This is a genomic window from Janthinobacterium sp. 67 (assembly GCF_002797895.1).
Classification (GTDB): domain Bacteria; phylum Pseudomonadota; class Gammaproteobacteria; order Burkholderiales; family Burkholderiaceae_D; genus Janthinobacterium.
Map to the genome: position 1 here is coordinate 5319944 of NZ_PGES01000001.1, position 115343 is coordinate 5435286.

Consider the following 115343-nt stretch of genomic DNA (forward strand, 5'->3'; position numbering starts at 1 on the left):
GCCCGGCATGCAAAATATGCGTTATCGTTACGCGTTTTCCAGCGCGTCCGTGCATCGGCGCGGCTGGCTGTGAGCAAGGCATAGATCTTGCGAGGGTGGACTGGTTTTGGCGGTGGAATCCTGTATCCCAGGGGGAAGCCAGTACAAGCGCACCAATACGGTGCGACAGATAATCGAGATGAAGGGTATTACATGAAGTCACCATGGATGCGGCGCATGGCGCTGCTCGCCTGCCTGGCCACCCTGCCGCTGGCGGCCATTGCCGCAGATGCCGCGCCCGCGGCTGCGCCGGTCAAAACCTTGCGCTATATCCTGCCGGCCGCCGAGACGGGCTTCGATCCGGCCACCGCGCGCGACCTGTATTCGAACCACATCACGCAGGCCGTCTTCGACACCCTGTACACCTATGACTACCTGGCGCGCCCCGTCAAGGTGGTGCCCGGCGCTGCCGCCGCCATGCCGGAAGTATCGGCCGACGGCAAGACCTACACCATCCGCCTGAAAAAAGGTATTTATTACACGCCGGACCCGGCGTTTGGCGGCAAGCGCCGCGAACTGACGATGGCCGATTACGTGTATTCATGGAAGCGCCTGTTCGACCCTCGCCTGGCCTCGCCGCACACCTGGCTGCTCGAAGGCAAGGTGGTGGGGCTGGACGACCTGGCCAAGGACGCGGCCAAGGCGAACAAGTTTGACTACAGCAAGAAGGTGGCCGGCCTGGAAATCCTCGACCCGTACACCTTGCGTATCACGCTGACCAAGACCGATTTCAACTTCCCCATGATCCTCGCCTACGTGCCGACGGCGGCGCTGGCGCGCGAAGTGGTGGAAAAGTATGGCGACGTGAAGGGGGAAGTGGGTTCGAATCCCGTCGGCACCGGCTACTACACGCTCGGGGAATGGACGCGCGGCAACCGCATCGTCCTGAACCGCAACCCGCAGCACTTGCCGGAAACGTGGAATTTCCTGGCCGGCGACGACCCGGACGACCAGCGCATCGTGCGCCAGATGCAGGGCAAGCGCATTCCCGCCATCGACCGCATCGAAATTTCCGTGATGATCGAAGACCAGTCGCGCTGGCTGTCGTTCCAGAGCGGCGGCACGGACGTATTCTGGCTCGATGGCCCGCTGGCGCCGAAAGCGATGCTCAACGGCAAGCTGCGTCCCGAACTGGCGGAGAAGGGCGTGCAACTGTCGCGCCTGCTGGACCCGGAAATCAGCTATTACTACTGGAATATGGAAGACCCGACCCTGGGCGGTTTCAGCAAGGAAAAGATCGCGCTGCGCCGTGCCATTGCAATGGCGCACAATATCGATGAAGAAATCCGCATCATCTGGAATGGCCAGGCCAAGCGCCTCGACTATCCGATCCCTCCGGGCGTGGTGGGCTACGATCCGCACTACAAATCCCTGCTGCAATACGATCCCGTGCTGGCGAATAAATTGCTGGATAAATTCGGCTACAAGAAGGGCGCCGACGGCTGGCGTACTTTGCCGGACGGCAAGCCGCTCTTGATCCGCTACGCTTCGCGCAACGAAGCCAATGGTGTGCTGCAGGCGGAAATGTGGCGCAAGACCTACAACTCGCTGGGCATCCGCATGGAAAACGACCGCATGATCTTTTCCGACATTTTAAAGACGGAAAAGCAGTGCAAGATGCAGTCGCGCACGGCGCAATGGCTGGCCGACTATCCGGACGGCGACAACTTCATGCAGCTGTTCTACGGCCCGAACACGCACCAGAACAACAATGGCTGCTACCAGGACCCTGAATATGACAAATGGTACGCGGCCAGCCAGTCCATGCCGGCCAGCCCCGAGCGCGATGCGCTGTACCACCAGATGGCGCGCCGCCTGGAAGTGAACGCGGGCGCCCTGATCGGCTATGCGCGCTACCGCAACATGCTGGCGCAAAAGTCGGTGCTCGGCTACAAGAAGCACCCTATCCTGTTCCAGGAATGGGCGTACATGGATATCGACAGCACGGGTGCGCCAGTGGCGCCTGCCCCTGCGGCCCCGGCCAATAAATAAGCGCGGCTTATAAAGACAAGGAATCATTATGTTCGCTTATATCCTGCGCCGCCTGTGGCAGATGCTGCCGACCATGCTGGGCGTGGTCCTGTTGGTCTTCATTTTATTTAACTGGGTGGGCGGCGACCCCGCCTACATCCTGGCCGGCAAGATGTCCAGTGCGGAAAGCATCGCCAACATCCGCCGCCAGCTCGGCGTCGACCAGCCGTATTATGTGCAGCTGTGGATCTTCATCAAGCAGATCGTCACGTTTGACTTCGGCCAGAGCTGGGCGACCGGCGAGTCCGTGTCGCACATCATCACCTCGCGCCTGGGCCCGTCGATGATGGTCTTGATCCCGCTGACCGTGCTGGAAACGTTCTTTGGCGTGGCGCTGGCGCTGGCCATCGCCTTCGTGCGCGGTTCGCTGACGGACCGCATGGTGATGATCGCCTGCACGGTGGGCATGTCGATTTCCATCCTCGTCTACATCATCGTCTTCCAGTACGGCTTCGCCTACAAGCTGGGCCTGTTCCCCGTGCAGGGCTGGGGCGATAGCTTCTGGGAAAACCTGCTGCGCTATTCGACCCTGCCGATCCTGATCGGCCTGGCCGTGTCCATCGCGCCGACCCTGCGCCTGTTCCGCACCTTCGTGCTGGACGAGGCGAACCAGGATTACGTGCGCACGGCGCGCGCCAAGGGCCTCAAGGAAGGCCGCATCATGTGGGTCCACGTGCTGCGCAACGCCGGCATTCCCATCATTACCTATGTGATGTCGAACTTGCCGGCCCTGCTGATCGGCGCTTTCCTGCTCGAGCGCTTCTTCGGCATCCCCGGCATCGGGCGTGAAGTGATCCTGGCCGTCGAGCGCAGCGACTTTCCGGTGATCAAGGCGATTACCGTGTATGTTGCCGCCGCCACCATGCTCTTCAACCTGCTCACCGACCTGCTGTACCAAGCGGTCGATCCTCGCGTACAACTGAAGTAGAAAGAGACGATGTCGAAACCTCATACATCGCCCGGCCTGTGGGCCCTGGCGTGGCGCCGTTTGCGCGGCGACAAGATTGCAATGGTATCGCTGGCCGTGGTCGGCGCCTTTTTCCTGCTGGTGCTGGCGTCCGCCAGCGGCCTGGTCGCTTCGAACTGGGAAGATGAAGTGGCCGTCAGCTACGCGCCACCCACGTTTGTGGGTGCCGACAAGGACGTGGCCGCCGACGGCGCCATTCCCCTGGCCGATGAGCGCAGCGCACCGACGCCCGTCAACGTGCTCGATCCGCTGGCCGACGACATCGCGGAACTGCGCGCCCAGATGGGTAGCAATCCATCGGCCGGCGTCGATATGTACGGCGTCACCGACCCGCTGGCCGACGATTTGACGGCCTTGCGCGCCGGCGTGGGCAAGACGAAAAAGCTCGTCACGCACAAGGCGGCGACACTGCCGTTCGGCGCCGACAAGTGGGGTCACGACATCATCCAGAAAACCATCAAGGGCGGCGAAACGTCGATCGTCGTCGGCCTGGTGGCCGCCTTGCTGGCCGTCGTGCTGGGTACGCTCTTTGGCGCCGTGTCCGGCTACTTCGGCGGCATGGTCGATGACTTCTTCAACTGGTTCTACAGCATCTTCACGTCGATTCCGTCCATCCTGATGATTTTGACGGTCGCGGCCGTGCTGCAGCAGAAGGGCGTGCTGACCATCGTGCTGATCCTGGGCTTGACGGGCTGGACGGGGCCGTACCGTTTGATACGCGCCGAATACATCAAGCACAAGGCGCGCGAATATGTGATGGCGGCTGACGCGATTGGCGCTTCGCACTGGCGCAAGATGTTTTCGCACATTTTCCCCAACGTCAGCCACGTGGCGCTGGTGCAGATGTCGATCCTCGTGGTGGGCTTCATCAAGGCGGAAGTGATCCTGAGTTTCCTCGGCTTTGGCGTGCCGGTGGGCACCGTCTCGTGGGGCAGCATGCTCAACGAGGCACAAAATGAACTGATCCTGGGCAAATGGTGGCAGCTGACAGCCGCCGCCACGGCGATGGCCGTGCTGGTGACGGCGTTCTCGCTGTTTACCGATGCCTTGCGCGATGCGCTCGACCCCAAAGTGAAATAGGAGTTGCTCATGGACCAGAATAACCTGTTGGAAGTGCGCGACCTGCGCGTCACCTTCCGCCTGGACAAGAAGACCACGTTCGAAGCCGTCAAGGGTATCTCGTTCAACGTGCCGCGCAACAGCACCGTGGCCCTCGTGGGCGAATCGGGCAGCGGCAAGTCCGTCAGCTCCCTGGCCGTGATGGGCTTGCTGCCGCCGGATAACACCATCATAGCCCCCGCCTCCAGCATCCATTTTGGCGGGCGCAATCTGCTGGACCTGTCGATTGCCGAGCGGCGCACCATGTGCGGCAAGGATATTTCGATGATCTTCCAGGAGCCGATGTCGTCGCTGAACCCCGTGTTTACGGTCGGTTTCCAGATCGCGGAAGTGTTGCGCCAGCACATGGGCATGAACCGCAAGCAGGCGCGGGCGCGCACCCTGGCGCTGCTCGAGGAAGTGGGCATTCCCGATCCGGCCACCAAGATCGACGCCTACCCGAGCCAGATGTCGGGCGGCCAGCAGCAGCGCGTGATGATCGCCATGGCGATCGCCTGCGAACCGAAACTGCTGATCGCGGACGAACCGACGACGGCGCTGGACGTGACGATCCAGAAGCAGATCATGGACCTCATCGCGGCGCTGCAAAAGAAACACCAGATGTCCGTGCTCTTCATTACCCACGACCTGGGCCTGGTGGGAGAGATCGCCGACCAGGTGATCGTCATGCGCCACGGCGAAGTACGCGAGACGGGCGAGGTGCGCCAGGTCTTCGAAGCGCCGCAAGACAGTTATACGAAAGCCCTGCTGCATTGCCGGCCCTCGCTCGACGAGCGCCCATGGCGCCTGCCCGTCATTGCCGACTATATGGAAGGCAAGGCGGGCCCCGGCGTGGAAGTCAAACAACGCACGCGCGGCTACACGCCGGGCGACGAGCCCGTGCTGGTGGTGAATAACTTGAGCAAAAGTTTTTATACGCGCGAAGGCCTGTTCGGCAAGCGCGAATTCCAGGCCGTCAAGGATGTGTCGTTCACTTTGCCGCGTGGCAAGACCTTGGGCGTGGTGGGCGAATCCGGTTCCGGCAAGACGACGGTGGGCTTGACCCTGCTGCGCCTGCACCAGGCAACGGGCGGCACGGCCATGTTCCACGGCAAGGATTTGATTGCCATGCCGAACAGGGAATACCTGCCGTATAAACGCCGTATCCAGATCATCTTCCAGAATCCGTATGCGTCGCTGAATCCCCGCTTTACGGTGGGGCAGATCTTGCTCGAGCCGATGCGCATCCACAACATCGGCGCCGACGACAAGGAACGCATCGCCAAGGCCTATTGGCTGCTCGACAAGGTCGGCTTGCCGGAACAGGCTTTCCACCGCTATCCGCACGAGTTTTCGGGCGGCCAGCGCCAGCGCATCGCCATTGCCCGCTGCCTGACCATGCAGCCGGAAATCCTCGTCTGCGACGAATCCGTCTCGGCGCTGGACGTGTCCGTGCAGGCGCAGGTGCTCAATCTGTTGCAGGACTTGCAGGATGAATTCGGCCTGTCCTACATCTTCATTTCGCACGATTTATCGGTGGTGAAATACATCGCCGACCAGGTGATGGTGATGCACAAGGGGCAAGTGGTGGAGCTGGCCGATTCGGATGAGCTGTACCGCAATCCCGTGCACCCGTACACGCGCACCTTGCTCAGCGCCATACCGAAGGGCGTGCAGTTGTAAGGCACTTTTTACGGTAAGATAGCGGCCATGCCCAACCTCATTTATCTGCTCGAACATTACGGTGTCCTGATCGTCTTTGGCATCGTGCTGGTGGAGCAGCTCGGCCTGCCGATTCCCGCCTTTCCCATCCTCGTGGTGGCGGGGGCGCTGGCCGTCGATGGCGACATGAATGGAGCGCTGGTGCTGGCCGCCGCGCTGGGCGCCTGCCTGATCAGCGACTTCACGTGGTTCCGCGCGGGCCGCCATTTTGGCAAGCGCATCCTGCGGCTGCTGTGCCGCATCTCGCTGTCGCCCGATTACTGCGTCAGCCAGACGGAAGACAAATTCAAGCGCTGGGGGCCGAAAGCCCTCGTCGTCTCCAAGTTCGTGCCGGGTTTCAATACCGTGGCCGCGCCCATGTCGGGCGCGCTGGGCACGCCGCCTCGCCTGTTTTTCCTGTACGCGGGCCTGGGCGGCTTGCTGTGGAGCGGCACGGGCATCGCCGTCGGCGTGATCTTCCATTCCAGCGTGCAGCAGGTGCTCGACTTGCTCAGCACCATGGGCAGCACGGCCTTGCTGATGCTGGCCGCCTTGCTGGGACTGTTCCTGCTGTACAAATTTCTCGAACGCCGGCGTTTCCGCCAGGCCTTGCAGATCGAGCGCATCGGCATCGATGAATTGCTCGAACTGATAGAGCAGGGCGAAGAGCCGCTGATGGTCGACGCGCGCAGCGCCACGGCGCAGGCGCTGGAGCCGGCCGTGCCGGGCGCCTTGTTCTTCAATGGCAAGGAACCGGTGCCCGCCCTGATCGCCATGGACAAGGACCGCCACATCATCGTGTATTGCAGCTGTCCCAACGACGTGACGGCCGCGCAAGTGGCCAAGCTGCTGCACCAGCACGGCTTTCACCGGGCCAAACCCCTGCATGGCGGCCTGGACGCGTGGAATGCCGCCTACCGTTCCGACCAGCCGGCGCCCGCCAGCCTGCTGGGTGAAGGTTTGCCTTCCTGATCCGCGCTGCCTGCCGCATGGCAGGCAGGACCTAAAACCGGTAGTAATAATACGAAAACCGCTGTGCGGTGCCGCCCGGACGGCAGTGCCGCGCCCGCGCCGCCGCGTACAAAGCGGCTTTGCGCAAACTGCGGCATACTGTGTTTTCATGGCCGTTCCTGCTGCTGTGCAGCATGCTTTTCGTGCGTTTCCCGAGTGCGAGTACTTACTATAAATTATTGTTTCTAAGCAATTTTGGCGCTGCCTGTTGCATTTGGAGTGGAACTACCAATAAAGGCTTGTTTTGATGTACTTAAACTACAAACTTTGCTTGCCTCCGGGCGCATTCATCCTTTAAGCTTGGCGTCCCATGCGTCCCACTTCATCATTTAAAATCATGAGCGCTTCGTCTTCACCCGTACTGCCGACTTCCGCCTTCGCCGATGGACCGCGCCTGCTGGCCGACGTGGGCGGCACCAATGCCCGTTTCGCCCTGGAAGTGGCCGCTGGCCACATCACCCTGGTGGAAGTGCTGCCCTGTGCCGATTACCCGAGCCTGTCCGCCGCCCTGCAAGCCTACCTGGCCCTGCCGCACATCGCCGCCGCCGGCGGGCAAGCCGTGCGCCATGCCGTGATCGCCATCGCCAACCCGGTCGACGGCGATTTCCTCAGCATGACGAACCACCACTGGTCGTTCTCGATCCGCGCCATGCGCGACGAGTGCGGTTTCACGACCCTGGACGTGGTCAACGATTTCACGGCCCTGGCGCGCGCCTTGCCGCTGCTGTCGAACGAGCAAAAGCACCAGGTGGGCGCGGGCACGGCCCGTCCGAACACGGCCATCGGCCTGATCGGCGCCGGCACGGGCCTGGGTGTGTCGGGCCTGATTCCGTCGCACGGCGGCTGGATCGCCCTGCAAAGCGAAGGCGGCCACGTCAGCTTTGCGCCGTTCAATGAAACGGAAGTGAGCATCCTGCAATTCGCCTGGCGCGAATACGAGCACGTCTCGGCCGAACGCCTGATTTCCGGCGATGGCCTGGAACTGATCTACCGCGCCCTGGCCGACCGCGCCGGCGTGCCGGCCGAAGACTTGACGGCGGCGGAAATCACGCGCCGCGCGCTGGCCGGTGAATCGCAGCTGTGCGACGACGTCATCGAAGCGTTCTGCTGCATGCTGGGCACCGTGGCCGGCAACGTCGCCGTCACCCTGGGCGCGCTGGGCGGCATCTATATCGGCGGCGGCATCGTGCCGCGCCTGGGCGCGCGCTTCGACCGCTCGGGCTTCCGCGCCCGCTTCGAGCGCAAGGGCCGCTTCGCCAACTACGTCTCGCAAGTGCCGACCTTCGTCATCACGGCCCAGTACCCAGCTTTCCTGGGCGCATCGGCCATTCTCTCGGAGAAACTCGCCTCCCTGTGACGCGGGCAAGCGGGCGATATGTCGCGCCAGGGCCGGGTAAAACGCGTGTTTTGCCCGGTTTTGCGCTTTTCCGCTTTTTATCAGGTACAATTGGCATCGTTGGATGAAACGACGACTGTCGCTCTCCCGTCTGGCTGGTTCGCCGCCACGGGAAAAGCAGCTGCTCCGGAGTTCGTTTCATTGCTGGTTATTTAAGGCCAGCACCATGGATGGCAGGACTTTCACTGCATCCGCTTTAGTCCCGCTTTGCGCGCATCGGCCAAGGCGTCGGAAAAACAGCCTCAACTAGTAACCCAGCACGGCGTCATCATCGATGTCTGCCATCTGTTACGTTGAAATGAACGTTTTTGATTTCTTTCTCTGCATACGAATTGCAACACACATCCGCACAGAATTGCTATGAATACAATTGAGGCTAAAAAAGTCCTCGAAACCGCGTTGCTGTGCGCTCGTGAATCGCTGACGATCCACAGCTTGAAGAAGCTGTTCGTCGATGCGGACGAGAACGGTCGCGTGCGCGGTGTCGGCGTTGGCGCCGACACGATCAAGCAATTGCTCGAAGAGTTGCGCGATGAGTGGCAGGGGCGCGGCATCGAGATCGTCAGCCTTGCCTCGGGCTGGCGCTTTCAAAGCCGCCCTGAAATGAAGATGTATCTCGATCGTTTGACGCCCGAGCGGCCGCCCAAGTATTCGCGGGCGACCCTGGAAACCTTGGCCATCATCGCCTACCGCCAGCCGGTGACGCGCGGCGATATCGAGGAAATCCGTGGCGTTGCCGTCAATTCGCAGACGATCAAGATGCTGGAAGACCGTGGCTGGGTCGATGCCATCGGCTACCGCGACGTGGTGGGACGGCCGGCTTTGCTGGCTACCACCAAGCAGTTTTTGGATGACCTGGGTTTGCAATCGCTGTCCCAGCTGCCGCCTTTGCAGCAAATCAGCGAGATGCAGGGCAATGGGCTCGAAGCCCTGGAAGCGGCCCTGCAGGAAAATTTTGACAAGGCAAGCAATGAGCTTGTCCCCCAGCTTGGTGCAGGTAGCAATACGGCTGTGACAGATGTAGATGTGACAGCAAGCCTTGATGCCGGCCCCGATGCTTCGCCCACGGACGAAGCCTACACTCACGACCCTGCGCCAGAACTAACGGTTGACGCTGCGCCAGGTCAGCACAGCCAAGAAACGAAGAATGAATAATCCGAACACACCCGAGACAGTAACCGCCAGCGACGAAGCCATCGTTGCCAAGCCCAAGCGCCGCACCAAGGCCCAGATCGAAGCTGATGCGGCTGCCGCTGCCGTTGCAGGCGACGCTGTCGCCGCCAAGCCGAAGCGCCGCACCAAAGCCGACGTGGCTACCGACTCAGTTGCTGAATCCTCCGTCGCCGCTGTTGAAGCAGGCGCCGCGCCAGCCGTCAAGAAAACCCGCGCCAAGCCGGCCCTGAAGGTCGTGGCCGACGCCGCCGAAGCGGCTGCCGAAGCCGTTGCCGCCCCTGCGCCGCGTCCGCCGCGCGCCCGCGCCGCCGCCAAGGCTGCCGCCGCCGTCGCTGAAACGGCGCCGGAAGCCGTCGCTGACAAGCCGGCCGAAGCACGCCCGACCCGCGGTCCGCGCCAGATGCGCGGCGTGCAGGCCGAGCGCGCACTGCGCCAGCCGCCGCGTGCCGAAGCGTCGCAGGCAGCCGAAGCTGCGCCTGTCGCCGAGCAAGCCGCCGCGCCTGTCGCCGACGTGTTCGATGCCGAAGGCAACCTCGTTTCCGGCCCGCGCCTGCCGCGCGGTCCGCGCAACGACGTGCCGGGCGCCGGCAAGAATGCCGGCAAGAGCCGTAAAAAAGGCAAGGGCCGCCAGGCTGCGCCGGGCAAGGTCAGCGATGCAGATGCTGTCTTCTCGTTCGTTACCTCCGACGCTTTCGACAGCGAAGACGGCGGCACGGGCCGCGCGCAGAAAGTGGCCGTGCGCCGCGACCTGACGTCCGACGACGATGCGCCGAAGCTGCACAAGGTGCTGGCCGAAGCCGGTCTCGGTTCGCGCCGCGACATGGAAGACCTGATCATTTCGGGCCGTGTGTCCGTCAACGGCGAGCCGGCCCACATCGGCCAGCGCATCCTGCCGAGCGACCACGTGCGCATCAACGGCAAATTGATCCAGCGCCGCGTCAGCAAGAAGCCGCCGCGCGTTCTGGTGTACCACAAGCCGGCCGGCGAAATCGTCAGCCACAACGACCCGGACGGCCGTCCATCCGTGTTCGACCGCCTGCCGACCATGAAGGCGGGCAAATGGCTGGCCGTTGGCCGCCTCGACTTCAACACGGAAGGCTTGCTGCTGTTTACCACCTCCGGTGACCTGGCCAACCGCCTGATGCACCCACGCTACGGCATCGACCGCGAGTACGCGGTGCGTACCCTGGGTGAACTGGAAGAGGGCATGCGCCAGAAACTGCTGGCCGGCGTCGAGCTGGAAGACGGCCTGGCGCAGTTCTCGAAGATCGCCGATGGCGGCGGTGAGGGCATCAACAAATGGTACCGCGTGGTGATCGGCGAAGGCCGTAACCGCGAAGTGCGCCGCATGTTCGAAGCGATCGGCCTGACCGTGTCGCGCCTGATCCGTACCCGCTACGGCGCCATGACCCTGCCAAGCGGCCTGAAACGCGGCCGCTGGGAAGAGATGGATGAAAACACCGTGCGCGACCTGCTGGCCGCCTACGGCATCGAAAAGAAAATGCCGCCTTCGGGCGATCCGCGCGCCGCTGGCGCCGCCAAGGGCCGCGAAGCGCGCAAGGCGAGCCGCGATGACGAGCCGAATGGCAACCGCATCGATGTGAGCAACCGCAACGCCGACCCGTTCCCGGTCGCGCCGCGCCGTGGCCAGCCGCAAGGCCAGTTCGCCCGTCCGCAAGGCCAGGGCCGCCCAGGCGGCGCCGGCCGTCCAGGCGAAGCGCGTGGTCCGGGCCGTGGTCAGCCGCAAGGTCCATTTCAGGGTGGTCAACCCCGTTCGTCGGCATCGTTCGAAGGTGCGCCGCAAGGCCGCTCGCCACGCGCCGCAGGCCAGGGCCAGGGTCGTCCAGGTGGCGAAGGCCGCGCGCCGCAGCGCGGTCCGCGCCAGCCCGATCCACTGCAAACGGCATTCGGCTTCGCCAACACGGGTCCGCGCCGCAATGCCGGTGGTGGTGCCGGTGGCCAGGCGCGTTCCGGCGGCCAGCCGCGTGGCGGCATGGACCGTGGCGGCATGGATGGCATGCCGCGCCGCCGCAGCAAAGGTTAATCGGGAAGAGTTTCTTCTTGCGCGCCCGCCGATCTGCTGCGGGTGCGCGCTCTTGTAACTGTTGTAAGCCGGGCCGCTCCTCGTGTGCGGCATTGCGGCGAAGTTAATAAGAGGTTATAATCTGCAGCCTAATAAAAGTTCTCCGCAGGGTTGTTTGGTGGGGAGTGCTTTCATCTGGTTGGGGAAATACAAGAAGATGGGCAGATGCCCATTTTTTTTTTGTTGAACCGTTTGTAATGGCGCCAACAAGGGCCCATATATGACTTGTGCGTGTTCTTTTGCATGCCGCCGGCGCTGTTTTTCGTGCCGCGATGCGGAAAAGCAGGCCTTTTTCTGGAGAATTTCTTGCAGCAGTTGGGATTAATTGAAAAGACGGTTACAGGTCTGGGCTATGAGCTCGTTGATGTCGAACGTGCCGAGCGCGGACTGCTGCGCGTCTTTATTGATTTCAGCGCCGCCGATGCCGCTGAAAAAGGTCCGATCACGGTCGAAGACTGTGCCACGGTCAGTCACCAGTTATCGCATGTGTTGACGGTCGAGAACGTTCCTTACGAGCGTCTCGAGATTTCATCCCCGGGTCTCGATCGTCCGGTGCGCAAGCTGGAAGACTTTGTCCGTTTCGCAGGTCAGGAAATCATCGTCAAGCTGATGGTGGCGATGCCGGGTACGAACAACCGGAAATCGTTCCAGGGGATTCTGCAAGAACCCGTGGGCGATAAATTGTCGTTGGAATTTGAAGGTAAGGATGGTCCGGCGATGTTGGAGTTTACGCTCGCCGATGTGGATAAGGCACGCTTGGTGCCGCAGGTGGTTTTTAAGGGACGCAAAGCATGAGCCGCGAAGTTTTATTATTGGTTGACGCGCTGGCGCGCGAAAAAAACGTCGATAAAGATGTCGTCTTCGGCGCCCTCGAATTCGCGTTGGCGCAAGCCACGAAGAAACGGTATGAGGGTGAGGTAGACATCCGCGTTTCTATCGACCGCGAAACGGGCGAATTCGAATCGTTCCGCCGCTGGCACGTGGTGCCCGATGAAGCGGGCCTGCAATTGCCGGATCAGGAGATCCTGCATTTCGAGGCAAAAGAACAGATTCCCGATATCGAAGTCGATGACCACATCGAAGAACCGATCGAGTCCGTCGAATTCGGCCGCCGCTTCGCCCAGGATACCAAACAGGTCGTCCTGCAGCGCGTGCGTGACGCCGAGCGCGAACAGATCCTGGTCGACTTCCTGGAACGCGGCGATTCGCTCGTCACCGGCACCATCAAGCGCATGGAGCGCGGCGACGCCATCGTCGAATCGGGCAAGATCGAAGCGCGTCTGCCACGCGACCAGATGATCCCGAAAGAGAATCTGCGTATCGGCGACCGTGTGCGTGCTTTCATCTTGCGCATCGACCGCAACATGCGCGGCCCGCAAGTGATTCTGTCGCGCACCGCGCCGGAATTCATCATGAAGCTGTTCGAATTGGAAGTGCCGGAAATCGAACAAGGCATGCTGGAAATTAAATCCGCAGCCCGCGATGCCGGCGTGCGCGCCAAGATCGCCGTCTACACGGCCGACAAGCGCATCGACCCGATCGGTACTTGCGTCGGCATGCGCGGTTCGCGCGTGCAGGCCGTCACCGGTGAACTCGGCGGCGAACGTGTCGACATCGTGCTGTGGTCGGAAGATCCGGCGCAGTTCGTTATCGGCGCCCTGGCGCCGGCGAACGTGTCGTCGATCATGGTCGACGAAGAAAAACACGCGATGGATGTCGTCGTGGACGAAGAAAACCTGGCAATCGCGATCGGCCGTTCCGGCCAGAACGTGCGCCTGGCCTCGGACCTGACCGGCTGGAAGATCAACATCATGACGGCCGAAGAATCGGCTGACAAAGCTGCCCAGGAAACGGCTGCCGTGCGCATCCTGTTCATGGAAAAGCTCGATGTCGACCAGGAAGTGGCCGATATTCTGGTGGAAGAAGGTTTCGCCAGTCTGGAAGAAATCGCTTACGTGCCAATTTCCGAAATGCTGGAAATCGAATCGTTTGACGAAGATACCGTCAATGAACTCCGTACCCGTGCGCGTGATGCGCTGGTTACCGAAGCGATTGCTTCGGAAGAGGGTCTGGAAGGCATGGACGAGGCGTTGGTGGGTCTGGAAGGCATGGACCGCATTACCGCCGGCAAGCTGGGTCTGGCTGGTATCAAGACCGTTGAAGCATTTGCAGCACTGGCATACGACGAATTTGGCGCAATCCTGGCCTTGTCTGCGGACCGTGCGCGTGAACTGATTACAAGTGAATTTAAAGATGTGACCGACGATGAGATGAAGTTGGTTGACTCGAAATACGACGATCGTGCCAAGGCGCTGCAAGCCAAGGCATGGAGTCTGGCCGAATCCGCAAAGGCTTAATTTGAGTATCTTTATCATCTCCGCGACACATAGAAAAGAGGACTGAATGGCGAGTAACAACGTAGCCCAATTTGCCACCGAACTGAAGATGCCTGCAGATTTGCTGCTGACGCAGCTGCGTTCTGCCGGCGTCGAGAAAAGTTCGACGTCAGATCCATTGTCGAAAGATGATAAGGACAAGCTTTTGGATCATCTGCGCCGCACACACGGCGCAGCGGCTGACACAGAAAAGAAAAAAATCACCGTGACCCGCAAGGAAACGACTGAGATCAAGCAAGCTGACGCCACCGGCAAGTCGCGCACCATCCAGGTGGAAGTGCGCAAGAAACGTACTTTCGTCCAGCGTGACGAAGCTGCGCCGGTCGCGGCTGAACCGGCTGCGCCTGCCGCACCGGTGATCGATCCCGCCGACGTGGCGCGCCGTGAAGAAGAAGCCCGTAAACAGGCTGAACTGATCGCCCGCCAAGAAGCCGATCTGCGCGAAAAGCAAGAGCGTCTGGCCAAGCTCGACGCGGAAAAAGAAGCCCAGGCGAAAGCCACGCAACAGGCTGAACTGGCTGCGAAGAAAGAAGCGGAAGCGGAAGCGAAGAAAGCGGCCGCCAAGGCTGCCGCCGCGCCTGCCGCCAGCGCCGCTGCGCCTGTCGTTGACGACGCCGCCGCCGAAGCGAAAAAAGCTGCTGCCGCTGAAGAAGCGAAGAAGAAAGCCGCTGCCGCTGCTGTTGCCGCCAAGGAAGCCGCTGACAAAGCGGAAGCCACCGAGCGCGCACGCAAGGCCGTTGCCGACGAAGTTGCCCAGATCAAGGCCATGATGAACGCGCCACGCCGCGCCATCAAGGCACCGGAACCCGTACCGGTTCCCGTCAAGCCGAAGGCGCCGGAAGGCACCTTGCACAAGCCTGCTGACAAGAAACCTGGCGACAAGCCGGGCGACAAGAAGCCTGCTGTTGCAGACAAAAAATCGATCAAGTCGGCCAATGTGTCGTCCACCTGGTCCGATGACGCGAAAAAACGCGGCACCACCGGTGGTCCGAAACCACGCGGCAATAGCGGCCCAGGCGGCCGTGACAGCTGGCGCGGTGGCGCGAAGGGCCGTCGCCCGACGCACCATGACGACCGTGAATCGAACTTCCAGGCTCCTACGGAAGCCGTCGTCAAGGACGTGCACGTACCGGAAACGATCACCGTGGCCGAACTGGCGCACAAAATGTCCGTCAAGGCATCCGAAGTCATCAAGCATTTGATGAAATTGGGCCAGATGTGCACGATCAACCAGGTGCTGGACCAGGAAACCGCCATGATTCTGGTGGAAGAAATGGGCCACAAGGCGTTCGCCGCCGAACTGGACGATCCGGAAGCGCTGCTGGCCGATGTGGGCGAACACGCGCACTTCGAAACCAAGCCACGCGCACCGGTGGTCACCGTCATGGGTCACGTCGACCATGGTAAAACCTCGTTGCTCGATTACATCCGTCGCGCCAAGGTTGCATCCGGCGAAGCCGGTGGCATTACGCAGCATATCGGCGCTTACCACGTCGATACGCCACGCGGCATGATCACCTTCCTCGACACCCCGGGCCACGAAGCGTTTACCGCGATGCGTGCCCGTGGCGCCAAGGCAACCGACATCGTCATTCTGGTGGTTGCCGCCGACGATGGCGTGATGCCGCAAACGAAAGAAGCGATTGCCCATGCGAAAGCAGCTGGCGTACCGCTGGTGGTGGCGATCAACAAGGTCGACAAACCAGGTGGCAACGTCGACCGCGTGACGCAAGAACTGGTCGCCGAGCAAGTCGTGCCGGAAGAATACGGTGGCGAATCGCCATTCGTGCCGGTGTCGGCCAAAACGGGTCAGGGCATCGACGACCTGCTGGAGCAAGTGCTGCTGCAAGCCGAAGTGCTGGAACTGACGGCGCCGGTGGAAGCACCTGCGCGCGGTCTGGTGGTCGAGGCGCGTCTGGACAAGGGCCGCGGTCCTGTCGCGACGATCCTGGTGCAGTCCGGTACCTTGCGTCGCGGCGACGTGATCCTGGCTGGCTCGTCGTATGGCCGTGTTCGCGCCATGCTGGACGAGAACGGCAAGCCGATCGCCGAAGCAGGTCCTTCGATCCCGGTCGAAATCCAGGGCTTGACGGAAGTGCCGGTTGCCGGTGAAGAAGTCGTCGTCATGGCTGACGAGCGCAAGGCGCGTGAAATCGGTCTGTTCCGTCAAGGTAAGTTCCGCGACGTGAAACTGGCGAAGCAGCAAGCTGCGAAACTGGAAAACATGTTCGACCAGATGGCCGAAGGCGAAGTGAAAAACTTGCCATTGATCATCAAAACCGACGTGCAAGGTTCGCAGGAAGCGCTGGTCGGTTCGCTGCAGAAACTGTCGACCTCCGAAGTGCGCGTGCAAGTTGTCCACGCAGCCGTCGGCGGCATCACGGAATCGGACGTCAACCTGGCGGTCGCCTCGAAAGCGGTCATCATCGGCTTTAACGCCCGTGCTGATGCCCAGGCACGCAAGCTGGCCGAGTCGAATGGCGTGGACATTCGCTACTACAACATCATTTACGATGCGATCGACGAGATCAAATCGGCGTTGTCGGGCATGTTGGCACCAGAGAAACGCGAAACCGTCATCGGCCAGGTCGAGATCCGCCAGGTTATCCTGGTCTCGAAAGTGGGCGCGATTGCCGGTTGCCTGGTCACCGATGGCGTGGTCAAGCGTGCTTCTTCCGTCCGCCTGTTGCGCAACAACATCGTGGTATGGAGCGGCGAGATCGACTCCCTGAAACGCTTCAAGGACGATGCGAAAGAAGTTCGCGCCGGTCTGGAGTGCGGCCTGTCGCTGAAGAACTACAACGACATTCAGGTTGGCGACACACTGGAAGTATTCGAAGTCCAGGAAATCGCTCGTACCCTGTAATCACAGCAGTAATGGCGCGGACATAGTGATGTCCGCGCAAACACGTGGGGCGCATTGGTCAACGGGCAACCGTTTGACCCATGCGCCCTGCGGCACTTAGGACAGCATAATCATGGCTAAACATAGCAAAACCATGCCGGCGCGCGGCTTGCGCGTGGCAGACCAGATCCAGCGCGATCTGGCCGAAATCATCGCCTACGAATTGAAAGACCCGCGCGTGGGCACGATGATCACCGTGACCGAAGTACAGATCACGCCCGACTACGCGCACGCCAAGGTGTTTTTCACGATGTTGAAAGACAGCAAGGAAGCCATCAAGAACACCACCGAAGGCCTGATGGCCGCGTCCGGCTTCATCCGTGGCTTGCTGGGCAAGCGCCTGCACATCCACACCCTGCCGATGCTGCATTTCGTGCACGACAGCTCGACCTCGCGCGGCATGGAAATGTCGCTGCTGATCGACAAGGCCAACGCCACGCGCGCGGCCGATGCCGAGCCGGATGTCAAACCAGAAGCGGACGAGCAATAACAGTGGCGGGTCCGAAGAAACCGCCCGGCATCAAGCGGGTGCGCGACCTGGTCGATGGCGTCTTGCTGCTCGATAAGCCCGTGGGCTGGTCCAGCAACGATGCCCTGATCAAGGCCAAGCGCGTGCTGAACGCGAAAAAGGCGGGCCATACGGGCACCCTGGATCCATTCGCCACGGGCTTGCTGCCGCTGTGTTTTGGCGAAGCGACCAAGTTCTCGCAGGACTTGCTGGAAGCCGATAAAACCTACGAAACGCTGGTGCACCTGGGGCAGACGACGGATACGGGCGACACGGAAGGCGAAGTGCTGGAAACGCGCGACGTCAACGTCACGCAGGAGCAGATCGACGCCGTGCTGGCGCGGTTCCGCGGGCCTATCCTGCAGACGCCGCCCATGTACTCGGCCTTGAAAAGAGACGGCAAGCCCTTATATGAGTATGCAAGGGCAGGCATCACCCTCGAGCGCGAAGCGCGCCCGGTGACCATCCACAAGCTCGAGTTCCTCGGCTACGAAGCCCCGTTCCTGAAATTGTCCGTGATGTGCAGCAAGGGCACGTATATCCGCGTGCTGGGCGAAGACATCGGCCATGCCCTCGGCTGTGGCGCGCATCTGAACGCCTTGCGCCGCACGCAGGTAGGCAACCTGACGCTTGACGGCGTCGTCACGCTCGATGAGCTGACGGCGCACGCCGAACCGCTGAGCTTGCTGGCTCCCGTCGACGCCTTGCTGTCGAGTTTTCCGGCCGTCCAGCTGACGGAAGAATTGGCCAAGCGCTTCCTGCATGGCCAGCGCATCGCGCTGGGCAAGGAAGACGTCGCCGTACCAGGCGAGCCGGGCCGTGTGCGCGTGTATCACGACAGCAAACTGCTGGGCACGGGCCAGTTGCAGGAATACAGCATCCTGGCGCCGGAACGCTTGATTGCGACAGCCCACCAATAAGTCACGGCAACGTCACATTACCCAGCGACACTCTTGAACCAGTGTCGCTTTTTTTAACAAATCGTCCCCGACTGCAAGAGCCGCCAGCATTTTTAGATAGCGTTGCAACGCAACATGCTATACTACGCGGTTCCGGAAATAGATTAGCATTCGGGTATCTCGTACATCTTGTACGCACTCCGCAGTTTTTCAGTAACTACTACGACCATGTCAAATACAAAACGCGCAATTCGTAATATCGCCATTATCGCCCACGTTGACCACGGCAAAACCACGCTGGTGGACCAGCTGCTGCGCCAGTCCGGCACCTTCCGTGAAAACCAAGCGGTCGACACCCGAGTCATGGACTCGAACGACCTGGAAAAGGAGCGCGGCATTACGATTCTGTCGAAGAACTGCGCCGTTGAGTACGAAGGCACCCACATCAATATCGTCGACACCCCAGGCCACGCCGACTTCGGCGGCGAAGTGGAACGTGTTCTGTCGATGGTGGACTCGGTTCTGCTGCTGATCGATGCGCAGGAAGGCCCGATGCCACAAACCCGTTTCGTCACGCGCAAGGCGCTGGCACTGGGTCTGAAGCCTATCGTTATCGTCAACAAGATCGACCGTCCAGGCGCACGTCCTGACTGGGCCATCAACCAGACGTTCGAACTGTTCGACAAACTGGGCGCTACCGACGAACAACTGGACTTCCCTATCGTTTACGCTTCGGGCCTGAACGGCTATGCCGGCCTGACCGAAGACGTGCGCGGCGGCGACATGAAGCCGATGTTCGACGCCATCCTGGAACACGTTCCAGTACGTGACGACAATCCGGAAGGCCCGCTGCAAATGCAGATCACCTCGCTGGACTACTCGTCGTACGTCGGCAAGATCGGCATTGGCCGCGTCAACCGCGGTACCGTCAAAGTTGGTCAGGACGTGCTGGTCATCAATGGCCCAGGCGCTACGCCAATCAAAGGCCGCATCAACCAGGTGCTGAACTTCAAGGGCCTGGAGCGCGTGCTGGTGGACGAAGCCGTCGCCGGCGACATCTGCCTGATCAACGGTATCGACGAAATCGGCATCGGTTCGACCCTGTGCGCACTGGACACGCCTGAAGCGCTGCCGATGCTGACCGTCGACGAGCCAACCCTGACGATGAACTTCATGGTCAACAACTCGCCACTGGCTGGCCGCGAAGGCAAGTTCGTGACTTCGCGTCAGCTGCGTGACCGTCTGGAAAAAGAATTGAAAGCCAACGTTGCTCTGCGCGTGGCGCCAACCGACGACGACACGATCTTCGAAGTATCGGGCCGCGGCGAGCTGCACCTGACGATTCTGATCGAAAACATGCGTCGCGAAGGCTTCGAGCTGGCCGTATCGCGTCCACGCGTGGTGTTCAAGATGGTCGATGGCGTGCGCCACGAGCCGTTTGAAAACCTGTCCGTCGACGTTGAAGAAGCCAACCAGGGCGGCGTCATGGAAGAACTGGGCCGTCGTCGCGGCGACCTGCAAAACATGGAATCGGATGGCAAGGGCCGCGTACGCCTCGAGTACCTGATCCCGGCGCGTGGCCTGATCGGCTTCCAGGGCGAATTCATGACCCTGACCCGCGGCACCGGCCTGATGAGCCACGTATTCCACGAATACGCGCCTGTCGACAACACCCGTGGCGAAATGGCCGGCCGTCGTAACGGCGTGCTGATCTCGCAAGACGACGGCGCCGCTGTTGCCTACGCTATCTGGAAACTGCAAGACCGCGGCCGCATGTTCGTGTCGCACAACGATCCAGTGTACGAAGGCATGGTCATCGGTATCCACTCGCGCGACAACGACCTGGTCGTCAACCCGATCAAGGGCAAGCAGCTGACCAACGTGCGTTCGTCGGGTACCGACGAAGCGGTGCGCCTGGTACCGCCAATCCAGATGTCGCTGGAATACGCAGTCGAATTCATCGAGGACGACGAACTGGTGGAAATCACGCCTAAATCGATCCGTCTGCGCAAGCGCTTCCTGAAAGAGCACGAGCGTAAAAAAGCGTCGCGCGATTCGTAATCTGTTGTAGAGCATGGCCTGCGGGCCATGCCGCGCTCAAGCCCGTTGCTCCGCCTTTCCTTCACCGGTGAGGCGCGCAGCGGGTTTGTCATTTGCAGCCCCTGTTTTTTGTAGATACCATGACTTCCTCTTCTTTGCCTTCCCGCCGCCTGTCCGTCGCTCCGATGATGGACTGGACCGACCGCCATTGCCGCAAGTTCCACCGCGAAATCACGCGCCATACCTGGCTCTACACCGAGATGGTGACGACGGGCGCGCTGGTCTATGGCGACGTGGAGCGCCATTTGCGCTTCAACGAGGAAGAGCATCCGGTGGCGCTGCAGCTGGGCGGCAGCGATCCGAAGGACCTGGCCACCAGCGCCAAACTGGGCGAGCAGTGGGGCTACGACGAGGTCAACCTGAACTGCGGCTGCCCGTCCGAGCGCGTGCAGAAGGGCGCGTTCGGCGCCTGCCTGATGGCCGAGCCGCAACTGGTGGCCGACTGCGTGAAAGCCATGCGCGACGTGGTCGACATCGACGTCACCGTCAAGCACCGCATTGGCATCGATGACAGCAAGTCGTACGATTTCGTGCGCGATTTCGTCGGCACCGTGGCCGACGCCGGCTGCAAGACGTTTATCGTGCATGCGCGCAACGCCATCCTGAAAGGCCTGAGCCCGAAGGAAAACCGCGAAGTGCCGCCCCTGAAATACGATTACGCGTATCGATTGAAACGCGATTTTCCCCAGTTCGAGTTCATCATTAACGGCGGCATCAAGACGCTCGATGAAATCGACCTGCACCTGCAGCACCTGGACGGCGTGATGCTGGGCCGTGAGGCGTATCACAACCCCTACGTGATGGCGCAGTTCGACCAGCGCTATTACGGCGACGACGCGCCCGTCAAAACGCGCGAGCAGGTGCTCGAAGCGATGATTCCGTATATCAGTGCGCAGCTGGAAAAAGAAGCGGGGAGATTAAAACTGAACAGCGTCACGCGCCACATGCTGGGCCTGATGCAAAATCTGCCCGGCGCGCGCGGCTTCCGCCAGACCCTGTCCGATTCCAAGAAGCTGGCGTCGGGCGATCCGCGTTTGCTGCTGGAAGCGGCGGCGCGCTTGTCCTTGCCTGCGTAATGGACGATTTCCACGGCCATGCGCGCCACATCGACGGCTATCTGCAAGCCGTCAGCGCGCTCAAGGATGACGGCAGCGACTTGCTCTGCACGTATCTGGGACCCGCCGCGCCGCAGGCATCGTTCGATGCCCTGTGCCGCGCGCTGGATGTGTCGCCGGACGGCTTGCGTCTGCAGCCGCTCGAGAGCGTTGCGTGCAGCGGCGTCGCGTGCACGCCGCGCCAGTGGCTGCTCGAACGCGTTCGCCCGGCGAGCGAGGCCGACCGCCAGCCGCTCGACACCCGTTTATATGACGGTTTCGAGCGCGAACTGGCCGAACTGCTGGGCGCCGAGCCCCGCTGGTATCAACTGGTATCGTCTGGCCAGCGCAGCCTGGCCGGTCAATTGGGCGCCATCTGGAGCGTCTTTGTCTTCGGCACAGAGTGTCACGCCTATATGATGCATTGCAGCTGGGACAGCTGAGCCAACTTGTCTATACCGGTGCTGCTGTGCGCTGGTATTGTCCGCACTTCCCCTTCCTCTGAGTCCCCCTCCCAAAACGATGCAATATGGCTATGCCATGTGTTGTAAATGCGCTGTTTCAGCGCATGCCCGCACTGTCGTGGGGCATTTCTAAGAGGCAAGAAACGGCGTTGTTGCCATTTCCCCGAAGAAAGTTAATCAGCCATTTATTCGGGTACATATTGCTTGCTTTGAGGCAAAATTTACACCTATAATTGATTATAGACAAATATTTCTCATATGAATGTTTGATGTTGATCTCACATCAACGGTGTCAAAAATTCAGCGTGTGGAACAAGTTTGCATTCGCAGTCACTGGCGTTTCCAGGGCTGCTGAAAGACCAGGAAGTACCCCGGGCTGCGTGCGGCCGGATACCGCCAGCATACCAATGGGTAAGGGCGGATCCGGTGCTGCGCAGCCTTCGTCTTGTCGTGCCGGGCAAAAATCCTTATCAATAGTTTCATTTACGAAGAGCCGAAATGAATTTAGCAAAAATGAAGGTTGGTACCCGCCTGGGCCTGGGTTTCGCCCTGGTACTGGTTCTGCTGGTGGCCGTGACCGTCCTCGGCATCGCGCGCATGGCGCAAATCCAGGAACGTCTCGATCACGTGATCAATGTCAACAACGTCGTCACCCGCCTGGTGATCGACATGCGTGGCAACGTCAGCGACCGCATCACCTCGCTGCGCATCCTCACCCTGATGACTGACGCGGGCGATATGGAGCCGGAAATGGCGCGTATCAAGACGCAGACGAGCACCTATCAGGAAACGCAGAAGAAGCTCGAAGAGAAGTTCGCCGTCGAGTCGACTCCTGAAGAAAAAGCCCTGCTGAGCTCGATCAAGGAATACGAAGCGGCCGCCATGCCGGCCATCGCCAAGGCGTCCGCGCTGTGGATGGCCAATGACGCGGAAGGCGCCACGCGCGTGATGATCAAGGAAATCCGCCCGGTACAGAAAAAATGGATGGAAGCGCTGGAGCAGCTGGCCGTGCTGGAAGACAAGCTCAACGAGCAGATGCAGGCCGATGCCCGCAAGGCCTTCGACAGCGCGCGCCTGTTCATGATCATCCTCGGCGTACTGGCCGTGGCGATGGGCGTGGCGGCGGCACTGGTAATTACCCGCGGCTTGCTGAAACAGCTGGGCGGCGAACCGGACTACACGGCATCGATCGCCGGCAGCATCGCCAATGGCGACCTGTCGATCGGCATCCACACGCAACCGTCGGACAATTCCAGCCTGCTGGCGGAAATGAAGGAAATGCGCAACAGCCTGGTGGGCATCGTTGGCCAGGTGCGCGTCGGTACGGAAACCATCGGCACGGCCTCGCGTGAAATTGCCGACGGCAATATCGACCTGTCGTCGCGCACGGAAATGCAAGCCAGCGCGCTGGAAAAAACGGCGTCGGCCATGGAAGAGCTGACTTCGACCGTGAAACAGAATGCGGACAATGCGCGCGAAGCCAACAAGCTGGCCGCCACGGCTTCGGACGTGGCCCTGAAGGGCGGTTCCGTCGTGTCGCAAGTGGTCGACACCATGAGCTCGATCAATGAATCGGCGAAGAAGATTGTCGACATCATTGGCGTGATCGACGGCATCGCTTTCCAGACCAACATCCTGGCGCTGAACGCGGCCGTGGAAGCGGCACGCGCCGGCGAACAAGGCCGCGGCTTTGCCGTGGTGGCGTCGGAAGTGCGCAACCTGGCCCAGCGCTCCGCTGGCGCCGCCAAGGAAATCAAGATCCTCATCGACGATTCGGCCGAGAAGACGGAACGCGGCACGCGCCTGGTCGGCCAGGCCGGCGTGACGATGGGCGAAGTGGTCGACAGCGTGCGCCGCGTGACCGACATCATGAGCGAGATCGCCAGTGCCAGCCAGGAGCAAAGCGCCGGCATCGAACAGGTCAACCTGTCGATCATCGAGATGGATGGCATGACGCAGCAAAATGCGGCCTTGGTGGAGCAGGCAGCCGCTGCGGCGCAAAGCTTGCAGGACCAGGCGGCCGAACTGGCCCACGTGGTCAGCATCTTCAAACTGGTCGAAGGCGAAGAGAAGCCGGCCGCGTATGTGCCGGCCCCTGCGGCCGCCGCACCGGTGGCCGTACGCAAGCCGGCGCCGGCATTGCGTCCGGTGAAATCGCTGACCCGCAAGACGGAAGCGGCCGCTCCCGTGGCTGCTGCGGCGCCACGCAAGGCGGCAGCGGCCAGCAGTACCAGTAATGACGAGTGGGAAGAGTTTTAAGCGCGGCCAACAGCGCACAGAAAGTAGTCAATACCGTATCTGATAATCATGGGGAAGCACATGTTTGAGAATAAGCGTTTTATGAGTGTTGCAGCAGCCTTGCTGGTGTCCGTTTCTTCCACGGCCTTCGCTGCCGAGGTACCGGCGTCGTTCGATGCCAAGAACTGCAAGGCCGACTATCCGAAAGCGTCGCTGATGAACGAAGAGCAGGGCACCGTGTCGATGTCTTTCCTCGTCAATGCCGATGGTAGCGTTGCCGATTCGAAAGTCGAGAAGAGCAGCGGCTTCAAGAACCTGGACAAGGCCGCCATCAAGGCCCTGTCCGCGTGCAAGTTCAAGCCGGGCACCAAGGATGGCGCCGCGGCGCAAACCTGGACCAAGGTCGATTACGCCTGGAAGCTGGACTGATCCACGTCGCCGGGAGCCACGCTCCCGGCATGGCCGTATCCGCTATACGGGCGGCGCCTGCAAGGGTGCCGCCCGTAGTGTTATGTGCGCCAGCCAACGGCACTGTTGCCGCCGATTCTGTTACCCTCGAAACATACCTTCGGGATCTCCCACCACAAGAGGCCTACCATGCAGCGCATCCTGACACTTTCTTCCCTGGCCGCCACCGGCTTGCTGCTTTCCGCCTGCGCCACGCTGGGCACGCCCGTGGGCTTGCAGGAGGGGCAGACCGTGGCCGTCGTCAATAGCCTGAGCTGGGACAATCCCCTGACGGGCAAGCGCGACGGCGTGCGCACCAGTTGGCCCATCAAGAATGGCAAGATTGCCCCCGAATATTTTCCGCTGGCACAGCTGAAGCAATGCGAGGCCGGCGCCAAGCCTTGCGCCTGGGGCGTGATGCGGGCGCAGCGCGGGTCTCCCACGCTCAGCTATGTGGACGGCGGCGTCGACCTGGCCGTGAATGTGTCGATCGACGTGGCGCGGCGTCAGGATGCGCGCCAGGGCGAGATGCAGACGGCGATGGCGATTCCTCAGGATGTGGCCGCGCTGGCTGGGCGGCAACAGGTGCAGCCCAGCTGGAAATTGAAGTATGGCAAGGTCGAGCAAGTCGAGCTCGATTATGGCGTACGCTACCAGGTGTGCGTGCAGCGCTACGATGCGGCCGGCAAGGCCATCGATACCTGCGCGATTCCATTTATTTGAGGAAACATGCCGCGCGGGCCGCTTGTGGCGGCTTTGCCACATATCATGTTGCGGCGTGCTTCGGGGTGTAACAATCGGTAAAAGCGCAGCAAAGCCCGGCGTAATTTCTTATAGTACTTAATTAGATGCAGTAATAGTACTGGTTGAGGAGAATGACGATGAAAACCCTGTTGGCAGTAATTTCGCTGGCCGCCCTGGGTGGCTGCGCCGTGGCGCCGCCCGGCCCCGCGTATTACGGGTCGCGCGCGCCACAGGGGGCCTACAATCCCTATGAATGGCATACGGTCTCGTCCGAGCCGGTGCAGTCGGGCCGCGTGATGAGCGAACCGCGCGTGGAATATACGAATGAACCCGTGTATGTGCAGCAGCCGGTGTACGTGCAGCAGCCCGTGTATGTGCCGGCGCCCGTGTACGCGCCGCAACCGTATTATTACAATCCGCCCGTGACGATCGGGCTCGATTTCATGTTTGGCTTTGGACGTTACGGTGGACACCGCGGCGGCTGGGGCGGGCATGGACGTTACCACGGCCGCCGCTAGTCTGTTGCGGTGGCATGCAGGACAAAGCCGGACAAGCATTGCTTGCCCGGCTTTGTCATTTTACTAGTGGAAATACACCGAACCCTGGTGCAACACGTCCGCCGAGCACAGGATGTACATCGCCGCCGCTGCCAGACCTATTTGCAAGGCGCCAAAGCTGATCGGAATGAGGCGGGACATGTCGTACTCCTGAGTGGATGAGGTGTGTTGTCAGGCTTTCATCATAGGATGAGATGATGCCTTTGGGCATCGGATGAATGTCCGCCACGATGTAGGACAACACCTCGTGCGTGAGGCCCCGCCTTGCTCTCCAGGCGTCTGAGTAACCCCCAATAAATTATTGCGATTTCTGACTTCCATAACCTGCGCTCTGCGGCGTTGCCCACTGCTAGCAGTGCTCGCACTGCGTCGCAGCGGGCGCCTTGCATAGCATCAGGTTCTGTTCGTCATAACTTCACAATAATTTCCTGAGGATTACTTAGCGGTTTTTCCAGCGCACTACCGGCTCTTCCGGCGCCGTGTCCGGCACGTTCGAGATCGCCAGCCAGTGCGTCAGGCGTTCCGGGTGCTTGAGATTGATGCCCATGCCATCGATGATGCCCACCTGTTCCAGCATGCGCGCATCGATCTTCGCCTTCGACACCGTGGGCGCGCCCATGACCATGCGGTCGTAGGCCTTGCGCGCCTTGTGTTCCCACTTGTGCAGATTGCTTTCGTCGAAGCGGTTCGCTTCGAAATACACGGTCAGGGTGCCATCGAGATTGCCGAAGCCGACAATGCCCGCACCCTTGCGGATGGTGGTGGTGTTGTCGATGTCGAATTCCGCCGTGGGCACGAAAATGCCGGCGCGGCCATCGATGTCGGGACGTCCCACGGGCGTTTCCTTGCCGTAGGAACTTGTTTCGCTAATGGTTTTTTCTGCGGACATGGTGCGTGTGCGGTGGCCGTGCCAGGCGCGGAGATGGCGCCGGCGTTGCCAGCCTTCCTGTTCAATAAATGCGTGCTGATGATCAAGGCGGGGTAGGGGCCTTGGCGGAGCGATGCTGGGCATTGCTTGATACCCTGCTATTGTAGCGCCAATTTAATTCTTTATGGCAACATTTATTGATGTGGTGCACTTATTTTTTTCATGAAAAATGCCGCCCGGCCACGCGCCGGGACGGCTTGTGTGCGACTGCTCCGCTTCGACGGGAGCAGCTGCGCAAGGGGATCAGAACGCCAGGCGCCCTTGCAGGTAGACCATGCGCGGTGCACCCACCAGCTTGCCCAGGTTGCCGTCCGAGGTGCGCGTGAAATAACGCTTGTCGGCCAGGTTGTTGACGCCGGCGACCAGCTCCAGGCCATTCTGGCCCGGTACTTTCCATTTCACTTGCGTGTTCCAGGTACGGAAGCCGGGAATCACGCCCAAGTTGCCAGCCGCGTTTTCCGCCACGGTGTTGGCTTCGTCGGCGAACTGGCGGCTCTGGTGGTTGCTGGACAGGTCGAAGCCCCAGGCGCCCAGCTGGTAGTGGGCGCCGATGGTGTCCGTGGTGCGCGAATAGAAGGGCACGTCGTTGCCAGCGTTCACGCCATCCTGCAGGGTCGCCTTGGTATAGGTGTAGGTGGCGTAGGCGTTCAAGCCGGCCAGCGGGCCGGACTTGTCGAAGTGGTAGTCGACGGCCGATTCCAGGCCCCGGTGGTGCGTGGCGCCCACGTTGTAGAAGACGACGTTTTCGCCGCTGCCGATGGACTGGATCTGGTTGTCGAACTTGATGTTGAACAAGGTCGCTTCGACCGACAGCTGGTCGCTCTTCCAGCGCGCGCCCAGCTCGGCCGTTTTCGCCAGCTCCGGCTGCAGCGGGTTCTTGCTCGATTGCGCATTGAGCTGCGTATTTTGCACGGCGCCAAACGAGCTGTTGTAGTTGCCGAACAGGGTCACATTGTTGTTGAGCAAGTAGGCCACGTTCAGCGAGGGCAGGGCCTTGTTGTTGAGCAGATCGATCTTCTGGTCGGTCGGCAAGTGGTTGTAGCGTTCCGTCTTGATGTGCTCGTAGCGCACGCCCGGCGTGATGCGCCACGCGTCGATGGCGATCTTGTCGTCGATATACACGGCTTGCGCATCGGTCGAGTTGTCGGCGAAGCGCGTCGGCGCCTGCCGCACGCCGCTGGCGATGACGACGTTATAGATGCTCTCGTCGGCCCGTTCGGCCAGGTAGCGGTAGCCGACGGTGACGTCCTGCGATACCTTGCCCGTGATGAAACGTTGCGTGTAGCGGGGCTCGATGGCCGTCGTTTCATAGTTGCGCGGCTGGTGGCCCAGGTTTTTTCCGCTGATCAGGGTGCTTTCGCGCGAACTCTTGTTGTAATAGGCGCGCACCTCGAATTCCTGCGTGTTCGACATGGCATTCAGGTAGCCGATGTCGAAGGCCTTGCGCTCGCCGCTCCAGAAGTCGGTCGGGCGCGTGTTCTGGAACGGGTCCTGCTTGTATTGCGCGGCGGTCAGGCCGCCTGGCGTGCGCGACGTCACGTCGTAGTAGGACAGCTTGGCGTACACCTCGGCCGTCGGGCTCAGGTCGTAACGGAATTTGAGGGCGAAGTCGTTGACTTTTTCATCGCTGCCCACGCGCCAGTCGCTGCCGCGGATGCCCGAATACAGCACCGCCAGGCCCAGGCCACTGTCGAGCTGGGTGCCGGCAAAGACGCTGGCCTGCGTGTTGTGGCCCACTTCGCTGTACGCGTTGTAGCGCACGGTGGCGTCGCCCGTGACGCCTGGCGTGGTGGGCACGCGGCGGGTCTTGAAGTTGATGATGCCACCCACGTTTTGCGGGCCGAAGCGCACGGCGCCGCCGCCGCGCACCACGTCGACCGTCTCGACATTGGCCAGGCTGACGGGCGCGAACGACAGTTGCGGCTGGCCATACGGCGCCACCGACATCGGAATGCCGTCCAGCAAGACCGTGCTGCGCGGCGAATAGCGTCCAGCCAGGCCGCGCACGCCGATATTGAGGGAAATGGCGCTGCCGGCGCTGCCCGAGTTGTCGCTGATCTGCACGCCGGGAATGCGGCGCATCACGTCGCTGAGGCTGGTCGCGCCCGAGTTTTCGATGTCGTCCTTTTGCACCACCGTGCGGGCGCCCGCGAAATTCTTCGTGCTGGCGGCCATGCTGGTGCCCAGCAGGTTGCTGCTGACCTGGATCGATTCCAGGATGGGCCCGGCGTTATCGGCGGTATTGGCTTGCTGTGCCTGCGCGGCGATGGGCGCGTTCAGGCAGGCGAGGGCGATGGCCAGCGCGCACGGGCGCAGCGAAAAGGGCAGTGTGGAAAATGTGGCGGCCATGCATGGATCTCCGTAGTGACAATGTTTGCGCGGGCAATCGGGCGGCGCGACAACATCGTGGCGTGGACATCCGGCGCAAGGGGATAAGAATGATAATGATTCTCATTTTATCCGTCAATTGCGAATGTTGCGTAGTGGCTATATGCCTGCCTGTGGGATGGGGAAGTGTTGCTGGCGCGGTACGGTGGGCGGTTTGGATTGCCGCTTGGCACCATTGCTCGGGTGCGGCGGCATTGCGAAGGCTTCTTGTATACTCCCGCTTTTGCAGCCGTCAGACGTGAACGTACAATGAGCCAGACAACTGAAACGACACCAGGCATTTCCTCCGTTGACCGCCGCCAGGCCGAGCGGCCTGCCGCCGCCCGCAAGCTCAATCTCCTGGTGGTCGACGACAACCAGGAAGTCGGCGAATCGCTGGCCATGCTGCTTGAAGCGCTGGGCCACCACGCCGTGGTGGTGCGCAACTGGCAGATGGCCGTCGAGCAAGTCAAGCTGTGCGTGCCCGACGCCGTCTACCTCGACATCGAAATGCCCGGCATCAGCGGCATCGAAATCGGCCGCCGCCTGCACCACAATCCCGAAACGGCCAACGCCGTGCTGATCGCCGTCACCGGCCATAGCCTGCCCATGTACATGGACGATGCGCTGGCCGTGGGCTTCCGCCACTTCCTCGTCAAACCCGTGCGCCTGGAAGACCTGGCGACGACGGTGCAGTCGGTGCTGGCGGGCTAGGCCCCTGTCCTAAGGCCTGCTCAGCGACCACTGCTGGTTGTTCGCATTGGTCAGATTCCACTGGATGATCTGCGCGTTTTCCGCCGTGCTCAGATTCAATACGTCCAGGGTCAGGTTGCTGTAGCGGTTGCTGATCGTCTGGTAGCCGGCTGCGGGGCTGGCGAAGCGCCATTGCTGGCCCAGTCCGCCCCAGTAATTCCATTGCGCGATATTCGTGCCGGCCGTGGTCGAATTGTTGTAGTCGTCCAGGCCCAGCAGGCTGTTCGCATTGATCAGGCTATAGTAGCCGTCGCCATGTCCCACCACATACCATTGCTGGTGTTTTGCTCCCGTATACGTTTGCTGCTGCACCAGCGCGCCATTCGCCGTGCCGGCGCCCGCCACGGCCAGCGCCTTGCCGCTCAGGCGCGAGCGCAGCACCGTGGGTCCGTCCGAGATGCCGCCGCAGCTGGCGACCGTGAAATTGCGCGTCAGGCTGGGCCAGCCGCCCTCATACGTCATTTTTAAGATATCGAGCTTGGCCGTCCCGTTGTCGTTGACGTCGTAATAGTGGATCGACGTGTAGTTGCAGCCATCCTGCTTGAGCACGCCGATATGGCCCGGTCCCTTGTATTTGCCGTCGAGGTTGGGCAGCACCGTGCGCGTGCCGCTGTACGGCCCCGTCACGCTGCTGGCGCGCTGCACTTCCACGTAATACGTGCTGGCGGCGCCCTGGCAGCATTTGCCGCGGTTGGCGAACAGATAGTAGTACTCGCCGTCGCGCGTGATATAGGGCGCTTCGATATCCTTGCCGCCGCCACCGAGGATGGTGGTGACGTTGCCGCTTGTCTTGCCCGTGGCCTGGTTGATTTCCGTCACGCCGATGCCGCCGAAAAACGAGCCATACGACATGTAGACCTTGCCATCGTAATCGCGGAACAGGGCCGGGTCGATGGCATTGATTTCCGCGCCGCCTCCATACGATTGCACGACGATGCCCAGATCCGTCCAGCTGGGGTTTTTCAGCGAGGCCGAGCGGGCCACGCCGATGGCCGACACGGACGTGCCGAAGGTGGAGACCGAGTAATACAAATAGTAGTAGCCGTTCATGTGGATCACGTCCGGCGCCCAGTACGAGCCGCTGAAGTTGGGGATTTTGTTGGCGATCCAGGCCGGCGGCATGCTGAACACGGGCGCGGGGCCGGCCGACCATTTCAGCAAGTCCGTCGAGGTGGAATACCAGATGCCGTCGCCCGTCGTGAAATTGAAATACGTGTCGCCGTCGCGCGTGAGGGTGCCGGGGTCGTGCGCGTTCGGCACGCCCGTCAGGTTGATTGCTTGCGCATGGGCGCAGAACATCAGGCACAGTGCTGCCAGGATTTGCTTCATCGTTGTCTCCGTACTGTTTTTATGGGGCGGTCCAGGCCGCACCCCAGAGTAGGGCGATGGTCAAATTTGCACTAATGAATTTTTTACAGGAAGCGATACCGGGGCGGGTATCGGGGAGGAAATAAAAGCGGCGCTGGAATAGAAAAAGCCCGGTTCGAAAACCGGGCTCTTCTTTATTCTGTGGGGTGGCTGATGGGGCTCGAACCCACGACAACAGGAATCACAATCCTGGACTCTACCAACTGAGCTACAGCCACCACTGTCTTACTTACCTGTTTAGCTGTTTTGCTGAACAGGTGCCGAATTATACAAAGAACTCGGCAAAGTGGCAAATCTAAATGCAGTCTTTTTTAAAGAATCGAAAGATTGCATGAAAACGCCTGTTTTCCCTCATACGGACAGGTGTTCGACGGGCGGGTGCAAGTCCAGCAAACCGGTGAAGGCTTGCGCCAGGGCTTCGACCTTGGCCGTCGTGTAGCCCTGCAGTCGTGGCGCGTCGTTGCCGCCGCGGCGCAGGCTGGCGGCGTCGAGCAGGCGGGTCAGCTGGCGCGCCACGGCTTCTCCGGTATCGACCAGGGTGACGGGTTCCGCCGTATGCGCGCGCACCGTGCGTTCGATGGCGTCCTGCACGAACGGGTAGTGGGTGCAGCCGAGCACGAGGGTATCGACGCCTTGCGCCAGCAGGGGCGCGATATAGCGCTCGAGCATGGCGCTGGTGGCGTCGAGCGGGTCGCTGCCCATCGCGGACTGTTCGATGCGTTCGACCAGGCCCACGCAGGGCTGCAAGATGAATGTGGCGCCGGTCGCGCTGCTGACTTGTTCGCGCAAGGCCAGCAGCTTGTCGCCGCGCAAGGTGCGCTCGGTGGCCAGCACGCCGATCTTGCCGTTGCGGCTGATGGCAGCCGCCGGTTTCAGGCCCGGTTCGACGCCGACGATGGGCAGGTCCGGGTAGCGCGCGCGCAGCGCCTTGATGGCGGCGATCGTGGCCGTGTTGCAGGCGACGACCAGTGCTTTCGCGCCTTGCTGCAGCAGATAGCCGGCCACTGCCAGCGAACGGTCGATCACCTGCTGTTCCGTCTTGTCGCCATACGGCGCATGGCCGGAATCGGCAAAGTAAATCAGGTCTTCCTGCGGCAGCTGTGCGCGGATATGGCGCAGCACCGACAGGCCGCCCACGCCGGAGTCGAAGATGCCGATAGGCAGCTTGACTGCTGGGGTCAGACCCGCCGGGTCTGACCCCAGATTTGCGCTATTACTTAAGGTAAAAGTCATATTAAGCCGAGGCCGATGAAAATAAAAAAACGCCGCGCTGATTGCCGCGCGGCGTTAATGGTAGAGCTTGTTTAAGCAACCGTCACGGGAATCTTGCTCACGCTATTGAGTTGCTCGATCTTCGCCTGCCATTCCTTCGGACCCGTGTTGTGCACCGATGTGCCTTTCGAGTCCACAGCCACCGTGACCGGCATGTCGACGACGTCGAATTCGTAGATCGCTTCCATGCCCATGTCGGCAAAGCCCAGCACTTTCGCGCCCTTGATGGCTTTCGACACCAGGTAGGCGGAACCGCCCACGGCCATCAAATAGGCCGACTGGTGCTTCTGGATCGATTCGATGGCGACAGGTCCCCGCTCGGCCTTGCCGATCATGGCGATCAGGCCGGTTTTTTCCAGCATCATGTCGGTGAACTTGTCCATGCGCGTGGCCGTCGTCGGGCCGGCAGGGCCGACCACTTCGTCGCGCACGGGGTCGACCGGGCCGACGTAGTAGATCACGCGGTTTTTAAAATCGACAGGCAATTCCTCGCCCTTGGCCAGCATGTCCTGGATGCGCTTGTGTGCGGCGTCGCGGCCCGTCAGCATCTTGCCGTTCAACAGCAAGGTCTGGCCCGGCGTCCACGAAGCGACTTCTTCTTTCGTCAGGGTGTTCAGGTCGACGCGCTTGGATTTTTCCGTATCCGGCGTCCAGTGCACTTCCGGCCACGACGACAGCGATGGCGGTTCCATGTAGGCAGGGCCCGAGCCATCCAGCACGAAGTGGCCGTGGCGCGTGGCGGCGCAGTTCGGGATCATGGCGACAGGCTTCGACGCGGCGTGCGTCGGGTGCATCATGATTTTCACGTCGAGCACGGTCGTCAGGCCACCCAGGCCCTGCGCGCCGATGCCCAGCGAGTTGATCTTGTCGCACAGCTCGATACGCAGTTCTTCCAGCTTGTTTTGCGGGCCGCGTTGTTTCAGCTCAAACATGTCGATGTCTTCCATCAACACCTCTTTTGCCATCAGCATGGCTTTTTCGGCCGTGCCGCCGATACCGATGCCCAGCATGCCTGGCGGGCACCAGCCGGCGCCCATGGTCGGCACGGTTTTCATGACCCAGTCGACCAGCGAATCGGACGGGTTCATCATGATCATTTTGGATTTGTTTTCCGAGCCGCCGCCCTTGGCAGCCACTTTCACGTCGACGGTATTGCCTTCGACCAGTTCCATGTGCACCACGGCTGGCGTGTTGTCCTTGGTGTTCTTGCGGTCGAAGTGCGGGTCGGCCACGATGGAAGCGCGCAGCTTGTTGTCGTCGAAGTTGTACGCGCGGCGCACGCCTTCGTTGACGGCGTCGGTGACGGTGCCGCTGAAACCTTCGAAGCGCACGCCCATGCCGATTTTCAGGAAGACGTTGACGATACCCGTGTCCTGGCAGATAGGACGCTTGCCTTCCGCGCATATGCGCGAGTTGGTCAGGATTTGCGCGATCGCATCTTTCGCCGCCGGGCTTTGCTCAGCCTCATAGGCGCGCGCCAGGTGTTCGATGTAATCAGCAGGGTGGTAGTAGCTAATGTACTGCAACGCTGCGGCGACGGATTCGATCAGGTCTTCTTGCTTTATGACAGTCATGGTGTTCTCGCGGTGGATAAGAAGGGTAAGACTCTTTGCTGAAAGCCCATGGCCGCCGCTGGCAGCCATGGGCTTCGGGTTTAATGCGGTCGTGCCTGGTTCTGCGTCACCGTCATGATGCGGTCGGTGTACGCGATCGCCATGGCGGACAGGATGAAGACCATGTGGATCACCGTTTGCGCGATGACCACGTTCGGTTCCTTGGCATACGCGGTGGCGTTGATAAAGGTCTTCAGCAGGTGGATGGACGAGATGCCGATGATGGCCATCGCCAATTTCGTTTTCAGCACGGAAGCATTTACGTGCGACAACCATTCCGGCTGGTCTGGGTGGTCATCGAGGTGCATGCGCGAAACGAAGGTTTCGTAGCCGCCGATAATGACCATGATCAGCAGGTTCGAAATCATCACCACGTCGATCAGGCCTAATACCACCAGCATGATGGTCGCTTCGTTCAGCTTCACGGGAGGCGGCACGCCAGGCACGGTCACGGCGCTGATGACGTGCTGCAGGGCCGCATCATTGCCGAACACGGCGCCGATCAGGTCGGACAATTCCACCCAGAAATGGAAGACATATACGCATTGTGCGAGGATCAGGCCCAGGTACAGCGGCAACTGCAGCCAGCGCGACATGAAGATGAAGGCGGACAGCGGATGCAGCTTGGTATGTTTGGTGGTCGGTGGTAGGTGGTCGATCATGTAGGGGTTTCCTGGGGGAGTAAATACCAATTTTTGGCATGCCCGACATTTTACACTTGCTGTTGATTACTGCGCATGGCCTTGCTTCTGATTATGCAGTTTGATGAAACACCAAGTGGTATTGAACCTGCGGCGCACCGTGCATTTTCCCAGCGAAAATACTGTACGGCGTCCCCTTGACTCCTGTTGCCGAAGGCGCTTATGGTTAGCCTTGATAGGGGTAAAACGCTGCATAAACGCGACATGTAAGGCGTCCGTAAGACATGGGGCTTATCGTGTTAGCAAACAATTACTACACTGGAGACAAGCATGAGCGCTACAGAGAACCAAGGGCAGGGCACACAGCAGCAGGGACCAGAAGAGTCACGCGTATTTGAACCGTCGGCAGCATTTGCCGCACAGGCAACGATTTCCGGCATGGACGCTTACCGCGCCATGGTGGCCGAGGCCGAACGCGACTACGAAGGCTTCTGGGCCAAGCTGGCGCGCGAGAACCTGAGCTGGAAAAAGCCATTTACCCGCACCTTGAACGAAGACAACGCCCCATTCTACAAATGGTTCGAAGACGGCCAGCTGAACGTGTCGTACAACTGCCTGGACCGCAACATCGAAAACGGCCTGGGCGACAAGACGGCCATCATCTTCGAAGCGGACGACGGCACCGTCACCAAGGCAACATATAAAGAACTGCACGAAAAAGTCTGCAAGTTCGCCAATGGCCTGAAATCCAAGGGCATCGCCAAGGGCGACCGCGTCATTATCTATATGTCGATGTCCGTCGAAGGCGTGGCCGCCATGCAGGCGTGCGCGCGCATCGGTGCCACCCACTCCGTCGTCTTCGGTGGCTTCTCGGCCAAATCGCTGCAGGAGCGCATCATCGACGCGGGTGCCGTGGCCGTTATCACGGGCGACGAGCAATTGCGCGGTGGCAAGAAACTGCCACTGAAATCCATCGTTGACGAAGCGCTGGCGCTGGGCGGCTGCGAGTCCGTGAAAAACGTCATCGTCTACCAACGCACGGGCAGCGACCTGCCGATGGTGGCTGGCCGCGACACATGGCTGCACGAGCTGGTCGAAGGCCAGAGCGCGCAATGCGAACCGGAATGGGTCGATGCCGAGCATCCATTGTTTATTCTCTACACCTCCGGCTCGACGGGCACGCCGAAGGGCGTGCAGCACTCGAGCGGCGGCTACCTGCTGTGGGCCGCGCTGACGATGAAGTGGAGTTTCGACATCAAACCGGACGATGTGTTCTGGTGCACGGCCGACATCGGCTGGGTGACGGGCCACAGCTACATCGCGTATGGCCCGATGGCCGTGGGCGCCACGCAAGTGGTGTTCGAAGGCATCCCGACCTACCCGAACGCGGGCCGTTTCTGGGAAACCATCAAGAAGCACAACGTCAGCATCTTCTACACGGCGCCAACGGCCATCCGTTCGCTGATCAAGGCGGCCGACGTGGACCCGAAAGTCCATCCAAGCAACTACGACCTGACGAGCTTGCGCCTGCTGGGCACGGTCGGCGAGCCGATCAATCCGGAAGCGTGGATGTGGTACTACAAAAACATCGGCGGCGAGAAATGCCCGATCGTCGATACCTTCTGGCAAACGGAAACGGGCGGCCACATGATCACTCCGCTGCCTGGCGCGACGCCGATGGTGCCCGGTTCCTGCACCCTGCCATTGCCCGGCATCATGGCCGCCATCGTCGATGAAGCGGGCCAGGACGTGCCGAACGGCCAGGGCGGCATCCTGGTGGTAAAGCGCCCATGGCCATCGATGATCCGCACGATCTGGAACAACCCCGAGCGTTTCAAGTCCAGCTATTTCCCGGAAGAACTGGGCGGCAAGATGTACCTGGCAGGCGACGGCGCCATCCGCAACAAGGACACCGGCTACTTCACGATCACGGGCCGCATCGATGACGTGCTGAACGTGTCGGGCCACCGCATGGGCACGATGGAAATCGAATCGGCCCTGGTCGCCAACCCGCTGGTGGCCGAGGCGGCAGTGGTGGGCCGTCCGGACGACACGACAGGCGAATCGATCTGCGCCTTCGTGGTGCTCAAGCAAGCCCGTCCGACGGGCGAGGAAGCGAAGAAGCTGGCCCTGGAGCTGCGCAACTGGGTCGGCAAGGAAATCGGCCCGATCGCGAAACCGAAGGAAATCCGCTTCGGCGACAACCTGCCAAAAACCCGCTCCGGCAAAATCATGCGCCGCCTGCTGCGCGTGCTGGCCAAGGGCGAGACGATTACGCAGGACGTGTCGACCCTGGAGAATCCGGCGATTCTGGAGCAACTCAAAGAAGCGTCCTGATGTTGCTTGGGTAGCCAAAACCCAAACCAACATCCGGGGTCGGACCCGCCGGGTCCGACCCCAGCCCTTACGGGGTTACTGTAGAAGCGCTACTTTTACCCCACGGTAAATAACTTTGGCAGTCCGTAGATTCTTTGCTATAATCTGCGGCTTCGCGACAAGCGAGAAATAGTACGCAATGTAAGTAAGACACATTGCCTGCAGGAGAGGTGGATGAGTGGTTGAAGTCGCACGCCTGGAAAGCGTGTATAGGTTCATAGCCTATCGGGGGTTCGAATCCCCCTCTCTCCGCCACGGATAGTAATTAAGTAAGATCAGGACGTCTCAGGAAGTCCCTCAAAAACCGCTTAGAGCCTTGATTCTAAGCGGTTTTTTCGTTTTTCGGCGTCTCGAAATGTGCCAAGACGTTTCAGTACGTCTAACTTTTTTGAGGGAAGGCGTCGGGCCGCATTCCCCCATCCTTGACTACCATTCCCGCATAACTGTCCTATAGTGGTTTCAGACGCATTTGCGAAGGAGGCCACCATGGCAAAGCTCATCGTACCGCTGTCCGAACTTCAGGTCAAAAACGCCAAACCAAAGGATAAACCATACAAGCTATCCGACGGCGGCGGCTTGTTCGTAGAAGTCATGCCGAGCGGGTCTCGTATCTGGCGCTGGAAGTTTCGCCAGGCCAACGGCAAGGAGAACGCACTGACGTTTGGTCCTTATCCGGAAATTACGTTGCAGGATGCGCGTGAAAAGCGCTTGGCAGCGCGGCGCCTGATGCTGCAAGGGATCGACCCGGCCAAGCATCGCGACGATGCCAAACGACTGTTGAAAGAGCGCGCCGCCAACACATTTGAAAAGATCGCCCGCGAGTGGCACGCCAACAAGGTGCCAACCTGGAGCGAGCGCACCGCCAAGAACGTCCTGCAACGGCTGGAGGCAGATATCTTCCCGGCCATTGGCCGCAGGCCCATCGATGAACTCAAGCACCTCGATGTAATCGCTGCGCTGCGCAAGATCGAGGAGCGCGGCGCAAGCGAAATTGCCCATCGCCAGAAGGCGGTATGTGCTTCAATTTTCAGCTACGCGATTCAATGCGGATTCACAGAGCGCAATCTGGTCACCGATATGAAGGATGTGTTGAAGACCGTCCGTGCCGGACACTTCGCCGCCATTGAAACCGATGAACTGCCGAAGTTTCTGGCCATTCTAGACCGCAACGAAGCACGCATGTTCGCGCCGACCCGCATTGCGCTGCGTCTGATGCTGCTGTGCTTTGTACGCACCAGCGAGTTGATTGAGACACCCTGGAGTGAAATTGACCTGGAGCGCGGCGAGTGGATCATTCCATGGCAACGCATGAAACGCGGCAAGCTGACCGTCAATCCTGACATGACCAACCATCACGTCTGCCTGTCGCGCCAGGCGCTGGAGCTGTTGCGCGAACTGCACGCGATCACGGGCCGCAGCAAGTACCTGTTCCCGAATCAGCGCGACCACGAAAAGCCGATCAGCAATAACACGATACTGGTGGCGCTTGGACGCATGGGATACAAGGGCAAGATGACCGGCCACGGCTTTCGGGCGCTGGCCATGAGCACCATCAAGGAGCGCCTGGGCTACCGGCATGAAGTCGTGGACCGGCAGCTGGCACATGCACCGAAGGATAAGGTGGCCAGCGCCTATGACCGCGCCCAGTTCCTGGCGGAGCGGCGCCGGATGATGCAGGATTGGGCCGACTATATCGATGCCGTCAGCGGCAAGGGAGCGCCGCCGCAGGCGCCAAGATTAACGCTGGTCAGTGGCGAATTCAGCCGGGATGGCGGAACAGGAGGGCACCATGTCTAAGTATGTACTGCGCCTCACGGATGCGCTTATCAAGCAAGCTGCCCCCAAGGAAAAATTGCATAAACTAGCAATTTGAGCCTTTGTCCGGGCTGCAACGCTGCCGGTCAATGCCAGTAACACCAGCCCATTCCGCGCCGGTCGCAAATCTGTGTACGACGAAAAGCGCACTTGACGAAACGAAGCACTTGCAAACGTCGATATCAGGCATAGAATGAAGCTCTCTTATGTGGGAATCGCTCCCACGAGGGCATGCATCGAGCATGTCCCTATGCTTAGCGGCATAGGCGTTGCGGTCGTCACCCGCCACCATGATACTTAGCAGTTTCTGCTAGATATATTGCCGGGCCATGCAGAAGCATGCACATCTCGGCACGATAAAGCGCTGCCTTCAGCGTCTTCATATCCCACAATCCGCAAGTCGGATTGCCTGGATGATTGCGCCCCGGTGGGCGCTTCCTCAAACAGGAGCAAGACTCCTGCCCCGATTGGTTCGCATGCCCCACGAGGTAGCGCACCGTATGAAGCACAGCATGGCTTTGCCGCAAGCCGCACCGTCAGCATAAATGCCAGCGATGCGATGCCATCGCGGCTGCCGCCAGCACATGTGCTTCAGAGCCGCCAGTATCGTCACCGCGAGTGCGATGCTGGCATGTATGTCGTCACATGCCATGGCTACGTGCGCGCGTCGTTACTGGCGGCGTGCTGCCAGTGACGACACGCCGTCGATGGCATAGGCCCAGGCGGCAAGCGGCATTCCACCGCGTGATGATGTTCAGTGATGGGGCCAGGCGCCCCGCATCGCAGGCAAGCCCTGCGATGTCCTTTGCCCGCTACGGGCTGATTAGTTGAAGTTGATCCGTGCACGATGTGCACTCCATGGACCCTGGGTGATTGGTCCCCGCTGCGGCGGCTTCCTCCGGGAGCGCGCAGCGGTGCCACACGCGCATGCGGCGCGGGCAGGCAGTAACAGCAACCGCATACACGGGAGTGGTGTCCCGAGGCCGTTGATTCAACCTTTTCTGCCGAGGCAGTGAGGGTGGCCAGAAACACTTACCAGACAGGATTACACCACGCGGCATCGATGTGGAAACCCAAGATCGAAGGGATGACTTTGCCATGCGCGACTTGAACTACCAGCTCAAGCAACTGTGTCACCGCAACCGGGATGGCAGCTTTGCGACGCAGGCCGACCGCGAGCGCTTATTAAACCTGTGCGCCAACGACCTGGCGGAGCGGGGCTTCCAGCAGATGAGCGTGGACAGTCTGAAACCAAAGCATGTGGCGGCGCTGCTCGACAAGTGGAAGCAGGATGGCGTCAGTACCGGAACGATCAAAAATCGCATGAGCGCCTTGCGCTGGTGGGCCGAGAAGATCGGCAAGGAGAACGTCATCGCGCGCACCAACGGCGAATACGGCATCGCGGAGCGGGTGTTTGTCACCAACGTCTCGAAGGCGAAGGTGCTCGACGCCGACACGCTCGCCCGCGTGAATGATCCGTATACGCGCATGTCCCTGCAGTTGCAGGCGGCGTTTGGTTTGCGGCGCGAGGAAAGCATCAAGATCAAGCCGGGATGGGCCGATGGCGGGAACATCCTGCGTTTGCAGGATAGCTGGACCAAGGGCGGCAAATACCGGGAGGTCCCGATTGCCACCATGCAGCAGCGCGCCGTACTGGAAGCGGCCAAGGCGCTGGCGGGAAAAGGCAGCTTGATTCCGGCGCAGTTGCGGTATCGGGATCAGTTGAACCGCTTTCGTGCGCAGTGCGACAAGGCTGGCATCCATGGCGTGCATGGTCTGCGCCATGAGTACGCGCAGCGGCGCTATGCCGAGCTGACTGGCCGACCTTGTCCAGCCAATGGAGGCACGACGTCCAGACAGCTCGATGCTTCACAAAAATTAGTAGATCACGCCGCGCGGCTGAAGATTTCGGTGGAGATGGGGCATGGTCGTGAACAGGTCACCTCCATCTATCTAGGTAGATGAGCGCCCACTTGTATCAGGGGCGCAGCGCATGGAATAGAAAAGATGCAGAAGGGGCAGCCCTGGCGCTGCCCGAACTATCGCGGAGAGGCTGCACGACTCTCCATTGTTTGCTGTTCATCAATCGAAGGAGTGCCTTATGACCACGACTAAAAAATTCCTCCGCTTACCTGCGGTAATCGAGGCTACCGGCTGGTCCCGCGCCACCATCTGGCGCAAGGTGAAGGCAGGTGTGTTGCCAGCGCCTATTCCCATCGGCCCTAAATCCATCGCTTGGGACGCTGAGGAAATCGCCCAATGGCAGCAGCGCTGTATTGACGCTAGGAGTGGAGTCGCTTGAGTGGGAGTTAATAGTGGCTGGATAGGAGCGCCCCACCTCGTAAGACGTCACGGGGCAGGCCTACCGGCCCTCTCTGAATCGTCCAACTGCTGCCGCTGCGCGGCAGCCCCGCGCGCCTGTGGCGCGCGTTCGTGGTTCAAATTAGGTTTCGACTGAGCATGCTTTTACGGCGGCCAATGTATCAGTCTGTGTCCGAATGGCGCACCTGACCCTGGCGGCCGCATCATCAATACCTGCCAGCAATCGTTTCGACCCGCCACCACAAGGAGATTTTTCTGTCCGCACGGAAAGGCGCAACCATTGGAGGCGAATCACGCTATTGCCGTGTAGTACTCGTACAGCAGACTATGAAAATTTGTTGCTGACATTGAGCAAGGTCGGCACAGATGCATGTCAAATGTTCCCATTTTGACGCTGTCTATTACCGTTGATCTGCCGTGCTAGTTTCGGCCTACATTCCTGGTAAATCTACTCTTGTACCTGCAAAAAAATGGTTCGGTCGAAGCGTTACCCGATGATTTAAGGGTTCAGTCGCTGCACAGAGCGGGGGAGGATAGGTGAAGTTAGCTAACCTTCGGTTAGCTAACTTCACGCCTGCCTATTCGCACTTCGTGCTCTACGTAACGCCCCAAATTAGACTTTCGAACGAGCAGGCATCTACCTCACTTTTGGGTAAGTGCGCGTCCAAATGGCAGATCTGCCCCTTGCGGTGCTTGCGGCGGTCGAGCTGCAATGCGCGTTGCGCGTTGTTTTTTTTTGCGAAATAGCAACAGACCTACATATTACGTAGAATTTTCACCGCAATTTTAAAAACTTTTTACTTATGTATTGTGCGAAAACAAAGTATGCATTAGTGTTGTCGATCTTCTATTGAAAATGGATTGGTATGTCTGCGATTATTCAGTTGACGTTTGATGGATCTTTAGTGCGAAATCAACATCAGGTTGCGTTAAGAGATTTGGCTCAATCGATGATGGCGATACAATCAGCAGCCGACAGAGCCTGTTTAGATGTATTGCATGGCGATGTTTGGAAGCACCAGCGTTTGCCCCGCCAGCATTACGACTATGTAGAATTTATCGTAGGGCAGCCGCAAGCTGGCAGTTACATTATCGATTTTTTTTCTGAGCAGGCAGGAGCTATTGTCGCGCGAATGAAAAGGGCGATTGTGACTCCTTACGCTATTGCAGTTGAGGAAGCTGGCGAAGAGGTGTATACGTTGGGACATCAAATTGAGGCACGTCGAGATATGGCGAAAAGTGCTGGAAAGCTTGTTTCTTACGAAGAGCTTGATACGCATGACATGCCGCTAATTAAGCGAACTTATGGCGACCGCTCGATTAATAAAGAGTTTGGGCAAATGTTAACTCCTGTCGCACGTGAACCTGGTGGACTAATGAAGCTTGTTATGAAGGAATCCGACGACGATCCGGTTCAAACTTTTGAATTCGATTCAGATGCGGCGAAGCGTTTCAAAAAAATTATTTCTTTAAAGCAGCTAGGTGCGCCAGTTGTTTATGAGGGGACTATCCGCGAATTAGATCGTGGTCCTACTGATAAAGTACGAAATTTTCGCGGTAAATTTATAAATGTATCAAATCAAAAAACTGTAATCATACACATAGCTCATAAAGAAGATTTTAGTCGACTGGTTCCTCTTCTGAACTCCGACGAGCCAATAAAAATAATTGCAGCCCCCGTTATTGAATTTTCTTCCTATGATCCCGTAGGAGGTGATATACAATTTTTAGAGATCTATCATGTCTGAGGAAGGGAAGATCGAGAAATTAAAGGAGCAATATATTGACGAAATTCTCGGAATTGTCCCTCTCAGCCAAGCTGTTTTTATAGTGTTAATGTCGCTTATTTCTGATCGTTTACTAAGTGGTGCATCACCGAATTTCCTTTCCGCTATTGCAAATATTGATCTAAAGTCATCTTTGGGGCTAGATGCCGGGCGGTTTTGGGAAGTTGGATTACTTTCAATAGTGATTTCTTTCGCTTTAGCTTTGCTAAATATATTAATTTTACGGAGGGCGCTTGATTTTTCGCTTCGTCAGGCTGGGCTCGGTCCCGTGCTTATTTCCTGGCAAAGCGCAGCTGCTAGTAGAGTTTCTACTCTCTCCGAAATTCAAAAAAATGCAATTCAGAATTCTTTTAAAAATGAGATTGATCTTAGGTTGAGAAAGTATAAGGCAAAGAGAATTTCGACTGAATTGATATCATCGATTGCAAGCGTGTCTTTTTATTCCACGCTCTTCTTGGTATATTGTTCTTATAAAAATGCAGATTCGCTCATTTGGTCTTTTACGGAGACATTATTTTTATGTGGAACAATCTTGCTCAGCTTACTTCTGCACCGTTCTTCAGTAAGATACGCAATCGCAAAAGTACTTCCACTTAAAATTTATCTGTGCGTTATAACTGGGGAATTGGTTTTCTTTGAAACAATAACATCCTAATTATAGCCACGAATGCGCACCCTCGGCGTGTCATGGGGCCAACGCAGAAGGCCAGCAATCAAATTGATGAGCAAAACAGTTGCTCACCTCTTAAACTCTTCTGTGAACTTTATGGGCTTCCATCGTGCCAAGGCATTAGCACGTGTTTAAATGGTGGATTTGCTTCTGGGCCGACATACACCGGCTTTGCATTGTTGTTCATGCCACACATGGCGGTACAATGCCGATGAAGAGAGTAGCAATTCAGGTGAGAAATTTACGTCCATTTCTATGCATGCTCATTCTATGTGGCGGATATTTCAGGCAGGGATAAAAATTAAGCAGGTACGAAATTTAACAGCATGAATAAAAAGTGTTTTCTATTTTTTTCGGTCAATCTCGTTAATCATTCGCTTTGTTAGTCTGCGTAATTGCTTTCGAATTGCATTTGAATCCATTTTTCGAGCGGCAGAATATCCATATGATATAAAATTCCTTCGCCCAAAATGCGAATATCTTTTATTGATTTTGTGACGAAAGAGAGGTTTTTCATCCTCACCGCGCGCGATACGAGCCAAATTTCTTTTTAGCATTGTTGCTTTTGCGATTTTAATACCCTTCTTCATTTTTTCAGAGTAACGGGCTAGTGATGCTGAGCGAAGAATAATCTTTTCACCATCGAATAGAAAGCCAAGGTATTGAAGTGGCTTCGTGCTGCATAATTCGCCTGTAGAATTTATTTGAAATCCCACTCGATCTGTTTTTGTTGGATTAATAACTAGGTTAAGTTTAGAAATCTCATTAATTGCTAATGTTTCCACATAGCTACTTTTTTCGGTTGGGACGACCAATAGAATGTCATCGCAATATCTAAAATAATGGCCAGCGCATGAGTTGGCAAATGAATAAAGCACTTTGTCAAACTGCCGCATATATATATTTGAAAGCAATGCACTTATTGGTGATCCTTGGGGGATGCCTTTTTTGCTACCTTTGTTATTTTTTACGATTTTTTCTTTTGATCGAATAACTGTCCGAAATTCTAGAGGTGTGCAAAGTCGCTTCGGATTGGATTTTTTATTGTTGCTTGAAATTCCAAGTGATTCATATAATTTTATTTGATTTACAGTTGCGAATTTTGTTAGGGATTTAAATACCGCATAATGATCCGCTGGTAAATTTCTCTCGTCTATTAGATTTGCCCATTCAAGCTTTAAAATTTTATGATCAAGATTGTCGAAGAAGCCAGTTATATCTAATGCTACGACGTGACAATTTCCCATTTTTTTTATGGCGTCGAATGCATCTTTAGCAAATTCAACATTACTTTTTCCTTTCGAGCGAAAAGCAAGAATGCATTCATTCAGGCCGCTTGACCTAATCCAGGATTCATAAATTTTAGATAGAATAAACGAATAGTAGGAATAAATATGGCAATCGACATGTGATGCATACGCTATTGGACGTATTTTTTCAACTCGTTCAACTTTATCAGTAATTTTATTGCGTTTTACTTTAAATGTATTAATGGTGAATTCGACAAAGGGATAAAAACTATGTTGAGCCACCTGAAGTGGATTTTTTACGATGCGTTTCGCTTCGCGAAAGCTGATTGGATGGTCGAAATGAGGGTATCCTCGTCGACGGAACCATGGATGTTTTGGTTTCTGCATATGAAAAGTCTAGCAAACCGGAAAGGTGAGAGATGGTGGCGATCTATGAGCCACCCTTCCGGATTAGGCCAGCGGTCTTTCTCCAACTATTTCACCTGATAACGTCAGGCCGAGCCACGAATATTAGAAATGTATTACCATGTAATCATGGAGGCAATAATGAAACTCATTGTCCAGATTGTGCTGTCGATTGTGCTTTCAGGCCATGTTGCGGGCTTCAGCGGGCTTGACATCATGTGAAATCCCTCTACACCTTTGTATAGAGCAGCTTGACTATATCACAATTGTATTTGAAGAATGTCCACTGCTGATATTTTTCATGGTTTTGTTGTTCTAAAGATTCGCTCGCGCCATTGCTGAGCAATTCAGTTTTTCATCAAAGAGTGCCTTCCTGCAGATAAATTACGCAGATTTGACTGTGCTGCTAGCCTGAGTCGGCCACGAGATTCATAGACACAGCGACCAATGTTGAAAGCTCAACGTGCTTTAAGATCATTTGCGGTAATGGCGAGGCTGTAACAGATGTGTTCATGACGGAGCATGGTGAGCACGAGCTCATTGATTGGTGATCCTGTTCAGCGTTTCAGCTGAAAGTTTCCGCGCCCCACATTATGGTGGAAGCGGTTCAAGTGCGGCTTGCTCAAGCGAGTATTTGGTATGCCAACCCGGATTTCTACGTCAAGGGAAGCGCTTGCCATGTCACGAAACACAGTGACTTACGTACGTGTGAGGTCTCGGAAAGGCACAGATGCAGGTGTGTAGCTCACTATCGGAATGAAAAATTCCCTTACGCAATTCAATAAGACCAGACGCACTTATCGTTAAAATTGCAATCGCTTACATGTCTAAGAGCTAAATTGCACGCCGCTCATGATGCCGGCCCTAACATAGCCATAGGCGCTATCCTTAGGCATGAGGGCCGGATCATTGATGCTGTCATATAGTTAGTCGTCATGTTTAATTTAAATTGCATAATGACGTCAAAGTAATAAAAAATTGAAATTCTAAAGCTAAATTATATTCCGGTTAGTAAAAAATCATGTACGCGAGCGATGTGATGTTGAATTTGTCGTTCTTTATTTTTACCGAGACCAGGATAGTGTGAGTTGTTGTGGTTGTGCAGGTAGTCATGAATGGCGGAGTTAACGCCGAATTCTGCTCCGCGGGCGTGGTACTCTGCTGCGAATTTTGATATAGCCTGCAAAAATTTTCCCTCGGTCGTGCCCACGCCGATTTCGGTATCGTCGGACACAAAGTGCTGGACCCAGAGATTACCGTCTGCCTGGCTTCTGTACGTAATGTGAACGGCTACCGCGCCTGGTGGCCCGCCGCCCATTTGTACCTCGCAACCTGTGATGGTGTAGTCGCCAAATCCCGCACCGTATTCAGTATACGATTTATGGCGGTCGGTAAAATGCTCCTTGCCGACGTAGTCCGCATTTCGCGGCTGTTTGATGAAATGATCGAAAATATGAACACTCTTTGCTTGTGGTAGCAATGAGAGCTGTGAGGTTGGAATTTTTCCTTGGAGCGTAATGTGATACGAGACGTTTGGGACAAGTGCTAGGGATTGGATCACTGCATCAGGAAGCCCAGTGTTCAAATATAGAAGTGCGACTTCGCGCTGAGAATGTTTCGCTAGAAATGCAACTACCTCTGCGTGAGTAACACCTGCGCGACACAAGTAACCTGGGATGATGCTTGCATGAGCAGTAACAGCAGCATCTACAGCTGCGACCCATGCAGGACCCGGACCACCTTTCAATTCACCTTGCGATGGGTTTGTGATGACGATTGCTTTTTGATCGCGCTGACCAATTTCTTCGATAGCCTTAACTAGCGCTGCTGGTTTCGTGACAATTGGCTCGACGATGGGGATTACTAGCCCTGAAGACAAATAGTTGACGCTACTGCTGCGAATGGCGAGTAATTCCGACGCGCGCCCAAAAACGTATGGAAAATACATTAACTGTCTCCGGTAAAGGTAAGTAATCATCACCGAATATTCGAACTTTAATTGGACAGGTAAACCGGTTTTGACAGAGAGTCCAAAACCGAAATGCGTTGACGTCCGGAGAGCGGCGTTGCATATCCCAAAGCGCGTAACGACGATGGCAATTTAGAAACAAAGTCTACATTAGATTTGTCCGTTGTACGAGCTTTAATCGCTTTAACAAAGCATCTGTGCGCTTGTTCCTTGGATAGTTGTTTGAATAATGTTTCACAATATGCACCAATTAGTCCGTTTGGCATAATCGGTACCGCTCCTATAGTCGATTTGATGGCACTTAGGTACTCTGCCCGTCGCATACAACGAAAAATCGTTAGTGGGTCAATATTATCGATATTCGAACTTGCTTCGCGATAGGGAGTCAATGCATGTTGATCAGAGAGGATCATCAAGCCGACGCGGCTATCGAGTTCTCGTTCGTAACGTACGATGTGGGCTGGATGCGTGACAACGTATACCTTGTCAAACGCCATGAGGTAGTCGTTCGTCTGAGACGCAAGACGTCTACAGCTATCGAACTCAGTCTTTATTTCGTAAGCTGTTGTCGTGCCATTTGCAATGACGACGTCGGCGATCGAACCTCTTACTCTAAGTTCCGTCTGGAAGCCAGCAGTGCGGGGACTATGGCGTTTGAATACAAGGCGGGTCGCCAGCTCGTTCTTGTAAACATACTCATTGCGATAGTTAGTGGCCAAGCGCGTCCATCCCAAGTTGAACAGCTCCGCAAGACGAAGCGTGCCCATGTATTGCTCGATCTGACCATGAGCAAGCAGCAGTTTCAAGACAGGCTCGGTGTCCCCCGTGCGTGCAAGTTCAGCAAACATGGGCCTCGTATAGGCTCGAGATAGTAGACGGAGCGAGTCAAGCGCAGTTGGCATGGTGGGTGTCGTGTAGTTCTAGTGAGTTTCTTGTGAAGGGTAGGCCGAAAATCTGGCAATCCCTGAGTAAACAGTCAGTATTCTAACAGTCACTGAGATTGAATTTCATTATTGCCAGTGATGACCGTGCGGCGAGCAAGTTCTGACTTCTCGACCAATTTAACGTAAAACTAAAAAGGAGGATAGACGTGGGAGCTTTGATGTGACGGTGGAAATATCGACATAATCGGCGCGATCGGCCATGGATACGCGCGCTGGATCAAGGATCATGGTAGCCGCCCAAAACAGCGCTTACTACCGATGAATGACCAGGGCCTGAGCCAGAACGAAAGCGTTGGGTGGTGGGGAGCGTCAATTCAAAAGGAGCTTCGCATCAAGCCGCGCTTCAGCGAACCGCATGTGACGCAGACTTCCGAGGGCAGTGGCGTGCTTGCCGGAGTGGAGCTCTACAACGATGGCGCGTTTTGCATATCTGCAGGCCGCTGAGATTCTGCTGAAACACGCACGCGTTTTGTCCAAGGTACTACCAGATGCAAAAAATTGCGTTCGCGGCCGGGATCAGCCTCAAATGCGCTTCTCGTGCCGCACCGTTGGCGGCTGAATGCCGAGCTCGCTGAGCGAAGTCGGCGCATAAAATCTACGACTAGCGCACAAAAGGATTGCCGTTAGGCCGGCTGGAAGCAAAAAGGAGTAACGTCGGTGAGACATCGTGTTGTCTGTGCTGAGCCGATAACTTAACGGCGAAGGGGCACGTTTTGGGGTATGGAAAAATCTGATTGTGGCGCCTCGCGTATCTAGTGAGGATAGCGGCGTTGATAGGAATCCCCCTCTCCCATTTTTGAGCAGTACTCGGCATCTGCGGAGCATCCCAGCCCCCCCCGAACGCCCCAAGCCCCCGCAAACCTTGTCCCTCCTCAATCCCCCCATAGTTTCCCCAATGTATCGTAAGCCTCTCCCACCAACCCCGGAGAGCCCCATGCCCTACACCTACACCAAAGTCGACGACCTGGAAAAAACCACCATGGTGGGCAATCATCAATGCGTCGCGCTGGTCCGCCGCTACGCGGGCGCGCCTGCCACACTGGCCTGGAAGCAAGGGGAGGCCGTGCTGGGAAATCGGCTACTGCGCAAGGGCACGGCCATTGCCACGTTCATCAACGGCAAGTATGCGAATCATCCGCAAGGCAATCACGCGGCCCTGTATATGGGGCAGACCCTGGACGGTATCCTCGTCATGGATCAGTGGACAGGCAAGCGCTTGGGCATCGTGACTTCTCGAACCTTGCGCTCCAAAGGCCAGTACAAGAATGGCTTGCATATCGATCCCAGCAACAATGCCGACGCTTTTTTCGTCATTGAATAGCGGAGTGCCCATGCACCATAAACGTTTGTTGACCGGCGCCGCCTGCTGCATTTTCCCGCTGTTCACGCAGGCTGCGGCGACCACCTCGCTCGCTTGCCCGACGAGCGTGCCTGCTACATCGATCAGCCTGGCTGCCGTACCGTCCGGCTGGACACCGTACATCGACGGCCCCCTTTATCTGAGTGCCGCAGCGCCGATCGATGGTGCACCGGAGCGCAGGGGGCAACTGGTGCCCAGCGGGGAGCGCAAGAGGAAAGGGAAAACGACGCTCAGCTACCGTCTGGATGGCCGCTATCCGGACGGCAAGTGGCTGCAATGCAGCTACGGCGTGCATGGTGAAGTAACGCTGTCGAGGAGACTGGACGACAGTGTCAGCGTTTGCGAATTCACCTACAGGAAAGGCAGCAAGGCCGGGCAGAACGAGATCGATATTGATTGTCGTTAAGTGATTTTGGTACCGGCCTATCGTTTGGTGCAGCTGCAGGCTTCCTCACGATTTACTGTCGAGTGTTTCAAGGTCGAGGTGCACCAATGCCCACATCCCTCCCGCATGCTCGGGATTTGCCTGCAGGGCTACAATCTTGCTTTGCGTGATTTCCATGGGCTCGCCCAATTCCAGCAATGTCTCGATGTGGCTGGTGATGGCGGTCAGGACGTTGCTGAGCGCGTCTTCCACGCTATCTCCCACGAGTGGACGCCTTGGATGTCGGGGACGTTCACGCCGTACACGCTAGCGGTATCTTTGAAAATGGCAAGGGGGATATGCATGGCTGCTCCCGGTGATTGAGTTGAGCGTGTATTTCAGCATAGTCAGTGCGATACACGAGTTAAAAATGCAAAAAAGTCGTGGAAGCGTTTTTTTGCACTCAATAGGCAACCCTACCAATCAGGGCTTGTGGCCATGCATGTCGGCTTACGCGTTCCGCTAAGCCGACCTACAAAACAACGGAACCGCTGTCTGCCGGTAGCGCAGACGCAAAAAAGCCCGCCGAAGCGGGCTTCCTCACTCTACAGTCAAGCCAAAAGCTCAGAACTGGTTCATGGTGTTGTCTTTGCCAGCCGCCTTCAGCGCCGCTTCGCCGCTGAAGTAATCCTTGTGATCGTCGCCGATGTCCGAGCCGGACATGTTTTGATGTTTCACGCAGGCGATGCCCTGGCGGATTTCCTTGCGCTGCACGCCGGCCACGTAGCCCAGCATGCCCTGGTCGCCGAAGTATTCCTTGGCCAGGTTGTCCGTCGACAAGGCTGCCGTGTGGTAGGTCGGCAGGGTGATCAGGTGGTGGAAGATGCCGGCTTCGCGGGCCGAGTCGGCCTGGAAGGTGCGGATCTTCTCGTCGGCGGCGATCGCCAGTTCCGTCTGGTCGTATTCCACGCTCATCAGCTGGCTGCGCTCATAGGCCGAGACGTCCTTGCCTGCCGCTTTCATGCCGTCGAAGATTTGCTGGCGGAAGTTCAGGGTCCAGTTGAACGACGGGCTGTTGTTGTACACCAGCTTGGCGTTCGGGATGACCTTGCGGATTTCGCTGACCATGCCGCCGATTTGCGCGATATGCGGTTTTTCCGTTTCGATCCACAGCAGGTCGGCGCCGTTTTGCAAGGAGGTGATGCAGTCGAGCACGCAACGCTCTTCGCCGGAACCGGCGCGGAACTGGAACAGGTTGCTTGCAAGGCGTTTAGGACGCAGCAGCTTGCCTTCGCGCTTGATGATGACGTCGCCATTGCCCAGCGCGTCGGCCGATACTTCTTCGCAGTCGAGGAAGGAGTTGTATTGGTCGCCCAGGTCGCCTGGTTCATTGGTGACGGCGATCTGCTTGGTCAGGCCGGCGCCCAGCGAATCGGTGCGGGCGACGATGATGCCGTCGTCCACGCCCAGTTCCAGGAAGGCGTAGCGGATGGCGCGGATCTTGGCCAGGAAGTCTTCGTGTGGCACCGTGACCTTACCGTCCTGGTGGCCGCATTGTTTTTCGTCGGACACCTGGTTCTCGATCTGGATGCAGCAGGCGCCCGCTTCGATGAACTGTTTTGCCAGCAGGTAAGTTGCTTCGGCGTTGCCGAAACCGGCGTCGATGTCGGCGATGATGGGCACGACGTGGGTGACGTGGCCGTCGATCTTGGCCTGGATGGCTTGCTTCTCAGCACCTTGAGCCGCGTCCAGCTGGCGGAACAGGCCGCCCAGTTCGCGGGCATCGGCCTGGCGCAGGAAGGTGTAGAGTTCGCGGATCAAGCTGGAGACGGCGGTTTTTTCATGCATCGACTGGTCTGGCAGCGGGCCGAACTCGGAGCGCAGGGCGGCGACCATCCAGCCGGACAGGTAGAGGTAGCGGCGGTCGGTGCTGTTGAAGTGCTTCTTGATCGAGATCATCTTCTGTTGACCGATGAAACCGTGCCAGCAACCGAGCGATTGGGTGTACTTGGATGGGTCCGCATCGTAGGCGGCCATGTCGTTGCGCATGATCTTCGCCGTGTACTTGGCGATGTCCAGGCCCGTCTTGAATTTGTTCTGGGCGCGCATGCGGGCGGCGGACTCGGGATTGATGGCGTTCCAGGCGCTACCTTGTTGGTCTTTCAAACCGGCAACAGCCTTGATGTCGTCTTGATATTGGGACATGTGTATCTCCTAAAGAAAAACTAAGTTTGAGAAAATCGTCGAGTGCGCCGCTGTGTCGATGCGAACTGCATGACTAAATAGTAGGCTTATCCGTGTCGATGTTCAAGTCTTATATAAGACATATAACTTAAATTTATTCCTTGTTTTTCAATGGCTTAATTATGTATTTTCATGATATGAAATGAATTTTCAAAAAGTGAGAGGATTTGTGGCTGAGTCTGCTGTCTGAAGTTTCGCGATGTGAAACGCCTTTTCAGATTTTGGTGCAGCGCGACAAATCGGGGCCAAAAAAAAGCCACCCGAAGGTGGCTTGACCGGCAGGCGGCTGATCTAACGTCCCACGGTCTGTCGCTGATCCTTGATGAACAGCGCCGTCAGCATGCCCACCACGCACACGCCGATCACATAATAGGCGGGGCCCAGCACGTTGTTTTTCAGCATCAGGGTCACGACCACGGGCGTCAGGCCACCGAAAATCGCGTACGACAAGTTATAGGAAAACGACAGCCCGGAGAAGCGTACCTGGGCCGGGAACGCTTGCACCAGCACGTAGGGCACGGCGCCGACGACGCCGACGAACAGGCCCGTCATCGCGTACAGGGGCAGCAGCAGGTCGGGGCGGCTGCCGACGGTGGTGTAGAAGATATACGTACTGATGGCCAGCAGCACGGAGCCGACGAAGATCACGCGCTTGCCGCCCAGGCGGTCGGCCAGCATGCCGGCGATGATGCAGCCGAAAGCCAGGCACAGCGTCGCCACGGTATTGGCGACCAGGGTGGTGCGCGGCGCGATGTGGTGGATCTTTTGCAGCAGGGCAGGCGTCATCAAAATGACGACGACGATGCCGGCCGACAGCATCCAGGTCAGCAGCATCGATACGACGACGGCGCCGCGGTGGCTGCGCAGCACGGATTTCAAGGGCATTTCCGTGGCCAGGGCCTTGCGCTGCTGCATTTCCGCAAACACCGGCGTTTCATGCAGCCAGCGGCGCAGATACATGGCGCCGAAGCCGAAGATGCCGCCCAGCAGGAATGGATAGCGCCAGGCGCCATCGGTGATTTCTGCCGGCGTGTAGACGGTGTTCAAGCCCGTCGCGACGAGCGAGCCGAGCAGGATGCCGACCGTCAGGCCGGCCGTCAGCACGCCGCAGGCAAAGCCCGTGTAGCGGCTCGGCACGTGTTCGGACACAAACACCCAGGCGCCCGGCACTTCGCCGCCCACGGCCGCGCCCTGGAAGATGCGCATCAAGAGCAACAGCAGCGGGGCGGCCAGGCCGATGGTGGCATACGTTGGCAGCAGGCCGATCAGCAATGTCGGCACGGCCATCATCAGGATGGAGAGAGTAAACATGCGCTTTCGGCCCAGCAAGTCGCCGAAGTGGGCCATGACGATGCCGCCCAGCGGACGCACGACGTAGCCGGCGGCAAAGATGCCGAAGGTTTGCAGCAAGCGCAGCCATTCCGGCATTTCCGGCGGGAAGAACAACTGGCCGATGGCGTTGGCAAAGAAGACGAAGATGATGAAGTCGTAGAATTCCAGCGCGCCACCCAAGGCGGCCAGCGACAGGGTTTTGTAGTCTTGTTGGGTGAGGGGACGGCTAGCGGCGTTGATTGCGGCGGTGTTGGAAGTAGGCATGTGTCTCGTTCTTGTGTGTTATCGGAGATTGCCAGAGCTAGCATACGCATTTCCGTCGCGTGAGTAAATGCGGCACGTAGGGGGAGCAGCCTCAGCTGTGCTTAATACAACGCCGCTATCATCGGCGTTGACTTCATTGGAAAGGACACAGTATGCACATCATGATCGTGGGCGCCAGCCGGGGCTTGGGACGCGCGCTGGTGGACGGTTTGCTCGCGGACGGACATGCCGTCATCGGCGTATCGCGCCAGCAACCCGCCGACTTGCCTGCCGGCCAGGGCACGCAGCTGCAATGGATCGCAGCGGACCTGGCGGTACCCGCCGAGGCCGTCGAACGCATCGCGCGCGAAGCGCCTGCCGCGCTGGACGCCGTGATCTACAACCTCGGAGTGTGGGAAGAAAAGGCCTTCAGCGACGAGTATGCTTTCTTGGGCGATGCGGACGACGCCATCGTCGACATGGTCAATACCAACATCACGGCGACGATATTGCTGCTCAAGCGTCTGGTGCCCCGCTTGCTGACCAGCAGCAAGCCGCAGCTGATACTCACGGGCTCCACGTCAGGCCTGCGCCAGAGCGGCCGCCCGGAAGTGACGTTCAGCGCGTCTAAATTCGCGCTGAACGGCATCGCCGACGCCTTGCGCGAAGGTTTCCGCGAACAGGGACTGGCCGTGACGGCGTTGCAGCTGGGCTATTTGAATACCTATGATGGCTTGGCAGTGCCGCTGGCGGACGCTGCCGCGCGGGGTGAAGGCGAGCTGATTCCCGTGCATGACGTCGTCGCCGTTGTGCGCATGCTGCTGAGTTTATCGAATGCCTCGTTTGTGCGCGAACTGGTGATGCCGGCGCTGCACGACGAGCGCTTTTAGGCTTTTCGCCGGAAACAGTGCCCTGGCTTGCCGCAGGTTGGCGGGCGTGGCGAGCAGGGGCAGCGCTTGCCGCGTCAGCCGGCACGCGGCTTCCTGCGCCTGGGTACGCGTGAATTCCACCTGCCGCGCCAGGGTGTGCATGTCGGGCGCCAGGCGCGCGTCGAGCAGGTTTTGCGCATCGAAACCCAGTGCCTGGGCGCGTTCTTGGCTTTTAGTTAACAGCATCGTCAGGGAGCGCGGCATCTGTGCAAAGCAGGCGATGGTGATGGCGTAGACCGACATGGATTTTCTCAGGTAAAGGGGCGAGAGCGATGCCGGCAGTATGCCCGGCCCAGCCGCGTTTCAGCGTGCCGCTTGAACATGCTACAGTCCGCCTTTGCCGCCGGCATGGAGCGGCTTTGCCTGGATCAAGATTGATGCCCACCTGGACTTCCCCGCCGCAACTCGTCGCCCTGGCCGCCTTCTATGCGCAGGCGCAAGCCCATCCTGAAACAATCAGTGACGCTGCCTTCCTGGACAAGGTGAAAAACGCCCACTGGCCCACCAATTGCTGGAGCTATGTGGAAGCGTCGTTCGCCATCATCGCACCCGCCTGCCTGCTGCGTCCGCATTTGACTGCCGAGCTGATCGCCATGCCCATCGACGCCATGGTCGCTGGTGGCCTGGACGATGCGGGGCAAGTCATCGCAATCGGCCTGGCCTGCGCCACGCGCGACGCGCCGTATGTGGCGGTGAGCGAGGAGGGCAGGCGCTGGCTGATGCAGGTATGGCCGGGACTGGGCGAACTGGCCGAGGCGGTATTCCAGGCCAGACTGCAAGCGGCGCTGGAAGAGGACTAAGCCAGCGCTTGACCTGCAAGACAGGTTTACGTTACGGTATACGTAACTACTTACATATATCTTGCTAATCATGTCCTCCACTCTGCAAACCTACGGCTCCCTGATGCTGGCCAGCCGCCTGCGCCGTCTTTCCGATCAACTGTATGCCGGTGTCGATACCAGTTATGTGGCCGCCGGCGTCGAACTGACGTCACGCTGTTTCCCCTTGTTATTGCTGTTGCGCGACAACGGCCCCACGTCGATCACGGCCCTGGCCGCGCAGATCGGGCAGACGCATCCGGTGGTGGTGCAGCTGGGACGCAAGCTGCTCGATGCCGGCGTGGTGGCGGAGATGCCGGACGCCAAGGACGAGCGCCGCCGCCTGCTGGCGCTGTCCGATGCCGGGCTAGCCTTGTTGCGCGACATGGCGCCGCTGTGGGACGACGTGCGCGCGGCCGTCGATGCCGTGTTCGAACAGGGCACGCCGCAGCTGATGGCCAGCCTGGACCGGGCCGAAGCACGCTTGCAGGCGCAAGGCTTTGGAGAGACCATCGCCGCTTGCCGGCGCCAGCGCGAGCGGGCCGCCGTGGAAATCATCGATTACGCCCCCGATTATGCGCCCGATTTCAAGCGCCTGAATATCGCCTGGCTGGAACGCTATTTCTATGTCGAGGCACTCGATGACAAGGTGCTGTCCGATCCGCAAAGTTCTATTCTCGACGCTGGCGGGCAGATTTTCCTCGCGCGCCTGGACGGCAAGATCGTTGGAACGTGCGCCCTGATCCGCGCCGGCGATGGCAGCATCGAGTTGTCGAAGATGGCCGTCACGCCCGAATGCCAGGGTCTGGGCATCGCGCGCCGGCTGATCGAACGGGCTTTCGACGCCTTCGAGGCCAGCGGCGCGCAACTGCTGTTCCTGGAATCGAACAGCAAGCTGGCGCCCGCCATCCGCCTGTATGAAAGCAGCGGTTTTACCCACGTGGCGCGGCCGGCCGGCGACGCCCATTACCAGCGCGCCGATGTCTACATGGAGTGGCAGGGCAGGTAGCACATTTGAACGCACCCATCGGCCGTCTCCCGCGTTACAATACGCGCACCCATAACGGAACCACGGTTCCACTATCGAGAGACGCCGACGCCGCATGCCTTCCTTTCCGATGCCCTTCCCGCAGATGATCGTTCCCCCTGAGCCCACCCAGGCGCGCAGCAAGCAGGCGTTCGAGCGCCTGCTGCAGGTCGGTGAACAGTTACTGGCGGAAAACCGTTTCGATGAAATCGGCGTGGCCGACCTGGCCAAGCTGGCGGAAACCTCGGTGGGCACGTTTTACCGTTTATTGGGCGACAAGGACACCTTGAGCCGTTTGTTGCTGCAGCGCTTTTTTTCCGACATGGTGGAAAAGGTCGAGACGCTGACGGAGCTGCGCCAGTGGGAAGGGCGCAGCCTGGAAGAGTTCATCCGCGCCATGGTGGCCATGTTCGTGGCCGTGAATGGTGGGCGCAGCGGCGTCTTGCGCGCCTTGATCACGCGCGCGTCGCAGGATGCGCAATTTCGCGACAGGGTGCATCAGATCAATCATTTGATCTCGCAACGCACGGTGGCCGTGCTGGCCAGCAAGTCGTCGAGCATCCGCCACCCGAACCCGACACAGGCGATGATGGTGGTGCCGCCCGTGCTGCTGGGCATCCTGAACCAGCACACCCTGACGGGCTCGCTGTCCTTTTTGTCAGGCGCGGCGCTCGAGGATGAACTGGTGCGTGTTGCTTTAAATTACCTGACTTGAACTATTTAGCGATTTAACTTGAAATCGGAATTCGGATTCCGTATTATGTTTTCCAACAGCGGGAAAACATATTCCTGCACCTGAACACAAAGCATGTTCAACAGCAAGGAGACAGAATGCGGCGTCACACGACATCCGATGTTCCATTGCATTACCTCGACCTGGGTCTCGGCACTGAGACGGGGCAGGGCGAGCCCGCGCAGTCAGAGCCCGTTTTCTTGCTGCACGGCCTCGGTTCCTGCGCCGAAGACTGGCGCCCGCAAATCGACGCTCTCGGCTGCAGCTATCGCCTGATCGTGCCCGACCTGCGCGGCCATGGCGCCAGTCCCACGCCCAACGGCGACTGGCAGATCGGCGACTTCGCCAATGACCTTTTCAACTTGATGGACCAGCTCGACGTGCCGCGCGCGCACATCGTCGGCTTTTCCCTGGGCGGCATGGTGGGCCTGGAAATGGCCAACCGCGCCCCCGGACGAGTGGCCAGTTTGTGCCTGATCAATTCCCAACCGTTCCAGGGCAGCAAACCGGTCGCGCTGCTGTTCGCGTACTGGCTGCGCCGCACGGTGATCGCCACTTTCGGCCTGAAAACCATGGGCAAGATCATCGGCAAGAAACTGTTTCCCGATGCTGCCCAGCAAGCGCTCGCCGAACGCTTCGCCACGCAAATGGCGGGCATGGACAAGCGCGCCTACCTGGCCGCGCTGGACGCCATTTTCCACTGGGATATCGACATTCATTTCCAGGCCCTGGCCATGCCCGTCTTCATCATGGCGGCGGACCAGGATTACACGCCCGTCGCCAGCAAGCGGGTCTTTGCCGCACAGTTTCAGCATTGCGAGATCGAGATCATCGCGAACTCGCGCCACGCCACGCCCCTGGACCAGGCGCAGCGTGTGAATACCTTGTTGCAGTCCTTCCTCACTATAAATTCAAAATAAACAGGCCACTCGCCGCACGGGCCGAGGGCCGGGAAACAGTCATCGCAGGGCAGGTGCTCGCATTGCGCGCGCGGGTACCGTTACGTCTTGCGATCCTGGCATCCGGCCGTCTTCCCTGGCGGTAAGCAAGCCTGACATTGGAGACGCTATGAAACTTGCTTTGAAATTGATGCCCGCCGCCCTCGCCGTTGCCGGCGCGTTTGCTACCCAGGCACATGCGCAGGATGGCAGCCCGGCCACCGCCGCCACAGCCCAGGAAGCCAGCGATGCGAAAGAACGCATGGAAACCGTGACGGTCTCCGCCCGCCGCCGCGAAGAACGCCTGCAGGACGTGCCGCTGGCCGTCACGGCGTTTTCCGCCAAGGCCCTGGAACGGGCGAATATCCAGAACCTGGCCGACTTGCAGGAGCGGGTGCCGAACCTGACCGTGTACGCGTCGCGCGGCACGAATACCACCTTGACGGCTTTCATTCGCGGCGTGGGCCAGGCCGATCCCGTCTGGGGCGTGGACCCGGGCGTGGGCATTTATTTCGACGACGTCTACATGGCCCGGCCGCAAGGCGCGCTGCTCGACGTGTTCGACGTGCAGCGCATCGAAGTGCTGCGCGGCCCGCAAGGGACCCTGTACGGCAAGAACACCATCGGCGGCGCCATCAAGTACATCTCGCGCCCCTTGGCGAAGGAAAATGGCGCGTCGGCGGAAGTGGGTATCGGTAACTATAACCAGCGCAATTTCAAGGCCGCCTTCAATCTGGCCAACGAGAGCGGCACCTGGCGCGCGCGCCTGGCGGCCGCCAAGCTGGACCGCGACGGTTTCGGCCGCAACACCTTCAATGGCGAGCAGGTCAGCGACCAGGACAGCACGGCCGCGCGCCTGTCCGTCGGTTACTTTCCGCAGGATATCCCTTTGACGGTCGTGCTGAGCCTGGACGCCACCGATGACAAGTCCGGCGTGCGCGGTTTCCAGCGCATGGGCGTGAGCGCTTTCGACCCGCTCAAGCGGCCGGCCAGCACGGATGCGTACGATATCCAGAGCGGCATGCCGGGCCATAACTTCACGCACAACCGGGGCGGCTCGCTGGTGGCCAACTACACGCTCTCGAACGACTGGTCCGTGAAAGTGATCGGCGCCAAGCGGCGCAGCACGTCCGAGCAAACCATCGACTTCGACGGCTTGCCGCAGCCGATTGCCGACGTGTTCGGCGACTCGCGCGACGAGCAGAAGAGTCTGGAATTGCAGGCCTCGTACAGCGGCGACTACGGCGCCGGCGTGATCGGCCTGTACCGCTTCGAAGGCACGGCCGGCGGCGGCATCTACAATAATTTCCTGGGACGCCAGTTCACGGCCGCCGTCAGCACGGTGGAGACGGACAGCACGGCGCTGTACACGGACTGGACCTGGCCGCTGGGCAAGGTGTGGAGCATCAATGCAGGCTTGCGCCACACGCGCGAGGAAAAGCGCGCCGTCGTGCTCAACCGCGCCTTTGCCGACGTGGGTTTTACGCGGCCCATCCAGACGGCGGCCGACTTCGACAAGTCGCTATCCGTCAGCAATACCTCGCCGAAACTGTCGGTGCGCTACGAAGCGTCGAAGACGACGAATTTCTACGGCAACCTGTCGCGCGGTTTCAAGTCGGGCGGCTACAACGTGCGCGCCAACAACCTGGTGGTGCCCGATTCCGCGCGGCCGTACAAGGATGAAAAACTCGATGCGCTGGAAATGGGCATGAAGTACGCGGCACCGGACGATACGTTCGACGCCAACGTGGCCCTGTTCTACAACCGCTACAAGGATATCCAGTTGTCCGTGTTTACCAGCTATGTGCAGCCGGGCGGCGTGCCGGGCTTCTATGGCGACTTCACGAACGCGGGCAAGGCGACCGTGAAAGGCGCCGAGTTCGAATTCTCGTGGCGGCCCAACCGCCAGTGGGAAGTCAACGGCTTTCTCGCCCTGCTGAACGCCAACTATGACGAGTACATGAGCGGCGGCAAGAACATCGCGGACACGCAAAAGTTCAGCAATACGCCAGCCCGGCAAGTGGGCTTGAATCTGACGCGCACGGACCGCGACGTCTTCGGCGGCGCCTTGCGCAGCATGGTCGGCTATGGCTACCGCAGCAAGGTGTATCCGACCACAGACTTGAGCGAAACCCTGGCGCAGGGCGGCTACAGCATCTGGACGGCTGGCGTCGTGTGGGAAGCGCCGAAGAACTGGACCTTCAGCCTGCACGGCAGCAACCTGGGCAACAAACGCTATCGCACGGATGGCTACAACATTCCCGCCGTGTTCATCCTCGACGGTTTCTACGGTCCGCCGCGCCAGATCATCGCCAAGGTTGGCTATAAATTTTAAAGTTCTTCACTGCCGGGGCCGGACCCGTCGGGTCGGGCCTCGCCGGTCGGAAGTGCCGGCTTGACGGGCGTCAAGCCGGTTGTTGTCGCTGTTTTCGTCGTGAATAATAATCAGGAGACTGGCATGGCACATCTGCATCAGCAACTGCGTCACTTCTTATCTGCACTCGTCGCCGCCTGCGGCTTGCTGGCCGCGCTGCCGGCTGCCGCCGGGCAGTGGGACTTCGGCCTGTACGCGAGCCTGTGGGGTTCGCGTGAATACCAGGTCTGGCTACCGAGCAATTACAATCCGAACACGCCGCTGCCCGTCGTGCTGATGCTGCACGGCTGCGGTTCCGAGCCCAACAGCATGGCCGCCGTCAGCCGCTACAATCAGCTGGCCGACAGCGAAAACTTCATCGTCGTCTATCCGCGCCAGAACGCCACGGCCAACCCCATGCGCTGCTGGAATTTCATGTTGCCCTTGAACCAGGAGCGTGGCACGGGCGAGCCGGCCGTACTGATGGGCATCTTGAACAAGGTCAAGAACCAGTATGCGGTGCAGGATAGCCGCGTGTATGTGACGGGTATCTCGGCGGGCGGCGCCATGGCGTCCATCATGGCCGCCTGTTACTCGGACGTGTTCGCTGCCGTGATGGTGCATTCGGGCGGCATGTACAAGGGTGCCATCGGCCTGGTCACGGCCGCCGACTCGCTGTTCAACGGCAGTTCATTCGATCCGAAAGTACGCGGCAAGGATGCGTGGCGCTGCTCCGGCTCGCCGCGCCGCCTGATGCCGACGATGGTATTCCACGGCACGTCCGACATCGTCGTCAATCCCGTCAACGGCGAGCAAACCATCGAGCAATTTCTGCAGACCAGCGACTACGGCGACGATGGCCTCGACAATGACAGCGTGCGCTACCGTGCCGACAGCATCGTGCGCCAGACGGTGCCGTACGGCCGCAGCTACTCCATCGACTCGTACCTGCGCAACGGCGCCGTCATCGCGCAAAAGTACACGGTCGAGGGCATGAACCACGCGTGGAGCGGCGGCCCTCCCGGCTGGCCCTTCAGCGATGAGCTGGGTCCGGACGCCACCGTGATCAGCTGGAATTTCTTCAAGAATTATCAGCGCTGATGGCGTGAGAAACTTGCAGCTTGGACCATGGGGCGCAGCGATTGCGCCCCATTGTGCTGCTCAAGGCCCGTGCTGCTGGCCAAGCGGAAAAGGTTGATGGAAGTATTGGGTATCTTGGCGGATTCTTACTAAATATCAAGTATTTCCCTGTCATCCCATGGCATTGTCGGTTCTCCAGCTTGACTAGAGGCAAGTGTGAACGAGGAGAACGCCATGGACGGTGACGAGTTGATATCGGGTGCCCAGCGTCCCTTGCGCCTGCGCCTGGGTGTTTCGCCCAAGGTGCCCGCAGATGTGTTGATACCGCAGCGCATTGCCGGCAGAGAGGCGATATGTGGCGGCCTCGAATACCGCGTGCTGTGTGTCTCGACACATGCCGACTTGCCGCTCAGTAGTTTGATTGCCTTGCCCGTCGCTATCGATATCGTCACTGACCAGGGGCAGCTGCGCAGTATCTGCGGCCTTGTCACGCAAGCGAGCGCCGGCGACAGCGACGGCGCGCTGGCCAGCTACCAGCTGGTGCTGACGGATGCCTTCGCCATCATGGAAAAGCGCTGCAATACGCGCGTCTTCCGGCGTCTGACGGATATCGAGATCGTCCAGACTTTGCTCGACGAATGGATACGCAACAATACCGTGCTGGCGCATGCGTTTCAGTATGTGTTTGCCGATTTCTTCGAAGCGCAGACATATCCGCAGCGCGAGTTTGTCATGCAGCACAATGAGTCGGATGCGGCCTTTGTGCGGCGCCTGCTCAAACGCAGCGGCGTCGCCTGGTTTTTCCGTGCGGAGGGCAATACGGATGCACATGCCGAGCCGGCGCATACCTTGGTGTTGTTCAACCATGCCGACGGCTTGCGAAAAAACATGGCGGACACCGTGCGCTATCACGCGGACCGGGCAACGGAAGAACGCGACACGCTCACCTCGTGGAGCGAAGTGCGCAAGCTACAGTCGGGCAAGGTAACGCGCCATAGCTGGAATGAAGAACACCCGCGTGCGCGGCCGTTCATGGCCGCCGATGCCTTGGGACGGGGGCAGCAGGGCATGCATGGCAATGCCATTGCCGCCACGCTTGATGATTACCGCGTGCTGCCACCGCGCGCGGGCGTGGACCATGAGGCGTTGTGCCAGCTGGGCATGCTGGCCATGCAGCAACACGATTACGAGAGTCATTGCTTTCATGCCGAAGGCAGCGTACGCGACCTGTGCCCGGGCGAATATTTTACTCTGGCCGAGCACCCCGACATTGACACCTTGCCAGCGGTAGAGCGCGATTTTGTCATCACGTCGCTGCGGGTGGCGGCGCAAAATAACTTGCCCAGGGAGCTCGCCGCCAGAGTGGCACGCTTGTTCGCGCGCAACCGTTGGCTGGACGATGAGGGCGTGCTGCAGCAGCGCGATCTGGCGGCCGAAGTGGACGGTGGCGCCCTGCGCATGCATATTGAACTGACTGCCGTGCGGCGCGGCGTGCCCATCGTTCCGGCCTACGACACACGCATCGACCTGCCGCCAGTTCCCATGCAAAGCGCCGTGGTGGTGGGGCCGGCCAATGAGGAAGTCCATTGCGATGCGATGGGCCGTGTCAAGGTGCGCTTCCCCGCTACGCGCAAGGTCGACCACGAGCATGCCGGCGGCACGGGCACTTCCGACACGGACGCCGATTCGGCCTGGGTAAGAGTCGCGTCGAGCTGGGCGGGAAGCGGAGCCGGCAGCATGCTGCAATGCGGCTATCTGGGTTTGCCCCGCGTGGGCAGCGAAGTCTTGCTGGCCTTTCTCGGTGGCGACCCGGACCGACCCATCATCGTGGGACAGTTGTACAACCACAGCGCCCAGCCGGTTGCCTTGAGCAAGGCGGGGGACCTGCCCGGCAACCGTTATTTGTCCGGCATCAAGAGCCGCGAGATCAAGGGCACGCGTGGCAATCAGCTGCGCTTTGATGATGTCCATGGGCAAATCAATGCCCAGCTTGCCAGCGATCATGGTTCCACCCAGCTCAACCTGGGCTGGCTGACGCAGGACCGGCGCAACGGCCAGAGCGACGCGCGCGGCGAGGGTGCCGAAATGCGCACCGACGAGCAGTTGGCGATGCGGGCGGGCAAGGGCATGCTGATCTCGGCCTGGAAGCGCCTGAATGGCGATGGTAGCCACATGGCGCGCAGCGAATATCTGGGCCTGATGGAAAACTGCCTGGAACTGTTTCGTTCGCTGGGCAGCTATGCCGCGACGCATCAGGCACTGGAGCAGGAAGAGCAGGCGCAGCAGGAATTGCAGCACAGCTTGAAAGGCTGGGAAGGCGGCAGCAATACGGAACCCCATGCCGAACTGGGCGGTGCGCCGGTGATCGCCGTCACGGCGCCTGCCGGCATCAGCTTTGCCAGCTCTAAAGCCATTGTCAGCTATGCCGTCAGCAATATTGATATGGTGGCGCAGCAGCACCTGCAAGCGGTGGCAGGCCAACGCTACAGCGTGAACGCGGGCAAGGGGATCTCGCTGTTTTCCCACGCGGACGGCATCCGAGCCATCGCGCACCATGGCAAGTTCCTGCTGCAAAGCCAGCATGACGACATGGAACTCAATGCAGGGAAAAACCTGAAGCTGACGGCCAGCGACGGCAAGCTGACGGGTATGGCTGACGAAATCGTACTTATCTCCAAGCACGGCGCTTTTATCCGCATCGCCGATGGCATTACCTTTGGCAGCAAGTCGCCGCTGAACTTTAATGCGCCCAACTTCGTCTTCAATGACCCGCAAAGCATGGAGGTGCAATTGCCAAGTTTTGCCGAGGGCAAGGCCGATCAGCAGTTTATCTTTCAATATGAGGGCGATGAGCATCCCGCCGATGGCGTGCCGCCAGCACCTCAACTGGCGCCGCAGGCGCACTTTGCCGTGAAGCTGGGCGATGGCTCGTCCGCCGGTGGACGCAGCGATGGAGGCGGCAAGACGGACGTGCTGGAGCGTGCAGCGATGCACCTGGCCGCCATCGAAGTGTTCAACAACAAGGATTGATGACGCCAGGAGAGTGCGATGGGCAGCTATCCGAAAATACCGTACGTCGTGGGCGAGGACGTGGCGATCCTGCATTGCGAGCGCAGCGTGTGCAAGAAGGTAAAAATACGCCGCAGCCTGCCGGGCAATATCATCGTCATCCATGGCGTCAATGACGTGGGCGTCAGCTACAAGGCGGTGGAAGATGGCCTGTGTACCGGCCTGGCCGCCAGGCTGGGACGACCATTTACGCCGGCCACCTACCGCATGCCCGTGGCGGCGGACAAGGACAAGCTGGAAGACGATCCAGACGCCGTCTTCTTCAAGCGCACGATCACCAAGGATACCAACAGCCCCGTGATTCCTTTTTACTGGGGCTACCGTGAAGTGAAGGACAAAATCGACATCGTCAATGGGCAGTTTGTTGACCGCTACAGTAACCGCCTGGACAAGGATTTATCCAAGGAAGGCGGGCCGTTTGGCAACGCCACCAGCAGCTTGCCCGACATGTGGCGTCCGGGTATCTAACCGCGTATGACGTGGCGATTGGTAGCGGCAAGGCTAGTTCGGATCCGCAGTTTTATGCGTATTTGTGTGCGGTGGCGGATTGGCGGGTGAAGGACTTGAAGAGCAACGAAAAAGGGCGCAATGGAATACTGATAATAGTGACCGAAAAAAAAGAAAAATAAATGGATTGTCGTAGCCCCACTGGTAAGAACTTGCTTGGACCGATTATTGTTTCTCCAAAATTGCAGGAAAAAAAGGTGATAGCCATGATGACGCTTCGTTGGTTGGGAATATCGATAGTTGTTGTATTTTTATTCTTTGGGTTGTTATGGCTCAGCGCTTTATCAAAGAGCCAGGCGCGTGAAATTGCCTCACAATTGCAGGAGAAACAGCCAAAGAAAGCTGTGGAACCAGGGCAAGAGTATGTATTGGAAGTGATCGGATTGGGTGTGACGCTGGATAAATACCGCCAGGGAAAATTGTGGGAAGCCTTACAAAAAGGAAGTGCTTACACCAGCATACGTGAACAGGATCCCAAGAAATACCCATGGACGGGAGACGACAAGGACGGGGAAGGCGGCGGCCGGGCCTATGATGCGCTGGAAAACGGCGTTAATTTTACGCCGCTGTATTGGGGATTACCATCGTTCTATGCAGGTACACCCATTCTCGACCCGGCAGCACAACCTAGCTTGATTGAGCCGATGGCGGGACTCGTGGCTGGCGCTGGCACGTCTGGCATGGCTTGGCACTTGTTTTCGATTGCTTCCTGGAAGCTGGATGAGCATCCTGACCAATTGCTGATTGATGTATTTGATTTTTTCGACAAGCATCCCGACGTACCCTACGTCGTTTTGCATTCCGAGGACAGTGTTGGCACGCGGGATGGCAACCGGAAGCCAGGTACGGCAAGGAAATTGGTAAACGGGTATTTCATTCCGGATATGCCTGATGCCACGGCAGTATTTATCCTGGCGCGCCGCGAACGAGTAGAACCGTTGCGCCCTTTTGTCTGGGACGACCCGGAGAATAACTTCGTCCAGGAAAAACTGCGGGGGATGTATTACGAGGTCATGCAATCGCTGCCCTCGCGCGCGAAACAGCAGCGACCTGAAGCCTTCAGCGAACGTCAACCCACCGTCGCCGAATGGCTCGCCGCCGCGGCCGCGTTCGCCCAGCGTCCCGATATTCGCGGCGTGGGCTTGCATACCTTCGATAAACTCAATCCCTGGGAAAATCGTCCTCCGCGCGACTGGAAGCCAACGCCGTGGTTTCCCATTCCGTGGAACCGGGAACAGATGGAAACCTTCGACCGCCTACCCTCGTTCGGTTTCGTGCATCGGCCCGTATTCGTCAAATTGACGGATGAAGAGGGCAAGCCCGTCACGCGGCGTGATCAGCGCCAGAAGATATTCAATGCGGGTTGGCAACAGGCGCTGCAGACCTTGCCGGAAGCCGAACGCGGCAAGGGCCCGTCGCGCATCGTGGCCAGCACAGGCAAGCAGCCCGAGCAGTTGCTGATGCTCGAAGGTATGTTGCATGACTATGCGTCACAGGGCGGTCCGGAAATCGACAGCAGCAAAAGTACGCAGTTCATCAATACCGATCATCGCCTGGGCAATACCGGCGCGGCCACCTGGTTCATGCAGATGGCCATCGGCGTGATGGGCAGCTATCGCGATGGCGGTGCCAGTGCCGCGATTAATTTGCGCGACAGCAATGAGGCCAGCATCATCTTTATTACGCCGCCATCGGACGCAACGCGCAAGCAACAGGATGCCGGTGGCGACATCTTCCGCAGCCGCGTCACGCCGTCCGTTGATCCGGCCAACTATGCGGCACCGTCGGTGGAAGCGATTCTGGAAAGCCAGGCGGGACAATAATTCGGAGGCAGCATGCGCAAAGTCATCCGTTTGGGCGACGCCACGTCGCATGGCGGCAAGGTGCTCAGTTGTGCCGCCACGCATTTTACGGTCAATGGCATTGCCGTCGCCTGCGTCGGGGACTTGTGCAGCTGCCCTATCAAGGGACATCAGGGCTGCAAGATCGCCAGCGGCTCGTCCCGGCACAGCATCAACGGCATCGCCATCGCCTTCGAAGGCGACACCACCACTTGCGGCGCCAAGTTGCTCGCAGGCGGCGTCAACTTCCGCACGTCCTGACGCGGTACGCTCCAGGTATTTCCTGCTAACTATATAATCTGCGCTTGGACGATACCCGCCCTTGAACGTCGATTGAAGGAATACCATGCCAGGATCCATGCCAGCTTATTTCGTGCGCCCCTTGGCGCTGTGTGTCATGTCGGCCGCGTGCCTCTCTGCCAGTGCCGCCGAGGCGGTGGCCGTGGATGCGCAGCAGCGCGCGTCCCTGCTGGAGTTTTATGCGCAGCAATATCCGGGCGAGCCGGCTGCGCGTACCGTGTTCGAGAGCGTGCCCGTGGTGGGCGGACGCGGCAGCGAAGTGGTGGGCAGCGTGGAAACGTCGCCGTATCGCGGCCATGGCGCGCTGTGCCGGACGCAGCGTACCAAGTTCGTGCTGCACGGCGAGGGCAAGCAGGCGCGCTGGCAGGAAGCGGGGATGGAGTATTACGCCTGGCTCGACCGTGGCACCTGCCGCGCGGTGGCCGAACCCGTGCGCATGCTGCAGCGCGTGCCCGATGCGGAGCTGGAAGGCGTGTTGTTGTACCAGAAGCCGCTGCTGGAGCGGGCGCGGTTATTGATGGCAGGTAATACGGCCTGCGCGCCATTGCGGGCACTGAAGTTTTCGCTGGCGGCCGTCGACGTGGGCGCCGCCGCACCGCGTGCCGAAGAGCGTTATGCGCTCGTGTTCAAGAGCGACCGCGACAGCTACGCCCGCGTCTGGCTGCGCAAGAGTGGCGCCCAGTATGACGCGTGGAATGTGACTTGCCCGCCGGTGCTGTAAGCTGCGCACCCTCGATTTATTTTTTTGACTGTTGCAACCATGAACGAAAATTCCACTTCCGCCCGCAGCTGGGGCACCATCGTCACGCATAGCGACGAGATGGCCATCATCTATCGCTATGTCGATACTTTCCATGACGACTGGGACCTGTCGTCGCAGCCGGACCGCATCATCATCGCCTGGCGTTACGAGGACGAGACGGGCATGCCCGCGCCGAACGAGCGCGAGCATATGGAAGAACTGGAAGCGGCGCTGGCGCCCGTGGTGGAAGAGGACGGCTTCGCCACCCTGGCGCTGGTGTCGACCGGCGAAAACTTGCGTGAATGGATTTATTACACGCAGTCGGGCGAGGAATTCTTTAATCGCCTGAACACGGCGCTGGCGCCGCGTCCCAAGTTCCCGATTGAAATCCGCAGCGCCGCCGACCCCGCCTGGTCGACGTATGCGGGGTTTATGGCGGCACTGCCGAAGTAATTACACCAGCGCGGCCGTCACGATGCGCGTGGCGGCCGTGATGATGTCCTGGTTGGTGTCCGCTTTTTTCTGTTCGCGCGTGTAGTACACGGCGATCACGAGCGGCGCGCCGCTGGCCGGGTAGGCGACGCCGATATCGTTGACGCTGCCATACGCGCCCGAGCCCGTTTTATCGGCCACTTGCCAGCCGGCTGGCACGCCGGCACGGATGCGCTTGTCGCCCGTCGTGTTGCCGCGCATCCAGGTGTCCAGTTGCTGGCGCTGCTGCGCCGGCAAGCTATTTTCCAACAACAATTGCTGCAAGCTGTGCGCCATCGACGCGGGGCTGGCCGTGTCGCGCACTTCGCCTGGAATGGCGCTGTTCAATTCCGTTTCCCAGCGTTCCAGCTGGAACACCGTATTGCCGATGCTGCGCGCAAACGCCGTCACGGCTTGCGGCCCGCCTAGGAGTTTCATCAAGAAATTGGCCGCGCTATTGTCGCTGTACTGCAAGGTGGCGGCGCACAGGTCGGCCACGCTCATGCCGTCGGCCAGATGCTTTTCCGTGATGGGCGAATAGGTGACCAGTTCTTTTTTCTCGTAACGCACGTGCTGGTCCAGCAAGCCCGGCTGGCTGACGCTGCGGGCCAGCACGGCACCCGCGAGCATCGCCTTGAAGGTGCTGGCAAGGGGAAAGCGTTCATCGGCGCGATAGGCGACGCGCAGCTCGCCGCCGTGGCGCCAGGCGGCAACGCCGAGGCGTCCGCCAGCGGCTTGTTCCAGCGCTGCCAGCTGCATCTGGGCGGTGGCGATGCTGGTGGCGGGCGCGGCAAACAGCAGCGGCGCCGGGCACAGCAGGGCGGCGCCGCCGGCCAGCACGAGGTTGCGGCGGACGTGGTTCAGGGATTCAGTCATGGTCTGTCGATGCTTTCGGAGTGGAAAGGGTGGCCAGCAGTTCGCCGATGGCGAGCAGGCTGGCCGGTTTGGTCAGATGGTGGTCGAAGCCAGCTGCGCTCGACTGGCTGCGGTCGTTTTCGGCGCCCCAGCCCGTCAATGCAACGAGCACGACGTTGGCGCCGGCCGGTATCCGGCGCAGCGCGCGCGCCACTTCGTAGCCGTTCATGCCGGGCAGGCCAATGTCGAGGAAGATGACGTCCGGTAAAAATTGCGGCGCGGCTGCCAGCGCCTGCGCGCCGTCGTGGGCCACGTGCGTGACGTGGCCCATCATGTCGAGCACGGCGGCGAGGGTGTCGGCCGCATCGACATTGTCATCGACCACCAGCACGCGGAAATGGCGGCTGCTGGCGGAGCTTGCGGCGATGGCCGGTTCGGTGGGCGCCTTGGGTTCCACCGTCAGCAGGGGCAGGCGCACGCTGAAGGTGCTGCCCAGGCCGGCGCCGGGGCTGGCCACTGTCGCGCTGCCGCCATGCAATTCGGCCAGGCGCCGCACGAGCGACAGGCCGATGCCCAGGCCGCCCTGCGCCCTGCCCATGTTTTGTCCCACTTGCGTGAACATGTCAAACACGGTCGTGATCGATTCAGCGGGTATGCCCACGCCACTGTCCTGGACTTCGATCAATGCCTCATGGCCATCGCGTAATGCGCGCAAGCTGATGTGGCCGCCGGCTGGCGTGTACTTGGCGGCATTGTTGAGCAAATTGCCCAGCACTTGCGCCAGGCGCGTGGGGTCGGCCTCGAGCGGCAACGGGTCTTCAGTCAGTTGCAACTGCAACTGGTGGCGGCCGGCCTCGATCAGCGGCATGCTCGTTTCCACAGCGCCGGCAATGATGGTTTTCAAGTCCGTGCGTTCGAGCTTGAGCTCAATCTGGCCCCGCGTGATGCGAGCCACGTCGAGTAAATCATTGACCAGATGCACCATCTGATTGACTTGCCGTTCCATCACGTCGCGCACGCGCGCCACGGTGGCGGGCTTGTCGGCGGCCAGGCGCATGATCTGCAAGCCGTTACGGATGGGGGCGAGCGGATTGCGCAGTTCGTGCGCCAGGGTAGCGAGGAATTCCGTCTTGCGCCTGTCCATTTCGGACAGGTTGTCGGCCAGCTGGCGCAATTGCTGTTCCGAGCGCTTACGCTCGCTGATGTCGCTGAACAGTACCGTCAGCAGGCGGCTGCCGGGGCCGCCCAGGCGCGCGGCGAACACCTCGAACCAGCGCTCCATGGCCACGGCTTCGTTTTCGTAGCGCACGGGTTCGCCCGTCTTGACGACCTGGTCGTACAGGTCGAACCAGTGCTGGTCGTGGTCGGGCACGAAGCTGCGGATGGTCTTGCCGATGGCGTTTTCCAGTCCCGATTGCTTGACGAAGGCCGGGTTGCCTTCCAGGTAGCGGAAATCGACGGGGCGGCCTTGCTCGTCGTACAGCATTTCGATGACGCAAAAGGCCTGGTCCATCAGCTCGATCAGGGTGCTGTAGCGTTCCTCGCTGCTGCGCAGCGCATCTTCCACCTGTTTCTGGCGCGTGATGTCGAGCAGGACGCCGGGCAATTGCAAGGGCGTGCCATCGGGCGCATATTCCACGCGGCCCCGCGCGATGACCGAGCGGTACTGGCCATCGCCGGCGCCAACGCGGTAGCTGGCCTCGAACGGCGTGTGCGCGTGCAGCGCCTCGCTAATCTGCGCGCTGACTTGCTCGCGGTCATCGGGATGGATGATGTCCAGGTAGCGCGCCAGCGGCGCCGCCGTGGCCGCATCGGCATTGACGGGGAACAAGCGGGCCATATTGCTGTCGGCCGTGACCCGGTCGGCAACGATGTCCCAGTTCCAGGTGGCCACTTCGCCGGCCGCCAGGGTCAGGCGCAGGGTTTCCTCGTTCTGCTTGCTGGCAGTCAAGTCGAGCGAGATGCCGGACAGGGCGATCACGTTGCCCGCGCCATCGCTGGCGCAAGTGCCGCGCATGTGCGCCCAGTGCAGCGAGCCGTCGGGCCAGCGTACGCGGATGTCGATTTCGAAATCGCTGGCGCTGGCGATGGCCGCGTGCACCGCCGTTTGCCATTGCTGCTGGTCGCCGTCGAGCATGGCGCCCGTCAGCTGCGCGTAATCGATGTCGCTGGCGGGCGGCAGGCCCAGGTTGGCCTTGAAGGCATCGGAACCGACCATGCTGCCGCTGCCCAGGTCGATCTCCCACGTGCCCATGCGGCCGCCCTGCATAGCCAGGCGCAGCCGTTGTTCTGTCTGCCGTTGCTGCGTCACGTCGCAATGCGAACCCAGCCATTCAACGATGCTGCCGTCGGGCGCCAGCACGGGCAGCATGCGCACGATCATGTTGCGGTAAGCGCCGCTGACATGGCGCAGCCGGTATTCCGCTTCGAACACGCTGGTCAGATGGGACGGCATGACGTAAGGCAATTTGCGGTCGTCCGGATGCAGGGCATTGAGCCAGCCGCGTCCCAGCAGTTCGGCTTCCGTCTGGCCCGTGAAGGCGCGCCAGCTAGGCTGGTCGGCATCGAAGTGGCCGAAGGTTTTCGTGCTCCAGACGATGTCGCAATGGGCGCCCAGCAACAAATGCGCGGCCTGGGCGGCGGCAGGGGAGGAGTAGGTGTCGTGGCTGTGCTGGCTCGGTTCTGGCATGGATAGGGTCGGCAATGGTGCAGCGCGCCGCCGCTGCACTGAAATGTGGCAGCACGGCAAGAGCAAGTACGGCGATATTACAGTCAAATACCCGCTTGGGCCTGTCTTGCAGGCGCATTTTCAGCGCTTTGCCAAAATGGCGGCGCCAGGGCTGAAAGATAGGCAAAACAACAAACGGATCGCCGTACTGTGGCTGAATAACCACTAGTCAGCCTTGAATGTTGGTGAATAAATATTTTACATAACAATATTCTTGCAGCGCATAAGCCGCGTGAAATAAAGTGGCGCCTTACTGAAAAGTTGGTGTTCATCAGACATCCCAGAGATGCGGCCGGAACCACTGTTGACGTACGAGACAGTCAGGGCAGAGCCAGTGACGCCAAGAGCGGGGGGACATCCGCTCGCGCTGTTGCACCGTGATGGTGCAAACGATCGTCCAGCGCCGTACATATTCCGGGGACAGGTTGCAAGAAAGACAGATTTCGCAATTCTTTTTTTAAACTTCTGGGAAACCACATGATCAAGATGTCCAAGATGCACAAGCGTTTGTGCGCCAAAAGCGCCGCCATGCTGGCACTGTCCGCTGCCTTGCCTATCGGCTCGGCTTACGCTGATGAAGTCGCTGCTGATACGGCGCCTGCCGCCAGCCAGCTGGAAACCGTGACCGTGACGGCACAGCGCCGCAAGGAAAATATCCGCGACGTGCCCGTCTCCGTCTCGCTGCTGCGCGATGAAAAGCTCGACGTGCTGGTCTCCGGCGGTCAGGATATCCGCGTGCTGGCGGGCAAAGTGCCGAGCCTGAACGTGGAATCGTCGAACGGCCGCACCTTCCCCCGCTTCTACATCCGCGGCTACGGCAATACCGACTTCAACATTTTTGCATCGCAACCTGTTTCCCTGATTTACGACGATGTCGTGCAAGAAAATCCTATCCTCAAGGGCTATCCGATTTTCGACGTGGCTGGCGTGGAAGTGCTGCGCGGCCCGCAAGGCACCTTGTTCGGCCGCAATACGCCTGCCGGCGTGGTCAAGTTCGAATCCGTCAAGCCGAACCTGGACAAGGTTGAAGGCTATTACAATGTCTCCGCCGCCACGCACAACACGACCAACTTCGATGGCGCCGTCAACGTGCCACTGAGCAAGGAATGGGCGTTGCGCTTCTCGACCCTGCGCCAGCACCGCGACGACTACGTCGACAACACGTTTACGGGCCAGAAAAACGCGCTGGACGGCTACGATGAACACGCTGAACGCGTGCAACTGCTGTACGCGCCGAACACCATGTTCAATGCCCTGTTCAATGTGCACCTGCGCAGCACCACGGGCAGCGCGCGCATCTTCTACGCCAACATGATCAAGCAGGGCACGAACGATATCGTTGACGGTTTCGACCCGAACAAGTCGTTCACGAATGCACCGAACTTCCAGCGCCTGCGCACCAACGGCGCCAGCGCCCGCCTGAGCTGGGACCTGGACGGTATTAAACTGTACTCGGTCACCGGCTTTGAACAGGTCGGCAATTACGTGTCGCATGGCGACATCGACGGCGGCACGCCAACGGGTCCTGGCTTCATTCCTTTCCAGGTTGAAACGGCCGGTGGCATCACCAGCGTGAAGCAATACTCGCAAGAATTCCGCGCCGAATCGAAGAATGCCGGTCCGCTCAACTGGCAGGCTGGCGTGTACTACTTCAACGAAGATGCCAACGGTTTCACCGACAACTTCGATAGCAACACGCATGTGCTGACCACGCACCTGGCCAGCCGCCAGAAGAACTCGGCCTGGGCAACGTTTGGTTCCGTAAACTACGCCGTCAACGACGACTTCATGCTGCGCGCCGGTTTGCGCTACACCAAGGACAAGAAGGATTTCAACACGGTGCAAGCGACCAACATCGTGCAGGTCAGCCCGACCAGCGCCGATGTCAGCAAAGCCAAGGTCAACTGGGACTTGAGCGGCACCTATAAATACAACAAGGACGTGAACTTCTACGGCCGTGTTGCCACCGGTTTCCGCGCGCCAAGTATCGCTCCGGCCAGCACCAGCGTGCCTGTCACCGTGGCCGATGCCGAAACGATCACCTCGTTTGAAGCCGGTATCAAGGCCGATTTGTTCGAGCGCCGCGCCCGCGTGGCCTTCAGCCTGTACAACTATCAGGTGAAGAACCAGCAATTGACGGTCGTGGGCGGCACCTCGAACGTGACGCGTTTGATCAATGCAGCCAAGACGAATGGCCGCGGCGCGGAACTGGAACTGGAAGGTTTTGTCACGCCTAGCCTGAAGATGTCCCTGGGCGGCAGCTACAACTTTACGGAAATCAAGGATCCGAGCCTGTCGATCGCCACCTGCAATCCGCTGCGTTGCAACGTGACGGATCCGAAAAACGCCGCCGGTAACGCCATCATCAATGGCAATCCATTGCCGCAAGCGCCGAAGTGGACGATCACCGCCACGGGTCGTTATTCGATCCCGATGGAAAACGGCGAATTCTTCGTCTTCACGGACTGGGCTTACCGCAGCAAGATCAATTTCTTCCTGTATGAGTCCACCGAGTTCACCGGCAAGCCGATGGTCGAAGGCGGCTTGCGCGTGGGCTACACCTGGGATGCAGGCAAGTATGAAATGGCCGTTTTTGGCCGCAACATCACCGACACCCAGCGCATCACGGGCGCCATCGACTTCAACAATCGCACGGGCTTCATCAATGAGCCGCGTCAGTTTGGTGTGCAGTTCAAGGGCAACTTCTAATTGCCTGACACCAGGCGCCGGCCCTAGCGGCTGGCGCCTGCGCTCCAACCCGCCGACGGTTCGCGCCGCGGCGGGTTTTTTTATGCCCGCTCGGGAAGGCGTGCCAGCCGCTGTGCCCAGGCGGGAATCGCTTGCCGCCAGAAATCTTCCACATTGTCGGCACGCACGTCGAGGCCCAGGAAGCGGGCGGCCGGCAGTAACGCCGACGTCAGCAGTTCGGCTCGTGTTCCTGTATCGAAGGCGAGGGCGCCCGTCTGCTTGGACAGCTTTTCGCCGCTGTCGTTCGTGACGACAGGCACGTGCAGGAAGCCGGGATGGGGCAAGCCCAGCACATCTTGCAGATACAGCTGGCGCGGTGTGGAGTCGAGCAAGTCGGCGCCGCGCACCACCTGCGTGATGCCCTGCGCGCCATCGTCGACAACGACGGCCAACTGATACGCCCAGTAGCCATCGCCGCGCAGCACGACGAAGTCGCCCACTTCGCTGGCCAGATCCTGCCGCTGCGGTCCCGCCCAGCGGTCGGCAAAAGCGTACATCGCATCGACCCCCTGCGGCACCCGCAGCCGCAAGGCCCGCGCCGCCTTGCCCGGCGCCAAACCGTGACGGCACGTGCCCGGATACACGGCGGCCCCATTCTTCGGCGTTCCCGCCTGCAAGTTCGAATCCTGAATCTCCTTGCGCGAACAGCCGCACGCATACACGAGTCCATCGTCCTGCAACTGCTTGAGCGCCGCCTCGTACAGCGGCAACCGCCGGCTCTGCCACGTCGCCTCGCCATCCCAATGCATGCCGCAGCGCTGCAGGCTGGCCAGGATGCCGGCGTCGGCGCCCTCGACATTGCGGTCATAGTCCAGGTCCTCGATACGCAACAGCCACGTGCCCCGATGCGCCTTCGCATCAAGATAACTGGCCATGGCGGCAACGAGTGAGCCCATGTGCAGGGGACCGGAGGGGGAGGGGGCGAAGCGGCCGATGTAGGGGCTGTTGATGATGGGCATGCGTGGATTTTTGGGATCTGATGTGCTGGCTATGTCGCCGGATGGCCTGTCCTAAGGCAGTCAATGCGAAGTATGGTTCAGCTTGAAAACCAAGTCAAATAGTTAAGAATTTTACTGATGTCATCTATGATAATTTGACTTGGTAATTTCTTTCGCCTTTTTTGAAATGGTATAGGTGACGGATCTTCCCAATGATGTTTTTCCACCTAGTATTTTTTCGCTGGGCGCAAAATTTGGTACGAAGGTTATTTCAATATCTTCGTTGTTGTCTTGAATGTGTATTTCAAAATCTGAAATATTTTTTTGTTCTTTTTTGAACTCATTAAAAGCTATTAGTAATATTTCAAATTTTTTTCCTGAAATTTTTTCTTCTGAGTTTTCTGTATTGGTCATATTTTTTTTCACATTTTTTGTTGAGATGGAGAAACCTCTGGAACTATTCTTCGGACCTTGTTGCTGAATAGTTACACAATGTTCACCTTATCTGGCCAGTCTGAAGAATTCAATGCTATCAATTACTGTTTATTTTTTTGAAACCATTCATTTAGTTTTTTAATGAAATATTCACAAGCTTCGTCTTCATTTTTAAATGTATGAACTGAATTCTTTAAACCTCGTTCATAATAAAAAACTTCCCAAATATTTGCATTTTTTTGTATGCATAAACTTTCATCTTGGGGTTTTCTATTTATCGAGTATGCGTCGTCCGGGATATTGCTGATTTTTATGAGGTTTTGCATTTCTGGAATTTTCATGGCGTTTTCAAGGTATTGGTCCACATGGTAGAATTTCTATCAATGATCCATTTTTAATTAAATCGTCGACAGGCAGAGGTAGCTCATATTGCATTCCCATGCCAACCTGATTGAACCATGGTGCTGCTAATCCAGCGTCCACTTGGATTGGTTTCAAGACTTGATATACATGATAGGGTTTTCCATTTTGGTATGATTGAGGTAGTGCTCTATGTGAAAATTTAACCCCTTGAGGGGAGACAAAAGTTCCGCCGGGATATCCGAATCGATCTATGTTTGTCATTGGCAATAGCGAAAATTCATTAGGTATATCATTGAAGCCGCGGTTTGTGGGCCAGCCTGGGCCAGCAGCAAACCTTCCGTACTGATCTCTAAATCTACCATTGCCATCTTTGTCAACTTTTGAAGGATTTGCTTTACCACATACTAGACCTAATGGATCGGTCATCGTGGTAGGACTTGCTGAATATAAGTAACTGTTGATGCCGCCTAATAGACCTATCGGATCTTGCGTCACATACCTGGCTACATCCGGATCATAGTAGCGATACCGGTTGTAAAACAGCCCAGTCTCTTGATCCTCATACTGCCCCTGAAACCGCAGCGGCTGTTCGATTTCTCGCTCTACATGCAGCAAGCGCCCCCAAGCCTTGTAGCGCCCATTCCATACCACGTTCCCCTGCATATCCGTCAGCTCGCGCGGCGTACCCAGATGGTCGCACTGGTAGTGGGTGATGCGGTCGTGTGCTGCGGCGTCATCGGCTGCTGTTTGGGTACCTTGCCATGCCAATGCATGAAGCGCTTCAATGTCTGCTTGTTCCTGCGCAATCGCCGTTTGCAGTTCGGCATCGTGCCGGGTGGTGGGTAAATCCCATTGCGGGGAACTGGCTCATCGCGCGTCGCTTTACGGTAGGGATCGTTGGCCGACTGTAGCAATAGCGAACACAAGCGTGTTGCGCGGCCGCAAGTATTAATCGTTGAATGAGGGCATCAATTGCATTTCGTAATGTTTGTCATCGCGGTGGCGTGGCGTTGCCGCATCGCCAAGGAAACTGTTGCAGCCTAAGCCGCCTTGTGACGCGGCCGCCAATGTCGTCCCCCGCACATCGCCGGCGCGCAGCACCAGCACGATGTCGTAGCGCACGAGTGGCTGGCCGAACAGCATCAGCATGTGTCGCAGCGCTTGGCTGCCAGGGGCACGCGGCAGGAAGCTGGCGTGCTGCCTGGCGGTGAGCGGGCCCAGGCGCAGGCGCACGGCCAGGTCGGGGCGGCGGCAGCGCTCGCCGACAATTGCGCGCTGGCCCAGCACGGCATTGTCCGTGCCCAGCGCCGTTTGTTCGCGCGGCGCCAGCACGTCCATGGCGCCCGCCGCCTCGTCGATATGGCAGGGCACGCCGAAGTGGTCGGCGAGAATGCGCGCCATGACGATGGACGAAATATTGCGTTGCTGGAGCAAGCCGCTGTACAGGCCGGCGGCCGCCTCGTCCTGGCCCGGGCGGCATGCGGCCAGGGCCAGCAGGCGCGACAGGAAGTCCCCGCTGTGCCCGGCTTGCTCGACGCGGTATTTTTGCCAGGCCTGGTAAAACAGGGCCACGGCGCGGCTGGAAAACAGGTCGAGGAAGGCGCGCGGGCCGGTGTCGCGTTCGCTATGCTGGTGCGCGGCAATGCGCTCCGAATAGTGGCTGGGCAAGCTGCCCTGGCAACCCAGCAGGCCCATGAAGGCGGGCGTGAGGTGGATGTGCTGGCCGTGGCCGGACAACAGTGTTTGCAGCAAGGAATCCGCACCGTCGATGCCGCCGGTCGCGAGCGCCTCGACCTGGCTGGCGGGAAAGCGCAGTGAGACGCTATTGTCGAAGCGTATGTGCTTTGCCAGCGCCGTGTGCTCGTCGATGCCGTGTTCGGCCAGCCAGGCCAGCAGCAGGCGCAGGGCCTGGAAGCACTCGAAGCGCTGTGGCGCATCGAGCAGTTGCTGGATCACGCTGGCGTGGCGTCGGCGCTGCGTTCTGGGCATCGTATCAGTTCCTCGCCGCTGCGGTGCGACAGCAACGTCAGTTGGCTAAAGCAGTTGAGCTGGCTGTTCAGGGCGAAATAGCGCTGCAGCACCTGGGCGAAAATATAGATGCTGCTGCCGACGAAGGCTTGCTCGTCGATGCCCAGGCGGATGGCGATGCCGGGCATCAGGGTGGGAAACGGCACGGTGGGCATCCACGCGCGCGTGCTGCCGTGCTCAAGCGTGACGATGCCCTGGATCAGGCGTTGCGTGGTGGGCGAGCGGGGCAGGTCGTACAGGCCCAGCATTTTCTGGAATTCGCCCAGGCCCGCTTGCGTCAGGCTCGAGTAATTGAGCGACAGGTGCGCAATCAGCCGCCAGTGCGTGTCCGTCAGGAAACGCACACTGGGCGTGGGCTTGCGCAGGAAGCGCGCGGGGATGCCGTCGGGCACGTCTTCGGCCAGCAAGTCGCCGCCGGGCAAGCCGTAGTGCAATTGCGTAGGCAAGTCGCGGTTGCTGCACAGCAGCTGCGTCGAGACGGTGGCGCAGGCCGCGCTGCCTGGTGAAAACTGCGGGTCGATCAGGCTCAACCGCGTTTCATGGCCGGGGCTGATGGCGGCCACGGCTTCGTCGCGGCGCGCCAGCCAGTATTGACCATGCTCTGCCTGGGCGCCTTGCAGCGAGGCATACAGCGGCAAGAAGGTGCTCTGGCGTTCGCCGGCCTCGTCCTTGCGCACCACGGTGACGGCTTCGATGCTGTGGATGTCATAGGCAAACGCATGCGTGGCATCGGCCACCAGTGCATAGTCGGGCTCGGTATGCGTGAGGCGGATCGGCACGCCAGACTTGGCAAACAGGTTGACGACGGGCGTGCAGCCGGGCAGCAGGTTGTCGCGGCTGACACCGGACAATAACCGCGCCTCGTGGCTGTCGCTGCGCACGCCCTGGAGCGGCAGGTGCAAGGTGAACTGGCGGCACTGTTTCGGCAGCAAGGGGGCCAGCAGGGACCAGGCAATATCGATGAAATGGAATTTTTCCGGAAACGAGAAATACTCGGTCAGCAGGCGCAGGGCCGGGTGCGAACGGGCGGAAAATGGGATCAGTGCGTCGTCATCCGCATAGCCGGCCGGCGCCAGCAAGGCGCCATCGACGGCTTGCCATGGACCGTGTTCATCGAGCGCCACGTACGCGCCCGCGCCGTGCAGGAGCAGGGCGTCGAGCAGGGCCGCGCGCACGGACGGTTCGCCATCGGCAAACAGGCGCAGGCTGGCAAAGCCGGCCTGATCCAGATGGTAGTTGTCGCTGCCGCTGGTGAACTGGATGCTGAGCAAGGCGCTGGTGCCGGCGGGCAGGCGCAGGCCGGGCGGGGCGTCGATGATGGGCGAAAAATGCACCTTAGAAATGGTCAGCGGCGCCAGGGCCACGTCATATGCGCTCGTGAATTTGCAAGCCACGCCCTGCACCGGCTGCGAGCGCAGCACCGTGCCGCGCGCAATATGCACCACCTGGGCCAGCTGGCTGCCGCCCGGCGCTTCGTCGACGGCGATGCGCACGATGGAGCAAGACGGAAAGGGCCGCAGGTAGTGCGGGTACAGGGTTTCAAGCAGGGAATGGGTAAATTGCGGATAGGCGTCGTCGAGGCGTTTGGCGACCCTGGCAGTGAGCAGGGCAACGGACTGGATCAGGCGCTCGACGTGCGGATCTTCGCACGTTTCGCCAGCGATCAGCAGGCGCCCGGCCGCCTTCGGATAGCGGCTGGAAAACTCGCGCGTGTACTGGCGGAACAGGCCCAGCTCGCGCTCGTAATACGGTAATAATTGTTCCACGGTCGCGCTCTCCGCCAGCAGGAAAGCTTCATGCTGGCATCAGGCGCGACCGTGAGTGTTGATGAATAACAATGAATTTTAGAAATGGTACTCCGCGCGTATCATCGGCGTCTTCGCCGTCTGTCCCACGTTGCCCGTGGTGGCGGGCGAGTTGCCGAACTTGTTCTTCCAGTACTGGTATTCCAGGCCAACGCGGAAGGTGTTCTTGGCGCTGCCCAGGGCCGCGCCCACGTCGAACATCACTTGCATGTCGATGTTCGTTTCCACCGCCGTGTCGCGGCCGACTTCATCCTTGCCTTTTGAATCGATGAGGTTAAAGAAACCTTCGAACGAGAACAGCGGCGACAGGGGGATGCCCCAGGCGCCTGTCAGCATGGCGTGCGTTTTATACGTGTAGCGGCCCGTCACTTGCGAGATGGGCGGGAAGGCGCCGCTGGGGGCGTTGCTTTCGCGCAGCAACAGCAGGCTGGTGTTGAAGAAGCCGGGCACGTCCCACATCAGGGTAGGGCCGGCCACCAGCATGCGCTTGCGCGAGTTGTAGCCGACGTCGTTCTTGGTGTTGACGTCGAAACCGAGGGTGACGCCGACGCCGCGCACGGGGCCGAACTTGATGTCGCTGCCGCGCACCTTGCCGATGTCGATGGTATTGCGGTAGACCAGATACGCTTCCTGCGCGCCGGACGTCTTGCCGAGCGCGCCAGGGTCCTTGCTGTCGGACATGAGGAAATCGAGGTTGACGAAATTGCTGCCGTATTTGTAGCCGCTGGCGTGCGTGATGGCGAAGATGTTTTTCTTGATGTCGTCCGGATTGAACGGTTCGCGGTAGTCGTTGCCGGCGCGCCAGCTCAGCGCGGTATCGCTCCATTCGGCAGCCTGGGCGGTTGCACCCACGCCGAGGGTGGTAGTGAGGCAGAGCAACAGACACGGTAGGGTTTTTGGCACTTTCGGCTCCTGATGGTGTGAGAAAACGGGAACTGGGATGGCAGGGCACGCACGAAGCGCTGCGATGGGGCAAGTTGCGCGCCGTTCAATCCATGATGCGAGAAGCGCCGCGTTGGGCGATATGTCTTGTCTGCATACTTACTATCAGTTCCTGCATATAATCATCGCACCTTCCCGCCCTTGAGGGGCAAGGCGGCCGCTGCAAAGCTGATAATTTTTTTCAAAATTGTATACAGGTGTTGTTTTTTTGCGGAAATAGAAATGCGCGCCGCCGCGCCCGCCCCCCAAGCGTCGCGGATGCCGATACGATAGAGACAGAGTGTTGATTTTTTTCACCGATCGACATCCCGCATACCACGCAGCGAGGCACGAAAAAAACAATGACGGCACGCCTGGAACTCCTCGATATCAGCAAGCGCTATCCGGCCGTGGTGGCCAACGACGGCATCCGTTTGACCGTCGCGCCCGGGCAGATCCACGCCGTGCTCGGCGAAAACGGCGCCGGCAAATCGACCTTGATGAAAATCATCTACGGTGCCGTGCAACCCGATGGCGGCCGCATCCTGTGGAATGGCCACGAAGTGGACATTGCCAACCCGTCGGCCGCGCGAGCGCTGGGCATCGCCATGGTGTTCCAGCACTTTTCCCTGTTTGACACCTTGACCGTGACGGAAAACATCGCCCTCGGTTTGCCCGCCGGTACCAACATGTCGGAGTTGGCCCAGCGCATCGAAGACACGGCGCGCCAGTACGGCCTGGACCTGGAACCGCAGCGCCACGTGCACACCTTGTCCGTCGGCGAATGCCAGCGCGTGGAAATCGTGCGCGCCTTGCTGGCCAAGCCGCAACTGCTGATCCTCGATGAACCGACGTCCGTGCTGACGCCGGGCGCCGTGGAAAAACTGTTTGGCACTTTACGCCAGCTGGCGGCCGAAGGCTGCAGCATCCTCTACATCAGCCACAAGCTCGACGAAATCCGCGCCCTGTGCCATACGTGCACGGTGGTGCGCGCCGGCAAGAACGCGGGCGTGTGCGACCCGTCGCAAGAGTCGGCGGCCAGCCTGTCGCGCATGATGATAGGCGCCGAGCCGCCCGCCGTCACGCGCGTGGCGCGCCCGCCCGGCGCGGCCATGCTGAGCGTCAAGGGCTTGAACTTGCCGAAGAGCCACCCCTTCGCCACGCAATTGATCGATATCCATTTTGACGTGCGCGCGGGCGAGATCGTCGGCATCGCGGGCGTGTCCGGCAATGGCCAGCAGGAATTGCTGGCCGCCCTGTCGGGCGAGGACATGCGCGCGGCTGCCGCCAGCATCGTGCTGAACGGTACGCCGGCGGGACGCTTGCCGCCGGGTCGCCGGCGCGCCCTGGGCTTCGGCTTCGTGCCGGAGGAAAGGCTGGGCCGGGGCGCCGTGCCCGACATGGGGCTGGCCGACAACGTTTTATTGAGCTTGCAGACACCGGCCACCATCCGCCACGGCTTCGTGCGCCACAAGGTGATCGCGCAGCGGGCGGCCGCCATCATCGCCCGCTTCCAGGTGAAGGCGGGCGGGCCGCAGGCGCTGGCGCGCAGCCTGTCGGGCGGCAACTTGCAGAAATACATAGTCGGACGCGAAGTCATGCGCGGACCCACGGTGCTGGTGGTGGCGCAGCCGACCTGGGGCGTGGACGTGGGTGCGGCCGCGCAAATCCGCGCCGAATTGCTGGCGCTGCGCGACGCTGGTTGCGCGCTGCTGGTCGTTTCGGAGGAACTTGATGAATTGTTCGACATCAGCGACCGCCTGCTGGTGATGGCGAAGGGAAAAATGTCACCATCGCTCGACGTGGCCGACGCGAGCGTGGCCCTCGTGGGTCAATGGATGAGCGGGCTGTGGCCGCAGGAGGCAGTCCATGGCTAAGTTTGCCTTGCGCCTGGAAGCCCGTCCCGCGCCATCGCGGCTGATGTCGTGGCTGTCGCCCGTGCTGGCCGTGCTGCTCACCGTGCTGTGCGGTGCGCTGCTGTTTATTGCGCTGGGCCACGATCCGCTGGCGGGACTTGCCGTCTTCTTTGTCGAACCCTTGCGCGATGCGCACGGCTGGTCCGAGCTGGGTCTCAAGGTGGCGCCTTTGCTCTTGATCGCCGTCGGCCTGGCCATCTGCTTTCGCGCCAACATCTACAACATCGGCGCGGAAGGGCAGCTGACCCTGGGTGCCATCTGCGGCGGCGCGGCCGCGCTGTACCTCGACGACGGCATCGGCGGTGCGGCCCTCATCGGCGTGTCTCTGGTGGCCGGCATGGCGGGCGGCATGGCGTGGGCGGGATTGGTGGCGTGGCTGCGCGACCGCTACAACGCCAGCGAAATCCTTGTCTCGCTGATGCTCGTCTACATCGCGCAATTGCTGCTCAGCTATCTCGTGTATGGCGTGTTGCGCGACCCGGAAGGGTTTAATTTTCCCCAGTCGAAACTGCTGTCCGACGGCTTGCTGCTGCCGATGGTGATCAGCGATACGCGCTTGCACGTGGGCATCGTGTTCGCCTTGCTGGCCTCGCTGGGCGGCTGGCTGTATTTATCCAGAAGCATCGCCGGCTTCCGCTTGCGCGTGGGCGGCATGGCACCCGCCGCCGCGCGCTATGCGGGCTTTTCCTCGCGCAAGACCTTGTGGTCATCCTTGCTGATCTGCGGCGCCCTGTCGGGCCTGGCGGGCGCCTGCGAAGTGCTGGGGCCGATGGGGCAGTTGACGCCCACGGTCTCGCCCGGCTACGGCTTTGCCGCCATCATCGTCGCCTTTGTCGGGCGCTTGCATCCCGTGGGCGTGATTTTTTCCAGCTTCGTCATGGCCCTGTTTTATATCGGCGGCGAACTGGCGCAATCGCGCCTCGGCTTGCCCAGCGCGATTACGGGCGTGTTCCAGGGCATCTTGCTGTTCGCCCTGCTCGCCTGCGACGTGCTGATCCAATACAAATTGCGCTGGAGAAAACATGGATAACCTGGCCCTCACCATCGCGCCATTGATTGCCGCCAGCATCAATGCGGGCACGCCGCTGATGCTGGCCGCGCTCGGCTTGCTCGTCAATGAAAAGGCGGGCGTGGTGAACCTGGGCGCGGAAGGCATGATGCTGGTGTCCGCCATCACGGGCTTTGCCGTTGCCGTCAACACGGGCAGCCCGACCCTGGGCTTCCTGGCGGGGGCGGGCGCCAGCATGGTGCTGTCCGGCTTCTTTGCCTGGCTGACCGTGTGGCTGGGCACGAACCAGTATGCGACGGGGCTGGCCTTGTCGCTGTTCGGCGCGGGCGCATCCACGTATATCGGCTTGAAGTACGTGGGCAACAGCTTGCAGAATGGCCGCTTCGGCATCCCTGTATTGGAAGATATTCCCGTGCTGGGGCCGGCCCTGTTCCGCCAGCATCCGATGGTGTATCTGTCGCTGCTGCTGTGCCTGGCCATCGCCTGGTTCCTGTACCGCACGCGGGCGGGACTCGTGCTGCGCGCCGTGGGCGAGTCGCCCGCGTCCGCGCATGCGCTCGGCTACCCCGTGCGCCGCATCCGTCTGGCGGCCGTGCTGTTCGGCGGCGCCTGCTGCGGTCTGGCCGGCGCCTTCCTGTCGCTCGTCTACACACCGCTGTGGGTCGAGGGCATGGTGGCGGGACGGGGCTGGATCGCGCTGGCGCTGACCACGTTTGCCACCTGGCGCCCGGCGCGCGTGGTGGGCGGCGCCTACCTGTTTGGCGGCATCACGATATTGACGTTCCACGCGCAGGCGCTGGGCGTGCCCATCGCGTCGCAACTGCTGTCGATGTTGCCGTATCTGGCGGCCATCGTCGTGCTGGTTTTGATCTCCAGCAATGCCAATTACATCAAGCTCAACATGCCCGCTTCGCTGGGGAAAAATTTCAATCCCGGAAATTAATCACTGACCACAAGGAAAACCATGTCCAAGAAACTGTTGTGCGCCGCCGTTTGCAGTGTCATTCTGATGCCCGCCATGGCCGCCGCGCCCGCGACTGCGCCGCTGAATGTCGGCTTCGTGTATATCAGCCCCATCGGCGACGCGGGCTGGACCACCCAGCACGATCAGGCGCGCAAGGAAATGGAAAAGGCGCTGGGCGGCAAGATCAGCACCCGCTTTGTGGAAAACGTGCCGGAGAGCGCCGATGCCGAGCGCGTGATCCGCGACCTGGCGCAAACGGGCAGCAAGCTGGTCATCACGACCTCGTTCGGCTACATGAATCCCACCTTGAAAGTGGCGAAACAATTTCCTAATGTGAAGTTTATTCATTTGACGGGCTATAAAACGGCGCCCAACGTAGCCAACACGAACGCCCGTTTCTACGAAGGCCGCTACCTGGCCGGCGTGTTGGCGGGCAAGATGAGCAAGACCCACGTGGCCGGTTATGTGGCGGCATTCCCCATCCCGGAAGTGTTGCAGGGAGTTAACGCTTTCACGCGCGGCATGCGCAGCGTCGACCCCAAGGCGGAAGTGAAAGTGGTGTGGGTCAATAGCTGGTTCGACCCGGGCAAGGAGCGCGACGCGGCCATCACCCTGATCGGCCAGGGAGCCGACGTGGTCACCCATCACACGGACTCGACCGCCGTGGTGCAGGCGGCCGAAGAGAAGGGCAAGTATGCGATCGCCTATCATTCGGACATGAAAAAATATGGGCCGAAGGCGCAGCTGGCCGCCGTCACCCACCATTGGGGCGACTACTATACGAAGCAGGCCCAAGCTGTGCTCGACGGTACGTGGAAAACCAGCAGCACCTGGGGCGGCATCAAGGATGGCATGGTCAAGCTCGAAGGCATCAACGCCGCCGTGCCCGCCGACGTGAAACAGTTTGTATTGGCGCGCGAGAAAGACTTGGTAACTGGCAAGCTCAATCCATTCAGCGCGCCGATCAAGGACAACGATGGCAAGGTACGCCTGGACAAAGGCGTGCTGGACGATGCGGCGCTGACGAAGATGGATTATTTTGTCGAAGGCGTGGCCGGGAAAGTTTCCGGAAAGTAATAGGTTTGAGTATAAACTTGCTGTAATATTGCCGGAAACGGGAGCAGGCCGGGACGCAATGCGCCTTCCCGGCCCCTCCACACAGCAGAGCCTGAACAGGCCCGTACCGGAGATCGAGCCATGGATAGACTGGAAGTATTCAAGATTATCGCGCTGCAAGCGAGCAAGGGCGAACTGACCTTCCCCGCCAACGTCAAGGCCACCTTGAAGCTGCAGGAAGCGCTGGACGACCCTGATTGCCATATCGAAGCGGCCGCCCGCATGGTCATGGCCGAGCCGCTGCTGTCGGCGCGGGTCGTGGCATTGGCCAACTCGGCCGCCTACAACCGTTCCGGCAATGAAATCGCCAACGTGCGCGCGGCCGTCTCGCGCCTGGGCTTTGCTACATTAAAGTCGATGGTGGCGTCCGTCATCGTGCGCCAGCTGGGCAGCCAGATCACGGACCCGCAATTGCGCGCCAAGGCGGCCAAGCTGTGGGAACACACGGCCCACGTGGCCGCGCTGAGCCAGGTGATCGCGCGGAAAGTCACGCATGTGGACGTGGAAACGGCCATGTTCGCCGCCATCGTGCACGAAGTGGGCGGCTTTTATCTGCTGTCGCGCGCCGAGGAATATCCGGGTTTGCTGGACGACAATACCGAAGACTGGATCGAATATGGCGAAAAGCTGATCGGCCGTGGCGTGCTGCGCCAGCTGCAAGTGCCGGACCTGGTCTTGCAAGCCGTGGAAGGCATGTGGCACGGCGGCAGCACGTTCCCGCCCCGCACCCTGGGCGCGACCCTGGTGCTGGCCAACGACCTGTCGCCCGTCGGCTCGCCTTTGCACCCGCCGGAAAGCGCCGCGCGGCGCCAGGCGGCGGCGAAGATCGATTTCGGCATCGGTGGCAGCACCTTGCACACCATCCTCGAGGAATCGGCGGAAGAGATCGAATCTCTGGCGGCCGCCTTGCTGGTCTGAACGTTCTTCCTGAAACATCCCCGCCCTTGCCGCGGGGATTTTTTTGGCTCTGTCATCGGTAAGTAGGGGAAATGCCGGAATCTTCCTGTGGCCGTGCTGTCTGACTCTGCATACTCACTCTGCGGGAGCCAATCATGCGGCCAGCCGAATGGATCACCTTGATTGCGCAGTTTGTCCGGTTGAGTCGACGTCAGCGGCAAGCAGGCATTGCCCTGCTGCATGGCAACTCGCCACACGACGCGACCATCGCGCTGCTGGAAAGCGTGGCCCAGCCGCGATTGGCCTGTCCCACCTGCCATTCAGACCACTTGCGGGCAAAGGGGCGCTGACGCAGGCGCAGTTGCACCACTGTTTGTTGCCCATGATCGACAAGGATGTCTTGTTGGTCACCGACGGCCATGCCGCCTACCGGGCTTTTGCGAAGGAGGCTCGTATCAGCCACCAGGCCGTCAACTTGCGCGCCGGCATCCGCGTGCAGGGCGCCGCCCACGTACAGAACGTCAATGCCTATCACAGCCGTTTGCGACAATGGCTGGGGCCGTTTCACGGCGTGGCGACGCGCTACCTGCCGAACTACCTGGGATGGCGCTGGATACTCGACGCCAGGCGCATCCGTTCGCCGGAAACGCTGTTGAAAGCAACACTGGGCGCATTCCCACATCTGACGGTGACATAGCCATTTTTTTCGTCCGCATTTTGATCCCTCTTTCACCATGGCATACAATCGCCGGCCCGGCTATCCGCCGGATCGCTTTCCTCCTCTTACCCAAAGGATCTTATGCAGAAGCTGTTTTCTTCCCTTGCCTTGACTGCGCTGGCGTTTTCCGCCCAGGCCGCGACCGGTTTGCCCGTGGTGCAGGAAGCGCCCTTGCGCGCCCACCTGGCCTTCCTGTCCAACGATTTGCTGGAAGGCCGCGGCACGGGCCAACGCGGTGCCGACCTGACGGTTGCCTACCTGGAAACCCAGGCGCAGATGGCCGGCTTGAAACCCGTGCGCGGCAACAGCTACCGCCAGAGCGTGCAGATCGCCGGCGTGAAATCCTTGCCGCAAGATAGCAGCCTGCAGGCGGTGGCGGGGGGCAAGGCGGTGCCGCTGGCGTTCGGTCCGGACTGGGTCTGGGCCACGGGCGACTCCGTTGCCGCGCATACGTTCGATGCGCCGCTGGTCTTCGTCGGCTACGGCATCACGGCGCCGGAAGAGGGCTGGAACGATTTCAAGGGTGTCGATGTCAAAAACAAGATCGTTGTCATGATGGTCAACGACCCGCAGCCGACTGCTCTTGATCCGAACCGCTTTGCCGGCAAGGCGCTGACCTATTACGGCCGCTGGACCTACAAATTCGAGGAAGCCAGGCGCCAGGGTGCCGCTGGCGTATTGCTGATCCACACGAAGCCGTCGGCCTCGTACGACTGGAGCGTGGTGCAGAACAGCTGGAGCGGCAGCGAGCGCTTCCAGTTGGCCGAGCGCACGGCCGGTACGCCGCTGCAGGGCTGGATCGCGGAAGACGCGGCGCGCCGCCTGTTCGCGGCCGGCGGCCAGGACCTGGACGCCTTGCGCGCCCAGGCGGAAAGCAAGGACTTCAAGGCCGTCGCATTGAATGCCAGGTTGTCGGGCGAGATGAAGTCCGCCGTGCGCAAGGTGGAACAATTCAATATCGCTGGCATGGTGCCGGGTACGGATCCGGCATTGAAAGAGGAAGCCGTCATCTACAGCGGCCACTGGGACCACCTGGGCAAGCAAGGAGATACCGGAGATACGATCTACAACGGCGCCGTCGACAATGCCTCGGGCACGGCAGGCTTGCTGGCCATGGCGCAGGAAGCCGTCAAGCAACCTGCGAAGCGCACGCAGATCTTCCTGTGGGTGGCGGCCGAGGAACAGGGCTTGCTGGGCAGCGCCGCGTATGCGGCCGATCCGCTGTGGCCCTTGAACAAGACGGCGGCCGCGCTGAACCTCGATAGCTTGAACTTTGTTGGCGCCACGCACGACATCGGCGCGCAAGGCAGCGAGCGCACGGAGCTGGGCGCCATGGCGGCGGCAACCGCCAAAGCCATGGGCATGCATATCGCGCAAGCGCGTCCCGACCTGGCGGGCGGCTATTTCCGCAGCGACCATTTCAGCTTTGCCAAGGCGGGCGTGCCCGCGTTTTCCATCAATGGCGGACGCGAGTACATCAAGGACGTGGCAGCGTCGAAAGCCAAGGCGGCCGCCTATGGCCCCCGCTACCATCAAGTCACCGACGAGTACGATGCCAGCTGGGATCTGTCCGGCATGACGCAGCAGGCCCAGTTCACCTTGAACTTGGGCCTGGCCGTGGCCAACGCAGCCAAAATGCCGGCCTGGAAGGCGGGCGATGCGTTTGGCAAGGCGCGCGAGCAGGCTGCAAAGTAAGCCACGTAAACCAAGCACGGCCAGGTCGTCGCCAGGTCGCTTAGCCGGCGACCTGGATGACGACCTTGCCGAAGGCGCCGCGCGACAGGTGCTCATAGGCTTGCACGGCTTCCTCGAACGCATACATATGCTCGATCACGGGTTTGATATTGTGCTTGTCCAGGAACGGGTTCATGCGGTCGAACGAGGTGCGCGGTGCCACGGCGATGCCGCGTATCGTCGTCTGGCGGAAGATCAGCGGCATCAGTTTCAATGCCGTGGTCTGTCCCGTCAGGAAACCCACCTGTGCGATCACGCCGGCCGCCTTGGTGGCGGCAACGGACTGGTTCAGGCCATCGCCGCCGGCCACGTCGATGGTGATGTCGACGCCTTTGCCATCCGTCAACTCCAGCACCTTCTGTTCCCACTGCGGATACGTCCGGTAGTTGATGCCGTCTGTCACGCCCAGCGCCTTGATCCTGGCCAGGTTGGCATCGCTGCTGGACGTGGCGATCACGTGCGCGCCATGCGCCAGGGCGATCTGCGCGGCAAAGATCGATACGCCGCCCGTGCCTTGCACCAGCACCGTCTGTCCCGGCTGCAAGTTGCCCACATCCATCAGCGCATACCAGGCCGTGAGGGCGGCGATGGGCAGGGTGGCGGCCTCGGCGTCGCTCATCATGTCCGGTGCCCTGACGGCGCTGTCTTCATGGATGATCATGAATTCGGCCAGACCGCCTGGCAAGGGCGAACCGAAGCAATAGTCGGGCTCGTTGGGGCCTGGCGGGCCGTCGATCCAGCGTGAATACAGGTGCGAATTGACGCGCTCGCCCACCTTGAAACGGCTCACGCCTGCGCCCACGGCCACCACCACGCCGGCGGCGTCGGACACGGGAATCAGGGGCTTGGGCACCATGTGCGGCTCGTAGATGCCATCGACAATCGCCTTGTCGCGGAAGTTGAGCGAGACGGCGCCCACTTTTACCAGCAGCTCGCCCGCCTGCGGCACGGGCGTCGGCACCTCTGCCATCTGCAAATTGTTCAAGCCGAAATCCTGTAACAGCCATGCTTTCATGTTCTTCTCCAGTGAGCCATGCCGGGCAAGTGCCAGGCCGTGCAACGATGAAGACAGTGTAATTACATCCTCTGGCGAGAGTTAGGGGGTAAAAAGACGGGCACTGCATCCTGTCATTCCAGAATTGCTTATACTGGGCACGATTGCATTGAACACTTTTGAAATGGCGGTGACATGGAAGATCGTTTTGCAGGCATACGCGAGTTTGTCGCGGCCGTCGACGGCGGCAGTTTTACGGCGGCGGCGCAGGTGCTGGGCGTGACCGGCTCGGCGGTCGGCAAGAGCATTTCGCGGCTGGAAGCGCGCCTGGGCGTGCAGCTGCTGCACCGCACGACGCGCCGCATCGACCTGACGACGGAGGGGGAAGCATACCTGGGCAGTTGCCGGCGCGTGCTGGAAGAGCTGGAACAGTCCGAAGCCTGCCTGGCCACCGGCCACCAGCAGCCCGTCGGACGCCTGCGCATCGACTTGCCGACCACCTTTGGCCGGCGCCATATCCTGCCAGCCCTGCTGGCGCTGGGCGAGCGCCATCCCCGGCTGGACCTGTCCATTTCCCTGCGCGACAGGGCGGTGGACATGGTGGGCGAAGGCATCGATATCGCCGTGCGCATCGGTAAGCTGGGCAACCATGCGGACCTGGTGGCCCGCCACTTGGGCGAGCAGCATCTGGTGATCTGCGCTTCGCCCGCGTATTTGCAGCGGCGCGGCACGCCCTTGACGCGCGCGGACCTGGCCAGTCACGCTTGCCTGGCCGGCTGGCGCCGTGGCAACCGGCCGGCATGGCTGTTAAGAAATGAATTGGGAGAAACCGCGCTGCAGGAAATCCATGCCCGGCATGAACTGGCCGATGGCGATGCCTTGCTGCAGGCTTGCGTGAGCGGCAGCGGCCTGGCGCAGCTGCCGACCTGGCTGGCAGGCGAGGCCTTGCGTAGCGGCGCCTTGCTGCCCGTCTTGCCCGACATTGCCGGCGCCGCCATGCCCATCCACGTGCTGTGGCAGAAAACCTGGCATATGCCACCCAAGGTCAGGGTCACGGTCGATGAACTGCTGCGCCTGGCCGCGGCCGACAGCGCCGTCTTCGCGGCCGCTGCTTAGTTCACGCCCGGTCAGGCTAGCCGCTCCAGGCGCCGCTGCGTGTGCCGGTACTTGCTCCACACAATCAGCATCAGCAGCGGCATGGCGCCGCCCACCATGCACAGGGCGGGCCAGCCGCCGGCGGCAAAGCTGGCGCTGGCCAGGGCCGAGCCTGCCGACGCGCCGATGAAGCCGCCCGCGATGAACACGGTGGTCACCCTTGCGCGCGCATGTGGCGCCAATTTATAGATGATGGACTGGTGCGTCACTTGCAAGCCCATCACGCCCATGTCCAGCAGGACGATGCCGATCAGCAGCAGCACCAGCGAATTGGCGCCAAAGCCGATCAGGGCCCAGCCTGCGATCGAGGCCACGGCCAGCAGCCACATGGCCTGGCGCGCGTAGCCGCGGTCGGCCATGCGGCCCGCCGTGTTGGCGGCAAAGGCGCCCGTCGCGCCCGCCAGGCCGAACAGGCCGATCTGCATTTCCGAGTAGTGATATGGCGCGCCGCTGAGCAGGAAAGTCAGGCCCGTCCAGAACACGCTGAAAGTACCCAGGCCCAGGCCCGAGAACAGGGCGCGCTGGCGCAGCAACGGTTCCTGGCGGATGATGTCGGCCAAGGAGGCCAGCAATTTTCCGTATTGCAGCTTGCCACGCGGCGCCTCGTTCGGCAGGATGCGGCGCAGCATGAGGAGCAGGGCGGCCACGACGATGGCGGCCAGCACGTAGACGGTGCGCCAGCCGCCGCTGATCTGCGACACGGTGCCGGAGACTGTGCGCGCCAGCAAGATGCCCAGCAACAAGCCCGTCATGACGGTGCCCACCATACGGCCCCGGCTGTGATCGGGCGCATACGAGGCCACCATGGCCGTCACTACCATCAGGGCGCTGGACGTGATGCCCATCAGCACGCTGGCGATGGCGAAGACGATGATGTTCTGGCTGGTGGCGGCCAGCAGCAGCGCGGCTATCTTGGCGATCAGCATCCACGTCAGCAACTGGCGGCGGTTCAGCACGTCGCTGAGCGGGACCAGGAACACGATGCCCAGCACATAGCCGATCTGCGTGGCCGTGACCAGGTAGCCGGCCTGCGGCACGCTGACGCCAAACGAGGCGGCCAGCATGGAGGTGAGCGGCTGCACATAGTAGAGGCTGGCGACGAGCACGCCGGCGGACAGGGCGAACAACAGGATGCGGGTGGACGTCAGCAGGGTACTGGCGTCGACGGAGGACGGTGCGGATTTCATGCGCTGACAACTTTCTTCGAGTGATGCTTTTGGATGAGCATGATAGCGGGGCTGCGCATTTCTTGCCGGGCAGGCAAAAAAATCCCGGCGATCGTTGCCGACGGCCGGGAAAAGGGTATAGGGGGATATACCGAGGGAGGAAAGTTAAAACGTGTTCTAAACTTACTGCGCGTCGTTAGTCGCGGCCTGCGATGCTCACTGTGCATCCGCACAGTTCCGCGTCTCGTCCACAACTCACTTCCGCTCGCGACAGTTTAGAAAACGTTTTTATGACCGCTTGCCAGCTCCGCATGCACCTGCGCCGTGATTTCATACGAGCGCAAGCGGTGCTGGTGCTCGAAGATCTGCGAAGTGATCATCAGTTCGTCGGCGCCTGTTTCGGCGATGAAGGCGGCCATCTTCGCCTTGACCGTGTCCGGTGCGCCGATGGCCGTGCACGACAGCACGGAATCGAGCATGGCGCGTTCCTGCGGACCCAATTGCTCGAGGTAGCCGGGCACGGGCGGCTGCAAGCGCGACGGGCGTCCCGTGCGCAAATTGACGAACGCCTGCTGCATCGACGTGGCGCGCAGGTGCGCCTCGGCATCCGTATCGGCGGCAAACACGTTAAAGCCCAGCATCACGTACGGTTTCGCCAATTGTTTTGACGGCTTGAAATGTTCGCGGTAATAGGCCACGGCTTGCATCATCATTTGCGGCGCGAAGTGCGAGGCGAACGCATACGGCAAGCCCAGGTGGGCGGCCAGCTGGGCGCCGAACAGGCTCGAACCGAGTATCCACACGGGCACTTTCGCGCCCTTGCCGGGCACGGCCAGCACGCGCTGGCGCGGCTCGTCGGACATATAGTCGATCAATTCCAGCACGTCCTGCGGGAATTGCTCCGCGTCGGACTGCAGGTCGCGGCGCAGGGCGCGCGCCGTCGTCTGGTCGGAGCCGGGCGCGCGGCCCAGGCCCAGGTCGATGCGACCCGGATGCAGCGCTTCCAGGGTGCCGAACTGTTCCGCGATCACCAGCGGCGAGTGGTTCGGCAGCATCACGCCGCCCGCGCCCACGCGGATGGTGTTCGTGCCGGCCGCCACATGGGCGATGACGACGGCCGTGGCGGCGCTGGCGATGCCGGGCATGCCGTGGTGTTCGGCCAGCCAGTAGCGGTTGTAGCCCCAGCGTTCGCCGTGCTGCGCCAGGTCGAGCGTGTTCTTGAACGACTGGCTGGCGTCGCTGCCTTCGGCGATGGGGGCCAGGTCGAGTATGGAAAATGGAATCATGGTAGCGATATCGGGACGTGGTGGAAAATCACAATGGACGATTTGTCTATCCCCTGACGATAATAGGGTCGGCCTTGAACGCGGCAGGGAAGACGGCTGGACACATGATAATGCGAATCGGGAATTTGCGTACTGATCGGTAAAAAACTCGTGCCGATTGGAGATCGGTGCTGCCGCAACTGCCGGAATCGCCGCAAACTCTGGAACTTTCCTTGCGAGTACCAGTCTTAAGAACTCGTGTCTTAAGATTGTGAAACGTCATGTACTGCAAGCAACTCGTCAAGCCCGACGGGCGCCAGCTGACCCTTTACAGCCGGCGTCCCATCGTCGCTGGTCTTGCACCGAGTCCTTTCCCCCAGCCGCAGGGAGCCAATCCGCACTTGCGCTGGCACCCCTTGCGCGGCGAGTGGGTCGCGTACGCGGCTTATCGCCAGGGCCGCACTTTCCTGCCGCCACCCCAGTACAACCCGCTGGCGCCCACGCGCGACCCTGCCCATCCGACGGAACTGCCTGCCGGCGACTACGATATCGCCGTCTTCGACAACCGCTTTCCCACCCTGGCGCTGGACGCCCACGATCCGCCCGACCTGACGGTGGCCACAGCGCCGGCCGCCGGCCATTGCGAAGTGGTGGTGTTCGCCCAGGATGCCGGCGCCTCGCTGGGCACCTTGCCCGTCAGTCACATCGTCCTGCTGCTGCAAGCGTGGGCCGCGCGCACGCAGGAACTGGCCAGCCGGCCCGGCATCGCCTACGTGCTGCCGTTCGAAAACCGTGGCGCGGAAGTGGGCGTGACCCTGCACCACCCGCACGGCCAGATCTATGCCTATCCCTTCGTTCCGCCCGTGCCGGCGCGCATGCTGGAGCAGGAGCGCGCGTATTTTGCCGGCCATGGCCAGGCCTTGCTGGTGGACATGGCGCGCCAGGAGGCGGACGCTGGCACGCGATTGCTGTACCTGGGACCGGAAGCCATCGCCTTTGTTCCCGCCTGCGCCCGCTATCCGTATGAAGCGTGGGTGATGCCGCGGCGGCAGACGGACAGCTTTGCGGCCCTGTCGGCGGAGCAGCGCGAGGACCTGGCGCGCGCCCTGAAAACCGTGCTGCTGAAATACGACGGCCTGTGGCAGCGCGAAATGCCCTACCTGATGGCCTGGTACCAGGCGCCGACCGATGGCCGCGCGCATCCGGAAACGCAGTTGCACGCGCAGTTCTACCCGCCGTACCGCACGCGCGAACGGCTCAAATACCTGGCCGGCACGGAGCTGGCCGCCGGCATGTACGCCATGGATGCCTTGCCCGAGGAGTCGGCGCGGCAGTTGCAGCAAGTGCGCGTGGCATGGGAAATGTCAGAGGAAATCGCATGAATTGGAATGTGGAACTGGAAATTGCCCATAAACTGGCGCAGATGCGCGGCTGGCTGGAACAGGAAAGGGCGGGCGCGCTGCGCTTGCGCGGCATGGACTGGTTCGCCTGGGCCACGGCGGGCGCGTCCTGCGGCTCAGGCCAGTCGGCCGAGTGCGGCTGCGCCGAGGTCCTCGTCACGCGCGATGCGGCCTACATCCTGACCGATGCGGCCGAGGCGCAGCGGCTGCGCCACGAAGAGGTGCGCGGCGGCTGGACGTGGCAGGTGACGCCGTGGATGCAGCCCCGGCTGGCCGAGTTGCGCGAGCATTTCGTGCAGCATGCGGCAGGCGGGCGGCCCGTGCTGAGCGACCGGCCGGGCCTGCATGAGCGCTGCCTGCCGGCCGCCTTGCGCGAAGAGCGCTTGCCCCTGCTGGCTTCGGAACAGGCGCGCTACCGCGAAGTGGGAGGCCTGGCCGCCGCGGCCGCCAGCGAAGCGCTGCGCGCCGCGCGTCCGGACTGGAGCGAGCAGGAGCTGGCCGGCGCCTGCGCCCGCGCCCTGTGGTCGCGCGGCCTGCACGCCGTGTACGTGCTGGCGGCGGGCGCCGAACGCTTCGAGCGCTACCGGCGCGCGCCGCCGGCCGCCTCGCCGCTGGGCGAGCGGGCCGTGCTGGCGCTGTGCGCGCAGCGCTTCGGCCTGTGCGCCAGCCTGAGCCGCCAGCGCCGCTTCCGCCCCGCGCGCGACGGCATGGGCGAAGCGGACGCGGCCATCCTGGCGCTGGAAGCGGTGGCGCTCGATGCCTGCGCGGTGGGGCATGCGCTGAGCATGGTGTATCACGCGCTCGACAGCGCCTATGCGTATGCGGGCCAGCCCGATACGGTGCAGGAATTCCGGCAGGGCGGCATCGCCGGCTACCGCTCGCCCGAAGTGGCGGCCGGCGCGCACACGGAAATCGCCCTGAAGGATGGCATGGCCCTGGCCTTCCATCCCAGCTTGCCCGGCAGCATGGTGGAAGACACTTTCGTGCTCAGCGGCGGGCGCCTGCACAACCTGACCTGCGACCCGGACTGGCCGGCGGCAACGGTGCAGGGACGGCTGCGTCCGCTGACCCTGGAGTTGCCATGATCACTCCCGACGCGTATTTCGGCGCCGTTCCCGTGGTGGCGGCCTCTGCGCCCGGCAGGGTCAACCTGCTGGGCGAGCACACGGACTATAACGATGGCTACATGCTGCCGTGCGCCACGCCGCAACGCACGCGCGTGATGCTGGCGCTGGCCGCCGATGGTCACCATCAGTTCTATTCGGCGACCCTTGACGAACTCGTGCGTTTCGAGCGCCAGAGCGCCGCGCCGCCCGGTTTCGGCCGCTACCTGGAAGGCTGCATCCGCCTGCTCGAGGAGCGCGGCGTGGCCGTGCCGGCCGTGCGCGCCCATATTGATTCAGACGTGCCGCCGGGCGCCGGCCTGTCGAGCAGCGCGGCGCTCGAGATCGCCATGCTGCGCGCGCTGCGCCAGCTGCTGGGACTGCAGATTGACGACGTGTCGCTGGCGCTGATGGGGCAGCAGGCGGAAATCCGCTACGCGCAAGTCAATTGCGGCGTGATGGACCAGATGGCGTCCAGCCTGGCCGACGAGCGCCACATGTTGCTGCTCGATGCGCGCACCCTGCGCCATGAACTGCTGGCGTTGCCGCACGACAGCGAGGTGCTGGTGATCGACAGCGGCGTGCCGCGCACCCTGGCCGGCAGCGCGTACAACGTGCGGCGCGCCGAATGCGAACAGGCGGCGCGCCTGCTGGGCGTGGCTGCGCTGCGCGACGTGCGCGAACCGTCCGTGGTGGAAGGCTTGCCCGAGCCGTACCGCCGCCGCGCGCGCCACGTGGTCAGCGAAAACCTGCGCGTGCTGCAAGCGTGCGGCCAGCATGGTCCCGTGCTGTTCGGCCAGTTGATGACGCTGTCGCACGCCAGCCTGCGCGACGACTACGAAGTGTCGCTGCCGGTGCTCGATACCTTGGTGGCGCTGCTGTCGGCGCAGTCCGCCGTGTATGGCGCGCGCCTGACGGGCGCCGGTTTTGGCGGCGCCTGCGTGGCCCTGTGCCGCAAGCAGTGCGCGGCTAGCACGGGGCGCACGGTGGTACAGCGCTTTAACACGGAAGGACACAGTGCACGCATGGTGGTTCCCTTGAATTGAGCATGGTTTGATCTTGCTCATGCGTGATAAAGCACGCCTTTTTCTTTGGAACTTGGCCCGTGCCGCATGCCTCCAATTGGCATGCTCAATGACTCTCTCCCCCCACCCCATACGGACGGCCAGGCCGGAACCGCCCCGCCTGAAGCGGGCGGCTTTGCGTATCCCCGGCCGCAGATGGTGCGCGAAAACTGGCAGTCGTTGAACGGCGCCTGGCGTTTTACCTTCGACAATGAACGGCGCTACCGGCTGCCCGATGGCGGCATCGACTGGACGCACGAGATCATCGTGCCGTTCCCGCCCGAGTCGCAGGCCAGCGGCGTCGGCGACCGGGGCTTCCACCGCGTTTGCTGGTACCAGCGCGAGTTCCTGCTGCAGCCGGGCGGCCCCTGCGTGCTGCTGCATTTCGGTGCCGTCGACTACCATGCGAAGGTGTGGCTGAACGGTCATGTGGTGGCCGACCACGAGGGCGGACATACGCCGTTTGTCGCCCACATCAGCCATGCCCTGCTGCCCGACGGGCCGCAAGTGCTGACGGTGCGCGTCGAGGACGACCCGCACGACCTGGCCAAGCCGCGCGGCAAGCAGGACTGGCAGCTGCTGCCCCATTCCATCTGGTATCCGCGCACCACGGGTATCTGGCAAAGCGTGTGGATAGAGCGCGTGGCGTCCACCTACATCGGCAAGCTGCGCTGGACGCCCGTGTTCGAGGGCTACGAGATCGGCTGCGACGTGTTCGCCATGGGCGACCTGCAGGACGACCTCACGGTGGGCGTGCGCATCTGGCATGGCGACAACCTGCTGGCCGACGACCAGTATAAATTGATCGAAAACGAGGCGAGCCGCAAGATCGCCCTGTCCGACCCCGGCATCGACGATTCGCGCAACGAACTGCTGTGGAGTCCCGAAAGGCCCATCCTGCTCGATGCCGAAGTGACCTTGTGGCATGGCGATGAGCTGCTCGACACGGTCAAGTCGTACACGGCGCTGCGCTCGGTGGCCATCAACCGCGACCGCTTCATGCTCAATGGCCGGCCGTATCCGCTGCGCCTCGTGCTCGACCAGGGTTACTGGCCCGACACCCTGCTGGCGGCGCCTTCCGACGACGCCCTGCGGCGCGACGTGGAACTGGCCAAGGCCCTGGGTTTCAACGGCGTGCGCAAGCACCAGAAGATCGAAGATCCGCGCTACCTGTACTGGGCCGACCGCCTGGGCTTGCTGGTATGGGAAGAAATGCCATCGACCTACCGCTTTTCCAGCAAGGCCATCACGCGCATGGTGCGCGAATGGACGGACGTGATCGAGCGCGACTATAGCCACCCGTGCATCCTCGTCTGGGTGCCGTTCAATGAATCGTGGGGCGTGCCCAACCTGACGGCCATCCAGGCCCACCGCAACGCCGTCGAAGCGCTGTACCACCTGACGCGCACGCTCGACCCCACGCGGCCCGTGATCGGCAACGACGGCTGGGAAGCGTCGGCCACCGACATCCTCGGCATCCACGATTACGACTGCGATCCGGAGCGGCTGCAGGCGCGCTACGCGATCAGCGACTCGGCCCGCACGACCCTGTTCGACCAGCGCCGGCCCGGCGGGCGCATCCTCACGCTCGACGGCTTTCCGCACCGGGGCCAGCCCATCGTCCTCACGGAATTCGGCGGCATCGCCTTTGACAGGGAACAGGGCGAATCGGCGGAAACCTGGGGCTATGCGCGCGTGGGCAACGAGGCGGCCTTCCTCGACATTTACCGGCGCCTGATGAACGTCGTCAACACGGCGCAGATGTTCAGCGGCTTTTGCTACACGCAGTTTGCCGACACCTTCCAGGAAGCCAATGGCCTGCTGACGGCGGACCGAACGCCGAAGGCCGCGCTGGAGCTGCTCAGCGCGGCCACCCGCAATATCCGGCTCAATTGAACGCAAGCCGGACCCGGCAAGTTTCATCTGCTTACTACATCAAGAGAGGCTGGCATGGCCGATACCGATGGCGCGGCAGCGCCGTTCCTTACCTACTGGCAGGCGGGCTACGAGGGCGCCGACCACGTCACCCATGGCGGCCATGCGCTGGACATGAACCGCGCCACGGGCCACCTGGACAGGGTGCGCGCGGACTACCTGCTGCTGCGCCAGTTCGGCATCCGCAGCGTGCGCGAAAGCATAGGCTGGCGCCTGGCCGAGCGCGATGGCCAGTTCGACTTTTCCTTCATCGAAGAGCGCGCCGCCGTGGCGCAGGAACTGGGCCTGCAGATCAACTGGACCTTCTGCCATTACGGCTGGCCGCCCGAGGTCGATCTGTTCTCGTCCGACTTCGTGCCGCGCTTTGCCCGCTATTGCCGGGCGGCGGCGCAGTTCCTCGCGCCGTATGCGGGCAGTGCGCCCGTGTATTCGCCCATCAATGAAATCTCGTTTACCAGCTGGGGCTTGTCCGTGCACATGTTCCAGTGCCTGAATATGTACCGGCCCGATGCGGGCGAGGAAGGCAAGCGGCAGCTGGTGCGGGCCACCGTGGCGGGCTGCGACGCCATCCGCGCCGTCAGCCCGCAGGCGCGCTTCTTGCAATGCGATCCCCTGATCCATGTGATCGCGCCGCCCGGACGCACGGACTGGGTCGGACAGGCTGCCGCCTGGCGCGCTTCGCAGTTCGAAGCGTGGGACATGCTGTGCGGCCGGCAAGCGCCGGAACTGGGCGGCGCGCCCCGTTACCTGGACTTGATCGGCTTGAACTATTACCACAGCAACCAGTGGGAAAGCGGCAGCAATTTGCGCCTGTGGTGGCACCTGGGCGAACCGCGCCGCATGCCCCTGCACCAGCTGCTGCTGGAAATGCAGGCGCGCTACCAGCGGCCCCTGCTGCTGGCGGAAACGAGCCACGTGGGCAGCGGGCGCGGCGCGTGGATACGCGAGGTGGCCGCCGAGGCGGCGCTTGCCGTCCAGCATGGCGCCGCGCTGCGCGGCATCTGCATCTATCCCGTCATCGACCGGCCCGACTGGGACGATGCCAGCCACTGGCACCGCAGCGGCCTGTGGGATGTCGGCCTGGAAGGCGAGGGGGAAGAGCGGTTGCGGCGCATCCTCGTGCCCCCTTACGCGGCGGCACTACGGCAGGCGCAGCGCCTGACCGGACAACTTTGTTCAACGTTTGCCCTGGCGGGGCAGAAAGGAACTGGCATGCGAACCATCATCGTTTTTTCCCATTTGCGCTGGAATTTCGTGTATCAGCGTCCGCAACAGCTGCTGTCGCGGCTGGCGCAGTTCTACCGCGTGGTCTTCGTCGAGGAACCCGTCTGGCACGATGGGCCGGGCACGCTGGAACTGTCCACGCCGGCGCCGAACGTGACCGTGTGCCAGCCCCGCACGGCCGTGCAGGCGCCCGGCTTTCACGACGACCAACTGGCCGTGCTGCAGCCCCTGCTGAGCCAGATCACGCCTGCCGACGACCCCATCGTATGGTTCTATACCCCGATGGCGCTGCCGCTGCTGCCGGCCCTGCATGCGGGCCTGGTCGTGTATGACTGCATGGATGAACTGGCCGCATTCAGGAATGCGCCGCGCCAGTTGCTGCAGCGCGAGACGGCCTTGCTGGCGCGCGCCGACCTCGTGTTCGCCGGCGGCCCCAGCCTGTTCGAGGCGAAGCGCACGCGCCACGCCAACGTCCATTGCTTCGCCAGCAGTGTCGACACCGTGCACTTCGAACAGGCGCTGGACCGCCACAACGGCCATCCCGCGCAAGCGGAGATCGGCCGGCCCAGGCTGGGATATTACGGCTTGATCGACGAGCGTTTCGAGCCGGCCCTGGTGGCGGCGCTGGCCGACGCCCATCCCGAGTGGCAAATCGTGCTGGTCGGCCCCATCCTCAAGATCGATCCGGCCAGCCTGCCGCAGCGGCAGAACATCCATTATCTGGGCCAGCAGCCTTACCAGGCGCTGCCGCACTTCCTGGCCGGCTGGGACGTCTGCCTGCTGCCCTTCGCCAGCAATGAGGCGACCCGCTTCATCAGTCCGACCAAGGTGCTCGAATACATGGCGGCGCAGCTGCCCATCGTCAGCACCCCGATCGCCGATGTGGCCGTGCCGTATGGCGACATCGTGGCGATCGCCGACACGCCGGAAGCCTTTGTCGCCGCCTGCGAGGCGGCGCTGGCCGCGACGCCGGAACAGCGCGCGGCCATGGCCGCCAGCATGCGCGCCATCGTCGATGCCACCTCCTGGGATGCCACGGTGGAGCAGATGCGCCATTTGCTCGACACGACGCCGCCGGGGCAGGGCGTCCGCCAGGCGGTGCCCGCCGCCGGCGCGGCGCAAGCCGCCGCACCTGGCGCCGACGTCAACCTCTTGCGCCCCCCGGGCGCGCCGCAAGCCGTGGCCTGCGCCATCATCGGCGCCGGCCCGACGGGCTTGAGCGCCGCCTATCACCTGGGTGCCGATACCTTGTTGCTGGACAAAAATGCCGCCGTGGGCGGCTGGTGCCGCTCCATCCAGGAGCGGGGATTTACCTTCGATCATGCGGGCCACATCATGTTTTCCAACGACGACTATGTGCTCGACATGTACCGCACCTTGCTGGGCACCAACCTGCACTGGCAAAACCGCGAAGCCTGGGTGTACAGCAAGCAGGTCTACACGCGCTATCCATTCCAGGGAGCGTTGTACGGCTTGCCGCCGGCCGTCATCAAGGAGTGCATCGTCGGTGCCATCGAGGCGCGCTATGGCAAGGCGCCGGCCGCCCCGGGCCAGGCAGCGGCCGCGGCCTGCGCCGTGGAAGACTGTTGCGCCGATGGGGGCACGGGGCTGGAGCAGGTGCACGATGCCGTGGCGGCGCCGGCCCAAGCACAAGCCCAGAGCGCGCCCAATTTCGAGCAATTCATCCATCAGGTGTGGGGCAGCGGCATCGCCCGCCATTTCGCCATTCCCTACAACAAGAAATTGTGGACCGTCCCCCTGTCCGAGATGGAAACGTCGTGGCTGGGCGGGCGCGTGCCCTTGCCGAACCTGGACGAAATCATCGAGGGCGCGCTTGAACCGGTGGCCAAGCCGATGGGCCCGAACGCGCGCTTCGGCTATCCTTTGCAGGGCGGTTTCCAGGCCTTGATGTCGGGCTTCCTGCGGCACCTGCAAGGCAAGCTGGAATTGAATGCCGATGTGGTGCAGGTCTTGCCACGGCAGCACGTGATCGTGCTGGGCGATGGCCGCCGCTTCCGCTACCAGCACTTGCTCAGCACCATGCCCTTGCCGCAGCTGGTGCGCCTGATCGGCGAACAGGCGCCGCCACAAGTGCGGGCGGCGGCGAGCGCCTTGCGGCATATTTCCGTGCGCTGCGTCAACCTGGGCGTGGCGCGCGAAAACATCAGCGAGAAACACTGGATTTACTATCCGGAAGAGACGATATTTCACCGCATTTTCCTGCAAGGTAACGCCAGTCCCCATTGCAACGCGCCGGGCGGTTTCGGCCTGACGTGCGAGATCAGTTACTCGCCCTGGAAACCGTTGCCGCTCGATGGACAGGCCCTGATCGACCGCTGCGTGGCCGATTGCATCGCGGTGGGCTTGCTGCGCGACGATGACCGCCTGCTGGCGGCCAACCAGGTGGACATGCCCTACGCCTACGTGGTGTACGACCATGCGCGGGCTGCCAATGTGGCGCTGGTGAAGGCATGGCTGTCCACGCAGGATATCGTGCTGGCGGGACGCTACAGCGAGTGGGAATACTACAATTCCGACCATGCCTTCCTGGCCGGGAAAAAAGCGGCGGAACTGATCGCCGGGCTGGCCGCCAGCCAGCGCAAGATGGGCATGGTGGAATAGGTGCTTGCGCCGGGAGCACAGGAAGGCGCTCCCGGCGCGGAACAGACACGATGAGCACGACGGGCATGGGGAACGATGAAGATGGGGGACTAGCAACAGGAACAGGAACAGGAACAGGAACAGGAACAGGAACAGGAAGCCAACAGGCAACAGGCAACAGGCAACAGGCAACAGGCAACAGGCAACAGGCAACAGGCAACAGGCAACAGGCAACAGGCAAGGCAGATGGGATTTGCCTTGCCTGTTGCCGGGCTTCGGTGGCGTAGCTGGCGCTGGCGCTCGGCGCTCTGCATGCCAGCGGTCAGGCGTTATCGTTGCATGCGGGCGCTGTCTCTTTAATAGCGCTGCAGCAAGCCGTTGACCACCTTGACATGATCGCCGATCTGATAGCTGGGCTGGGAGTTTTGCATGAGGGTGCGTGTGCTGCCGTCGTCCAGGCGCAGGGTGACCCGGTATTGCGTGTTGCCCGAAGTGCTGCCCGCCGTGCCGGAACTGCCTGATTGCATGTCGCTGCTGCTCTGATCCATGCCGCGCGATACCGGCTCGATCGATTGCACCGTGGCGGAGGCGATGCTCACGCCCGTTTGGCTGCCATCCATGTTCATGGCGTTGTTGGCCGTGGAGGTGCGCGTGTCGGCGCTGCCTGTGCCTGCGGTGCCGCTGCTGCTCGTGCTGGTGTCGCTCATGGTGCTGCTGCCGGTCCCGGCTGTATTGCTGTAGCTTTCACCGCTGCGGCCATTCGTGCTGCTCATGCTGTTGCTGTTCGGATTGGAACTGCAGGCGGCCAGCGTACACAGCAGGCCGGCCAGCGCCATGGTTTCTTTTGCTCTCATCTTCTTCTCCTCTTGGTCTGACAAAGTGTTAACCCCGTTTCCAGGGTGCGGCGGAGGTCAGCGTCAATGGCGCATGCCAGGAATGCCAGACATGGCCGCAACTACTGCTAAGTAATCCTCAGGAAAATATTGTCAATTTATGACAAACAGAACCGGATGCTATGCAAGGCGCCAGCTGCGACGCAGTGCGAGCACTGCTAGCAGTTGGCAAGCCTCGTCGGCCACCTTGCAGAGCGCCGGTAATGGAAGTCAGAAATCACAATAATTTAATGGGGGTTACTTGGTAAGAGCGCGGGGCGGGGAGGATGTTCGGTCCTTGTTATTTCACATTGAGGTACATCAAGCGCTTCGATTGTCGAGCTTGGTATAAAAGACATTCCTGCGCAGGGCGAGTACGGCGTTCGCGCTTTCCCCTTGTGTTTTCCCTTGTTTTCCGTTGCCTATCTCAGGAGAATAAATGTCTGCCGATTCCCGTAGCGTCAAGCTGATCAATGAGCTGGTGACTGCCGTGTACGGCGCCCCGGGCGCGGCGGGCGGCGCGCGCGCCCGCCATGCGCTGACTCAGGCCCTGCATGCCTTGACGAGGCTGTCGCGGTCGGAACAGTTGATGGAGATGCGGCGCGATGCGGCGCGCGCGGCGGGAGCGGCCGGCCGGCGGGAGATGCGTACGGCCCTGCGTCGCGTTGCGAGCCGGGCGGCGGCCGGCCAAAGGCAGTTGCCGCTGGCACTCGGTGCCGGCGATGACGCCGCGCCGTGATCAGCCCTGCTGTTTTTTCAGTGCGGCAGCGGCCATGCCCGGCCAGCAAAAGTACAGTGGCAGCACGACGGCCGTGGCGGCCGTGATATCGACCACCCAGTCGCTGACGGCGCCATGGCGGTACGGCAGGAAACTCTGGATGAATTCGTCCAGCGCACCCATGGCCGCCACCATCAGCACCGACAGCAGCGCGCGGCGCGCCATGCCGCCGCCCGTGCCGCTGAACAGGATCAGGGCCAGCACGCCATAGCCGAAGGAATGCAGCACGCCGCCCGACGCATATTGGCCCACGTCCGCGCGCACGCCGGGGATGTCGCCGATCAGGATGACCAGGGCATACAGCAGCAGCGCGGTGCGGTAGCGCAAGCGTTCGTAGCGGTCGGCAAAACAAAGTTCAAGCAAGGGTGCAGGCATGATGCGTCAGGTCAGATGAAAAGGCAGTTACCATATCATGGGCATGGCGGCTCACCATGTTTTTGCGCAAGAGCTTGCCGCGCGGGCAAAAAAAGGCCCGCGGGGGCGCGGGCCAAAAACCCAAATAAAAAGGGCCAAGAGTTGAGAGTTGCTCGGTGCTCACCATGTCGCGCGCCTTGCCGGCGCCCGCCACAGTCACGAAAGGGGAGTGGTGTGCCATCGCGGCACACCTGTCTGTAGTCAGGCATATCGGTTGCCTGTACAGCAGATGAAGCAAGTATAGGGGGCGAAAATGACGGCCTGATGACACGCCGCAACATTTTTATGCGATATGCGGAATGACGGGGAAGATTGCTCGTCATGGCAAGAATGTCCATGTTTCAGCCGTGATGGCAAAAAAAAAGCCCGCTGGTGAAAGCGGGCTTAAAACTATTTTCTTGGAGGAGAATAGTGGAGACAGGTGCATTATGCTGCGTCGCACGATATGTGTCTAATGGTCTTTTTAGATATCCATTATCGTTTTTTGATATAACTGCCTCGTCCTGCCCTCAATCCTTCACGGCCACCGTGTAGTTGAGCGCCATGCGCCCGCCATCGACATAGATGGTCTGGCCCGTCATGTAGGTGGCGTCGTCGCTGGCCAGGAAGGCGGCGATGCCGGCCACTTCTTCCGGTTCGCCGCAGCGGCCCAGCGGCGTGCGCGACAAAATCGTGTGGCGCGCTTGCGGGCTGGACAACACAGCCTGCTTGGCCAGCTCCGTCAGGATGGTGCCCGGGCCGATGCCGTTCACGCGCACGCCGTGCGATGCCAGGTTCAGGGCCATGACCTTGGTCAGCTGGTTGATGGCACCCTTCGACACCACGTACGGTACCTGGTTCGGGATCGCCAGTTCCGCATTCACGCTGGACATATTGATGATGCAGCCGCTGTTGCGCTTGACCATCTCGCGCGCCACGGCCTGGCCGCACAGGAACATCGACTTCAGGTTGATGCGCATGACCCGGTCGAAATCGTCTTCGCACACGTCGAGGAAATCGGCCGCGTGCGTGACGCCCGCGTTGTTGACGAGGATATCGATGTGGCCGAACTGCGCCAGGGTTTCCTTCAGCATGGCGTCGACGTCCGCCTTCTGGCTGACGTCGGCGCAAAAGAAGCGCGCTTGCGGGCCCAGGGCGGCGGCCGCTTGCGCGCCTTCTTCCTTGATGTCGACCAGCATCACTTGCGCCCCTTCGGCGATCAGGCGGGTGGCGCAAGCCAGGCCGATGCCTTGCGTGGCGCCCGTGACGATGGCGGTTTTATTGATCAGTTTCATGAGTGCTCCTCGGCGGGTAATAGGGGGCGCTGCCCAGCCACGGACTTGCGCGGCAATGGGCAGATTTTAATCCCTGGGCAGGAATCAGAGGAGGATGGGTTCGTTCGGCAACTGATTGCCGCGCGTGCCATCGGCAGGGAAGTGGCTTTGCAGCAAGGTATTCAGCTGCGCCAGGGCTTCCAGGGTGCTGTCATGGAAGTTGCCTTCCTTGAATCCCCTGGTCATGGTGCGGCACACGGCTTGCCATTGCTCCGGCGTGACGCGGCGGCCAACGTTGCGGTCGGCCACGATATCGACCTGGTGCTCGGCCAGGTTGATGTAGATGAGCACGCCAACGTTGTCTTCCGTATCCCACACGCCATACTGGGCGAACAGTTCGCGCGCCCGCTCGCGGTTGCTCACGCCCTGGTAAGCCATGCCCGGCGTCAGGGCCGCCTCGACGATCAGGCGCACTTCCGCACGGTGCAGCGTTTCACCGTCGGCAATCGCCGTCTCGATGGCTTTCAAGGTACGTTCCGGAAACGCCTGGCGCGCCGTCGCCGGCGTGCCCCGCAAATGCTTCAATGCCCGTCCGCAGCGCTGGCCGAATGTCAGATGTTTCGTCATTACCAATCTCCCGAGGCGCCGCCGCCGTCAAATCCGCCGCCGCCGCCACCGAAACCACCGCCGCCACCGCCACCGCCGAAGCCGCCGCCACCGCCGCCGAAGCCGCCGCCACCGCGGTTGTTCAGCGCCTGGTTCAAAATACTGCCCAGCACGACGCCGGTGGCGCCGCTGGACCAGTTGCTGCCGCGCTGCAGCCGCGTCGGCCCGCCACGCGAGCGGAACAGGGTCAGCACGACGAGGAAGCCGAAGAACAGCAGCGGCAGCCAGAAGCTCATGCCGCCCGCTTCCACCGTGGCCGGCGCTTTCTGCTGGACCGGGGCAGGGAATTGCTCCTGGTTCAGCAGGGTGGCAATGGCGCCGATGCCGGCGACCAGGCCGCCGTAATAGTCATTCTGCTTGAAATGGGGGGCGATCACGTCTTGCAGGATGCGTTTCGATTGCGCATCCGTCAACACGCCCTGCACGCCGCGGCCCGCCTCGATGCGCAGGCGGCGCAAGGACGATGGGTTGTCCTTCGCCACCATCAGCAGCACGCCGTCGTCGACGCCCTTGCGGCCCAGCTTCCAGGCATCCGTCACGCGGATGCTGTATTGCTCGATGGCTTCCGGTTCCGTGCTCTTGACCAGCAGCACGGCGATCTGGCTGCCCGTCTTCGCTTCGTAGTCGGCCAGCACGCCTTCCAGCGCCGCTTTCTGCTTGGCGTCCAGCATGCCGGCGTTGTCCGTCACGCGCGCGGCCAGCGGCGGCACGGGCTGCAAGCCCTGCGCGCCGGCCGGCGCCATCGTCCACAGCAGCAGCGCCGTCGCCAGCGCCGCCAGATAAGACCAGGCTTTCATCTTATTTGCCAAAGTTGACGGTCGGCGCCGTCGAGATGGCTTTTTCGTTTTCCACCGTGAACGATGGCTTGACCTTGTAGCCGAAGACCATGGCCGTCAGGTTGTTCGGGAAGCTGCGCGCATGCACGTTGTAGTCCTGCACGGCGGCGATGTAGCGCTGGCGGGCCACGGTGATGCGGTTTTCCGTGCCTTCCAGCTGCGACTGCAAATCGCGGAAGCTCGTATCGGCCTTCAGGTCAGGGTATTTTTCGGACACGACCATCAGGCGCGACAGGGCCGACGACAGCTGGCCCTGCACTTGCTGGAATTTCTCGAACGCGGCCGGATCGTTCAGCACTTCGGGCGTGATCTGGAAACTGGTGGCGGCGGCGCGCGCCTTGGTCACCGCTTCCAGGGTTTCGCGTTCGTGCGTGGCATAGCCCTTGACGGTGTTGACCAGGTTGGGGATCAGGTCGGCGCGGCGCTGGTACTGGTTGACCACTTCGCCCCAGGCGGCCTTGGTGGCTTCATCCTTGCTCTGGAAGTCGTTGTAGCCGCAGCCCGTCAGGATGCCGGCCAGGACGGTGACGCTCAGCGCCAGGCGCAGCCATTTGGTGAATTGATTCGTGATTTGCATGATGGGTTCCGTGCAGAGTAAGGGAGGTGGGGCAAATATACCTGAAACGGCCCGCAATGTCGGTTTAATAAGCGCCGGTCGCCGCCTCCGCCTGCCTTCCCGGGGCCGCGCCGCGTTACAATACGGGGTTTGCAACTGAAGATAGAGAAGGTGTGCCGTGAATTTCATCAATAAATTATCCGCCGCATGGACGGCCAATAATTCCCTGCTGTGCGTGGGTCTGGACCCGGATCTGGCGAAACTGCCGGCCGAACTGCGCGATCTGCCTGATGGAATCACCACCTTTTGCACGCGCATCATCGACGCCACGGCCGACCTGGCCTGCGCCTTCAAGCCGCAGATCGCGTATTTTGCCGCGCTGGGCGCGGAAAAGCAGCTGGAAGACATCTGCCGCTACGTGCGCGAAAACTACCCGCACATCCCGCTGATCCTCGACGCGAAACGGGGCGACATCGGCGCGACGGCCACGCAATATGCGCGCGAAGCGTTCGAGCGCTATGGCGCCGATGCCGTCACGGTGAACCCCTACATGGGCGAGGATTCGCTCGACCCTTACCTGGCGTGGAAAGACCGCGGCGTGATCATCCTGTGCCGCACCTCGAACCCGGGCGGCTCGGACCTGCAATTCCTGAATACGGATGGCGAACCGCTGTACCAGCGCGTGGCACGCCTGGTGGCCGAGAAATGGAACAAGAATGGCCAGTGCGCGCTCGTCGTCGGCGCCACCTTCCCTGAAGAACTGGCGCAAGTACGCGCCATCGTCGGCGACATGCCGCTGCTGGTACCCGGCATCGGCGCCCAGGGCGGCGACATCGCCGCCACCGTCGGCGCGGGCCAGACGGCCAGCGGCATGGGCATGATGATCAGCTCCTCGCGCGCCATCATCTACGCCACGCCGCAGGACGGCGAAGACTGGGCCGACGCGGCGCGCCGCGTGGCGATTGAAACGCGCGATGCCATCAATCAACATCGTTCGGTTTAAGCACCATCCATCAAAAATGTAGGTCGGGTTAGGCCCGTGGCCGTAACCCGACAACACCGCTAACGTCCACAATGTTGTCGGATTACGCGGGCCTTCGGCCCGCTAATCCGACCTACGGCTGCAAATTGAGCGCGCGATGTGATCAAAGCGCACCGTGCGGGCTGAAAAATTACATTCAGCAGGCCTCACAGCGTCTAACAAAACCGTAGCGAGCGGAAGGGAGAGGTGGTCGAGAAGCGCAACCGTACTCTAGTACGGTGAGCATCGCAGGCCACCTATACCGACGCGCAGTAGGTTTGGTTAGGTGCGACTAATCGCGCATGGGCGCCACCATCTCCGCGTAGTCGTACAGCTCGCCTAAAATCTCTTCTCCCCGCTCATCGACCGATTCCGACAGCACGTCGATTTCCGTAAACAGCATTTCGATGGTGCGGGCGCCGCCGTCGCCGTCGAACAGGCGGGCGGCGCGGTGCTGCTCCCAGCGCAGGCTTTCCGCCTCGCTCAGGGTTTGCGGGAAATTGCGCGCGCGGTAGCGGAACAGCAATTCCTGCAGGCGCTCGTCGGCAAACGAAGGGCGGGCCGTGGCCAGCTTGGCCGGTGTTTCGCGGCGCAAGGATTCCAGCAGGCGGCGGTCGTCGTTGCTGACGAAACCGTTGTACAAATCCTCATCCACGTCCAGCGCGACATTCGCGCCCGGGCGCTGGAACACTGCGGCCCAGATCGCATCCATGTTCGGCGCCGCGGCGGCAAATTGCGCGTTGATTTTCGCCGCGTCCACGTCGATGCCCCATTGCGCGGCCATGGCCGGCGACAGGGTTTTTAAATTGCCGACCAGCATGGGCGACTTGTTCAGGTGCACGCTTTTCACGGGCAGGCGCGTCATGCCTTCCGGCATGGCTTCCTTGCGCGTGAACAGCCGCGTGCGGATGGTGTCCGCGTCCAGTTCGAACAGTTCGCGCGGATCGTAGGCGCAATCCCAGACGAGGATCTCGTTCTTGTTGCTCGGGTGCGTGGCCAGCGGCCAGACGACGCCCAGGCAGCCCCGTTCGGCGGGGAACATGCCGGACACGTGCAGGAAAGGCTGGCGCTCGCCGGCGGCCAGGTGCATGCCCATTTCGCTGGCGACCCGGTCCTTCTTGTGCAGGGCCAGGCAGAATTCGAACAGTTTCGGCTGTTTCTGCCTGATCAGGCGGGCCAGGGCGATGGTGGCGCGCACGTCGGACAGCGCATCGTGCGCCGCTTCGTGGACCAGGCCATTGGCCTTGCTCAGGTGTTCCAGCTTGAAACTGGTCTGGCCATCGTCGCGCTTGGGCCATTGAATGCCTTCCGGGCGCAGCGCGTGCGTCATGCGCACCACGTCGAGGATGTCCCAGCGGCCGCAATGGTTCTTCCATTCGCGCGCGTACGGGTCGATCAGGTTGCGCCAGAACAGGAAACGCGTGACTTCATCGTCGAAACGGATGGTGTTGTAGCCCACGCCGATGGTGCCCGGTTCCGAAAAGGCCGCTTCGATGGTGGCGGCGAACTGGTGCTCGGGCACGCCCAGCTGCAGACATTGCTGCGGCGTGATGCCCGTGATCAGGCACGATTGCGGGTCGGGCAGGAAATCATTGGCAGGCTGGCAATACAGCATGATCGGCTCGCCGATCTCGTTGAGGTCCTCATCCGTGCGGATGGCGGCGAACTGGGCCGGACGGTCGCGGCGTGGCTGGGCGCCAAAGGTTTCGTAATCGTGCCAAAGAAAGGTCTGCTTAGTCATTGATGGTCATTACTTGGTTACTTGATTGGTTATCCGGGCCCGTAAAAGAGCGCCGCTGCTACAGTTTTCTGAAAACCTGCCGATACTACACGAGAGGATGGTCATCACTGCGTTTCCCGCATGGTGGCATACATTGCCCGTTCAAGGAGGCCTATCGTGTCAATTCCCATCGCCGCTAGCGGCAATTCCACCCCTTCCGTGACTTCCGTCAGTACGGGCGTTGCCGGCAAGGACGATAAAGTCCAGCAAAAGGACGGCGTCAACGCTGAAATGAGCGTCAACGATCGCACGAAGCTGCAATTGAACGCTTCCATCATGCAGGCCTCGCTGAACGTGTCGATCGGTTCCGAGAATGAGCCGCTGGCGCTGCTGTACAAGACGGCCATCACCAACATCAATGAAGCGCTGAAGAGCCAGTACGGCGACGACGCGATCCAGAACGCGGCGTCGCAGGACAATAGCGCCGAAGCGACGGCGAGCCGCATTGTATCGCTGTCGACGGGTTTTTTTGACGCCTTCAAGCAGCAGAATCCCGACATGGACGACGATACGGCCCTGAGCAAGTTCATGGACACCATCAGCGGCGGCATGGAAAAAGGCTTCAAGGAAGCGCGCGATATCCTGGGCGGCTTGAAAGTGTTGAAAGGCGATATCGCCGGCAATATCGACAAGACGTATGAACTGGTGCAGAAGGGCTATGCGGATTTCATCGCCGCGCACAGCAGCAAGAACAATGACGCTGCCAAGCCGGATACTTCCAAGCCGGCCGACAGCAAGGCTGCCTGATCAATATTGCGCCGGAAGCGCCTGAGAAAATGTCCAGGGCGTTGCCGGAGGCAGTACGAATGTACGACGAGGCAATGCAACGACGCCATGGGCGTTTTATCAGGTGCTTACGCGGTTGCGTCCGCTTGCCTTGGCGCGGTACAGCGCCGCGTCGGCCGCCGCGATCAGCGCATGGTCATCCTGTTCGGCCGCCAGGCTGGCCACGCCGAACGAACCCGTGATGTGCGGCAGCGCGCTGCGCATGTCGGCGAAGATGACGGCTTGCCGCATGCGTTCGCACAAGCGTTCGGCCACCCGCAGGGCCACGTGTTCGCTGGTATCGGGCAAGATCACCATCATTTCCTCACCACCGTAGCGCACGGCAAAATCCGTCGGCCGCAGGGCCGCGCCCAGCACTTGCGCGGCGATGCGCAGCGCCTGGTCGCCCGCCTGGTGGCCGTGCGTATCGTTGAAGCGCTTGAAATGGTCGAGGTCTATCATCACCAGCGACAGCGGCGAGGCGCTGGAGTGGGCCGTGACGATCATGTTCGGCAGTAAATCGGTGAGCCAGGCGCGGTTGTACAAGCCCGTCAGGCTGTCGACCATCGACAGCTGGCGGTAGAATTCGCCCAGTTTCTGCCGGCGGCGCAGCAGGGCATTGGCGGCGCGGATGCGGAAGGACAGCAGCCGCAGCAGGTTGCGCGCCAGGCCGTTCGACTGCTCGATCAATTCCCAGACGACGGCCGCGTCGATCACCAGCAAATCAGTTTCTTCCAGGGCGGAAATGGCGGCCAGGTTGCTCGCTTCATCGAGCACCGATTGTTCACCCACGCTTTCGCCGGGCAAGACCTTGCTGACGGTGCCGTCATCCATGCCCGTGTGGGTGTCGGCTGCCACGGCCAGCGAGCCGCGCAGGACGATGTAGAGGCTGGCGCCTTGCGTGTCGGCAATGGCTTCGCCCGCTTCGAGGCGCATGACGGGGCAGGGCGCCAGCATGGCGGCCGTCTGGCTATCCGCTCCATCGCGAAATAGCTGTAAATCGCCGATGTTGCAGCCTGAAGCGCCGAAGTTGCCGATCTGTTCCACAATCACACTTTCAAAAAGCCGGCGCGCGAGCAGGGTGCCGGTAGCTTCATGATAGCGTAAAGCGGCCTTGGCCGTAACGGCAAAGGCTTGCTTGATGTCACTTACTGTGAGAAATACGACAATTATTTCATTGTCGTGTTATTAAGCTGAAATGCTTGTGGTTTTATTATTGGTATTGCCGCGCACAAAAGGCGGGCCAGATGTGCAAAGGCAGCCTTGAACGGCTGCCTCAGTCTCTGGAAATCCTGCAGGGGGGGAGTTACTCGGCGGTTTCTTACGCTTCGGCCGTATCGATCACGGCATTCTTGCCGGTGGCGTGGCGCTTGCTGTCTTGCAGGCGGCCCAGGGCGCTATCGATGGCGCGTTTCAGTTTGTCGGTGGCGCCGGCGACGGATTGATGCACGGTGGCGTTTTGCTCAGTGACGGCAATTGGTTGATAGCCGGCAACGCGCGCTTCCATGACGCAGCGGATATCGTCTGCGCCGCCTTTTGGGCCATTCGTGTCGCTGAGGTGGACTTCGATGCGGGTCAGGTTGTCGCGGAAGCGGCTCAGTGCGCTTTCAAGTACGGATTGCACATGTTCGTTCAGTCCAGCGGTGTTGGCGATGGTGCTGTCGGTATGAATATTGATTTGCATATGCTTACTCCTGTCAATTCAAAAAAAACCCATCTCAGGCGTGCTGCTGCCTGGTTGCTGCCTCATGCACACGACCTCTGTGCATGGAACTTATCTTACTCCTCTTTCCAGTATTTCAAGAGGGTGCGCACGATTAAGATGAGCTTAACCCTTCAGCCAGGTCAAGTTTCCACTACGAAATTATTCAACCATTGATCAGGCCTGCGGCAATATTGATCGACAGCCCCAGCACGACCAGGTTGAAGAAAAAGCTCAGCACGGATTGCCCCAGCACGATTTGCCGCATCAGGCGCGTCTGGACGGAAACGTCCGACGTTTGCACGGCCACGGCAATGGTGAACGAGAAATACAGGAAATCCCAGTAATCGGGGTTTTGCTCGTCGTCGGGAAACTTCAGCGGGCGCAGTGCGGGGTCGGCCTGGTAATACAGGTGGGCATAGTGGAAGCAGAACAGGGTGCCGACGAGGAACCAGGAGCCGACCAGCGTGAGTATCGTCAAGCCGTAGTGCAGCGCGCGCGCGTCCGGTGTCATGTCCTTCATGGCGGACAGTTGCGAGACGATGGCCACCAGGCTCATCACGGATGCGACGGACAGGGCCGACAGGACGGTCGCCGCCCGCTCGTCCTGGCGCGCCGCCATCATTTTCACGCGGTGGTGGTTGGCGCGCATCATCATCCAGGCCATCGTCGCCAGGTAAAACCAGACGGCCACGTTCCACGCCGTCAGCAAGCGCGTCATCTGTTGCCAGGACGAAGGCAGCAGCAGACCAGCCGCCACGCCGATGGCCGTGGCCAGGCTCAGGTGGGGACGGCTGCGGATGAAGCTGCGAAACGGAAGCGTGATTTTCATGGTGCCAGGATGCATCTGTTGGGATAGCGCATCTTACGCTTAAGTTGCCGCCGTGGTGGCCGCCTTCGCCGCCGTTTCCTTTTCGTGGTGGGGGAAGCGGTCCA

General features: G+C 60.6%; 99 protein-coding genes, 2 tRNA genes and 1 pseudogene (2 of these 102 running past the window's edge). 64 read left to right on the plus strand and 38 right to left on the minus strand.

The window, feature by feature from the left end:
• The 21 genes from CLU90_RS29430 to CLU90_RS23925 all read left to right on the plus strand — a co-directional run.
• Positions 1–84 carry the final stretch of a hypothetical protein gene (locus CLU90_RS29430; protein ID WP_139178380.1) on the plus strand. 237 nt of this gene lie to the left of the window's left edge, so only the last 84 of its 321 coding nucleotides appear in the window; its start codon lies beyond the left edge, outside the window; its stop codon occupies positions 82–84.
• A 108-nt stretch (positions 85–192) separates the two neighbouring features.
• Positions 193–2031 carry an ABC transporter substrate-binding protein gene (locus tag CLU90_RS23830; protein WP_232731316.1) on the plus strand — a complete coding sequence of 613 codons (1839 nt, stop codon included), beginning with the start codon at positions 193–195 and terminating at the stop codon, positions 2029–2031.
• 28 nt (positions 2032–2059) lie between these two features.
• Positions 2060–2998, plus strand: coding sequence for an ABC transporter permease (locus CLU90_RS23835; RefSeq protein ID WP_070219240.1), 939 nt, complete (start codon positions 2060–2062; stop codon positions 2996–2998).
• 9 nt (positions 2999–3007) lie between these two features.
• On the plus strand, positions 3008–4117 hold the full coding sequence (locus CLU90_RS23840) for an ABC transporter permease (RefSeq protein ID WP_092715990.1): 1110 nt from the start codon (positions 3008–3010) through the stop codon (positions 4115–4117).
• A 9-nt stretch (positions 4118–4126) separates the two neighbouring features.
• Positions 4127–5818 (plus strand): ABC transporter ATP-binding protein, encoded by a 1692-nt coding sequence (locus tag CLU90_RS23845; protein ID WP_092715992.1) that lies wholly within the window; start codon positions 4127–4129, stop codon positions 5816–5818.
• Between the two features lie 27 nt (positions 5819–5845).
• Complete coding sequence (locus CLU90_RS23850; RefSeq protein ID WP_092715994.1) at positions 5846–6808, plus strand: VTT domain-containing protein; 963 nt, start codon at positions 5846–5848, stop codon at positions 6806–6808.
• A 376-nt stretch (positions 6809–7184) separates the two neighbouring features.
• The gene (locus CLU90_RS23855) at positions 7185–8204 is read left to right on the plus strand and encodes a glucokinase (RefSeq protein WP_092715996.1); all 1020 of its coding nucleotides are present in this window, start codon (positions 7185–7187) and stop codon (positions 8202–8204) included.
• A gap of 399 nt (positions 8205–8603) precedes the next feature.
• Positions 8604–9398, plus strand: a complete 795-nt coding sequence (gene scpB / locus CLU90_RS23860) for an SMC-Scp complex subunit ScpB (protein WP_092715998.1) — start codon at positions 8604–8606, stop codon at positions 9396–9398.
• Positions 9391–11460 (plus strand): 23S rRNA pseudouridine(2605) synthase RluB, encoded by a 2070-nt coding sequence (gene rluB, locus CLU90_RS23865; protein ID WP_092716000.1) that lies wholly within the window; start codon positions 9391–9393, stop codon positions 11458–11460. The genes scpB and rluB overlap by 8 nt, the downstream gene beginning before the upstream one ends.
• 345 nt (positions 11461–11805) lie before the next feature.
• Positions 11806–12294, plus strand: a complete 489-nt coding sequence (gene rimP / locus CLU90_RS23870) for a ribosome maturation factor RimP (protein ID WP_035828693.1) — start codon at positions 11806–11808, stop codon at positions 12292–12294.
• Positions 12291–13856 (plus strand): transcription termination factor NusA, encoded by a 1566-nt coding sequence (gene nusA / locus CLU90_RS23875; protein ID WP_100429040.1) that lies wholly within the window; start codon positions 12291–12293, stop codon positions 13854–13856. The genes rimP and nusA overlap by 4 nt, the downstream gene beginning before the upstream one ends.
• Positions 13857–13902: 46 nt before the next feature.
• On the plus strand, positions 13903–16761 hold the full coding sequence (gene infB, locus CLU90_RS23880; protein ID WP_092716004.1) for a translation initiation factor IF-2: 2859 nt from the start codon (positions 13903–13905) through the stop codon (positions 16759–16761).
• 112 nt (positions 16762–16873) lie between these two features.
• Positions 16874–17290 carry a 30S ribosome-binding factor RbfA gene (gene rbfA, locus CLU90_RS23885; protein WP_092716006.1) on the plus strand — a complete coding sequence of 139 codons (417 nt, stop codon included), beginning with the start codon at positions 16874–16876 and terminating at the stop codon, positions 17288–17290.
• 2 nt (positions 17291–17292) lie between these two features.
• Positions 17293–18228 (plus strand): tRNA pseudouridine(55) synthase TruB, encoded by a 936-nt coding sequence (gene truB / locus CLU90_RS23890; protein WP_100429041.1) that lies wholly within the window; start codon positions 17293–17295, stop codon positions 18226–18228.
• Between the two features lie 207 nt (positions 18229–18435).
• Positions 18436–20268 (plus strand): translational GTPase TypA, encoded by a 1833-nt coding sequence (gene typA, locus CLU90_RS23895; protein ID WP_092716010.1) that lies wholly within the window; start codon positions 18436–18438, stop codon positions 20266–20268.
• A 164-nt stretch (positions 20269–20432) separates the two neighbouring features.
• Complete coding sequence (gene dusA / locus CLU90_RS23900; RefSeq protein WP_442906751.1) at positions 20433–21383, plus strand: tRNA dihydrouridine(20/20a) synthase DusA; 951 nt, start codon at positions 20433–20435, stop codon at positions 21381–21383.
• Entirely contained in the window at positions 21383–21844 is a 462-nt protein-coding gene (locus CLU90_RS23905; protein WP_092716014.1) for a hypothetical protein, read from the plus strand. The genes dusA and CLU90_RS23905 overlap by 1 nt, the downstream gene beginning before the upstream one ends.
• 534 nt (positions 21845–22378) lie before the next feature.
• Complete coding sequence (locus tag CLU90_RS23910; RefSeq protein ID WP_092716016.1) at positions 22379–24124, plus strand: methyl-accepting chemotaxis protein; 1746 nt, start codon at positions 22379–22381, stop codon at positions 24122–24124.
• Between the two features lie 81 nt (positions 24125–24205).
• Positions 24206–24532: an energy transducer TonB gene (locus CLU90_RS23915; protein WP_092716018.1), complete on the plus strand. Its 327-nt coding sequence runs from the start codon at positions 24206–24208 to the stop codon at positions 24530–24532.
• Between the two features lie 168 nt (positions 24533–24700).
• Complete coding sequence (locus CLU90_RS23920; RefSeq protein WP_092716021.1) at positions 24701–25273, plus strand: hypothetical protein; 573 nt, start codon at positions 24701–24703, stop codon at positions 25271–25273.
• A 158-nt stretch (positions 25274–25431) separates the two neighbouring features.
• A complete protein-coding gene (locus CLU90_RS23925; RefSeq protein ID WP_092716024.1) occupies positions 25432–25812 on the plus strand; it encodes a hypothetical protein in 381 nt (126 codons plus the stop codon).
• Between the two features lie 478 nt (positions 25813–26290).
• Here CLU90_RS23925 and CLU90_RS23930 read toward each other — a convergent pair whose 3' ends face one another.
• A complete protein-coding gene (locus tag CLU90_RS23930; RefSeq protein ID WP_092716026.1) occupies positions 26291–26740 on the minus strand; it encodes a hypothetical protein in 450 nt (149 codons plus the stop codon).
• A gap of 282 nt (positions 26741–27022) precedes the next feature.
• Positions 27023–29128 (minus strand): TonB-dependent receptor family protein, encoded by a 2106-nt coding sequence (locus CLU90_RS23935; RefSeq protein WP_100429042.1) that lies wholly within the window; start codon positions 29126–29128, stop codon positions 27023–27025.
• 288 nt (positions 29129–29416) lie between these two features.
• Between CLU90_RS23935 and CLU90_RS23940 the strand changes: the two genes are divergently transcribed.
• Positions 29417–29860 carry a response regulator gene (locus CLU90_RS23940; RefSeq protein ID WP_092716030.1) on the plus strand — a complete coding sequence of 148 codons (444 nt, stop codon included), beginning with the start codon at positions 29417–29419 and terminating at the stop codon, positions 29858–29860.
• A 9-nt stretch (positions 29861–29869) separates the two neighbouring features.
• Here the strand turns inward: CLU90_RS23940 and CLU90_RS23945 are convergent, their stop codons facing one another.
• The 5 genes from CLU90_RS23945 to CLU90_RS23965 form a co-directional block, all read right to left on the minus strand.
• Positions 29870–31228 (minus strand): family 43 glycosylhydrolase, encoded by a 1359-nt coding sequence (locus tag CLU90_RS23945; protein WP_100429043.1) that lies wholly within the window; start codon positions 31226–31228, stop codon positions 29870–29872.
• 181 nt (positions 31229–31409) lie between these two features.
• A tRNA-His gene (locus tag CLU90_RS23950) sits at positions 31410–31485 on the minus strand.
• Positions 31486–31618: 133 nt separating this feature from the next.
• Positions 31619–32500 carry a glutamate racemase gene (murI, locus tag CLU90_RS23955; RefSeq protein ID WP_100429044.1) on the minus strand — a complete coding sequence of 294 codons (882 nt, stop codon included), beginning with the start codon at positions 32498–32500 and terminating at the stop codon, positions 31619–31621.
• Between the two features lie 71 nt (positions 32501–32571).
• On the minus strand, positions 32572–34113 hold the full coding sequence (locus CLU90_RS23960; RefSeq protein ID WP_100429045.1) for a fumarate hydratase: 1542 nt from the start codon (positions 34111–34113) through the stop codon (positions 32572–32574).
• 80 nt (positions 34114–34193) lie between these two features.
• Positions 34194–34814 (minus strand): YqhA family protein, encoded by a 621-nt coding sequence (locus tag CLU90_RS23965; RefSeq protein WP_034760097.1) that lies wholly within the window; start codon positions 34812–34814, stop codon positions 34194–34196.
• A gap of 309 nt (positions 34815–35123) precedes the next feature.
• On the opposite strand from CLU90_RS23965, the gene acs reads away from it, so the two are divergent.
• From acs to CLU90_RS29440, 7 genes are all read left to right on the plus strand, one after another.
• On the plus strand, positions 35124–37130 hold the full coding sequence (gene acs, locus CLU90_RS23970; RefSeq protein WP_100429046.1) for an acetate--CoA ligase: 2007 nt from the start codon (positions 35124–35126) through the stop codon (positions 37128–37130).
• A gap of 203 nt (positions 37131–37333) precedes the next feature.
• Positions 37334–37424 (plus strand) — tRNA-Ser (locus CLU90_RS23975).
• 231 nt (positions 37425–37655) lie between these two features.
• Positions 37656–38966 (plus strand): tyrosine-type recombinase/integrase, encoded by a 1311-nt coding sequence (locus CLU90_RS23980; RefSeq protein ID WP_100429047.1) that lies wholly within the window; start codon positions 37656–37658, stop codon positions 38964–38966.
• A 1116-nt stretch (positions 38967–40082) separates the two neighbouring features.
• A complete protein-coding gene (locus CLU90_RS23985; protein WP_100429048.1) occupies positions 40083–40949 on the plus strand; it encodes a phage integrase N-terminal domain-containing protein in 867 nt (288 codons plus the stop codon).
• 136 nt (positions 40950–41085) lie between these two features.
• Entirely contained in the window at positions 41086–41286 is a 201-nt protein-coding gene (locus tag CLU90_RS23990; RefSeq protein WP_100429049.1) for a helix-turn-helix transcriptional regulator, read from the plus strand.
• An 886-nt stretch (positions 41287–42172) separates the two neighbouring features.
• Complete coding sequence (locus CLU90_RS29435) at positions 42173–43054, plus strand: hypothetical protein (RefSeq protein ID WP_157808887.1); 882 nt, start codon at positions 42173–42175, stop codon at positions 43052–43054.
• Positions 43047–43748 (plus strand): hypothetical protein, encoded by a 702-nt coding sequence (locus CLU90_RS29440; RefSeq protein ID WP_157808888.1) that lies wholly within the window; start codon positions 43047–43049, stop codon positions 43746–43748. The genes CLU90_RS29435 and CLU90_RS29440 overlap by 8 nt, the downstream gene beginning before the upstream one ends.
• Before the next feature lie 359 nt (positions 43749–44107).
• Here CLU90_RS29440 and drt2 read toward each other — a convergent pair whose 3' ends face one another.
• From drt2 to CLU90_RS24010, 3 genes are all read right to left on the minus strand, one after another.
• Entirely contained in the window at positions 44108–45400 is a 1293-nt protein-coding gene (gene drt2 / locus CLU90_RS24000; RefSeq protein ID WP_100429051.1) for an antiviral reverse transcriptase Drt2, read from the minus strand.
• A 1015-nt stretch (positions 45401–46415) separates the two neighbouring features.
• Positions 46416–47366, minus strand: a complete 951-nt coding sequence (locus tag CLU90_RS29445; protein WP_157808889.1) for a sce7725 family protein — start codon at positions 47364–47366, stop codon at positions 46416–46418.
• A 47-nt stretch (positions 47367–47413) separates the two neighbouring features.
• Complete coding sequence (locus tag CLU90_RS24010; protein WP_232731318.1) at positions 47414–48235, minus strand: sce7726 family protein; 822 nt, start codon at positions 48233–48235, stop codon at positions 47414–47416.
• Positions 48236–49265: 1030 nt separating this feature from the next.
• Here CLU90_RS24010 and CLU90_RS24020 point away from each other — a divergent pair.
• Positions 49266–49652, plus strand: a complete 387-nt coding sequence (locus tag CLU90_RS24020) for a BPSL0067 family protein (protein WP_100429055.1) — start codon at positions 49266–49268, stop codon at positions 49650–49652.
• 10 nt (positions 49653–49662) lie between these two features.
• Complete coding sequence (locus CLU90_RS24025) at positions 49663–50097, plus strand: STY0301 family protein (RefSeq protein ID WP_100429056.1); 435 nt, start codon at positions 49663–49665, stop codon at positions 50095–50097.
• 45 nt (positions 50098–50142) lie between these two features.
• On the opposite strand, the gene CLU90_RS24030 is transcribed toward CLU90_RS24025, so the two are convergent.
• The 3 genes from CLU90_RS24030 to CLU90_RS24040 form a co-directional block, all read right to left on the minus strand.
• The gene (locus tag CLU90_RS24030; RefSeq protein ID WP_232731319.1) at positions 50143–50328 is read right to left on the minus strand and encodes a type II toxin-antitoxin system HicB family antitoxin; all 186 of its coding nucleotides are present in this window, start codon (positions 50326–50328) and stop codon (positions 50143–50145) included.
• 351 nt (positions 50329–50679) lie between these two features.
• Positions 50680–52260, minus strand: coding sequence for an isocitrate lyase (locus tag CLU90_RS24035; protein ID WP_092716056.1), 1581 nt, complete (start codon positions 52258–52260; stop codon positions 50680–50682).
• Positions 52261–52590: 330 nt separating this feature from the next.
• Complete coding sequence (locus tag CLU90_RS24040; RefSeq protein ID WP_092716058.1) at positions 52591–53895, minus strand: MFS transporter; 1305 nt, start codon at positions 53893–53895, stop codon at positions 52591–52593.
• Positions 53896–54047: 152 nt separating this feature from the next.
• Between CLU90_RS24040 and CLU90_RS24045 the strand changes: the two genes are divergently transcribed.
• On the plus strand, positions 54048–54764 hold the full coding sequence (locus CLU90_RS24045; RefSeq protein WP_092716060.1) for an SDR family oxidoreductase: 717 nt from the start codon (positions 54048–54050) through the stop codon (positions 54762–54764).
• On the opposite strand, the gene CLU90_RS24050 is transcribed toward CLU90_RS24045, so the two are convergent.
• Positions 54702–55046: a DUF1993 family protein gene (locus CLU90_RS24050; RefSeq protein ID WP_092716062.1), complete on the minus strand. Its 345-nt coding sequence runs from the start codon at positions 55044–55046 to the stop codon at positions 54702–54704. The two genes, CLU90_RS24045 and CLU90_RS24050, sit on opposite strands and share 63 nt — an antisense overlap.
• A gap of 134 nt (positions 55047–55180) precedes the next feature.
• Between CLU90_RS24050 and CLU90_RS24055 the strand changes: the two genes are divergently transcribed.
• The 13 genes from CLU90_RS24055 (at position 55181) to CLU90_RS24115 (ending at position 68664) form a co-directional block, all read left to right on the plus strand.
• Complete coding sequence (locus CLU90_RS24055) at positions 55181–55603, plus strand: hypothetical protein (RefSeq protein ID WP_092716064.1); 423 nt, start codon at positions 55181–55183, stop codon at positions 55601–55603.
• 70 nt (positions 55604–55673) lie between these two features.
• Positions 55674–56630 (plus strand): bifunctional helix-turn-helix transcriptional regulator/GNAT family N-acetyltransferase, encoded by a 957-nt coding sequence (locus CLU90_RS24060; protein WP_092716066.1) that lies wholly within the window; start codon positions 55674–55676, stop codon positions 56628–56630.
• 94 nt (positions 56631–56724) lie between these two features.
• Complete coding sequence (locus tag CLU90_RS24065; RefSeq protein WP_035825265.1) at positions 56725–57363, plus strand: TetR/AcrR family transcriptional regulator; 639 nt, start codon at positions 56725–56727, stop codon at positions 57361–57363.
• A gap of 116 nt (positions 57364–57479) precedes the next feature.
• Entirely contained in the window at positions 57480–58301 is an 822-nt protein-coding gene (locus CLU90_RS24070; protein ID WP_092716068.1) for an alpha/beta fold hydrolase, read from the plus strand.
• 148 nt (positions 58302–58449) lie between these two features.
• Positions 58450–60654, plus strand: a complete 2205-nt coding sequence (locus CLU90_RS24075) for a TonB-dependent receptor (protein ID WP_198511256.1) — start codon at positions 58450–58452, stop codon at positions 60652–60654.
• Positions 60655–60777: 123 nt separating this feature from the next.
• Complete coding sequence (locus tag CLU90_RS24080; protein WP_092716070.1) at positions 60778–61773, plus strand: extracellular catalytic domain type 1 short-chain-length polyhydroxyalkanoate depolymerase; 996 nt, start codon at positions 60778–60780, stop codon at positions 61771–61773.
• Between the two features lie 213 nt (positions 61774–61986).
• Entirely contained in the window at positions 61987–64782 is a 2796-nt protein-coding gene (locus tag CLU90_RS24085) for a type VI secretion system Vgr family protein (RefSeq protein ID WP_092716072.1), read from the plus strand.
• Between the two features lie 18 nt (positions 64783–64800).
• Positions 64801–65289, plus strand: coding sequence for a T6SS effector phospholipase Tle3 domain-containing protein (locus CLU90_RS24090; protein ID WP_092716075.1), 489 nt, complete (start codon positions 64801–64803; stop codon positions 65287–65289).
• An 11-nt stretch (positions 65290–65300) separates the two neighbouring features.
• On the plus strand, positions 65301–65450 hold the full coding sequence (locus CLU90_RS30220) for an effector protein Tle3 domain-containing protein (protein WP_157808890.1): 150 nt from the start codon (positions 65301–65303) through the stop codon (positions 65448–65450).
• Positions 65451–67151 (plus strand): type VI lipase adapter Tla3 domain-containing protein, encoded by a 1701-nt coding sequence (locus CLU90_RS24100; protein WP_092716079.1) that lies wholly within the window; start codon positions 65451–65453, stop codon positions 67149–67151.
• Positions 67152–67163: 12 nt separating this feature from the next.
• On the plus strand, positions 67164–67430 hold the full coding sequence (locus CLU90_RS24105; protein WP_092716081.1) for a PAAR domain-containing protein: 267 nt from the start codon (positions 67164–67166) through the stop codon (positions 67428–67430).
• A gap of 85 nt (positions 67431–67515) precedes the next feature.
• Positions 67516–68190 carry a hypothetical protein gene (locus CLU90_RS24110; protein ID WP_139178388.1) on the plus strand — a complete coding sequence of 225 codons (675 nt, stop codon included), beginning with the start codon at positions 67516–67518 and terminating at the stop codon, positions 68188–68190.
• Between the two features lie 39 nt (positions 68191–68229).
• Positions 68230–68664 (plus strand): DUF695 domain-containing protein, encoded by a 435-nt coding sequence (locus CLU90_RS24115; protein ID WP_052755885.1) that lies wholly within the window; start codon positions 68230–68232, stop codon positions 68662–68664.
• Here CLU90_RS24115 and bla read toward each other — a convergent pair whose 3' ends face one another.
• Together bla and CLU90_RS24125 are read right to left on the minus strand one after the other, a co-directional pair.
• On the minus strand, positions 68665–69558 hold the full coding sequence (gene bla, locus CLU90_RS24120) for a class A beta-lactamase (RefSeq protein ID WP_092716085.1): 894 nt from the start codon (positions 69556–69558) through the stop codon (positions 68665–68667). It lies immediately after the preceding gene.
• A complete protein-coding gene (locus CLU90_RS24125) occupies positions 69551–72226 on the minus strand; it encodes a hybrid sensor histidine kinase/response regulator (RefSeq protein ID WP_092716087.1) in 2676 nt (891 codons plus the stop codon). The genes bla and CLU90_RS24125 overlap by 8 nt, the downstream gene beginning before the upstream one ends.
• Between CLU90_RS24125 and CLU90_RS29455 the strand changes: the two genes are divergently transcribed.
• Together CLU90_RS29455 and CLU90_RS24130 are read left to right on the plus strand one after the other, a co-directional pair.
• Positions 72225–72434 carry a hypothetical protein gene (locus tag CLU90_RS29455; protein ID WP_139178390.1) on the plus strand — a complete coding sequence of 70 codons (210 nt, stop codon included), beginning with the start codon at positions 72225–72227 and terminating at the stop codon, positions 72432–72434. The two genes, CLU90_RS24125 and CLU90_RS29455, sit on opposite strands and share 2 nt — an antisense overlap.
• Before the next feature lie 308 nt (positions 72435–72742).
• Entirely contained in the window at positions 72743–74974 is a 2232-nt protein-coding gene (locus CLU90_RS24130; protein ID WP_092716089.1) for a TonB-dependent receptor, read from the plus strand.
• 80 nt (positions 74975–75054) lie between these two features.
• Here CLU90_RS24130 and gluQRS read toward each other — a convergent pair whose 3' ends face one another.
• From gluQRS to CLU90_RS24155, 7 genes are all read right to left on the minus strand, one after another.
• Positions 75055–75972, minus strand: coding sequence for a tRNA glutamyl-Q(34) synthetase GluQRS (gluQRS, locus tag CLU90_RS24135; RefSeq protein ID WP_092716091.1), 918 nt, complete (start codon positions 75970–75972; stop codon positions 75055–75057).
• 120 nt (positions 75973–76092) lie between these two features.
• Positions 76093–76365, minus strand: coding sequence for a hypothetical protein (locus CLU90_RS29460; protein WP_139178392.1), 273 nt, complete (start codon positions 76363–76365; stop codon positions 76093–76095).
• A 122-nt stretch (positions 76366–76487) separates the two neighbouring features.
• Complete coding sequence (locus CLU90_RS29465; RefSeq protein WP_139178394.1) at positions 76488–76727, minus strand: hypothetical protein; 240 nt, start codon at positions 76725–76727, stop codon at positions 76488–76490.
• 7 nt (positions 76728–76734) lie between these two features.
• On the minus strand, positions 76735–77517 hold the full coding sequence (locus tag CLU90_RS29965) for a glycohydrolase toxin TNT-related protein (RefSeq protein WP_092716093.1): 783 nt from the start codon (positions 77515–77517) through the stop codon (positions 76735–76737).
• Between the two features lie 180 nt (positions 77518–77697).
• Entirely contained in the window at positions 77698–78738 is a 1041-nt protein-coding gene (gene tssG / locus CLU90_RS24145; RefSeq protein WP_092716095.1) for a type VI secretion system baseplate subunit TssG, read from the minus strand.
• A complete protein-coding gene (gene tssF, locus CLU90_RS24150; RefSeq protein WP_092716097.1) occupies positions 78702–80543 on the minus strand; it encodes a type VI secretion system baseplate subunit TssF in 1842 nt (613 codons plus the stop codon). Before tssF ends, tssG begins: the two co-directional genes overlap by 37 nt.
• Before the next feature lie 78 nt (positions 80544–80621).
• Positions 80622–81434 (minus strand): outer envelope protein, encoded by an 813-nt coding sequence (locus tag CLU90_RS24155; RefSeq protein WP_092716215.1) that lies wholly within the window; start codon positions 81432–81434, stop codon positions 80622–80624.
• A 431-nt stretch (positions 81435–81865) separates the two neighbouring features.
• On the opposite strand from CLU90_RS24155, the gene CLU90_RS24160 reads away from it, so the two are divergent.
• From CLU90_RS24160 to CLU90_RS24190, 8 genes and pseudogenes are all read left to right on the plus strand, one after another.
• Complete coding sequence (locus tag CLU90_RS24160; RefSeq protein WP_100429057.1) at positions 81866–83380, plus strand: ABC transporter ATP-binding protein; 1515 nt, start codon at positions 81866–81868, stop codon at positions 83378–83380.
• Complete coding sequence (locus CLU90_RS24165) at positions 83373–84449, plus strand: ABC transporter permease (protein ID WP_092716103.1); 1077 nt, start codon at positions 83373–83375, stop codon at positions 84447–84449. Before CLU90_RS24160 ends, CLU90_RS24165 begins: the two co-directional genes overlap by 8 nt.
• On the plus strand, positions 84442–85371 hold the full coding sequence (locus CLU90_RS24170) for an ABC transporter permease (RefSeq protein ID WP_092716105.1): 930 nt from the start codon (positions 84442–84444) through the stop codon (positions 85369–85371). The genes CLU90_RS24165 and CLU90_RS24170 overlap by 8 nt, the downstream gene beginning before the upstream one ends.
• A 21-nt stretch (positions 85372–85392) precedes the next feature.
• The gene (locus CLU90_RS24175) at positions 85393–86469 is read left to right on the plus strand and encodes a BMP family ABC transporter substrate-binding protein (protein WP_092716108.1); all 1077 of its coding nucleotides are present in this window, start codon (positions 85393–85395) and stop codon (positions 86467–86469) included.
• 120 nt (positions 86470–86589) lie between these two features.
• Positions 86590–87426: an HDOD domain-containing protein gene (locus CLU90_RS24180; RefSeq protein WP_092716110.1), complete on the plus strand. Its 837-nt coding sequence runs from the start codon at positions 86590–86592 to the stop codon at positions 87424–87426.
• 134 nt (positions 87427–87560) lie between these two features.
• Positions 87561–87755 (plus strand): hypothetical protein, encoded by a 195-nt coding sequence (locus tag CLU90_RS29970; RefSeq protein ID WP_232731320.1) that lies wholly within the window; start codon positions 87561–87563, stop codon positions 87753–87755.
• Positions 87734–88102, plus strand: a pseudogene (locus CLU90_RS29975) (IS1595 family transposase); the annotation flags it as partial. The gene CLU90_RS29970 and the pseudogene CLU90_RS29975, both read left to right, overlap by 22 nt.
• A gap of 102 nt (positions 88103–88204) precedes the next feature.
• Positions 88205–89818 (plus strand): M28 family peptidase, encoded by a 1614-nt coding sequence (locus CLU90_RS24190; protein WP_092716112.1) that lies wholly within the window; start codon positions 88205–88207, stop codon positions 89816–89818.
• Positions 89819–89858: 40 nt separating this feature from the next.
• Here CLU90_RS24190 and CLU90_RS24195 read toward each other — a convergent pair whose 3' ends face one another.
• Positions 89859–90872, minus strand: coding sequence for a zinc-dependent alcohol dehydrogenase family protein (locus tag CLU90_RS24195; RefSeq protein ID WP_092716114.1), 1014 nt, complete (start codon positions 90870–90872; stop codon positions 89859–89861).
• 174 nt (positions 90873–91046) lie between these two features.
• Here CLU90_RS24195 and CLU90_RS24200 point away from each other — a divergent pair, with 174 nt between their 5' ends.
• A complete protein-coding gene (locus CLU90_RS24200; protein ID WP_100429058.1) occupies positions 91047–91967 on the plus strand; it encodes a LysR substrate-binding domain-containing protein in 921 nt (306 codons plus the stop codon).
• Positions 91968–91978: 11 nt separating this feature from the next.
• On the opposite strand, the gene CLU90_RS24205 is transcribed toward CLU90_RS24200, so the two are convergent.
• A complete protein-coding gene (locus tag CLU90_RS24205) occupies positions 91979–93193 on the minus strand; it encodes an MFS transporter (protein WP_100429059.1) in 1215 nt (404 codons plus the stop codon).
• Positions 93194–93447: 254 nt separating this feature from the next.
• Positions 93448–94458: an LLM class flavin-dependent oxidoreductase gene (locus CLU90_RS24210; RefSeq protein WP_092716121.1), complete on the minus strand. Its 1011-nt coding sequence runs from the start codon at positions 94456–94458 to the stop codon at positions 93448–93450.
• A gap of 260 nt (positions 94459–94718) precedes the next feature.
• Between CLU90_RS24210 and galT the strand changes: the two genes are divergently transcribed.
• From galT to CLU90_RS24235, 5 genes are all read left to right on the plus strand, one after another.
• Positions 94719–95819 (plus strand): galactose-1-phosphate uridylyltransferase, encoded by a 1101-nt coding sequence (galT, locus tag CLU90_RS24215; RefSeq protein WP_100429060.1) that lies wholly within the window; start codon positions 94719–94721, stop codon positions 95817–95819.
• Positions 95816–96922, plus strand: coding sequence for a M24 family metallopeptidase (locus CLU90_RS24220; protein WP_092716125.1), 1107 nt, complete (start codon positions 95816–95818; stop codon positions 96920–96922). The genes galT and CLU90_RS24220 overlap by 4 nt, the downstream gene beginning before the upstream one ends.
• The gene (gene galK / locus CLU90_RS24225) at positions 96919–97986 is read left to right on the plus strand and encodes a galactokinase (RefSeq protein ID WP_092716127.1); all 1068 of its coding nucleotides are present in this window, start codon (positions 96919–96921) and stop codon (positions 97984–97986) included. The genes CLU90_RS24220 and galK overlap by 4 nt, the downstream gene beginning before the upstream one ends.
• 174 nt (positions 97987–98160) lie before the next feature.
• A complete protein-coding gene (locus tag CLU90_RS24230) occupies positions 98161–99900 on the plus strand; it encodes a glycoside hydrolase family 2 protein (protein ID WP_198511349.1) in 1740 nt (579 codons plus the stop codon).
• A 54-nt stretch (positions 99901–99954) separates the two neighbouring features.
• Positions 99955–103785, plus strand: coding sequence for an NAD(P)-binding protein (locus tag CLU90_RS24235; RefSeq protein ID WP_100429061.1), 3831 nt, complete (start codon positions 99955–99957; stop codon positions 103783–103785).
• A 335-nt stretch (positions 103786–104120) separates the two neighbouring features.
• Here the strand turns inward: CLU90_RS24235 and CLU90_RS24245 are convergent, their stop codons facing one another.
• Complete coding sequence (locus CLU90_RS24245) at positions 104121–104618, minus strand: hypothetical protein (protein WP_139178396.1); 498 nt, start codon at positions 104616–104618, stop codon at positions 104121–104123.
• A 457-nt stretch (positions 104619–105075) separates the two neighbouring features.
• On the opposite strand from CLU90_RS24245, the gene CLU90_RS24250 reads away from it, so the two are divergent.
• Positions 105076–105375: a hypothetical protein gene (locus CLU90_RS24250; RefSeq protein WP_092716136.1), complete on the plus strand. Its 300-nt coding sequence runs from the start codon at positions 105076–105078 to the stop codon at positions 105373–105375.
• On the opposite strand, the gene CLU90_RS24255 is transcribed toward CLU90_RS24250, so the two are convergent.
• The 6 genes from CLU90_RS24255 to CLU90_RS24275 form a co-directional block, all read right to left on the minus strand.
• Positions 105376–105789, minus strand: a complete 414-nt coding sequence (locus CLU90_RS24255; RefSeq protein ID WP_232731321.1) for a VanZ family protein — start codon at positions 105787–105789, stop codon at positions 105376–105378.
• On the minus strand, positions 105770–106009 hold the full coding sequence (locus tag CLU90_RS29475; protein ID WP_139178398.1) for a hypothetical protein: 240 nt from the start codon (positions 106007–106009) through the stop codon (positions 105770–105772). Before CLU90_RS29475 ends, CLU90_RS24255 begins: the two co-directional genes overlap by 20 nt.
• 328 nt (positions 106010–106337) lie before the next feature.
• Positions 106338–107102, minus strand: a complete 765-nt coding sequence (locus CLU90_RS24260) for an SDR family NAD(P)-dependent oxidoreductase (protein ID WP_092716138.1) — start codon at positions 107100–107102, stop codon at positions 106338–106340.
• An 84-nt stretch (positions 107103–107186) separates the two neighbouring features.
• Positions 107187–107708 (minus strand): TPM domain-containing protein, encoded by a 522-nt coding sequence (locus CLU90_RS24265; protein WP_092716140.1) that lies wholly within the window; start codon positions 107706–107708, stop codon positions 107187–107189.
• On the minus strand, positions 107708–108544 hold the full coding sequence (locus tag CLU90_RS24270) for a TPM domain-containing protein (protein ID WP_092716143.1): 837 nt from the start codon (positions 108542–108544) through the stop codon (positions 107708–107710). Before CLU90_RS24270 ends, CLU90_RS24265 begins: the two co-directional genes overlap by 1 nt.
• A gap of 1 nt (position 108545) precedes the next feature.
• On the minus strand, positions 108546–109160 hold the full coding sequence (locus CLU90_RS24275; RefSeq protein ID WP_070313665.1) for a LemA family protein: 615 nt from the start codon (positions 109158–109160) through the stop codon (positions 108546–108548).
• Positions 109161–109317: 157 nt separating this feature from the next.
• Here CLU90_RS24275 and pyrF point away from each other — a divergent pair, with 157 nt between their 5' ends.
• The gene (gene pyrF, locus CLU90_RS24280) at positions 109318–110142 is read left to right on the plus strand and encodes an orotidine-5'-phosphate decarboxylase (protein ID WP_092716145.1); all 825 of its coding nucleotides are present in this window, start codon (positions 109318–109320) and stop codon (positions 110140–110142) included.
• A 310-nt stretch (positions 110143–110452) separates the two neighbouring features.
• Here the strand turns inward: pyrF and sbcB are convergent, their stop codons facing one another.
• Entirely contained in the window at positions 110453–111901 is a 1449-nt protein-coding gene (gene sbcB, locus CLU90_RS24285) for an exodeoxyribonuclease I (protein WP_100429063.1), read from the minus strand.
• A 156-nt stretch (positions 111902–112057) separates the two neighbouring features.
• Between sbcB and CLU90_RS24290 the strand changes: the two genes are divergently transcribed.
• Positions 112058–112687 (plus strand): DUF5610 domain-containing protein, encoded by a 630-nt coding sequence (locus CLU90_RS24290; RefSeq protein WP_232731322.1) that lies wholly within the window; start codon positions 112058–112060, stop codon positions 112685–112687.
• Positions 112688–112786: 99 nt separating this feature from the next.
• On the opposite strand, the gene CLU90_RS24295 is transcribed toward CLU90_RS24290, so the two are convergent.
• From CLU90_RS24295 to CLU90_RS24310, 4 genes are all read right to left on the minus strand, one after another.
• Positions 112787–113752, minus strand: a complete 966-nt coding sequence (locus CLU90_RS24295; protein WP_092716151.1) for a GGDEF domain-containing protein — start codon at positions 113750–113752, stop codon at positions 112787–112789.
• A gap of 274 nt (positions 113753–114026) precedes the next feature.
• The gene (locus tag CLU90_RS24300; protein ID WP_100429065.1) at positions 114027–114389 is read right to left on the minus strand and encodes an HPF/RaiA family ribosome-associated protein; all 363 of its coding nucleotides are present in this window, start codon (positions 114387–114389) and stop codon (positions 114027–114029) included.
• Between the two features lie 184 nt (positions 114390–114573).
• Entirely contained in the window at positions 114574–115239 is a 666-nt protein-coding gene (locus CLU90_RS24305) for a DUF1345 domain-containing protein (protein ID WP_092716219.1), read from the minus strand.
• A 39-nt stretch (positions 115240–115278) separates the two neighbouring features.
• Positions 115279–115343 carry the 3' end of an MFS transporter gene (locus CLU90_RS24310; protein WP_100429066.1) on the minus strand. 1186 nt of this gene lie beyond the right edge of the window, so only the last 65 of its 1251 coding nucleotides appear in the window; its start codon lies beyond the right edge, outside the window; the stop codon is at positions 115279–115281.

What these genes read in the sequence shown, in the direction of transcription:
- CLU90_RS24115 (WP_052755885.1), top strand. Translation starts at nt 68,230, where the DNA reads ATGAACGAAAATTCCACTTCCGCCCGCAGCTGGGGCACCATCGTCACG.
- CLU90_RS23960 (WP_100429045.1), bottom strand. Translation starts at nt 34,113, where the DNA reads ATGACTGTCATAAAGCAAGAAGACCTGATCGAATCCGTCGCCGCAGCG.
- CLU90_RS24300 (WP_100429065.1), bottom strand. Translation starts at nt 114,389, where the DNA reads ATGCAAATCAATATTCATACCGACAGCACCATCGCCAACACCGCTGGA.
- infB (WP_092716004.1), top strand. Translation starts at nt 13,903, where the DNA reads ATGGCGAGTAACAACGTAGCCCAATTTGCCACCGAACTGAAGATGCCT.
- murI (WP_100429044.1), bottom strand. Translation starts at nt 32,500, where the DNA reads ATGACTTTTACCTTAAGTAATAGCGCAAATCTGGGGTCAGACCCGGCG.
- CLU90_RS24270 (WP_092716143.1), bottom strand. Translation starts at nt 108,544, where the DNA reads ATGAAAGCCTGGTCTTATCTGGCGGCGCTGGCGACGGCGCTGCTGCTG.
- tssG (WP_092716095.1), bottom strand. Translation starts at nt 78,738, where the DNA reads ATGCCCAGAACGCAGCGCCGACGCCACGCCAGCGTGATCCAGCAACTG.
- CLU90_RS24175 (WP_092716108.1), top strand. Translation starts at nt 85,393, where the DNA reads ATGTCCAAGAAACTGTTGTGCGCCGCCGTTTGCAGTGTCATTCTGATG.
- CLU90_RS23945 (WP_100429043.1), bottom strand. Translation starts at nt 31,228, where the DNA reads ATGAAGCAAATCCTGGCAGCACTGTGCCTGATGTTCTGCGCCCATGCG.
- CLU90_RS24250 (WP_092716136.1), top strand. Translation starts at nt 105,076, where the DNA reads ATGTCTGCCGATTCCCGTAGCGTCAAGCTGATCAATGAGCTGGTGACT.
- CLU90_RS23930 (WP_092716026.1), bottom strand. Translation starts at nt 26,740, where the DNA reads ATGTCCGCAGAAAAAACCATTAGCGAAACAAGTTCCTACGGCAAGGAA.
- CLU90_RS24220 (WP_092716125.1), top strand. Translation starts at nt 95,816, where the DNA reads ATGAATTGGAATGTGGAACTGGAAATTGCCCATAAACTGGCGCAGATG.
- CLU90_RS24105 (WP_092716081.1), top strand. Translation starts at nt 67,164, where the DNA reads ATGCGCAAAGTCATCCGTTTGGGCGACGCCACGTCGCATGGCGGCAAG.
- CLU90_RS24055 (WP_092716064.1), top strand. Translation starts at nt 55,181, where the DNA reads ATGCCCACCTGGACTTCCCCGCCGCAACTCGTCGCCCTGGCCGCCTTC.
- CLU90_RS23830 (WP_232731316.1), top strand. Translation starts at nt 193, where the DNA reads ATGAAGTCACCATGGATGCGGCGCATGGCGCTGCTCGCCTGCCTGGCC.
- CLU90_RS24305 (WP_092716219.1), bottom strand. Translation starts at nt 115,239, where the DNA reads ATGAAAATCACGCTTCCGTTTCGCAGCTTCATCCGCAGCCGTCCCCAC.
- CLU90_RS23990 (WP_100429049.1), top strand. Translation starts at nt 41,086, where the DNA reads ATGACCACGACTAAAAAATTCCTCCGCTTACCTGCGGTAATCGAGGCT.
- CLU90_RS24265 (WP_092716140.1), bottom strand. Translation starts at nt 107,708, where the DNA reads ATGACGAAACATCTGACATTCGGCCAGCGCTGCGGACGGGCATTGAAG.
- rluB (WP_092716000.1), top strand. Translation starts at nt 9,391, where the DNA reads ATGAATAATCCGAACACACCCGAGACAGTAACCGCCAGCGACGAAGCC.
- CLU90_RS24010 (WP_232731318.1), bottom strand. Translation starts at nt 48,235, where the DNA reads ATGTTTGCTGAACTTGCACGCACGGGGGACACCGAGCCTGTCTTGAAA.
- CLU90_RS24200 (WP_100429058.1), top strand. Translation starts at nt 91,047, where the DNA reads ATGGAAGATCGTTTTGCAGGCATACGCGAGTTTGTCGCGGCCGTCGAC.
- CLU90_RS24210 (WP_092716121.1), bottom strand. Translation starts at nt 94,458, where the DNA reads ATGATTCCATTTTCCATACTCGACCTGGCCCCCATCGCCGAAGGCAGC.
- CLU90_RS24245 (WP_139178396.1), bottom strand. Translation starts at nt 104,618, where the DNA reads ATGAGAGCAAAAGAAACCATGGCGCTGGCCGGCCTGCTGTGTACGCTG.
- CLU90_RS24045 (WP_092716060.1), top strand. Translation starts at nt 54,048, where the DNA reads ATGCACATCATGATCGTGGGCGCCAGCCGGGGCTTGGGACGCGCGCTG.
- CLU90_RS24255 (WP_232731321.1), bottom strand. Translation starts at nt 105,789, where the DNA reads ATGCCTGCACCCTTGCTTGAACTTTGTTTTGCCGACCGCTACGAACGC.
- CLU90_RS24190 (WP_092716112.1), top strand. Translation starts at nt 88,205, where the DNA reads ATGCAGAAGCTGTTTTCTTCCCTTGCCTTGACTGCGCTGGCGTTTTCC.
- CLU90_RS24275 (WP_070313665.1), bottom strand. Translation starts at nt 109,160, where the DNA reads ATGCAAATCACGAATCAATTCACCAAATGGCTGCGCCTGGCGCTGAGC.
- CLU90_RS24195 (WP_092716114.1), bottom strand. Translation starts at nt 90,872, where the DNA reads ATGAAAGCATGGCTGTTACAGGATTTCGGCTTGAACAATTTGCAGATG.
- CLU90_RS24050 (WP_092716062.1), bottom strand. Translation starts at nt 55,046, where the DNA reads ATGTCGGTCTACGCCATCACCATCGCCTGCTTTGCACAGATGCCGCGC.
- sbcB (WP_100429063.1), bottom strand. Translation starts at nt 111,901, where the DNA reads ATGACTAAGCAGACCTTTCTTTGGCACGATTACGAAACCTTTGGCGCC.
- CLU90_RS24035 (WP_092716056.1), bottom strand. Translation starts at nt 52,260, where the DNA reads ATGTCCCAATATCAAGACGACATCAAGGCTGTTGCCGGTTTGAAAGAC.
- CLU90_RS24170 (WP_092716105.1), top strand. Translation starts at nt 84,442, where the DNA reads ATGGATAACCTGGCCCTCACCATCGCGCCATTGATTGCCGCCAGCATC.
- CLU90_RS23850 (WP_092715994.1), top strand. Translation starts at nt 5,846, where the DNA reads ATGCCCAACCTCATTTATCTGCTCGAACATTACGGTGTCCTGATCGTC.
- acs (WP_100429046.1), top strand. Translation starts at nt 35,124, where the DNA reads ATGAGCGCTACAGAGAACCAAGGGCAGGGCACACAGCAGCAGGGACCA.
- CLU90_RS24075 (WP_198511256.1), top strand. Translation starts at nt 58,450, where the DNA reads ATGAAACTTGCTTTGAAATTGATGCCCGCCGCCCTCGCCGTTGCCGGC.
- CLU90_RS24085 (WP_092716072.1), top strand. Translation starts at nt 61,987, where the DNA reads ATGGACGGTGACGAGTTGATATCGGGTGCCCAGCGTCCCTTGCGCCTG.
- galK (WP_092716127.1), top strand. Translation starts at nt 96,919, where the DNA reads ATGATCACTCCCGACGCGTATTTCGGCGCCGTTCCCGTGGTGGCGGCC.
- galT (WP_100429060.1), top strand. Translation starts at nt 94,719, where the DNA reads ATGTACTGCAAGCAACTCGTCAAGCCCGACGGGCGCCAGCTGACCCTT.
- CLU90_RS24110 (WP_139178388.1), top strand. Translation starts at nt 67,516, where the DNA reads ATGCCAGGATCCATGCCAGCTTATTTCGTGCGCCCCTTGGCGCTGTGT.
- CLU90_RS24100 (WP_092716079.1), top strand. Translation starts at nt 65,451, where the DNA reads ATGGATTGTCGTAGCCCCACTGGTAAGAACTTGCTTGGACCGATTATT.
- CLU90_RS24180 (WP_092716110.1), top strand. Translation starts at nt 86,590, where the DNA reads ATGGATAGACTGGAAGTATTCAAGATTATCGCGCTGCAAGCGAGCAAG.
- CLU90_RS24165 (WP_092716103.1), top strand. Translation starts at nt 83,373, where the DNA reads ATGGCTAAGTTTGCCTTGCGCCTGGAAGCCCGTCCCGCGCCATCGCGG.
- CLU90_RS29970 (WP_232731320.1), top strand. Translation starts at nt 87,561, where the DNA reads ATGCGGCCAGCCGAATGGATCACCTTGATTGCGCAGTTTGTCCGGTTG.
- CLU90_RS29465 (WP_139178394.1), bottom strand. Translation starts at nt 76,727, where the DNA reads ATGAAAATTCCAGAAATGCAAAACCTCATAAAAATCAGCAATATCCCG.
- CLU90_RS24090 (WP_092716075.1), top strand. Translation starts at nt 64,801, where the DNA reads ATGGGCAGCTATCCGAAAATACCGTACGTCGTGGGCGAGGACGTGGCG.
- CLU90_RS23835 (WP_070219240.1), top strand. Translation starts at nt 2,060, where the DNA reads ATGTTCGCTTATATCCTGCGCCGCCTGTGGCAGATGCTGCCGACCATG.
- CLU90_RS23845 (WP_092715992.1), top strand. Translation starts at nt 4,127, where the DNA reads ATGGACCAGAATAACCTGTTGGAAGTGCGCGACCTGCGCGTCACCTTC.
- CLU90_RS24070 (WP_092716068.1), top strand. Translation starts at nt 57,480, where the DNA reads ATGCGGCGTCACACGACATCCGATGTTCCATTGCATTACCTCGACCTG.
- CLU90_RS23940 (WP_092716030.1), top strand. Translation starts at nt 29,417, where the DNA reads ATGAGCCAGACAACTGAAACGACACCAGGCATTTCCTCCGTTGACCGC.
- CLU90_RS24205 (WP_100429059.1), bottom strand. Translation starts at nt 93,193, where the DNA reads ATGAAATCCGCACCGTCCTCCGTCGACGCCAGTACCCTGCTGACGTCC.
- scpB (WP_092715998.1), top strand. Translation starts at nt 8,604, where the DNA reads ATGAATACAATTGAGGCTAAAAAAGTCCTCGAAACCGCGTTGCTGTGC.
- CLU90_RS23905 (WP_092716014.1), top strand. Translation starts at nt 21,383, where the DNA reads ATGGACGATTTCCACGGCCATGCGCGCCACATCGACGGCTATCTGCAA.
- CLU90_RS23840 (WP_092715990.1), top strand. Translation starts at nt 3,008, where the DNA reads ATGTCGAAACCTCATACATCGCCCGGCCTGTGGGCCCTGGCGTGGCGC.
- CLU90_RS23925 (WP_092716024.1), top strand. Translation starts at nt 25,432, where the DNA reads ATGAAAACCCTGTTGGCAGTAATTTCGCTGGCCGCCCTGGGTGGCTGC.
- gluQRS (WP_092716091.1), bottom strand. Translation starts at nt 75,972, where the DNA reads ATGCCCATCATCAACAGCCCCTACATCGGCCGCTTCGCCCCCTCCCCC.
- CLU90_RS23980 (WP_100429047.1), top strand. Translation starts at nt 37,656, where the DNA reads ATGGCAAAGCTCATCGTACCGCTGTCCGAACTTCAGGTCAAAAACGCC.
- CLU90_RS24230 (WP_198511349.1), top strand. Translation starts at nt 98,161, where the DNA reads ATGGTGCGCGAAAACTGGCAGTCGTTGAACGGCGCCTGGCGTTTTACC.
- drt2 (WP_100429051.1), bottom strand. Translation starts at nt 45,400, where the DNA reads ATGCAGAAACCAAAACATCCATGGTTCCGTCGACGAGGATACCCTCAT.
- CLU90_RS23915 (WP_092716018.1), top strand. Translation starts at nt 24,206, where the DNA reads ATGAGTGTTGCAGCAGCCTTGCTGGTGTCCGTTTCTTCCACGGCCTTC.
- rbfA (WP_092716006.1), top strand. Translation starts at nt 16,874, where the DNA reads ATGGCTAAACATAGCAAAACCATGCCGGCGCGCGGCTTGCGCGTGGCA.
- CLU90_RS24080 (WP_092716070.1), top strand. Translation starts at nt 60,778, where the DNA reads ATGGCACATCTGCATCAGCAACTGCGTCACTTCTTATCTGCACTCGTC.
- CLU90_RS23910 (WP_092716016.1), top strand. Translation starts at nt 22,379, where the DNA reads ATGAAGGTTGGTACCCGCCTGGGCCTGGGTTTCGCCCTGGTACTGGTT.
- CLU90_RS23935 (WP_100429042.1), bottom strand. Translation starts at nt 29,128, where the DNA reads ATGGCCGCCACATTTTCCACACTGCCCTTTTCGCTGCGCCCGTGCGCG.
- CLU90_RS24130 (WP_092716089.1), top strand. Translation starts at nt 72,743, where the DNA reads ATGATCAAGATGTCCAAGATGCACAAGCGTTTGTGCGCCAAAAGCGCC.
- CLU90_RS24060 (WP_092716066.1), top strand. Translation starts at nt 55,674, where the DNA reads ATGTCCTCCACTCTGCAAACCTACGGCTCCCTGATGCTGGCCAGCCGC.
- CLU90_RS29460 (WP_139178392.1), bottom strand. Translation starts at nt 76,365, where the DNA reads ATGACCAATACAGAAAACTCAGAAGAAAAAATTTCAGGAAAAAAATTT.
- CLU90_RS24020 (WP_100429055.1), top strand. Translation starts at nt 49,266, where the DNA reads ATGCCCTACACCTACACCAAAGTCGACGACCTGGAAAAAACCACCATG.
- CLU90_RS23855 (WP_092715996.1), top strand. Translation starts at nt 7,185, where the DNA reads ATGAGCGCTTCGTCTTCACCCGTACTGCCGACTTCCGCCTTCGCCGAT.
- nusA (WP_100429040.1), top strand. Translation starts at nt 12,291, where the DNA reads ATGAGCCGCGAAGTTTTATTATTGGTTGACGCGCTGGCGCGCGAAAAA.
- CLU90_RS24260 (WP_092716138.1), bottom strand. Translation starts at nt 107,102, where the DNA reads ATGAAACTGATCAATAAAACCGCCATCGTCACGGGCGCCACGCAAGGC.
- bla (WP_092716085.1), bottom strand. Translation starts at nt 69,558, where the DNA reads ATGACTGAATCCCTGAACCACGTCCGCCGCAACCTCGTGCTGGCCGGC.
- typA (WP_092716010.1), top strand. Translation starts at nt 18,436, where the DNA reads ATGTCAAATACAAAACGCGCAATTCGTAATATCGCCATTATCGCCCAC.
- CLU90_RS29455 (WP_139178390.1), top strand. Translation starts at nt 72,225, where the DNA reads ATGGATAGGGTCGGCAATGGTGCAGCGCGCCGCCGCTGCACTGAAATG.
- CLU90_RS29435 (WP_157808887.1), top strand. Translation starts at nt 42,173, where the DNA reads ATGTCTGCGATTATTCAGTTGACGTTTGATGGATCTTTAGTGCGAAAT.
- CLU90_RS24125 (WP_092716087.1), bottom strand. Translation starts at nt 72,226, where the DNA reads ATGCCAGAACCGAGCCAGCACAGCCACGACACCTACTCCTCCCCTGCC.
- dusA (WP_442906751.1), top strand. Translation starts at nt 20,433, where the DNA reads ATGATGGACTGGACCGACCGCCATTGCCGCAAGTTCCACCGCGAAATC.
- CLU90_RS29445 (WP_157808889.1), bottom strand. Translation starts at nt 47,366, where the DNA reads ATGTATTTTCCATACGTTTTTGGGCGCGCGTCGGAATTACTCGCCATT.
- CLU90_RS23920 (WP_092716021.1), top strand. Translation starts at nt 24,701, where the DNA reads ATGCAGCGCATCCTGACACTTTCTTCCCTGGCCGCCACCGGCTTGCTG.
- CLU90_RS29475 (WP_139178398.1), bottom strand. Translation starts at nt 106,009, where the DNA reads ATGGCACACCACTCCCCTTTCGTGACTGTGGCGGGCGCCGGCAAGGCG.
- CLU90_RS24235 (WP_100429061.1), top strand. Translation starts at nt 99,955, where the DNA reads ATGGCCGATACCGATGGCGCGGCAGCGCCGTTCCTTACCTACTGGCAG.
- CLU90_RS24040 (WP_092716058.1), bottom strand. Translation starts at nt 53,895, where the DNA reads ATGCCTACTTCCAACACCGCCGCAATCAACGCCGCTAGCCGTCCCCTC.
- CLU90_RS24025 (WP_100429056.1), top strand. Translation starts at nt 49,663, where the DNA reads ATGCACCATAAACGTTTGTTGACCGGCGCCGCCTGCTGCATTTTCCCG.
- CLU90_RS23965 (WP_034760097.1), bottom strand. Translation starts at nt 34,814, where the DNA reads ATGATCGACCACCTACCACCGACCACCAAACATACCAAGCTGCATCCG.
- CLU90_RS29440 (WP_157808888.1), top strand. Translation starts at nt 43,047, where the DNA reads ATGTCTGAGGAAGGGAAGATCGAGAAATTAAAGGAGCAATATATTGAC.
- CLU90_RS24160 (WP_100429057.1), top strand. Translation starts at nt 81,866, where the DNA reads ATGACGGCACGCCTGGAACTCCTCGATATCAGCAAGCGCTATCCGGCC.
- CLU90_RS24065 (WP_035825265.1), top strand. Translation starts at nt 56,725, where the DNA reads ATGCCTTCCTTTCCGATGCCCTTCCCGCAGATGATCGTTCCCCCTGAG.
- CLU90_RS23985 (WP_100429048.1), top strand. Translation starts at nt 40,083, where the DNA reads ATGCGCGACTTGAACTACCAGCTCAAGCAACTGTGTCACCGCAACCGG.